The following is a 113,582-nucleotide window of genomic DNA, read 5'->3' on the forward strand; positions in this document are numbered from 1 at the left end:
GCGTGATCCGCGAGCCAAGACCCTAGTCGAGGGCCGCGCGCAGGCGGGCGATGTCCACAGCCAGTTCGTCCGGTGTGGCGCCGTCCAGGATTCGGCGCATCACGGCCGCACCGACCACCGCGCCGTCCGCGACCGCCCCGGCCGCTGCCGCCTGGGCCGGGCCGGAGATGCCGAAACCGAGAAGCACCGGCAGGTCACTGACCGCCTTGATGCGGGCGGCGAGCGGGGCCGCGGAGTCGGCGAGGGTGTCGCGTTCCCCGGTCGTACCCATCACGCTTATCGCATAGAGGTAGCCGCTCGCCCGCCGTACGATCTCGGCCAGCCGCTCGTCGCTGGTGACCGGGGCGACGAGCAGGATCAGCGCCAGCCCGGCGTCGGCGGCGGCCCGCTCCACCTCGGCGAGCTCGTCCACCGGCAGGTCGGAGACGATCAGGCCGGAGACGCCGGCCTCGGCGAGGCGAGCGCAGAAGGCGGCGGGGCCGGCCCGGAAGACCAGATTGGCGTACGTCATCACGACCAGCGGCACGCCCACCGTGACCCGGGCGAGGTCGGCGAGGATGGACGCCACCGTGGCGCCCCGGGCCAGCGCCCGGTCGGACGCCTGCTGGATCGTGGCGCCGTCGAGCATCGGATCGGAGAACGGCAACCCGATCTCGATCGCGTCGGCGCCCGCCGCCTCGAGGGCGTGCAGGTAGTCGGTCCAGTCGGCGGTGATGCCGCCGGTCAGGTAGGGGACCAGAGCTTTGCGGTCCCGGCGCAGGAGAGTGGTCGTCATGCCTTGTCCCCGATCAGAGTGTGCATGTCCTTGTCGCCGCGCCCGGACAGGGTCAGCACGACTGTCGAGTTCGCCGGCAGGTCGGCGGTGCCGGCCGCCTTCAGCACCCACGCCACCGCGTGCGCCGTCTCGAGGGCGCAGATGATCCCCTCGCTGCGGGCCAGCCGGCCGACCGCCTCGATCACCTCGTCGTCGGTGACGGTGCGGTATTCGGCCCGGCCGATCGCGCCGAGATGCGCGTGCTCGGGGCCGATTCCCGGGTAGTCGAGGCCGGCCGCGATCGACTCGGCCTCGGCGATCTGCCCCTCGGAGTCCTGCAGAACCATGGAGCGGGTGCCGTGCACGACTCCGGGTGCCCCGTTCGACATCGCGGCGCCGCCCGCGGCTTCCACGCCGATGAGCCGGGCCGTGGTGTCGACGAAGCCGGCGAACGTGCCGGCCGCGTTGGAGCCGCCGCCGACGCAGGCCACCACCACGTCCGGGGTGAAGCCCGCCTGCCGGCGGGCCTCGGTGCCGATCACCCGCTGGAACTCCCGCACCATCCACGGGTACGGGTGGGGACCGCCGACCGAGCCGAGCAGGAAGTGGGCCTGATCGGTGTCGGCCACCCACGCCCGCATCGCCTCGTTGGTCGCGTCCTTGAGGGTGCGGCTGCCGCTGGTCACCGGCACGACGGTGGCGCCGAGCATCTCCATCCGGTGCACGTTGAGCCGCTGCCGTTCGATGTCCCGCGACCCCATGTAGATCGTCGCGGACAGGCCGAGCAGGGCGGCCGCGGTGGCGGTGGCGACGCCGTGCTGGCCGGCGCCGGTCTCGGCAATCAGCCGGGTGCGGCCCATCCGGCGAGCGAGCAGCCCCTGGCCGAGCACGTTGTTGATCTTGTGGCTGCCGGTGTGGGCGAGATCCTCGCGCTTGAGCCACAGCGAGATGCCGAGCCGGGCGGAAAGGTTGCCGGCGGGCGTCAGCGGCGTCGGGCGACCGGCGTAGACCGCGAGCAGCGAGTCCAGCTCGTCGCGAAAATCCTTGTCGGCCCAGGCCTCGCCGAAGGCGGCGGCGACCGCCGCGCAGGCCGGCACCAGGGACTCGGGAACGAAACGGCCGCCGAAGTCACCGAAGCGACCGGCGGCGGGCTCGGTCATGAGGGACGTCATGAAAGCCACCTCCAACAGTTATAGAACTCTCCGCCGCAGTGTTGCACATCGCGGCGGAGAGTTCTAGAACTATCTAGGCGGCGGCCTGGTACAGCTTCTCCGGGGTGACGGCGCCGGCGAACACCCGGCCGTCGTCGGTGACCAGCACGCTGAACAGGGTGCCGGCGAACAGGTGACCCTTGCCCCAGGCACCGCTGACCTCGGGCAGCATCCCGGTCAGCCCGGACAGCTGCTTGGCCTGCGAGTCGGCGGCGTCGGTCTTCGGCAGCTTCGCCGAGACGATCGTCGTCCAGCCGGTGCCGATCATCTTCGGCGCGCCCGACTTCGACGCGTCCGCCTTCGCCCGCTCCTGCTTCTCGGCGGCGGCCTTCTGGTGGTCCGCCAGACCCTTCTTCACTTCACCGGCGGTGCTCTCCTGCACCTTCGTGCCCGCCGGCGCCTTGAAGACGAACTGCTGGTCATCCGGCACCGCGAAGCTGATCTGCTGGAACGCCACCCGCACCGCGGGCTTCGTGGCGTTCTTCGCGTAGACGTCGACCCGCAGCGGGATGTGCTTCTCGGCGTCGATGGCCAGTCGCACCTGGCCGATCAGCGACCCCGCGTCCTTCGGGCTGAGCACCAGCTCGTACGCGTCCCGGCCGGCCACCTTCGCGGCGCCGGTGGTGCTCACCGCCGTGGTCGGGTTGATGGCCGCCAGGGCCTCGTCGGCCGCCTGCTGCGGAGTCAGCGTCGACGCCGCCCCGAGCTCCCGGTGCTTGGCGTCGGCCCCCGCCGGGATCTTGAAGTGCGCGGCCGTCTTCTCCGTGCTCTTCCACAGGTAGACGTCCGAGCCGTTGCGGATCACGTCGGTCTCACCCTGCGTGCCGAGCAGGGCGACCCGGGCCTTGGTCTCACCCGCGTACCAGACGCGGGCGGTGTTGCTGCCGCCGAGCAGCGAGGACAGATCGCCTTTGCCCTGGGTCAGATTGGCGAATGCCCCCAGACCGAGATCGGCGCTCTCCACGACCGTCCCGGACAACCCGTCGACCTTGGCGCTCTGCACGTCGACCAGCAACTGTGCCGCGCTGCGCTCGGGCAGCGACGAGTCCGCGCTGGCGACGAGCGTGCCGGCGACGGCGCCGCCCCCGATGACGACAACCGCCGCGGCGGACGGTACCAACCAGCGCAGTGCCGGCCTGCTGAACACGGACACGATGTCCACCTCCCGTTGTTTCTCTGCCTACCACTGTGCGGTGTAAGGGCTGTGACCGTGCTGAGAGCTTCCCCTAGGGGTGGCGCCCTACATGTAAAAGTATGAGCGTGCGGTTGCTGGTGGTGGAGGACGAGGCGCGCCTGGCGGCGGCGCTTCAGCGTGGGCTGCAGGCCGAGGGCTTCGCGGTCGATGTGGCGGGCGACGGTCAGGACGGGCTCGAGATGGCCCGGCACGGCGGCTACGACGCGATGATCCTGGACGTGATGCTGCCCCGGCTGAGCGGCTATCGGATCGTTCGTCAGCTGCGGGCCGAGCGGAACTGGGTGCCGGTGCTGATGCTCTCGGCCAAGGACGGCGAGTACGACCAGGCCGACGGACTCGACTGCGGGGCCGACGACTACCTGACCAAGCCGTTCTCCTACATCGTGCTGCTGGCCCGGCTGCGGGCGATGCTGCGGCGGGGCGCGCACGAGCGGCCACCGGTGCTGACGTTCGGCGACATCGAGCTCGACCCGGCCGAGCGCCGGGTCATGGTGGCGGGGTCCGAGGTGGTGCTGACCACGCGCGAGTTCGCCCTGCTGGAATACCTGATCCGGCGGCCCGGCGAGGTGGTCAGCAAGATCGAGCTGCTCGACCACGTGTGGGACGCCGCCGTCGAGACCGCCCCGAACGCGGTCGAGGTCTACGTCGGCTACCTCCGTCGCAAGATCGGCCGGGATCGCCTGGAGACGGTGCGCGGCGCCGGCTACCGGCTGGCGACTGTGTGATGCGCCGGCCCCGCGAACTCAGCGTGCGGGCCCGCCTGCTGTGGCTCACCGTGCTCATCGTCAGCGCCGGACTCGCCGCCGGCGGCATCCTGCTGATCGGGGTGCTCAACTACGCGCTGCTGCGGGCCGTCAACACCGAGGCCCTGGAGACCGCGACCGGCGTCGTCGGCCTGGTCAACCAGCGCGAACTGCCCGAGGCGTTCACGGTCAACCCGAACATGCAGGCCCAGGTGGTCACCGCCGACGCCCGGGTGGTGGCGGCCGCGTCGAACTCCGACCGGGTCTTCTCGATCCTGCGCGAGAGTGAACTGCGGGGGATGAAGGACGGCGACATCATCGAGATCCCCGGCGACCGGATCGGGATGAACGGCCCGGTGCGGGTCGTGGTGAAGACCGCCGGGGCACCCACCAACCCGGAGTACGTACTGGTCGCCCGCTCGACCGACGACCTCAGCCAGGGTGTGCACATCCTGAGTGTCACGTTGCTCATCGCGTTCCCGCTGCTCGTGGCCATGCTGGCGACGATCATGTGGCGCACCCTCGGTGCCGCGTTCCGGCCGGTGGAGGCGCTGCGGGCGGGCGCCGAGGAGATCACCGGCGGCACCCGGGCGGGCCGGCTGCCGGTGCCCGAGTCGCGCGACGAGATCTACCGGCTGTCGGTGACCCTCAACGGCATGCTGCACCGGCTCGACGCGGCCCGGGCCCGGCAGCGGGCGTTCGTCGCGGACGCCGCGCACGAACTGCGCAGCCCGCTCACCAACATGCGGACCGAACTCGAGGTGGCGCAGCGGCTGCCCGACACCGACTGGCCGGCGCTCTCCGCCGACCTGCTCACCGACGTCGACCGGCTCAGCCGCCTCGTCGACGACCTGCTGCTGCTCGCCCGCTCCGACGACGGGGCGCCACCGGGCCGGCTGGCCGCCGCCCGGCTCGCCGAGGTGGACCTCGGGGTGCTGGTCGCCGAGGTGGCCGCCCGCTATCCCGACCTCGCCTATGCCCGGCCGGCCGGGCCGATCGTCACGACCCTCGAGCCGGACGCCATCGGCCGGGTGGTGGCCAACCTGATCGACAACGCGGAACGGCATGCCCGCACGAAAGTCGGCGTCGAGGTGGCTGAGGAGGGCGGGTTCGCCCGCATCACGGTCACCGACGACGGCCCCGGCATCCCGGCCGCCGACCGCGAACGCGTCTTCGACCGTTTCACCAGGCTCGACGACGCCCGGGCCCGCGATGCCGGCGGCTCCGGCCTCGGCCTCGCGATCGTCCGGGAACTGGTGCGCCGCCACCACGGCACGGTCACGCTGGGCGACGCCGCACCCGGCCTCCGCGTCGATGTCCGCCTTCCCGCCGGCTGACCGAGGCCGCGGGAACTTTTCGGCCACCTCGTCCGACCAACCTCCGTGCCCGACTGCGGGCGATGAACCCCCCATGGAGGTTGCGACACCGATGTCCCTGCTCAAGCGCTCGGCCCTGGTGGCCGCCGTCGTCGGCGGCCTGACTCTCGCGCTGGCCGCCCCGGCCTCGGCGCACGTGACCGTCAACCCGAACACCGCTACGCCGGGTGGTTACACCAAGGTCACGTTCCGTGTTCCCAACGAGTCGGACACCGCCAGCACCACGAAGGTCGAGGTCAACCTGCCGGCCGACAAGCCGGTCGCGTCGGTCTCGCTCAAGCCGGTGCCGGGCTGGACCGCCGAAGCCGTGAAGTCGAAGCTCGCGACCCCGATCAAGGCGCACGACACCGAGATCACCGAGGCGGTCTCGAAGATCACCTGGACCGCGCAGACCGGCTCGGACATCAAGCCCGGCACGTTCCAGGAGTTCGACGTCTCGCTCGGCCCGCTGCCCGAGTCGGGTCAGCTGGTCTTCAAGGCGCTGCAGACCTACTCCGACGGCACGGTCACCCGCTGGATCGACGAGCCCACCACGGACGGCTCCGAGCCCGAACACCCGGCCCCGGTCCTGAAGCTGACCGCCGCCACCGCGACCGACGCGGCCGCCGCCGCCCCCACGGCCGCCGCCGCGGCGCCGGTCGGCTCCGAGGACTCCGACGGCCCGGACGCCTTCGGCATCGCCGGTCTGGTCGCGGGTCTGCTCGCCCTGGTGCTCGCCCTGCTGGCGTTCCAGCGCGCGAGCCGCCGCCCGACCGAGCCGGTCGCCGCCGAGGAGACCAAGGTCTCGGCCTGACCGCCGTCCGCACCCCCGGCCGCCCGGAGCGCTCGCGTCGTCCGGGCGGCGCGGGTCAGGAGGCGTAGCGCTTCTCGGCTCGGGCGCGCGCCTTCGTGGCCTCCACCTCGCGGTTCTTCGGCGGGGCGGTGGTGACGAGCTCCTCGAGCAGCTCGGCGGTGGCGGCCGCGACAGCCGCCACCGCCCGGTCGAACGCCGCCTGATTGGCCTGCGACGGCCGGGTGGCTCCGGCGACCTTCCGCACGTATTGCAGGGCCGCCGCCTGGATCTCGTCGACGGTGGCCGGCGGCTCGAAGTTGTGCAGTTGGTGGATGTTGCGGCACATCGGTCGTGGTCCTTCCCCGGTACGTCTGAGGTCTCGCCCAACCTACGCCGCCGCCGAGGCGTTCCGGGCGGGCGATTTACAGTTGGGTGCATGGTGCACTGGTACGAGTCGTCGATCGACCGGCAGTTGCGCGAGGCGGCGGAGCGCGGCGAGTTCGACAACCTCGAGGGCCGCGGGAAACCGCTGGCCGACGCCGGCCGGGACTACGAAGAGGACTGGTGGGTCCGGGACTGGCTGCGGCGGGAGGGCGCGACCGCCGGGGTCGTCCCGCCCACGCTCGCGTTGCGCCGGGACGTCGAGGACCTGGCTGAGAAGGTGGACCGGCTGCGGAGCGAGCGGGAGGTGCGCGACCACGTCGCCGAGCTCAACGAGCGCCTCGGCAAGGCTCGTGTCGGGCTGATGGACGGACCGCCGGTGGTGCTCCCGCCGCGCGACGCCGACGTGGTCGTGGCCGGGTGGCGGGAACGCCGCACGAACTGAGAACTTTCCCGTCGCGGTTCATCGCGGGCCGGCCCGGTCGATAGGAGTTACCGGAGGGAGTGCGGCACACCACAGCCGTTCACGGACCCCGCAGGGGTGATCGGCTCAAGACCTACCGGGTTGTCGCCGACGGTAGGGCGAGCCGTCACCTCGAACGGGAGTTGGACATGTTTCGCAACTGGACGTCCCGCCTGGCCGCGCTGGCAACGTTATCGACCGGTGCCGCTCTCGCCGTGGCCGCTCCCGCCTACGCCGCCGCGCTCACCAGTGTTTCCTGGTCACTGTCCAATCCTCAGCCGAGCACCTCGAGTGTCCGCTACACCTGGAGTTTCACCACCGCCACCACGGGCATCATCCAGTCCGTCACCTTCTCGGTCCCGGCCGGCACCGGTGGCACGCCCAGCGTCGTGGACGTCTACGGCCTCACCGGTGGCACCGCCGCCCTCAGCGGAACCACCGTCACGTACACGGTGACCACGCCCTCGTCGGTGGCCGGCGGCACCTCGGTGCTGGTTTCGCTCGACGGGTTCACCAACACCGGCACCCCCGGCACGTACGCCAGCACCGTCACCACGGTGGTCGGTGGGTCGAGCAGCGACACCGCCACCAGCAGCACGGTGGCGATCAACAGCAACACCACCGCGGTCACCGTGGTGGTGGCCCGGTCCACGGCCTTCACCAGTGACACCACCAGCTTCACCATGCTCATGGATCCGTCGGTGGCCGCGTTGTCCGACGAGACCCGGGCCGTCCATCTGGGCATCGCCACCAACGCCACCAACGGCTATGTGCTGAACGTCAAGACGAGCCAACATCTCACCGGTGCGGTGCATCCGGGCAGTCATATCACCGCGGCGACCCCGGACCGGACCACCGGGCTGGCGCCGGCCGCCTTCGCCCCCGGCATGTTCGGTTACACGCTGACCACCACCGGGCTCGGCACCGGCACGTCGTCGCCGTTGACTTCCGGAAACTACGTCGGTTACGTGACCGGCGCCGGAGACAATGTGGTGTCGGCGAGCGGCCCGACAAACGGTGACGCGGTGACCATCACCAACCGGGCGAAGATCGACTACACCCAGCCGGCCGACGATTACAGCGCCACGGTGACGTACACCGTGGTCCCGAGCTACTGAACCGGGAGTCTCCGGTGCGCACCCTTGCCCAGCGGGCCGCCTCGCTGGTCGCCGCCGTCGCGGTGCTGGCCGGCCCGGCGTCTCCCGCGGCGGCGGAACCGGTCCCGCATCCCGGCACCGGTTCGACCACCTCGGCAACGGTCCCGCACCCCGGCACCGGCGGGTCGGCCGACTTCTCGGTGAGCACCTCCGCCGAGCCGGTGTCGCCGGACGCTGACGGCGTCGTGCGTACGCAGCTCACCATCGCCAACAACGGCTCCCACCCGCTGGCCGTGAAGGTGCGCTCGGTCCGGGTCCGCCCGCTGGACGACGGCCAGGCCGAGCTGACCGACCGCAGCGACCCGACCTGGTCGCCGGGCGTCACCGTCACGCCGTCGTTGCAGCTGGCCGCGCACTCGTACCGGTCGGTGCCGGTGGTCATCACGGTGCCGCCGACCGTGCTGCCCGACATCTACCTGCTGGGTTTCGTCGCCGAGGCGCAGCCCGTCGAGCCCAGCGCCGCGGTGCGGATCTACCACCGCATCGGCGCGCTCGTGTCGCTGCAACTGGCCGGGGCCCGGCAGCGGCACCTGACCCTGAGCGTGCAACCCAACCGGTTCATCACCATCGGGTCGACCTTCGACGGCGCGTACGACATGGTCAACGTCGGCGAGGCGGCCGCGATGGCGCGCGATCAGGTGGCGCTCGACAACGAGCTCACCCACGAGGGTGTGGCCACCGTGCACACCGGCGACGGCATGCGACTCCTGCCCGCGGGGACCGCCCGGCACGTCGAGTTCCACTACCGCGTCCGGGGCTTCTTCCTCTACGCCCGGCCGCAGGCGCAGGTCATGTACGGCAACGGCACCGGCACCCTGCAGACGTTGACCGCCGGCGGTGACGCCCTGCTGGTCATCCCGTGGCTGACGCTGATCCTGCTCGGCCTCGTCGCACTGGTGCTGACCGCCTACCTGGTCTGGCTGCGGCGGCGGCGCGCGGCCCGCCGCCGGGCGGCCGAGCTGACCGGGGGCCGGCATCGCGCGAAAGGGCGCCGTCCGCGCGACGACGACCGAACCGAGACCGCATGGGCCGGTTGAGGGCGCGGCTGCTCCTGCCGTTGGTCCTGGTGACGGCGGCTGCGGCGGTCGTACCCGCCGCATCGCCCGCGCCGGCCGCGCCGGGTGACCTCGCCACCGTCGCGGGCACGGTGGCGACCGGTGCCGCCACCTCGATCGGGATCGCGGCCCGGGGCGTCGCCGTGAACACGGCCGGCACCACTCTGTGGATCGCCGATCAGGACTCGAACACGATCCGCAAGGTCGACCTCGCCACCAGCACGGCCACCGTCGTGGCCGGCACCGGCGTACCGAACAACTCCGGAGACAACGGCCCGGCGACGTCGGCCGGCCTGAACAACCCGTACGACGTCGACCTGGACGCCGCCGGCAACCTGATCGTCGCCGCCACCTCGAACCACCGCATCCGCAAGGTCAACGTGACCACCGGGGTGATCACCACGGTGGCCGGGTCGTCGAGCGGGTACTCCGGCGACGGCGGCCCGGCGACCTCGGCGAGGATGCAGAACCCGGCCGGGGTGGCGGTGGCCCCCAACGGCGACTACTACATCGCCGACACCGACAACTTCGTGGTCCGCAAGGTGACCGCCGCGACCGGGGCGATCAGTACGTTCGCCACGCTCACCCCGACGGCGCCGGCGACGATCCGCGGGCCGGAGGACGTCGCGTTCGACAGCGCCGGCAACGTCTACGTCACCGACTGCGTCGGCAACACGATCAACCGGTACGCCCCGTCGGGCGGCGCGCCCACCGTGGTCGCGGGCACCGGGACGGCCGGGTACAGCGGTGACGGGGGCGCGGCCACCTCGGCGGCGATCAGCTGCCCGACCGGCATCGTCATCGACTCGTCCGACGTGATCTACTTCGCCGACTCGACGAACGACCGCCTGCGCCGCTTCACGGTCGGCGGGCTGATCACCACGTTCGCCGGTAACGGCACCACCGGTCTGTCCGGTGACGGTGGCCTGGCGATCCTCGCCGCCCTGGACCGTCCCACCGATCTGGCCCGGGACGGTTCGGGCAACTTCTACGTCGCGCAGGGCGCGCTGATCACCAACACGTCCACGTCGAGCGACTCCGTGGTCCGCCGGGTCAGCAGTCTCGGGGTGATCACCACGGTCGCGGGCAACACGTGGCGTGGCTATTCGGGGGACGGCGCCGCGGCGACCGCCGCCCAGTTGAGCCATCCGGCCGGGGCGGCGCTCGACGCGGCCGGCAACGTCTATGTGGCCGACTCCTGGAACAACCGGATCCGCCGGATCGACACCTCCGGGGTGATCAGCACGGTGGCCGGCAACGGCCTGCCCTGCACCGCGCCGTGCAGCGGTGTCAACATCGGCGACGGTGGCGCGGCGACCAGCGCCAATCTGTACAACCCGCAGGCCGTGGCGGTTTCGGCGGCCGGTGACCTGTACATCTCCGACACCGGTCACCAGCGCATCCGGAAGGTCGCCGCCGGCACGGGAGTGATCAGCACCGTGGCCGGCACCGGCTCGACCGGCAGCACCGACGGCGTCGTCGCGACCGCGACCCTCAACAAACCGTACGGCCTCACGGTCACGGCCGCCGGCACCGTGGTCTTCGCCGACTACGGCTCCCACAAGATCCGCTCGGTGGGCGGTGGCGTGGTCGGCACGATCGCCGGCACCGGCAGCGCCGGCTACTCCGGGGACGGCGGTGCTGCCACCTCGGCCGCCCTCACCAGCCCCGGCGACGTGCGGTTCGACCTCGCCGGGGACATGTACATCGCCGACACCGGCAACAACGTGATCCGTCGCGTCCGCTCCGGCGTGATCGGCACGATCGCCGGAACCGGGGTGTCCGGCGGCACCGGCGACGGCGGCCTGGCCACCGGCGCCACCCTCAACGGCCCGGCCGGTCTCGCCTTCGGCACCGGCGGCGAGATCTACCTCGCGGACACCGGGAACCACGTGGTCCGCCGGGTCGACCGGCACGGCGTCATCCACAATGTCGCCGGCAAGCTCGGCAGCGGCTCGTGGGGTGGTGACGGCCAGGCCGGCGCCGCCACCGGGTCGTTCCTGTTCGGACCGGGCCGGCTCGCGGTGGACTCGACCGGCAACCTCTACATTCCGTCGTCCGGCGAGATCCGCGTGCGCATGCTCACCCGGCAGGGCACCGCCGCCACCTTCTACGTCTCCGACGCCACCGTGTCGCACCCGGGCACCACCTATGGGTGGGAGTTCGTCGCGCAGACCGCCGTCGCCATCGGGAGGATCACCTTCACGGTCCCGAGCGGCACCACCAATCCCGGACCGGCCCTGGTCAGCGTGGTCGACCTGCCGGCCGACGGGGCTCTGTCGCTGGACACCGCCACCAACACCCTCACCTACACGTTCGGGTCGGCGATCACCGTCCCGGCCGGCCGGCACGTCTACCTCTCGGCCGGCAACTTCACCAACACCGGCAGCACCGGCCCGCAGTACAGCACCGTCACCACCCTCACCACCGGCGGCAGCACCGTCGACACGGCTCGGTCCGGTGCCGTCTCCTTCGTGACCCCCAGCTCCGCCGTCCTTCCCCTGCCCAACCCCAGCGAGCTGGTCACCGTCCCCGGTTCCCGGACGATCCTGGTGGATCCGCTGATCGGGGCCGACGTCGTCACCAGCATGCCGATCACGGTGCGCACCAACGCCACCCACGGCTACACCGTCACCGTCCGGGGCACGTCGCTGACCGGTCCCGGCGGGACGATCTCGCCGGTCTCGGCCGGCCAGGCCACCGCGGTCGGCTCCGCCGCCTTCGGCGTCGATCGCCTCGGCTACACGGTCACCGGCGTCGGTGGCAGCGGTGCGGGGGCCGGGGCGGCGGCACTCTCCGGGGCGTACGCCGGTTACACCACCACCGGCGAGACGGCCGTCACGGCAACCCGGCCCACGTCGGTGACCGGCGACGTGATCGGCCTGTCGACCCGGGTTCGCGTCGACAACCTGCTGCCGCCCGGCACCTACTCCGGGACGATCGGCTACACCGTGACGCCGGCCTACTAACCCGCGACCTTCAGCGGGTCGCCGGTGAGCGTGTCGCAACGGACGTACGCGAGCTGGATCTTGGCCTTGGTGAACCAGAGGAAGTCGAGCATCAGCGGGGGCGGGCTGTCCGGGGTGAAGGTGACCGGGATGACGCCGAAGAGGTTGCCCTTGAACTCGGGCGTGTAGAACTTCACGTTGTCCTTGGTGACGAGCTTCTTGCTGGAGATGACCGTCTTGCCGCCGCCGGGCTCGGCGATGGTCAGCTTGAACGGCTCGTTGTCGGCCTCCCGCATGCTGAACTTGAGCGCCTTGAAGCTGCCGCCGCCCTGCACCGGCATGTCGACCACGCCGTCGTAGGTGGCGTAGTGCATGGTCAGCGAGTCGACCTCCATGAGGCCGGGTTTCGCGGCGACCAGCGGGATGCCGTCGGGGTCGGCGACCAGGCCCTTGACGCGGGCGCCCAGGCAGGGGATCTCGTCGCCGGTCGCGGCCGGCAGCACCGACGCCGCACTCGAACCGTCGGGCTTGGCCTCGGCCGGCGTGGTGGTCGCGGGCGGTGTGGTGGCGGCCTCGGCCGGCGTGGTGGCGGTCGGGACCGGTTCCTTGGTCTCGGTGGCCGGGTCCGACGGGGTCGGCGACCCGCTCGGTGACGACGTCTCGTCGTCGTTGATGCCGAGCAGATTGCCGACGCCGTCGAAGAAGTCGCCGATGCCGTCGACGACCGCGTTGCCGCCGCCGTCCTCGGTTGCCGCCGGGGCCGCGGCCGGGGCGGTGGTCTTGGTGGCAGTGGCGGCGGTCGTCTTCGCCGCCGCCGGGGTGGTGGTGGTGGTGGTCTTCTTCGCCGCGGCCTTCCGCTCGGCGGCGGCCGCCTTCGAACCGGCTGCGGAGGTGGCCGAGCTCGTCGCCGACGGCAGGCCCTCGGGGCACTCCACCGCGGCGCTGGCCTGCAGGTTGCTGCCGACCACGAGGACGGTGGCGGTGACCGCGAGCGGGACGATCGCCAGCACCATCGCCTTGGGGCTGCGGCCGAGCCGGCCGAGACCCGGTCGCGGGCCCTCGGCCGGAGCCTCGGTCACCGATCGGGTGGCCGGGCGGACCGGATCGTGCGGCCGGTCGTCGTGCCCGGCGATCTCGATGCGCTGGGTCTCCTCGATGTCGCGGCGTTCGTCGGCGTCGCGGCGCTCGCCGAAGATGTCGTCGCCGATGTCCTCGGGGGTGTCCTCGTCCCGGTCGGTGGGCTCGCCGGTGGGCGGCTGGTCGCCGAGCTCGGCGCCGGGCCGGGGCCGGCGCGGCGTCCAGGCGATCGCCAGCGCGCCGCCGACGATGCCGAGCAGCATGCCGAAGAAGAAGCCGCCGAGGTTCAGGCCGACGAACGAGTAGAGCGCGGCGAGCAGGCCGATGATGGCGTAGAACAGGCGCTGCGCCGGGGTGAACCAGATGAGCAGGCCGGCCAGCAGCAGCATGATCGGGATCAGGTAGGAGAGGAAACCCTGGGGACCGAGGTGCAGCTCGATGCCGCCGAGGCTCATGTTGGCGCTGATGAAGAGCTCGACGCCCGACAGGATGAGGAACAGGCCGCCCCAGAACGGGCGGTGCCGCCGCCAGCGGCGGAACTTGCCCCAGAAGTTGTCGGTGGCCACGGGTCCTCCAGAAAAGGGTGGTGCGAGAAATAGCCGTACATGAGAGAGGCCCGCGGGAGGTCACCCGCGAGCCCCGCTACGAGATCAGGAGAAGCACTCCTGGCCACCGGTCAGGTAGAGCTTCAGGCTCATGCCGGTGAGCTTGAAGGTCGACGCCGACGTCGAGTAGGCGACCTGCTTGAGGCCGTCGATCGTGACGCTCTCCGCCTGCTGGCCGAAGGCCTTGGTGCCGGGCACGCCGTGCTCCGGTCCGCTGCGGCCGTCCCGGGTGAGCGTGGCGGCGTCCTGGCCGATGTCGATGTTCTTGAACGTCGCGTCACCGTTCAGCTCGGACATGCCGATCACCAGGTTGGACGCCTCGACCGGCTTGGCCTTGTCCTTGCCGGCCTCGATGCGGAGGACGAACGAGCCCACCTTCACCGTCTGGCACAGGTTGTAGATCTTCGCCGACTGGATGCCCGACATGGCGGCCGGGATGTTGGCGTTGGGGTCGGTCTTGCCGGCCTCGGTGCCCAGCACGCCGCTGTACTGCGTGAAGCCGTCCCCGACGAGCTGGTCGGCGGAAAGCTTGAACTGGGTGCCCGACACCGAGAAGCTGGCGGCCAGCGCTCCGGACGCGACTCCCGCGACCAGTGCTCCGGCGACCGCCCCCGGGATGACGGCGGCAATGGCGAAACGGCGCCAGTTGGTGCGCCCCTCGCCTTGCTCGCTCAGCGCATCCTTCACGGATCCTCCTATGGATTCAGACGGCTCGCACCGGCCCCCCGCCATGGGCTCGCATCGACGGATGACCCTGTCGGTCGGCCGTGTGCAGTGGGGTCCGTCGATGCCGTCGTTTAACGTGCGGGAAATGTTGCCGCCCCTGCTCACGGACTACAAGTGGCTGGATTACCAGTCAGTAACCCAAGTCACCGGATTTCCATGACTCAGGGTGAGGTTGATCATCGCGTTCGACGGAATTCCGTCCCTAATCTGGACAACTCGATACGCCTAGTCCGGTGTGATCGTCACCACGTGTATAAGTGACCCGAAAAGTTACGGATCGGTAACGAATCCCAGCGACATCTCAGATTTCGGTGCTACCGACTGAAGGGCGGATGCCAGAAAGGACCCCAGAATGATCCAGCCACCCCCCGGCGAGACCCCCGAACGCCGGCGCCGCGGCGCCATCACCCGGCTCGGCGGTGTACTGCTGCTGGTCGGCGTGCTCGTGGGGGTGGCGGCCATCCCGACCGGAGCGATCGTCCTCGCCGGCACGCACTGGGCCGACAAGCAGTCGAGTGAGCTGCCCCGGCAGCTGATCACTCCGACGAGCGCCCAGGTCACGCGGGTCTACGCGAACGACGGCAAGACGCTCGTCACGATGTTCTACGACGAGGACCGGCACGACGTGGCCCTCGGTCAGATCTCCCAGGTCATGCAGGACGCCATGGTCGCGGCCGAGGACGTGCGCTTCTTCCAGCACGGCGGCGTCGACCTCAAGGGCGTCGCGCGGGCGCTGGTCACCGACGCCCGCAGCGGCACCGCCGAGCAGGGCGCGTCGACGCTGACCATGCAGTACGTGCGCAACGTGCTCAAGGAGGATCCCAGCCTGACCGCCGACGAGCGAGCGGCCGCGACCGAGGACACCGCGGCCCGCAAGCTCAAGGAGATCCAGTACGCGATCACCATCGAGCAGCAGTTGTCCAAGCCGCAGATCCTGCAGAACTACCTGAACATCGTGTATTTCGGGGACGGCGCCTACGGCATCGAGGCGGCCGCCCGCCGGCTGTTCGGCACCACCCCGGCCAAGCTCGACCTGGCCCAGGCCTCGTTGATCGCCGGCATCGCGCAGTCGCCGGACGCCTACAACCCGGTCGGCACCGGAAGCCAGGTCAAGGCCAAAGAGCGCCAGGGGTACGTGCTCAGCGCCATGGAGAAGGCCGGCATGATCACCGCAGCCCAGCACCGGGCGGCCGCGGCCGAGAAGTTGACGTACTCCGGCAAGACCCAGCCGAACGGGTGTGTGGACGCCGCCGGCCGGACCGACGGCTGGGGTTTCTTCTGCGACTACGTGCGCCGCTGGTGGGACCAGCAGGCCCAGTTCGGCAGGACGAGCGCCGAACGGGACATGGCGTTGCGCCGCGGCGGCTACACGATCGTCACCACCCTCGACCGCGACGTGCAGCGGACCGCCTCCGAGCAGTCCCGCTCGGTCTACGGACTGAACAGCAAGAAGGTCCTGCCGATCGCGGTCGTGCAGCCGGGCACCGGCAAGGTCCTGGCGCTGGCCGTCAATCGGCGGTACTCGACCGCCAAGGGCCTGCAGAACACAGTGAACCCGCTGGTCAGCGGTGGCCCGGGGGTGACCGGCTATCCGGCCGGGTCGACCTTCAAGATGTTCACCATGCTGACCGCCCTCGAAGCCGGCCGGCCGCTCGCCGAGGGCTTCGACTCGCCGGCGAAACTGCGCACCGAATGGCCTGACAGCGGGCCCGGCAACTGCGCCGGCTACTACTGCCCGGGCAACGCCAACCCGAGCTGGATGGACGGCTACCGCACCATGTGGAACGCGTTCGGCCGCTCGGTGAACACCTACTTCGTGCACCTCGAGCAGGAGGTCGGGCCGGCCGCCGTGGTCGCCGAGGCGAAGAAGCTGGGCATCAGCTTCGCCGCCAAGAGCGACGCCCAGCTGGCCGCGACCGGCGCCGACTCGTGGGGCTCGTTCACCCTCGGGGTCATCGACACCACCCCGCTCGAGCTGGCCTCGGCATATGCGACGGTGGCCGCGGAAGGCACCTACTGCGCGCCGCTGCCGGTCGAGTCGATCACCGGCCCGGACGGCCGGAAGGTCGCCCTGCCGGACGGCTGCAAGCAGGTGCTCGACCCGGACGTGGCGCGGGCCGCCACCGACGCCGCCCGCTGCCCGGTGGGCCAGCAGAGCAGCTTCGGCAAGTGCGACGGCGGCACCGCCACCTCGGTGGGCACGATCTTCAAGGGCAGCCCGGTGGCCGGCAAGACCGGCAGCACCGAGGACAACAGCACCGAGACGTTCGTCGGCTTCACCCGGGCCGCGGTGTCGGCGGGCATCGCGGCCGACCCGGCCGACCCGTCGAACCACGTCGGTGCCGCCGTGCAGGCGCAGGTGATCGTGGCGGTGGCCAAGGCGCTGCGGGCCGCGTCGGGCGACGGCTATCCCGATTTCACCGCTCCGAGCAGCCAGATCGCCTTCGGCGGCTGATTGATCGGCAGCCTCAGGTAGGCGGGCCCGGCTGCCGAATTTATCGAGGTGACCACCCGCGAGCAGGAGCGCATCGCCGCGCTGCACGAGTACGGCCTGCTCGACCTGCCCGCGGGTGACGAGCTGGAGGCGGTGGTCCGGGTGGCCGCCCTGGTCGCCGGCGTCCCGAACGCCACCCTCAACCTCATCGACGAGAACCGGCAGTGTCAGCTGACCTCGTTCGGTTTCGAGGGTGGCATCTCGGCGCGGGCCGACTCGATGTGCGCCGTGCATTTCGAGGAGGGCGAGTTCATCCACCGCGCCGACGCCCGCGCCGATCCCATCTTCAAGATCAACCCCTGGGTCACCGGGGCGCTGGGCTACGTGCGCAACTACGCCTCGGTGCCACTGATCACCCCGCGGGGGTACGCGCTGGGCTCGCTCTGCGTCTTCGACGACAAGCCGGGGGAGCTGACCGACGATCAGGTCGCCCGGCTCAAGGACCTCGGCCTGGTCGTCCTGGCCCTGTTCGAGCGACGCCGGCAGGCCCGGGTCAACGGCGACCTGGCCGCTGAGCTGGGCGCCAAGAACTCGCAGCTGGAGCGCGCCCAGGCCGACCGGGCCGCCACCATCGCCGAGCTGCGCCGCTCCAACTCCGAGCTGGAACAGTTCGCCGCCGTGGTCAGCCACGACCTGGCCGCCCCGCTCAGCGTGGTCAACGGCTACCTCGAGGTGCTCGGCGAGAACTACGCCGCCGACAGCCAAGCCGTCCACTTCATCGGCGCGGCGGGACGCGCGGTCGGCCGGATGTCCGCCCTCATCACCGCCCTGCTGTCGTACGCCCGGGCCGGTCACGCCCCGTGCCGCTTCGAGCCGGCCGGCCTCGGCGAGCTGGTCGAGCTGGCCCTGGCCGACCTGGCGGCCCGGCTCGCCGGCGCCGAGATCACCATCGCGGACGACCTGCCCGAACTGACCTGCGACCCCACCCTGATCCGCCAGCTGTTGCAGAATCTGATCGGCAACTCACTCAAGTACCGGCACCCGGACCGCCCGTGCCGGATCACCGTCGACGCCCACCACGACGGCGCCGAATGGGTCGTCTCGGTCGCCGACAACGGCCTCGGCATCCCGGCCGACCAGCGGGACCGCGTCTTCGAGATGTTCACCCAGGTGGACCCGTCGGCACGGGGCGGGCACGGGATCGGCCTGTCGACCTGTCGGCGGATCATCGACCGGCACGGCGGGCGGATCACCGCCGGGGAGACGACGGGCGGCGGCACCACGGTCGTCTTCACCCTGCCGGCCGCGGTCCGGGTGGCGGGCCGTCGATGAAGCTCCGGCGTCGTGTCGCGGCCGGTTTCGCCGTACTGTGCCTGCTGTTCCTCGCGCTGGTGACGCTCCAACTGGTCGTCGGCGACCGGTTGCAGACCCAGCACGCGGATCGGATGGCCCGCATCGACTGGATGGCCGACTCCAACCGGTCGATCCTGCAGTTCATGACAGATGCCGAGACCGGCGTACGAGGCTTCCAGCTCACCGGCGACATCGACTACCTCAGGCCGTACGACACCGGCCGGGCCGGTGCGTTCGTCGAGCTCACCCGGTTGATCGCACGGGCCCCCGACGCCGGCATCGAGAAGCTCGTCGGCGACGAGCGGGTGGCCGTCGACCGGTGGCTCTACGGCTATGCCATCCCGATCGTCAACGCCGGGGTGGTCGACACCGACGCCGCCCGGGCCGCGCACGGCAAGGCGCTGTTCGACCAGCTCCGCACCGCCAACGGGGCGGCCGCCCGGGCCATCGCCGCCGAGCGCGACGCCACGGTCGCCACCGATCGGCGCACCATCGGACAGGTGCAGCTGCTGTTCGCCGGGCTGGCGGTGCTGGTGCTGGTCACCGGGCTGGCGATGGCGTACGTCCATCAGCGGCACCTGCTGCAGCCGGTCGAGTACATCCGCCAGACGCTGCGCCGGCTCGCCGACGGTGATCTCGGCGCCCGCGCCGAACAGACCGGGCCCGCCGAGATGCGCGCCGTCATCGGCACCCTCAACGACCTGGCCGCCGAGATCCAGCGGCTGCTCACCGCCGAGCAGGCCCGCGCCGACACCGGTGAGGTGCGCCAGCGGATCGCGGCCGAGCTGCGCACCGAGCGCGAGGACCCGACCGAGAACGGCCGCCGGCTGGCCCGCATGCTCGGCGCCGCGCTCGGCGCCGAGGCCGTTTACGGCCAGTACGCCGTCGGACGGGGCGCGGCCTTCTCGGTGAGCTGGCCGGAGAACGCGCCCGCGCTCGCCCCGGACGTGGTCCGCCGGGTGCGGGCGGGCCAGCCCGGCAAGGCCCGGGACGTGGCCGGTCTGCCGGGTGCCCTGGCGGTCGCGATGACCGGCGACGACGACTGCGCGGCCGGCCTGCTCCTGATCAACCGGCCGGCCCGGCCGGACTGGACCGACGACGAGCGGGCCCTGGTGGCCGGCCTGGGCCGGGACATCGACCACGCGATCCGTCAGCAGCGGCTCGCCCTGCGCCAGTCCCGGCTGATCAGTGAGTTGCGGGTGCTCGACGAGCAGAAGGACGTCTTCGTCTCGACCGTGACGCACGAGTTGCGCACGCCGCTGACCAGCATCCTCGGCTACAGCGAGATGCTCAGCGACGGCGGCGGGCTCACCCCGATGCAGGAACGCGGCCTCGCCGCCATCCTGCGCAACGCGCATCGTCTCCAGGCGACCGTGGCCGACCTGCTGCTGCTCGACCGCAACAACGAGCGGATCGGGGCCGAAGCGGTGCCGGTCGACCTGGCCGTCATGGTCACCGGCGTACACGACGAGCTGGCCGCCGCGGCCCGCTCCAAGAACGTCGACACCACGCTCGAGGTCGGCGCGGCCCGGGTACGCGGCGACAGCGTCCAGCTGGAACGCGCCCTGCGCAAGCTGACCGACAACGCGATCAAGTTCACCCCGCCCGGGGGCCGCGTCGAGCTGTGCCTGTCCGCCGAGGGCCCGAACGCGGTCATCTCCATCACCGACACCGGCATGGGCATCCCCGCCGACGACCTGCCCGGCGTGTTCACGCCGTTCCACCGGGCGACCAACGCGATGGACGAGGCGGTCCAGGGCACCGGCCTCGGCCTGGCCATCGTCCGCAACATCATCGCCGAGCACGGCGGCACCGTCTCGGTCCGCTCCGCGCTGGGCCAGGGCTCCACCTTCACGATCGTCCTGCCCGCGCTCGCGACCGTCGCCGCCTGAGCTCAGGCGCCGTCCAGGGCGACCCAGACACGGTCCCGGGTGAACGGCAGGGCGGTGAGGCGTACGCCGGTGGCGTCCCGCAAGGCGTTGGCCAGGGCCGGGGCGACCGGGTTGAACGGGCTCTCGCTCATCGACTTGGCGCCCAGCGGGCCGATCGCGTCGTCGGTGTCGGCGAAGAGCACCTCGGTGCGCGGAACGTCGGCGTACGTGGGCAGGTGATATTGCCGGAAGCCGGTGGTGGTGACGTGGCCCTCGTCGTCGATGTCGACGTGTTCGGCGAGCGCCGAGCCGAGCCCCTGCGCCACCCCGCCCTCGATCTGGCCGCGCAGCTGCCCGGGGTTCAGCACGGTGCCGGCGTCGGCGCTGTGCACGCTGCCGAGGATCCGGGTCTCGCCGGTACGCGGGTCGACCGCCACCCGGAACCACTGCGCGTTGAACGCCACCGACCGGGGGGTGCCGTCGAAGCTGCCCTGACCGGTGAGCGGTGCCCCGGCGCGGGCCGCGATCTCCTTGAGCACGGCCTCGTCCAGCTCGCGTCCGCCGGCCGCGGCCACCAGCGTCTCGTACAGCGTGGTGGTGGCCCGCAGCACCGCCTTGCCGGCCACCACGACACCGGTGGAACCGAAGGCGCCGGTGTCGTGCCGCACCACGTCGGTGTCGGACTGGCGCACCGTGATCCGGTCGGGTGTGGTGCGCAGCGTGTCGGCGGCGATCTGGGCGTGCACGGTGGTGCTGCCGTTGCCGAACTCGGCCGTGCCCACGGCCAGCTCGAAGCGTCCGTCCGGCAGCAGGGTCACGGTCGCGTCGGCGAAGTGGCCGCCGGGCGGACCGGCCGCGATCATCGCGATCGCCATGCCGTCGCCGACCCGCCAGCCCGCCGGCACCGGCGGCACCGGGGTGCGGGCCGCCGCCCGGATGTGCTCGAGGCACTGGTCCAGGCCGTAACTGGCGATCGACAGGTCGTCGGCGTGGTCGCCGGGGGCCAGCAGGGGCTCGCCCGCCCGCACGATGTTGCGCTCGCGCATCGTGATCGGGTCGATGTCGAGCATGCGGGCCAGCTCGTCGAGCACCGACTCGACAGCGAACGTCGTCTGGCCGAGGCCGTAGCCCCGGAACGCGCCGGCCGGCACGGTGTTGGTGTAGACGCAGACGGCATCGGTGCGCTTGTTGACGCACCGGTAGACGGCCAGCGACTCGTGGCAGCCGTGGAACATCACGGCCGGTCCGTGATTCCCGTACGCCCCGGTGTCGACCACCGCCTCGAGTCGCAGTGCGGTGAGGGTGCCGTCGGCCCGCGCCCCCGCTTTCAGCGTGACCTTGAACGGGTGCCGGGTGGTGGCGCCGATGAACTGCTCGGCGCGGGTGTATTCCAGCTTCACCGGCCGGCGCAGCTTGAGCACGGCCAGCGCGACCAGGTCCTCGACGAGCATCTCCTGCTTGCCGCCGAAACCGCCGCCGACCCGGCCGGCGATCACCCTGGTCCGGTCCAGGGGGAGGTCGAACAGCGCCGCGACGGCGCGCCGGGTCAGGAACGGGGTCTGGGTGCTGCTGCGGATCACCAGCCGGCCGTCGTCGTCGAGCCAGCCGACCGCGCCGTGCGTCTCGAGGCTCGCGTGCTGCATCCGCGCGGTGCTGAAGGTCCGCTCGCAGACCGCGGTGGCCTCGGCGAAACCGGCTTCCACGTCGCCGGTCTCGGCGTGCAGCTCGCCGATGACGTTGCTGTCGGTGCCGTGCAGGATCGGCGCGCCCGGCCGCATCGCGGCCGCCGGCGTGAACACGGCGGGCAGGCGGTCGTAATCCACGGTGATGGCGCGGCAGCCCTCCTCGGCCGCCGCCTCCGACGTAGCTACCACCGCCGCGACCCGCTGGCCGGCATAGCGGACCACGTCGTCGAGCACCCGGGTGTCGGCCGGGTCCTCGGTGACGTTCTCGTGCTGGGCGGTGGAGAAGAGCCGGCCCGGGTCGTCGGCGTGGGTCAGGACCGCCACCACGCCGGGAACCGACAGGGCGGCCTCGGTGGCGATCGCGGCGATGCGCGCGTGCGCGACCGTCGAGCGCAGCACCTTCATGTGCAGCACCCCGGGCACGTCCAGGTCGAACGTGTAGCGCGCGGTGCCGGTCACCACCTGCGGACCGGCCGGGGCGCCCAGGCTCGCGCCGACCGCCGGGCCGGCGGCCGGCTCGCACACGTTCACCACGCCGGCCACCGCGTCGGCGATGGCGCGATAGCCCGTACACCGGCAGAGGTTGCCCTTGAGGGAGCGGGGGAGATCGGCGCGCTGATCGTCGGTGAGGGCAGCCGTGGTCATGATCAAGCCGGCGGTGCAGAAGCCGCACTGGAAGCCCTGGGCGTCGAGGAACGCCTGCTGCACCGGGTGCCGGCCGGCCGGGCCGGCCAGCCCCTCCACCGTGGTGATCGACTTGTCGGCGGCCCGGAACGCGGGATAGACGCAGGAGTGCACCGGCCGGCCGTCCACGTGCACGGTGCAAGCCCCGCAGTCGCCGGTGTCGCAGCCCTTCTTGACCCCGAAGCAGCCTTCTTCGCGCAGGTAGGTGCGCAGGCACTGGCCGGGGCGAGGAGCCCGGTCGTGCTCGCTGCCGTTGATCCTCATGCGGCCAGCTCCTGCCTGATCTCCTCGGCATAGAGCCTGGTCAGGTGACGTCGCCAGGTCGGCAGGCCGTGGACGTCGCCGACGTAGGCGTCGGGCGGGATGCGCTCGCTCAGCGCGATCTGCAGCACCTCGGCGTTGGGCAGGCCGCGGAAACGCAGCACGTAGGGGCGTTTCGTCGCGGCCGTCACGGTGAGCGCCAGGCCGCCGTCCGCCGTCCGCCGCCCGATCAGCAGCACCCCCGACCGGCCGTGCTCGTGCAGTGAGCCCTGCCGGAAGGCGAACGCGGCGGACAGCGCGGACAGCGGGACGGTGATCGACCGCAGCAACTCGCTGTCGTCGAGCACCGTGGTGCCCTCGCCGGTCACGAAGTCGGCCACCGGCACCTCGCGCGGTCCGTCCGGGCCCAGGATCAGGCAGACCCCGTCGAGCGCCGCGCCGAACGAGATCATCGGGCCGGCCGGCAGGGCGGCACACAGATTGCCCCCGACCGTGGCGACGTTCCAGATCTTGAACGACGCCAGGAACGCCTGACAGCACTGCCGCGCGAGCGGATAGCCGCTGTCGGCCAGCTCGGCGATCGTGCAGGTGGCGGCGATCTCCAGGGCGTCGTCGCTCAGCGTGAGGGCGGGCCAGCCCGCCGAGGGCAGGTCGAGCAGTCGGCTCAGGTGCGGCCGGGGCTCGGCGAACAGCGCCGTGCCTCCGCCCAGCCAGGCGTCACCAGGACGCCACTGACCGGGGCCGGCGGGGCTGATCACTTCGGCGACGGTGTTCAGATCCACGTTCGTACGCTACGCGGGTTGTGTTTCAGATCTTCGCTCTCGCGCTGTTCAGCCCAGGATCAGCACGGTGAGCGCGACGGAGAGCAACCAAGCCGCGTAGAGCGCCGGCGGGCGGGGCGGCACCTGCACGTCCGGCGGCGGGGGCAGCGGGCTGATCACGAACGACTGGTTCCGGGCGTCGCGCAGGGCCGCCACCAACTGATCGGCGCTGCGCTGGCTCTCCGGGCCCGGCCACGGCGGCGGCACCGGCACGGTCAGCACCGACTCGCCCGCGGTCAGCAGCACCGTGCCGGCGTCGTCGTGCACCACCGCGCTGTCGGTCGCCCACGGCTGACGGTCCGGGCCGCGGAAGCCGACCGCCGCCACGCCGCCCACGTGCCAGCGCAGCCGCGGCCGCAGTTGACTGCGCCAGCCGAACTCGTAACCGACCGCGGCCGCCACCGCCGTCGCCACCCCCAGCGCCGCCGTCGGCAGCCCGGCCACCTGGGCCAGCTCGGCGGCGGCCAGCGCGGCACCCAGCCCGATCGCGACGGTGGCGCCCCACGCGCGGGCCGGGGCGATTCGATGCTCGCGCGGCTCGAACGCGTCCACCCGGTCGGACGGCAGCAGCGCCTCCGGGTCGACCAGTTGCTCCTCGTCGTCCTCGATCTCGCGGGGCAGACCCTGCACCACGTCGTAGGCCACCTCGATCACCTCGCCGACCGGGCCGACCGGCACGTGCAGCCGGCCCTCGACCTGCACGGCGCACCACGCGCCCGGCCGCGGATCGCCGTAGAGCGTGGCCGGCAACGTGTGCGGATCCTCATCGTCGTCCGGCCACGCGGCGTCCTCGGCCACGTCGAACGCGAACTCCCGGGCCATCAGCCCACCCGGCTCCGGCATGAGCACATGCACGTGACCCGGCTGCTCCACCACGCGCACCGCGTGCACCGGCTGCGGCGTCCCGAAAAGCTTGCGCAGGTGGGCCCGCTGGGCGACGGCCCTCGCCACGAGCGCGCAGCCCAGCCCGAAGGCGGCGATCACCGCGGCCAGGCTCGGTGGGCCGGCCCGGTCCAGGAGCACGGCGACGAAGCCGGCCATCGCCAGCACCAGCAGGGCGAAGCCGGCCACCTCGGCCGGGAGGGCCACGTGCGGCAAGCCGCGCGGGGCCGGGGGCTGCCGGCGGGGGACCGGTGCGGTCACCGGGGACCGGTCGCGGCGGGTGAGGGCGATGGCGACCAGGGCGTACGCCCACACGACCAGTGCCGTGACGGGGGAACCGGCGAGGGACGTCCACACCACCGCGCCGAGCACCCCGGCCCAGGCCGCCGAGCCGCGATGGGCGTACGCCATGAAGGCCGGCGCCAGCAGCACGCCGAGCCCCACCCATCGGGCCTGCGGCGACGGGTCGCCGGGCCCGCCGAGCACCCCGAAGAGCAGGAGGAAGGCCACCACCCCGGTGACCGGCACGAGCGCCTCTACACGCAACAGCCGACCCATGCCTCCATGGTCGCCGCGGACCGGGCCGCCGGGGGGCCGAATGACCGAGCTCGCGCTGTCCACGCGGGCTGGGCACGCGGGCTGGGCACGCGCATGGGAGCTCTCCGGGAGCAGAATGTCCGGGGTGATGAACGGGATCCAGCTCGCGCGACGCTATTACCTCGACGAGGTGGCGCCCGGTCTGGCCGGAGTGCCCCATGCGGCCGCCCTGCTCGGGCCCGGTTCGGAGGTGCTGGGCTACGACGATGCGGTGTCGCCCGACCACGATTTCGGACCGCGCGTCCAAGTCTTCTACAACGATCGCGACACCGTTGCGGAATTCTTCACGGCCCAGTTGGGGTTCGATCCCGGCACCGATGTAGCACTCTCGGACTGGCTGCTCACCCCCACGCAGTTGCTGGCGAGCCTCACCCGGGGCGCCGTCTTCCACGATCCGGGAGGCGACCTGGCCCGGCGGCGGGAAGCGCTCGGCTGGTACCCGGACGACGTCTGGCGCTACGCCCTGGCGGCCGGCTGGCTCAAGATCTCCCAGGAGGAGGCGTTCGTCGGCCGGACCGGTTCCACCGGCGACGACCTCGGCTCGCGCATCCTGGCCGCGCGACTGAGCCGCGAACTCGTCCGGCTCGCCTTCCTCGTCTCGCGCCGCTGGGCCCCGTACGCCAAATGGCTCGGCCGCGGTTTCCGGGAGCTGACGATCGCCGCCGAGCTCGGCCCGGCGCTGGCGACGGCGCTGAGCGCGGCGTCCTGGCAGGACCGCGAGGCTGCGCTGGTCAGGGCGGCAAGCGTGCTCGCAGCCGCCACCAACGACCTCGCCCTCGGCCCGCCGCTGGATCCGGCACCGCGACAGTTCTACGAACGCGACATCAGAGTTCTACAAGCCGAGCGCTACACGGTTGCCCTTGCCGCCGAGATAACCGATCCGGAGCTGCGTGCCGTTCTGGAAGGCTTCGGGGTCCGGCATGGAACGGTCCCGCGGCTGCCCGGAACCGTCGACCAAGCGTTGGACAACACCGATCTGCTGTCCGACCCCACCCTGTTCCGAGCCGCCGCCCCGATGCTCGGCCTCGGCCCCGGCCTCGGCGGCAGCAGCAGCGGGGGCCGCGGGGCGGCGGGGGCTGACGCTATCCCGCGGAGAGCTGGTTGAACTCCGCGGCCACCTCCTGGCCGGACAGCGCGGCGATGGCCGCCATGATCTCGTCGGTGGCCCGGCGGCGGGCCGGGCCCTGCTTGCCGTCCGGCGGGGGAGTGAACCGCAGCGGCGCGCCGAAGTGCACGATCACCTTGCCCGGCCGGGGGAGGCGGGCCCCGACCGGCTGGATGCGCTCGGTGCCGATGAGCGCCACCGGCACCACCGGCGCCCCCGAGGCGATGGCCAGCCAGGCGACCCCGGTGCGGCCGCGGTAGAGCCGCCCGTCGCGCGAGCGGCTGCCCTCCGGGTGAATGCCGAACGCGCCGCCGTCCTTGAGATGTCTCAGCGCCACCTCGAGCGATTCCTGGGCGGCCCGGAAATCGCCGCGGGCCACCGGAATGGCGTCGATCCCGGTCAGGAAATTGCGGGTCAGCCACTGCTTGGCCCCGCCGGGCTCGAAATACTCCTGCTTGGCGATGAACGACACCCGCCGGGGCGCGGTCAGCGGAATCAAAAAACTGTCCACGAAGGACAAGTGGTTGGCGGCGAGAATGACCGGGCCGGTGCGCGGCACATGGTGTGCTCCGTGCACCTCCGGACGGAAGGCCAGCCGGCTGACCGGGCGCATAACGGATCGCAGAGTCTCGGCGAGCATCATGCGGTGACCTTTCCGAGATGGGTTTCGACGGCGGCGACGAGAAGCGGTTCCGGATCGTCGAGCCCGGTCACCACCTGCAGCGTTCCCCAATGCCAGAGCTGCGCGATGCCGTGCAGGGCGGCCCAGAGGGCGCCCGCTCGGGCGGTGGGTCGCGCCTGGCCGGCCCGCTTCAGTATTTCCACGAGTACGCCGAACAGGGGTGTACTTTCCTCGCGGAGCCCGATGTTGTTACCGGTGAGCAGATCATGCCGGAACATCAGCGCGAACATTCCCGGTTCGTGCCGGGCGAACTCGACATAGCGCCGGCCCAGCGCGAGGAGCGCTTCCCGGGGCTCGGCGGCGTGGTCCCCGATGGTCGCTTCGACGAGCTCGCCGAGCGCCCGATAACCCTCTCGCGCGATGGCCGCGAGGAGCGCCTGACGAGTCGGGAAATAGCGGCGGGGAGCGCCGTGCGAAACGCCGGCCCGGCGGGCGATCTCGCGCAGTGACAGGGCGTCCGTGCCGGCTTCGGCGAGCAGTTCGACGCCGGCCGCCACGAGCCGCCGTTCGAGCTCTCCGGAAGGCATAGACAGTGTCTACCAGAGGGGAGTAGACACTGTCTACTCACCAGACACCCGGCCCGGCCGTCTCGCGACGACCGGGCCGGGCTGGTGGGAGGATGGCTTACGGACCGCTGACGATGCTCGTCACCTGGTGGCCGCTGTTGACCGCCGCGCCGGTGTTGTTGATGACGTGGCTGATCGTGCCGTTGCCGCCGAGCGAGACGGTCACCATGTCGTGGAACTTGACGCCGGAGGTGGCCGGAACCTCGAAGGCCCGGGCGTTGACGATCGACGGATTGACGTTGAAGAAGGCGTAGCTGCCCAACCCCCACGCCTCATGACTCGTCACCGAATCGGCCACCTTGTAAGCGGCCCAGCCCTGGGTGGAACCGTTCATGTAGGCGGCCTGGTTCGGCGGGTCGTACGGCATCTCGTTCTGGTAGAAGTAGGTGCGCCCGCCGTTGCCGTTCCAGATCGTCTGGTATTGCTGGTAATGCTCGACGAACAGGCCGTAGAACGTGACGTTCTGACCGTTCACGACAAGGCCGGTCCTGGCCGGGTTGTAGGTCCAGCCGACCGTGTCGGTGCCGACGCCGTGGTCGGCCCGCCAGATCCAGGCGTGGTCGCCGATCACGTTGCTGCTGTTCACCTCGACGCTCGTGGTCGCCTTGCCGGCGACCGCGCCACCGATCCGCACGAACACGTCGGACAGCACCGTCGGGTTGGCGGCGTGCGACGCGGTCGAGCCGGCCGGGCCGACCTGGAGCAGGATGTTCGAGTTGGTGGTGCCGGCGTCGAGGAGCACGCCGGCGAGCCGCACCCCGTCGACGTCGGCGACGTGGATGGCGTCGACGCCGCCGTCGGGCTGGAAGGTGGCGAGGCCCAGTCCGAGGATGACGGTGCCGGCCCGGGTCACGTTCAGTGTCTGGTTGAGGTGGTAGACACCCGGGGTGACGAGCAGGTTCTTACCGGCCGCGAGGGCCGCGTTGATCGTGGACGCGGTGTCCCCGGACTTGACGACGTAGAACGTGCTGATCGGCAGCGATGTCCCGGCCGGGTTGCCGGCCGCCCAGGTGGTGCCGCTCGCGTTGGTGCGTACGGCGGGCACGAACACCTGGTAGGCGCCGGCACCGTCGACGTACAGGTAGGGCTTCTCGGCGACGACCGGCGACGAGCCGATGGTGGTGTACGGCGGGGACGGGAAGCTCTGGGCCGGCGCGCCCGGGCTGCCGACGAACACCTGGTTCCAGTTGGCGCCGTTCCAACTGCCCATCTGCGAGTTCCGGGTGAGGAACTGCTGCTGCGAGCCGGACTGGATCTGCCCGTCGATCTTCGAGTCGGCGATGAAGCCGCCGGACGACCAGCCGCCGTCGGACAGGGCCAGGTTGCCGCGCACGTGCATGCGACGGTACGGAGCGGCCTGGGACACCGCCCAGCGATCCAGGCCGTCGGCGGGGGTCACCGACAGGCCCTCGGCCGAGCGCCAGAAGTTCTGCGTGGCGTTCTGCGAGCCGTCCGGCCACCAGTCCGCCTCGACGTGCACGTGACCGTTGATGTTCACCTGGTCGGGGGACAGGCCGAGGCCGGCGACCTGGGTGAAGAAGCCGACGTTGGCGTCGACGTTGTAGCTGCCCGGCTTGAACAGCAGGGCGTAGCGCGCGTTGCCGAACTGGTTGCTGACCTGCGCGTTGAAGACGCTGTTCAGCTTGTTCTGGATGCTCGACGCCGACATCGAGGGGTCGAAGACGGTGACGTTGGGGCCGAGGTCCGGGTTGTTGGGGTTGCTCGGCACCGTGGTCGGCGGCGTCGTGGGCGGCGTCGAGCCGCCGGAGAACGTCCACTTCTGATTCGCCGTGCCGGAGCAGTCCCAGAGCTGCAGCTTGGCGCCGTCGGCTAGGTTGTTGTCCTTGATGTCGAGGCACTTGCCGGACGCGGTGTTGACCAGGTCCTTGGCGGCGGTCAGCGTCCATTTCTGGGTGGCCACGGTGTCGTAGCAGTCCCACAGGTGAATGACCGCGCCGTTGGCCGTCGAGTTGTTGGCGACGTCCAGGCACTTTCCGCGCCCCTGCACGGAACCGTTGTCGGCGAGCGTCCACGTCTGGTTCTGGTTGCCGCTGGTGCACGACCACATCTGCGGCTGGTTCCCGTTGGTCGTCGACCCGTCGGTGACGTCGAGACACTTGCTGTTGGCCGCCGAGACCAGGGTGCCCGACGAAGCGGCGAAGGCATTGGTTATGCCGATGATTCCGAGCGCGCCGACCGCCACGGCAACGACCGCGCCGGCCATCAGTTTGCGAGATTTCACGATCGTGCTCCTCAGGCCGGATTGTTGGCGTGGGTAAGGGTTTCCCAGGCGACGAAGAGGTTGTTCGACCCCTGGGGGCGGCGCGACTCGGTGAACTGCTGCGAGTTCGTCATCGCGATGCCGAGACGGTTGTGCAGCGCGTTGAAGGCGACCTCGGAAACCGGACCGAGGCCCTTGGTCACCTTGCCGCCGCAGAGGGTGGCCGGTACGGCCGTACCGTTCTCGAGCTTCGTGTGCAGACCGAAGGCCTGCCGCATCCGGTCCTGCAGCGACGGCCAGAGGTCTTCGCCCTGGATGCGGGTCGTCTCCGCGACGTGGCTGATCGCCGAGAGGCCGTAGCCGGTGTGCACGAAGTCGCGGCAGGTCTCCTGGGTGAGCCCGTCGACGAAGGTGCTCTGCCCCTGCCAGAAGTTGATCAGCTCGGCGGTCGTGTCGATGCTGCCGGCCGGCGGATATTTCGGCTGCGAGCCGTCCGCGGAGAGGTAGATGTAGGAGGCGGCCCGCGCCTTGAACCGGGTGACGGCCCGGTCGTAGCTCGCCCGGTCGTCGAGGAACACCGAGATCCCGACGGCGGCCTCCATCATCGACAGCTCCCAGTTGCCGTTGCTGGAGCTGCCCACGATCACCGTCGGGAGATAGACGGTGCGCAGCATGGTGGCGAACCGGGCCGCGTTCGGCCAGCTGGACCAGGTGTACTTGATGATCTCGGCGGCGCGCGGCCAGACCGATCCGGCCCAGCCGGTCTGCAGCGGACCGTTGCTGTTGGTGTGCGCCTTGATGGTGGCCGACCACGCGTCCATCAGCGCGATCGACTTCTGCGCGTAGGCCGCGTTGCCGGTGAGATACCAGGCCAGCGCGTCGGTGTAGGCCGCGATCGCGTCCTCGCGTTCCTCCGTGCAGCCGTTGTTCGGGTTGGAGTAGGAGCCGCACTCGACGGTCGCTCGCGGCTTGGGGGTGCGCGAGAGCGACGCGTACGAGCTGGCCATCATCTGGTGGTAGGCGGCCGTCCAGGGGGCCGCCCGAGCCGCGACCCGGCTCTTCACGAAGTCGAGCTGAGCGCGGCTGACAAGCACGCCGGGATGACTGAAACTGATCGGCGCGGCGTCGGCCGTCGCGAGGCGGACGCCGAAGGCGCCACCGACCGCGACCAAAGCCGTGAAAGCCGCTGAAAGTGCGCGTTTGCGCATGGGGATGCTCCCGGGTGGGGGATCGGGAAACCGGAAAGTGGGTTTACAGTTCCCCGACGTCGAGTGCCCGGTCAACCCCACATTGACCGACTTAAAACTCTCTTAAGAGTTCCGGAACAAGAGAGCGCTCTCGCACCCGAAACCGGTTCCGGTGGCCCCCAAAACCCTCATTCAGGACGAGCGGCTCGGCTCCCGCGGGGTCAGCACCACTCGCTCGCCCGGAACGTCCGGCTCGGCCCACGCCGACTCCACGTCGGCCAGTGGCACGACGCGCGGCGTCGCGCTGATGCGGTCCGCGTCGATCTCCTCGACCAGGGCGGGGAGCTCGGCCAGGTAGGCGCGGGGGGACACGGCGCCCTGGCCGTTTCCCTGGATGCGGAAGTTCGCCGAGCGCAGCGCCACGGAGGGCAGCTCGATGGTGGGGCCGGCGATCGAGCCGAGCTGGATCCAGTCGAGCTGCCGGCTCCGGTCCGACCGGGCCGTGAGCAGCGCCATCATGGCCTCGGCGGCGGGCTTGCCCCAGAGGTAGTCGAGCACGAGGTCGACCTCGGCGGCGGCGTCGGCGAGCGCGTCGGGGCCGTCGCCCAGCGCGACGGTCTGGTCGGCGTCCAGGGTCTTCAGTCGAGCGACGTCGCGGCCGGCCCCGACCACGCGGCCGGCCCCGAGGCGCTTGGCCACCTGCAGGGCCATCGCCCCGGCGTTTCCGGTGGCGCCGAGCACCAGCACGCTCTGACCGGGCTGGATCGGCACCCGGCGACGCAGCGCGACCCACGACGACATGGCCGGGTTCATGGCCGCGGCCACCCGGGCCACGTCGACGTGATCGGGCAGCTCCACCATGCGGCGCCGGTCGACCGCGGCCTTCTCCGCCATGGTCCCGATGACGTCGTCGTCGGCCACGAAGTAGACCAGCTTGCCGTCGGGGCGGCGGCCGACGCCGTCGATGCCCGGGATCATCGGCAGCGTGCCGCTGCTCGTGTAGTGCTTGCCGGTCGCGCCGGTGCGGACCCGCGGGTGCAGGCCGACCGCGAGCACGTCGACCAGCGTCTGGCCGTCGTCCGGCTCGGGCACGTCGAACGGCAGGTGGTGCGGCGGCTCGTCGAACGAGGTGACGACGGCGGCGTTCATCTTCATGGTGGCTCCTGCGAGGTGCTGGCTTCCGGTTTAGTACGTGACACAAACTAAGATAGTTGGTGGCACGTACTAAATCAAGTAGGCTCCGCCCATGGCACAGATCAGCACCGTCGACGGCCTCGCCCAGCTCTCCTTCCTGATCCAGGGCACCCTCGAGCGCCGCGCGGCCGAGCACGACGTCTCCCTGATCCAGACCCGCCTGCTCGGTGTGCTGCGCGATCGCCGGCCGACCATGCAGGAACTGGCCCGCCTCCTCGCCCTGGACAAGTCGAGCGTCACCGGGCTGGTCGACCGGGCCGAACGGCGCGGCCTGGTCACCCGGGTCCCGTCGCCGACCGACCGCCGTTCCTCGCTTGTCGAGCTGACCGACCGGGCCCGGGAGATGGCGGCGCAGGTGGCGGCCGACTTCGAGACCGACGTGACCGCCCTGGTCGGTCTGCTCCCGCCGGCCGCCCGCGCGGAGCTGACCGCGCTGGTCGGCCGGCTCCTGATCGCCAAGGCCGAGGCCGAGGGCGTCGACCTCTTCGACACCGTCTGACGCGGGACACCGCCACGGCCGGGTGGGGTCAGCCTCGGTTCAGGGCCAGGTTCGCCACCTCGTCGGCGCAACCCCAGGACAGGGTCATGCCGGCGCCACCGTGGCCGTACGCGTGGATCAGCCGGGGGTCGGCGGGATCGATCTCCACCCTCGGGCCGCCGTCGCGGCACGGCCGCAGGCCGATCCGCTCGGCGAGGACGCGCGCCCCGGCCAGCTCCGGCACCAGCGCGGTGCAGCGCCGGACGATCGCGGCGGCCTGCGCCGGGTCGGGTTCGAGATCGCCGCGACCCGCCTCGAACGTGCCGCCCAGCACGACGTCGGCGGAGCGCGGGTGCACATAGGTGCTGCCCGCCGGGTTCTGCGGGTCCCGGACCGTCGCGGTGAGGCCCGGGTTGGTGACCAGCACGATGTGGCCGCGCGCCGGATGCACCCGGGGGTCGGCCGCCAGCTGTCGAGCGGCCAACCCGGTCGCGTTCACCACGACATCGGCCTCCACCTGCGACAACGACGGCACGCGTCGCCGTTCGATCCGGCCGCCGGCCGCCGCCACCCGGTCCGCCAGCCAACCCAGATAGACGTCCATCTCGGCGAGCGGGGCGAGAAAGCGCAATTCTTGGGCGTATGGGTGGGAGCCGGCGCGGAGTTCGACCCCGTCGGCGCCGCCGGCCCACCAGGGGAGCGCCGGAATCGGGGTGCGCAGCAGGTTGCGGGTCGGGCGGAGCAGCAGGCCCGGGACACCGGCGTCGAGCTGGCGACGGAACTCCCGGTAGGTGTCGGCGGCCCACGCCGCGACCCGGGGATTCTCGGCGATGTGGACCGGGTACCACGCGGCCGCCGCCACCGCCGACACCGTGTCGGCCGGGGCGTCGGCCGACCGTACGGTCACGCGTGCGCCCCGCTCCAGCAGCCGCACGGCGATGGTCAAGCCGATCACTCCGCCGCCCACCACGATCACCTCGGTCATGCCTCGATCCTGCGGTCAGACCGGCCGCCGCGGCCAATCGCCAGTGCCGCCCCGACGATAAGCGACGCTTATGATGCGAGGGTGGCGCGCCTCTCCGGGATCGACCTCGATCGGCTGCGGTCGTTCCATGTGCTGGCCGCCGAGCTGCACTTCACCCGGGCCGCGGCCCGCCTGCACCTCACCCAGCCGGCGCTCAGTCAGCAGATCCGGGCGCTCGAACGGCAACTCGGCGCACCCCTGCTCGAGCGGCACGCCCGAGGCTGCACCCTCACCGCGGTCGGCGCGCTGGTCGCGGCCGAGACCGCGCGACTGCTCGCCGAGGCCGACGCGGCGGCCGCCCGGATCGCCGCCGCGGCCCAGGGGCAACTGCGGCTGGCCTACACCCGGTCGGCCCGGGGCGGCCGGGTGGACGCGCTGGTGTCGGCCTTCCGGGAGGCGTACCCGGCAATCGCGGTCGTTCCGTCGACCGGGTGGACCGCACCGAACGTGGCCGGTCTGCTCGGTGGTCTGCTCGACGCGGCCTTCGTCCGGCCGCCGATCGACGAGCCGTCGCTGACCTGCGTCGTCGTCGATCGGGAGGAGCTGCTCCTCGCCGTACCGGTCGATCATCAACTCGCCGGCCGTCGCCGGATCCCCCGCCCGGCCGTCGCCGGGCTTCCCGCCGTGATGTGGCCGCGGGAGAACGGGCCCGGGATGTTCGACCGCACGATCTCGCAGGTGTGGCCGGCCGGTGGCTTCCACCTGGTGCGGCACGAGCCCGACGACGAACAACTGCTGCGGGCCGTGTCCGAGGGTTCGCTGATCGCCCCGGTTCCCGCCGGGCGGGCCCGCGCGCTGAAGGTCCCGGGTGTCCGCCTGCGCCGTTTCACCGATCCGGTTCCCACGGTCGACGTCGCGCTCGCCTTTCCCACCGGCACCACCAACCCGGCCGTTCCCAGGTTGATCGCGCTTCTCGAACAGCAACTCAGCGGCACCCGCACGGAACGGCCCGGATCCTCAACCTTGTCGGTGCTGGACCGATGACTTCCGGCGTAACGAATCTCTCGGGGGAGCCGCCAGATGGAACGTTTGACCATTCTCACCGCCTACGTCCGCGCCGCGCTGCAGAACGACGAGGGTGCGACCGCCGTGGAATACGGCCTGCTCGTCACGTTCATCGCCATTGTGATCATCGTCGGGGTCAGTGCCTTCGGCACCCACCTCAGCGACGTCTTCACGAACCTGACCGGCAAGTTCTGACCCGGCGCCGCTACGGTCGCAGCTCGGACGTGAGCGAAACCCGCAGGTGGGCGTCGACCCAGGCAGTCACCGCCTCGTCGCCGGGGTCGGGCCCGAGCAGCCCGGCCAAGGTCCGCACCGCTTCGGCTGCACGATGCAGGCCGGTGCGGGCCAGCTGCTCGGCGGCCTTGGTCAACCGGCCCGCCATCGTCGGCGGCGTGTGCGCCAGCCCGCGATGGGCGAGCTCGGACAGCAGCGACAACGTCTCGTCCAGCGCCTGACCGAGCGGATCGGGGCCGGCGCCGGCCGGCGTCGCCGGGTCTACGCCGCCGCCGGCCGCCGCCAGATCCGGCACCACCACGCCGGCGTCCACCGCGAAGCCGATCGGGTCGATGAGCACACCGCCGCCGGCCCGCCGGACGCTGCCCGCGACGTACCGCACCTCCCCGCTCAGCGCCTCGGCCACCGCGTCGAGCCGCCCCGGCGCGCACGCCGCGTGGGTGGCGGTGATCGTCGCCGTGCTGCCGTCCGGCCCGGCGATCACCGCGTCGAGCCGCTGCGCCCCCGGCGCATAGCCGATCGACAGCACCTCCGCCACCGGCACCACCCGCACCAGCTCCGCCTCCACCCGCGCCCGGATCGGGCGCGGCGGCAACGCCGCCAACTCGGTGGCGAGCCGGCCGAGATCCGCCACGATCAGCGAGCGCGCCAGCTCATCCCAGGAACCCCGGGTCGCCATCGCCTCGGTCCGGCTCAGCCGCCGCGCCCCGAGCCGAACGGTGCGGCTCGCGCTGCGCGACGCCGACTCGGTCACCACCGCCCCCGACGCGAGCGCGCGGAGAGTCACCCCGGCGACGCGACGTTCGCCGAGACGTGGTCCGGCTTCCTCCGTCGTGTACGCCCGCCGCAGCACCAGCACGGTCGCACTGTCCGCATGCGCGAGGAAGACGTCGACCACCCGCTCCTCCCCGACCGCGGAGACCCGGGCCCCGAGCCCGTCGAGCCGGGCCCGCCGGAGCGGAGTCTCGGACGCCTCGTCGGTACCGAGAACCCGCGAGACCAGACTGCTCCCGCCGGCCCGCACCGCCCGATGCCGAGCGAACAGCTCCGCCACCTGATCGGCAAGCGCCTCCGGCCGATAGCGGGCACTACGCTCCCGATAGGCGTCGAGCTGCCCGACAAGATCCGCCACAGCGAGCAGCGGCCACCGGAACCGCGCGCTCTCCAGCCCCCGCTCGACCACCGCCACCTCGGCCCCGAGCCCGTCGCCCAGGTGGATGGCCCCCTCCGTCAGCACGAGCCCGGCGAGCGCGACCGCCCGATCGAGCCCGGCCCCCGACGTGCCCGACTCGCCCCCGCCGACCTGCACCTGGACGTCGGCCCCGCGCGGGGCTTGCGCGTCAGCGGCCCGAAAGGCCCAGACCGCAAGGGCGATGACGTCATCCCGTACGCCGGCGACCGCGTCGGTCCGGGCGAACCCGAGGTCTCCGGGGACCAGGAACCGGACCGTCGCGGTGGGCAGTTCCACTGTCGGAACCGGGTCTCCCGGCCGCTCCCGATGCACCCGAGCGACAAACCCGGTCCGGGCCACCCGACGCGCGGCGGCGAGGGCCCGCTCCCCGATCCGGGCCACCAGCTGCTCGTCGGTGAAGTCCCCGGGCGACCACCCCGGAGCCGGTTCGTCGTGGCTCGGCACCTCGGTCGATCCGGACGAGTCCTCATTCGTCGGGCCGACCGGATCGGTAGCCGTGCTCGCCGTGGGAGCCGGGCCGGTGGGGGACTGCTGGTAGGCCAGCACCAGCGCGACCACGTGGCGGCAGACGCCGGGAGCGCCGCAGCTGCACGTGCCGGCCGCCAACCCACCGCCCGGCAGGGACGTGGTGGTGCCGTCGGGGGTGGTGGCGTGGACGGTGCCGTCGGGGTCCTCGGTCAGGGTCGGTGGCTCCCGGTCCAACTCCTTGAGCGCGCGCTTCACCAGGCCGCGGTTGGTCAGTTCGGCAAGCGTGTCGGGGGTCAGCGCGAGCAGGTCGGGTCTCATCGGGTCACCTGCTCGGCCACGAACTCGGCGAGCTGCCCCGGTGTCATCGCGCCGACCGCGGCGCCCACGTCGGCGAGGCGCTGGCCCATCTCGCGGTCGTAGACCGGATTGGCCTGCTCGTCCAGGGCGGCCAGGCACAGGACCTTCGAACCCTGCTCGACCAGTTCGCGGACCGAGCGGACCAGGCCGGTCTCGGCGCCGCCCTCGTAGAAGTCGCTGATCAGGGCGACGATGGTGCGGCGGGGCTGCTCGATCAGGCCGGCGGCATAGCGTACCGCCCGGTTGATGTCGGTGCCCCCGCCCAGCTGGACCTTCATCAGCAACTCGACCGGGTCGTCGACGTCCTGGGTCAGGTCGACCACGTCGGTGTCGAAGGCGACCAGGTGGGTTCGCACCCCGGGCAGGCCCCACAGGCAGGCGGCGGTCACCGCCGAGTGGACGACCGAGTCGACCATCGAGCCGGACTGGTCGACGAGCAGGATCAGCTGCCACTGCTCGACGTGTTTGCGGCTCCGGGAGAAGAAGTGTGCCGTCTCGATGTAGAGCCGCTGCTCGTCCGGGCGGTAGTGGCCCAGGTTCCCGCGCAGCGTGCGCTTCACATCGAAGTCGCGCGCCTGCTTCCACCGACTCGGCCGGCGCGCGCGGGTGCCGGTGAACGCGGCCCGCACCTCGGTTGCCATCTTCGCCATCAGGTCGCGGACCACGGCCTCCACGATCCGCCGGGCCAGCCGCAGAACCTCCGGGTTCATCAGGTGCTTGGTCTGGAGTACGGCCCGCAGCAGCCCAGGATTGGGTTCGACGGTCCGGAGTACCTCGGGGTCGGTGACGAGGTCGGTGATCTCGTAGCGTTCGATGGCGTCGCGCTGCAACCGCTCGACTGTCTCCTTCGGGAAGAGCTGGTTGATGTCGTTGAGCCAGTCCACGGTGGTCAGCGAGGACGGCCCGTCCCCGCCGTGCCGCCCGCCGCCGCGCCGCACGTCACGCCGGTCGTTGTCGCCGTCCCGGCCGTAGAGCCAGTCGAGGGCCGCGTCCCGCCGCGCCCCCTCGCCGCTGAGCTCACCCGCCGCGGACGCCGGCTCGCCGAGCACGAGCCGCCACCGTTCCAGATCCGCAGAGGTCACGACGCCAGCCCTTCCCGCCGCAGCACGGCGTCCACCAGATCGTCGAGGGCCATCCCGGCCGCGACCACCGCCGGGTCGAGCCCGCCGCGCAGCAGCCGCCGCCCGCTCCCGCCGAGCCCCCGCCGCGCGAGCAGCCGCTCCGCGATGGTCTCCCGCTCGCGGGGCGGGAAGTACTCGAATGCCTGCCGCAGCGCGGGCAGTGCGACCAGGAAGTCGTCCGCCGACAGCCCCGACATCAGCTCGTCGAGCAACGCCACCACCTCGGGATGCTCCAGCACCTCCTCCCGGGCCAGCGCGAACAGCCCGGCCAGCCAGTCCCCGGCCGACCGCGGCACGAACGCCCCCCGAACCGCCCGAACCGGATCAAGCACCCCGGCCGCGCGGCCGGCGCCCGGCACGGTGGGGGCATCAAGCGCGGCAAAAGCATCCACTGTGGAGGGTAGATCGGGCGCGGCGGGGGTGTCCCGCGCGGCGGGAGTGTCCCGCGCGGCGGGGGTGGAAGGCACGGCGGACGTCTGCGGTGCGGAGAGCAAGTCCGATGTGGTGGGCGGGGCCGGCGGGGTGGGCGTCGGCGGTGGGGACAGGGACCAGCGGAAGCCGAAGGCGGCGCCGCGCAGGTCCGGGGGCACGTCGGGGTCGGTGGCCAGGCGGGCGGCCACCTCGAGGGCGGCGTCGCGGTTGAGGGTCAGCTGCTGTTCGGCGTGGTGCAGGGCGTCGCGGGTGGCGGCGAGAGCGGCGATGCGGCCCGGATCGGCGGGGGCGTCGCCGCCGCGGATCCCTTCGGCCAGCCAGAGGATCCGGCGGACGGCGGCGGCGATCACCGCGCCCAGGGTGGCGCTGCGGGCGGTACCGAACAGGTGGCCGTACCGCCACATGGTCAGGACGATCGCCAGGGTGCGGCCGAGCGGGCCGAGGTCGGGGGCGGAGCCGACGGACGACTCGATGTCGGTGAGGGTGCGCTGGGAGATGTCGGTGAGGTCGGCCAGGGCGGCGTCGAACAGCACCGTGGCCAGCGCGTCCACGTCGCGTCCGGCCTGGGCGGCGCGGTCGGCGAGGGCCGCGGCGGCGGCGTCGGCCAGCGTGGCGCCGTAGGCCCCGGCCTCGATCACCGCGCTGAGGCGGTCGGTCGAGGGGCGCAGGGTCCAGTGTTCGCGCAGCACCGGCTCGAGACCCGTGGCGGGGCCGGAATCGCGCCGGAAACCGGGCACGCCGAGCACCCGCACCCGATGCAGCACGCGACTGCGCACCCGGTCCTCGGCCCGGGTCAGGTCGAGGTCGAGGTCGGCGGTGCCGTCGAGGCCGGAGCGTTCCAGCTCGCTGTCGAGGTCGTGCACGAGGGGCGGCGCCGGCGTGGTGGGGTGCAGGCGCCCGACGCGCGTGCCGCTGAGCGCGGCGACCATCTCGACCACGACGGGGTGGCTGCCGGCTCCGAGCATCCCCCGCGAGGACCACGGCAGGGGTACGTCGAGAGCCTCGTTGACCAGCGCCGAAGCGAGTCCGTCGAGCACGTCCGTGCGTCCGGGCGACGGATGGCCGCGCACGATGGCGAGCCCCTGCGCGGTGGCGTGCGCCGCGATGAGGTGGGCGGTGGACACCGGCTGCTTGCGTCGGCGCAGGCGGGTGGCGACGGCTTCGACCAGGTGCCGAGCGGCGCCTTGCCGGCCCGACTCCCAGAGTTCCTGGTAGTAGCCGGGCGACGGCATGCCCGACTGGTAGCCGTCGAACGCGTCGAGTCGCCGGAACGAATAGGGCACCAGGAAGCTTCCGCCGATCGCCCCGTCGGGCATGTGGGGCACCGCCGGCCAGTCGTCGCCGGGGACCGTGCCGGCGGTGTGGGCGGCCACCAGGGCCGGGCGGTGGAAGCCACCGGTGACCACGACGACGGGGGCGTCCCCGGCGGCGGCCGCGGCGGCGGCCACCCAGGTGGACATGTAGGACTCCCGGGCGCTGTCGGAGTCGCCCGGGTCGGCGTCGCCCCGGACCAGGTCGAAATAGGTGTCGAGGCGGGTGGCCAGGCCGTCGGTGGAGGCGTTCTCGAAGAGGTGGTCCCACAGCACGTCGACGTTGTCGACCTCGAACGACCGGCACAGGCGGGTCATCACGTCGGCGTAGCGCAGTTCGGCGTCGGCGTACCGGTTGGCCAGACCGGCGAACGCGGGATGCCAGGCGGGCAGGTCGATGAAGCGCGGCACCGCCCCCACCGCCCGCGCGTGGGTCAGGGCCGTCCACTCGGGGGAGTAGTCGCACATCGGCGCCCACGACGCGTGCCGGCGCTCGGCGTCCCGGTAGCTGCTGAAGATCGCGATCGGGAGGCGGTGGCCCAGGGTGAGCTCGTCGAGGCGCGGGTTGAAGTCGGCCGGCCCCTCGATGAGCACGTACGCCGGGCGTAACTCGTCGATGGTCTCCGCCACCAGCCGTGCGCAGGCGGGACTGTGGTGGCGAACGCCGATGAACGTGACCGGCATGACTCAGCCCGGGAGCAAGTGCCGGGCCCGGTGCAGGGCCTTCCACTGATCGCCGTCGCGCCAGCTGACCTGTTGGGCAAGGTAGCGGCGCAGCTTGGCGAGGTCTTCCGCGTTGTCCTTCGCGGCGGTGCCGGCCAGGCAGGCGACCACGTCCTCGGCGCTGCCCGCCTCGCCGCGCAGGAACCAGCCGCGCAGCCCGACGGCGTGCGCCACCGACACCGCCTCGGCGGTGCTCATCACGGCCGACAGCCGGTCCATCGAGTCGCCCCGCGCGGTCTCGCCGGTGCGCAGCTCACGGAATGTCGTGACGAGGACCTCCAGCACGTCGCGCCGGGGCTCGGCGGTGACCCCGGAGCGGCGCAGCAGCTTGGCCGCCTCGTCGGCGACCAGGGACAGCTCGGTGCGGAAGTCGGCGATCGGGAAGACCGTCTCGAAGTTGAACCGGCGCTTGAGGGCCGAGCTCATGTCGTTGACCCCGCGGTCGCGGGTGTTCGCGGTGCCGATGACGTTGAAGCCGTCGCGGGCGAACACCATCGACTCCGGGCCGGTCAGCTCGGGGATGGCCAGGACCCGGTCGGAGAGCGGGGAGAGCAGGCAGTCCTGCACCTCCAGGGGGCAGCGGGTGATCTCCTCGAAGCGGACGGTGCGGCCCTCGCGCATGCCGCGCAGCAGCGGGGCGGGCACGAGCGAGCGCATCGACGGCCCCTCGGCGACGAGCAGGGCGTAGTTCCACGAGTAGCGGATCTGGTCCTCGGTGGTGGCCGCGCCGCCCTGGATGGTCAGTGTGGAATCGCCGCTGACCGCCGCCGCCAGCAGCTCGGACAGCAGGGACTTGGCCGTGCCGGGCTCGCCGACGAGCATGAGTCCGCGGCTGGTGGCCAGTGTGATCAGCGCCCGGTCGATGAGCGACGGGTCGCCGACGAACTTGCGGCTCACGCCGAGCGCCGGATCACCGACCACGAACCGGCGGGCCGCCTGCACGCTCAGGTGCCACCCCGGCGGCCGGGCCGCCCGGTCGGCCTCGCGCAGCCGGGCCAGCTCGCCGGCGAAGCGGACCTCCGCCGGTGGGCGTTGCACGGCGTCGGCCGGCTCGTTCACTTCAACGATCATGATCAGTTCCTCAGGCCGTGATGTCGGTCAGGTCGCGGATGATCTCGGAGGCCGCCACCGGGTCGAGCTCGCCGAGCGGGATGTGCCCCTGAGTGCCGCGCGACCAGCTGCTGTACGCGGTGCCGTCGTGCACGTAGATGCCGGTCAGCTTCTGCTCGGCGAACTCGGTGGGCATGCCGACGACGATGCCGGGGTCGAGTTCGATCGCCACTTCCAGGCTCGGGGACAGTTTCAGCTCCATCGCGGCCTGGATGCCGGCGTCCTGCGGCTCCTCCCGCCGCCAGCCGCGCCGCTCCAGCCCCAGCACCTTGGTGGTCGGCAGCGTGATGCCCTCGAACCTGGCGAAACGGGTGTCCGCCGCCTCCGCCGCGGTCAGCGCGAACGTCTCGCGGCCCAGCTGCGGGAACGGCTGCAGGATCTCGTAGTCGGCGAACAGCTCCGCCCAGCCGGCCAGCTCGTCGGCGAGGTGCAGCGGGTGGGCGACACCGACGATCGCGTCGGCGGCGATCGTGGTCTCGTCGTCGTCGACAGTGGAGAACGAGCGGTCCTCGGCGACCCGGATCGCCTCGGTCATCTGGCCGGACTCGTCGTAGAGACCCCAGACCAGCCGCCGGACGATGTGCCACAGCAGCGGGTGACCGACGAACAGTTGGCGGAACTCGGCACCGGACCAGCGGCGGCCGGTGACCATGGCCCGCTCCAGCCGGCGGATCTGGTCGGCGGCGATCGTCCGCACGTCCTTCTTCAGACCCGCGAACTGCTTGTAGGCGGCGTCACCCCGGGTGGCGTCGTCGCGAGCGCCCGGCTTGGGCAGGGCCTTGAGGTGCTTGCCGGCGGCATCGGTCACGTATGGCCGGAGCTGCTCGTCGAAGCCGACGACGAACTGGCGCGGGCCGTAGTCGAGCCGCATGCTGCCGTCGGCGTCGAGCCCGAGGTCGGGCACCAGGCGGTCGGCCAGCTGGTCGGCGCTGAGCCCGAGACCGGCCGCGACCTCGTCCATCTTCTGGTTGGCGGCTGCCTTGAGCCCCTTGAACTTGGCCCGCTGAGCGATGCCGTGCAGATGCATCAGGGCGACGTCGGAGCCGATCGCGGCGAGCACGCCGACACCCGTGACCGCCTTGGCGTGCCCGCCCTCGCCCGGCCAGGCCAGGATCAGCGGGGTGAGCCGGCGAACCGTCTCGTCGTCGCCGATCAGCCCGAGCGCGTCGAGCGCCCAGTTCTCCTTGGCGTTCGCGCCGGCGGACTGCCAGCGCTGGAACACCGTCCACGCGAACTCGGCGAGGCTCGACGGGTCGCAGGCGGCCTTGACGATCTCGACCCCGGCGTAGGGTTCGTCGACCCGGGACAGGGCCAGGACGGTGATCAGGTTGGTGACGGCGTCGGCGGGCAGGGCGCCCGCGTCGCCCAGCAGCCGCACCGGGGGCAGCAGGCCGGGCACCGCCCACGCCGGGACCGGTGGCACCCTGGCCGGCAGCACGTCGAGCGGGTCGGTCGTCAGCAGGGTCTCGATGGCGGCGGCCGGGGCCGGGCCGTAGGCGGCGGCGGCGGCCCGGACCGTCTCGGTGTGGCCGTTGGCGTGCAGCAGGAGCAGGGCCCGTTCGGCGGCTCGGCGGGGCGCGCCGGACCTGTCGAGCGCGGGCGGGACCAGCGCCCGCGCGGCCTCGGCGGCGTGCCGGAGCAGCCAGGTCGTCGCGATGCGGCGCACGCTCTTGAGCCGGGCGAACCAGTCGGCCATCCGCACCGCGATCACCGGTGCCGAGAACGGCAGGAGCACCTGGGCGACGTCGGTGGTGCGCTCGGCCAGGTCGAGCACGGCCGGCAGCGCGTCCAGCTCGAACCGGGCCGCGATCGACCGCATCCAGTTGCCGGAGTCCCAGGTCTCGCGGGGCCGCCAGTGCGTCACAGCCGGCCGGGCGATCAACTCCGGGGCTTCGTTGAAGAAGCGGACCGGTTCGTACCACGAGGTGCGGCCAAGGACGATGCGCTTCGCGACCGACGCCCAGTCATCGGTGTTGCCGCCGGCGCGATGCGAGTCGTGGCTCTGCGACCAGGTGTCGCGCTCGCCCGGCAGCCACTCGACGGTCGCCCGGTCGTCGCACCTCAACCCACTGATGACGACCGGCTTGGCCGTCCGCTTGCGGTTCTGCCAGGGCGGGTCGGCGAGCAGCGCGGGCACGGCCGCGGCGTCGGCGACGACCACCGAGGCGGCGGCCCCCGCGATCGCGTCGACCCGGGCCGCCGCCGCCGGACTCAGGGCGGGGCGCACCGCCTCGATCAGGTCGGTGTGGGCGAGCACGTGGGCGCGCAGCAGATCGGCTACCGCTCGTTTGTCGGCTGCCCCGGCGAGCAGCCGCAGGCCCCGCCGCGGGAACCGGTCGACCGCCTCCAGCAGGGCCGGAACCACGTATTTGGCGTCGACGCGCTCGATCAGACCGGTCATCACCTCGTCGCCCGGCAGCGCGGCCAGCACGGCGAGGAGGCGGCGCCGGGCGTCGGCGCCGGAATCGGCGTCGAACCAGTGGAACAGGGCGGGCGCGCAGGCCGGGCCGACGCCCTCGGCGAGGGTCACCGGCGGGGCCATCGTCGAGACGGCCGACCACGGGCCGACCACGTCGGCGAGGGCGTCGGCCTGCCGCGCGGTGCCGGCCGAGTGGATCAGGGCGAAGCTGAGGTAGTGGTCGCCGGCCGTGACCGCGGCCTCGACGTCCTGCTCGACCCACTCGGCCTGGTCGGGCGCGAGCAGCGAGGTGCCGACCCGGCTGTAGAGGTGACCGGCGCGGAAACCGGCGAGCAGGGCGAGGGCCGACGCGTAGTCGGCCTCGGGGGCGCCGGCGAGGGCCTCCCGGACTCGCAGGGCGACGGTCATCTGCACGTCCTGCCGCCAGTTCTGCCGGTCCTCGCCGGGCCGGAGGGCACGGATCGCGAAGTTCGACCGGCTGCCGGAGCCGCCGCTCGCTTCACCGATGCGCAGGCCCATGGCGATGGCGGCGGCCTCCACCGCGAACAGCAGGCCACGCTCGGCGATCCACACGTCGGCGAAGGCGGCCGCCCGGCCCTCCTCACCCCACCGGCCCAGCGAGGCCGTGATCGCCACCGCGGCGGCACCCGCCGCGGACCCATGGGGATCGCCGTCGAGCCAGGCCAGGCCGGCTGTGCGCAGGTCGGGGTCGGTGCCGTCGGCCTCGAGAAGCCGGCGCGCCTGGTGCGGGACCCGGGCGATCTCCTCGTCGACGGTCCGGCGGGCCTTGGCGTCGGGGGTGAAGGGCCCGAGGCCGGCGCTGGTGCGGCGGGCGTGCCGATGCCGGTACCAACTCGCGGGCACCGCGAAGGTGTCCTCGTCAGCCGAAGCCGAAGCCGAAGCCGAAGCCGAAGCCGGGGCAGCCGAAGCCGGGGTCGGCGGGGCAGCCGGGGCCGGGGAAGGAGTGGCCGGGGCCGAAGCCGCGGCAACCGGGGTGGGTGTCGCGGAAGCCGGCGTGGGCGACGGAGCGGGCACGGCCATCGCCGCGGTCGGGTCGCTGACCTCCGCGTACCCCTTCTTGGTCTTCTCGGTGATGAGCTTGAGCTCGTGTGCGGCCGCGAGTGAGTCGTCGGTGAAGGTCTTGCTCTTGGTCTGGCCGGTGGTGCCGACGCGGCCCCACCGGACCGTGACCTCGGCGCCGTCGCGCCGGATCGCCCAGAACTTGGCCGACGTGCCCTCAACGAACTCGAAGCTCCGCATGGCCCGGAAGGTTAGCCCGGCCCTACGACAAAAATCTGGAAACCCAAGTTGCATGCAATCAGCCGGGGATCTTGCGGAAACCCAGGGTCTGAGGCCAGGATTGCATGCAATCGGCGCTAGGAGGCCCGGGTGCGACAGGCGGCGGAACAGGCAGCTCAGTCCCTGCGGGAGGAAATCCTCTCGGGGGCGATCGCGTCCGGCACGCGTCTCGGCGAGGCCGAGCTGGCCGGTCGTCTGCGGGTGAGCCGCACGCCGATCCGGGAGGCACTGTCGCGGCTCGCCGCCGAGGGTCTCGTCGAGTTGCAGCCGAATCGCGGCGCGCGGGTGGCGTCGTGGAGCGAGGACCAGCTCCGGGAGATCTTCGAGCTCCGGTTGCGGCTGGAGCCCTATGCGGTCCGGCAGGCGGTGCCTCGCCTCGGCGAGGATCAGCTGGCCGAGCTGGACGGGCTCGCCCAGCGGATGCTGCGGGACGGCGGCCAGGACCTCGCCGGTCTGGTCGACGCCAACCGGCGCTTCCACGGGATGTTCATCGAGGCGGCGGGGTCGCCGCCGCTCGCGGGCGCGCTGAAGGCGGTCACCCACGCGGCCGTGGTGCATCAGAACTTCGCCGACTACACGCCCGATGCGATGCGCCGGAGCCTGCATCACCACGTGGAGATGGTGGCGGCGGCGCGGGCGGGTGACGGCGACTGGGCGGAAGCGGTCATGCGCGCCCACCTCTACAACGCGCGGGCCACGATGATCGGGAGAAGCGGATGACGTTGCCACTGGACGACCTGCGGGTGGTCGAGTTCGGCCAGTTGCTTGCCGGGCCGTTCTGCGGGCAGCTCCTCGGCGACTTCGGCGCCGAAGTGATCAAGGTGGAGGACCCGGGCCGCGGCGACCCGATGCGCGAGTGGGGCCGGGAGAAGCCGCACGGCAAGTCGCTGTGGTGGCCGGTGGTCGCGCGCAACAAGAAGTCGGTGACGTGTGACCTGCGGCAACCCCAGGGGCAGGCACTCGTCCGCGAGTTGATCGACAAGGCCGACATCGTGGTCGAGAACTTCCGGCCCGGCACCCTCGAGCGCTGGGGCATGGCGCCGTCGGTGCTGTGGGAGACCAACCCCGGCCTGATCGTCACCCGGGTGACCGGATACGGCCAGACCGGCCCCTACGCGAGCCGGGCCGGCTTCGGCTCGATAGGCGAGGCGATGGGCGGGATCCGCTACGTCATGGGGGATCCGGATCGGGCGCCGGTGCGGGCCGGCATCTCGCTGGGCGACTCCCTCGCCGCCACCTACGCCACCATCGGGACGCTTGTCGCGGTGCACAACCGCACCCGGACCGGCCGCGGCCAGGTCGTCGACTCGGCGATCTACGAGGCCGTGCTGGCCATGATGGAATCGCTGCTTCCGGAGTGGGCGGTGGCCGGTTACCAGCGGGAACGCACCGGGGCGGTGCTCCCGAACGTCTCGCCGAGCAATGTCTATCCGACCGGTGACGGCGATCTGATCCTGATCGCGGCCAACCAGGACAGCGTTTTCGGCCGGCTCGCGAACGTGATGGGGGCCGCCCATCTCGCGCAGGATCCCCGCTATGCCACTCACTCCGCTCGCGGCACGGCCATGGCCGAACTCGATGTCCTGATCGCGGAATGGACCTCGACCAGGAACGCCGACGAGCTCCTGACCGAACTGCACGGTGGTGGTGTGCCGGCCGGGCGCATCTTCCGCGCCAAGGACATGTTCGCCGACCCGCACTTCCAGGCGCGGGAGGCGATCGTCAACGTGCCGCACCCCGATTTCGGGGAGATCCCGATGCAGAACGCGACGCCCCGACTGTCCGAGACACCGGGTGCGGTGCGGACGGCCGGGCCGAGCCTGGGTGAGCACAACGACGAGATCTACGGCGGCCTTCTCGGCCTGAACGAAACGGAGCGCGCGCTTTTGCGCCAGACCGGAATCATCTAAGGAGTGTTATGTCCTATCGACTCGGCGTGGATGTGGGCGGCACGTTTACCGACGTGCTGCTGATCGACGAGGAAACCGGTTCGACGTGGCGGGCGAAGACCGCCTCGACGCCGAGCGATCAGTCCGTGGGCGTGCTGCACGGGATCGACAAGGTGTGCGCCGAGGCCGGGATCGACCGGTCGGCGGTCGCCCACGTGCTGCACGGGACCACGGTCGCCACGAACGCGATCCTCGAAGGAAAAGGCGCCACCGTCGGTCTGGTGACGACCGCCGGATTCCGCCAGGTGCTGCAGATCGCCCGGTCGTTCGTCCCGGGCGGCCTGGCCGGTTGGATCATCTGGCCCAAACCGGAACCGCTCGCCGCGTTGGAGAACACGGTCGAGGTCCCGGAACGCATCGCCAGCGACGGTTCCCTGATCCAGGAACTGGACGAGGAGGCGGCCCGGGTCGCCCTGCGAAAACTCCGGGCCAACGGGGTGGAGGCTCTCGCCATCTCGCTGATCAACGCCTTCGCCGACGACGTGCACGAACGGCGGCTGCTCGAGCTCGCCGGCGAGGAACTGCCGGGCATCGAGGTGTCGCTCTCCTCGGTCGTGCTGCCCGAGATGCGGGAGTACGAACGGGCGCTGACCACCGTCGCCAACGGTTACGTCCAGCCGCAGGTCGCCCGCTACGTCGCCAATCTGAGCGCCAAGCTGACCGCCGAGGGGGTGCCGGCCGAACTGTCCATCCTGCGCAGCGACGGCGGTCTCTCGTCGGCCGACGCGGCGATCAAGTCCCCGGTCACGATGCTTCTCTCCGGCCCGGCCGGCGGTGTCGCCGGCGCGGTCTGGGTCGCTGAGCAGTCCGGCCACACCGAGCTGCTCACCTTCGACATGGGCGGCACCTCCACCGACGTCGCGCTGGTGCAGGGCGCGCAGGCACGCATCGGCCGGGAGACCAAGGTGGGTGACCTCACGGTCCGGGCCTCGGCGGTGGACGTACGCACGGTGGGTGCCGGCGGCGGCTCGATCGCCCACGTCCCGGAGTTGACCCGGGCGTTGCGGGTCGGTCCCCAGTCGGCGGGGGCGGAACCGGGCCCGGCCGCGTACGGCAAGGGGGGCACCGCACCGACCGTGACCGACGCCAACGTGGTGCTCGGCTATCTCCCGGCGGCCCTGGCCGGCGGCGAGATCGACCTCGACCGGGCGGCCGCCCGCGCCGCCGTGCAGACGATCGCCGACGCGATGGGGCTGGAAAGCGCCGAGCAGGCGGCGGCCGGGATCATCGACATCGTCAACGAGAACATGCTCGGCGGTCTGCGGCTGGTGAGCGTGCAGCAGGGGTTCGACCCGCGCGAGTTCGCCCTGGTCGCGTTTGGTGGGGCGGGGCCGTTGCACGCCAATGCGCTCGGCCGGCTGACCGGGGCCTGGCCGGTGATCGTGCCGCCGTCACCCGGTGTGCTCTGCGCCCTCGGTGACGCGACCACGTCGGCTCGCGACGAGTCCGCCCGGACCGTCCTGCGCAAGCTCGACGATCTGTCCGCCGCCGAGTTCGCCGGAATCTTCGAGGAGTTGGCGACGGCCGCCGCCGATCGGTTGGCGGCCCAGGGCGTCACCCCGCAGGAGATCACCTATTCCGCCGACCTCCGGTTCGTCGGGCAGGGCAACGAGTTGCCGGTGACGTTCGAGCCGGCCGACGGCCCCGGCGGGCTCGCCGCCAAGTTCGACGGCGAGCACGAGCGGCTCTTCTCCTTCACCCTTGCGGTCGATCACGAGCTGGTGAACGCGCGAGCCACGGTCACCGGCCCCCGGCCGCGCGTCTCGCCGACGAACCTCGAGAAGGGCGACGCCGACGCGTCCGCGGCGCGCACCGGCGAGACCCCGATCTACGTCGACGGGGGCTTCGTCGACGCGGCCCTCTACGACCGGCTCAAGCTCAAGGCGGGCAACGTCATCACCGGCCCCGCCATCGTGACCGAAATGGACTCGACCACCCTCATCCTCCCCGGCCACGCCGCCACCGCCGACGCGAGCGGCAGCCTCCTCATCCGTCCCTCGAAGGAGGCCTGATGGCCCGCCTAGTGGAAACCAACACCGCGCCGCTGAACCCGGTCGAGGTCGACCCGGTCACCCTCGACCTGGTCGAGAACGGCCTGCGCAACGCCCGTTACGAGATGGACGAGGTCCTCTTCCGCACGGCCCTGAGTCCCGGCATCCGCGAGCAGCACGACGAGTTCCCGCTCATCGCCGACCCGAGCGGGAAGATGGTGGTGGGCCAGTTCGGGTTGTCGATCCCCGACTTCCTCGCCGGTTTCGACGGCGACATCGGCGAGGGCGACGTCCTGCTGACCTCCGACCCCTACTCCTGCGGCGCCGCCATCAGTCACGCCAACGACTGGCTCGTGGTCATCCCGATCTTCACCGGCGGCCGGGTGGTGGGCTGGGCGTCGATGTTCGGCCACATGTCCGACGTCGGCGGCAAGACGCCGTCGTCGATGCCCACCGACGCGAAGACGATCTACGAGGAGGGCGTGGTCATCCCGCCCTTCAAGCTGTACGCCGGGGGCAAGCTCAACGACGACGCCCTGCGCATCATCCTGAACCAGGTTCGCGTGCCCGACTGGAACCGGGCCGACCTGAACGGCCTGGTCGCGGCGTGTCGCACGGCGGCGAGACGGGTCACCGAGATGTGTGCCCGGTTCGGTGTCGAGCGGTATCTCTCGGCGCTGGACGCCCTGCTGCAGCGCAATTACGACGCGATGAAGACGCTCCTGCACGTCGTCTTCGAGGAGGGCCGCACCCTCTCGTTCACCGACTACATCTGTGACGACGGGGTCGGTTACGGCCCGTACGAGCTGAAGCTGTCCTTGACCCGCACCGGTGACCGCGTGCACCTGGACTTCACAGGTTCGTCCCCGCAGGCGATCGGGCCGGTGAACTACTACCTGAACGAGAACCTGGCCCGGATGTTCTTCGGCATCTACATGATCACCGTGGCCGACCCGCAGATCCTGTGGAACGACGGCTTCTATCCGCTGGTCGACGTGACGATCCCGGACGGGTCCTACTGGAAGCCCAAGCACCCGGCCGCGCTCAACGCCCGCAACCACGGCATCGGGCGGGTGTTCGACCTGTTCGGCGGGCTGCTCGGGCAGACCGACCCGGCGCTGCTCAACGCGGCCGGCTTCTCGTCCTCGCCGCACTTCATGTATTCCGGCAACTACTCCGGCGGCGACCGCAAGGGCGAATGGTTCCAGCTCTACTCGATCGGGTTCGGCGGCATCCCCGGCCGGCCGCTCGGCGACGGCCCCGACGGCCACTCGCTGTGGCCGAGCTTCGTCAACATTCCGTGCGAGTTCCTCGAGTCCTACTACCCGCTGCGCATCGAGAAGTGGGAGACGGTCGCCGACACCGGCGGGGCCGGCCTGCACCGCGGCGGCAACGGTGTGGACGTCGCCTACCGCTTCCTCGAGCCGGGCACCATCGCGATCCACGACGACCGCTGGCTCACCTATCCGTGGGGGGTCAACGGCGGCGCACCGGGCGCGCGGGGACGGAAGTGGATCGATCGGGCGTCCGGCGACCGCGAGGTGCTGCCCAGCAAGTGTCACGACGTGCCGGTCGGCCCCGGCGACGTGCTGCACTTCGTCACCTGGGGCGGCGGCGGGTGGGGCGACCCCCTCGAGCGAGACCCGGCGCTGGTCGCCAAGGAGGTCCGGCGCGGGCTGGTCACCGCCTCCGGCGCACTCGCGTACGGGGTGCAGGTCTCCGAGGCGGGCGAGCTCGACCCGGCCGGCACGTCGGCGTTGCGGGCTCGGATGCGGACCGACCGGCCGGCCGAGCTACCGGTCTTCGACATGGGCCCGGGGCTGGACGAGATCCTGGCCCGGTGCGAGGAGGAAACCGGGCTGCCGGCGCCCGTACGTCCCGTCTGGACCTGATCCTCGGTCTGCTCGGCGGGGTCCCGCGGTCGCGGGGCCCCGCCTTCTTGCTGTCGGGACCGCTGCTGCGGCGGCCGGCTCGGGGCGGCATAGTGAGTGCGGTGGGGGACGTCGTCGCGCTCACGAGGCGAGGCGAGCCGCCTACTCGGATGCTGAGCAAACCGCTCAAAATCTGAACAAACCGGAGGTATGACAATGGCGTTCTACCGACAAGTCGGCAGCGTTCCCGCCAAGCGGCATACGCAGCATCGGCGGCCCGACGGCGGGCTCTACGCGGAGGAACTGGTCGGTGAGGAAGGGTTCTCGTCGGACTCCTCCCTCGTCTATCACCGCGGGCTGCCCTCGGCCCTCGTCGACGCGCGCCCCTGGGAACTGCCGGATCAGGCGATCACGGCGAACGCGCCGCTGATCCCGCGCCACCTCAAGCTCCACGACCTGTTCGGGGGACAGGAGTGGAAGGCGGTGGACGCGGTCACCGGGCGGCGTCTGGTCCTGGGCAACGCGGATGTGCGGATCTCGTACGCGGTCTGCGGGTTGCCCTCGCCGCTCTATCGCAACGCCGTCGGCGACGAGTGCGTGTTCGTGGAGCGCGGCCGGGCGACCGTCGAGACGACCTTCGGAGCGCTCGACGTCGGCGCGGGGGACTACGTGATCATTCCGCGCACGACGACGCATCGGTGGGTGCCGATCGGCGACGAGCCGCTGCGGGTCTACGCCATCGAGGCCAACTCGCACATCGCGCCGCCCAAGCGCTACCTCTCCCGCTACGGCCAGTTCCTGGAGCACAGCCCCTACTGCGAACGTGACCTGCGGGCGCCGGCCGAACCGATGAGTGCCGAGGGCACCGACGTCGAGATCTTCGTGAAGCATCGGGGCGACGGGCCGGGTGGGCTCGCCGGCACGGTCCACGTCGTGCCCGAGCACCCGTTCGACGTGGTCGGCTGGGACGGCTGCCTCTATCCGTACGCGTTCAACCTGCGCGACTTCGAGCCGATCACCGGCCGCGTCCACCAGCCGCCGCCGGTCCACCAGGTCTTCGAGGGCACCAACTTCGTCATCTGCAACTTCCTGCCCCGCAAGGTCGACTACCACCCGCTCGCCATCCCGGTGCCCTATTACCACTCGAACGTCGACTCCGACGAGGTGATGTTCTACGTGGACGGCGACTACGAGGCACGCAAGGGTTCCGGCATCGGCAAGGGCTCGATCTCGCTGCACCCGGGCGGTCATTCGCACGGCCCGCAGCCGGGCGCGGTCGAGCGTTCGCTGGGCGCCGAATTCTTCGACGAGACCGCGGTCATGGTCGACACGTTCCGTCCGCTGGGCCTCGGCGAGGCCGGTACGGCGTCGGACGACGGTCGGTACGCCTGGTCGTGGTCGGGCCGGGGACCGTCGTGATCTTCGACGGACTGTTCGACGACGCGGCCCTGTTCCCGCCGGGCGACGCGCCGATGGAGGTGGCGGTCCCGGCTCATCGGTCGCTGCGCGCCCGCTTCGCGGACCTGGTCGGACCCTTCGTCGTCGCGGCGGCGCGGCTCGACGAACTGATGCCGTACGCCGACGAGGCGGCCCCGATCGACGTGTCGCTGATCGCCGCCGCCGCCGACCTGACCACGCTCGACCGGCCCGGCGTGCGCGTGCGAGCGGTGGAGATCCCGGCCGTGCGCACCGCCCCGGACGCCCGTGACGTGCTGAAGATCCTCGACGACGTCCTGCCCCCGGAGGTGCCGGCCTACGTCGAGTTGTCGTGGGACGCCCTGCACGTGGTCGACGTCCTGGCCGGCACCCGTTACCGGGCCAAGCTGCGGACGGGCGGGCTGCGCGCCGACCTCTTCCCGGCGCCGGCCGCGCTCGCCGACGCGATGGCGGCCTGTGCCGCCCGCGGCATCGCGTTCAAGTGCACGGCCGGCCTGCACCAGGCGATCCGGCACACCGACCCGGCCACCGGCTTCGAGCACCACGGCTTCCTGAACGTGCTGCTGGCCGCCGCCGCGCTCAGTGCCGACGGCTCGGCCCTGATCGCCGAGGGTCATCTGGAAGCCGACTACGCGCCGGGCGTCGCGGCCGGCATCCGGGCCCTGACCCCGGAGCGGGCCGCCCTGGCCCGCGACCTGTTCATCTCGTTCGGCACGTGCAGCGTGCAGGAGCCGATCGACGACCTGACGACCTTGGGACTGCTGTGAGCTGGCTCGAACTGCCCGCCGGAACCGGCTTCGGCCTCGCCAACCTGCCCTACGGGATCTTCACGAGCGGCCCGGACGACAGGCGTACGGGGGTGGCGGTCGGCGATCGGGTGCTCGATCTGGCCGCCGTCACCGGTGATCCGGTGCATGCCACCGGCAGTCTGAACGCGTTCATGGCGCAGGGGCCCGCGGCGTGGTCGCGGCTGCGGCGGCGCCTCGTCGACTTGCTCACCGACGAGTCGCACCGGTCTGCCGTCGAACCGCACCTGCACCCGGCCGCCGCGGTGACGATGCACCTGCCGGTGGAGGTCGCCGACTACGTCGACTTCTACAGTTCGCGGCACCACGCCGAGAACCTCGGCCGGATGTTCCGGCCCGGCACGCCGCCGCTGACCCCCAACTGGACCCATCTGCCGATCGGCTATCACGGCCGGGCCGGCACCGTGCAGGTGTCGGGCACCCCGGTCGTCCGCCCGAACGGCCAGCGCAAGTCCCCCGACGCCGCACCGTCGCTCGGTCCGTCGCGCCGCCTCGACATCGAGGCCGAGGTGGGGTTCGTCGTCGGGGTGCCGACCGCGCTCGGCGAGTCCGTCGCGCTGGGCGAGTTCGACCAGCATGTCTTCGGGGTGTGCCTGGTCAACGACTGGTCGGCGCGGGATCTGCAGGCGTGGGAGTACGTCCCGCTCGGCCCGTTCCTGGGCAAGTCGTTCCTCACCTCGATGTCGCCCTGGATCGTTCCCGTCGAGGCGCTGGCGGCGGCCCGGGTCGCACCCCCGGCGCGCGCCGAGCCGCTGCTGCCCTACCTGGACGACACCGAGCATCCGTGGGGCCTCGACCTGGCCCTCGAGGTGCGACTGAACGGCGAGCTGATCAGCTCGCCGCCGTTCGCGGAGATGTACTGGACACCCGCCCAGCAACTCGCCCACCTGACCGTCAACGGCGCCTCGCTGCGAACCGGTGACCTGTTCGCCTCGGGCACCGTTTCCGGCCCGGCCCGTGACCAGCGCGGATCGTTGATCGAGCTGTCCTGGGGCGGCGCCGAACCGCTCACCCTGGCCGGCGGCGGCACGCGCACCTTCCTCGAGGACGGCGACGAGGTGACGATCACCGCCACCGCCCCGGCCGCCGACGGCAGCCGCCTCAGTTTCGGCGCCGTCACCGGCCGGATCGCGCCGGCCGGCACCCCGGTGGGCGGTCTCGGCGGGTCGTAAATCAGCGGCATCCCACCGGACGAAAGGGATAAGTTTCCGGGATGTCGGACGAGCTGCTCCCGGAAACCCGGCGCGCGCTGCGCCATCGCCTTGCCACCGCCCAGGTCGAGGCCCGCGCCCCGTCGATCGTCGCCGCCGTCGTGCGCGACGGGGCCCGGGTGTGGGCGGAGAGCTGGGGGAGTGACACCGGCACCGACGTGCAGTACCGGGTCGGCTCGATCAGCAAGACCTTCACGACCGTGCTGGTGCTGCGGCTGCGCGACGAGGGCCTGATCTCGCTCACCGACCCGCTCGGTGCGCACCTGCCCGGCAGCCCGGCCGGCGACGCGCTCATCCGGGACCTGCTCGCGCACACCGCCGGGCTGACCTCCGAGACACCCGGCCCCTGGTGGGAGCGCACGGCCGGGGAGCACCGCCGGGCGCTGACCGACGTGCTCGCCGAGCAGCACCGGGTGCACCCGGCCGGCGACCGGTTCCACTACTCCAACCCCGGGTTCGCGCTGCTCGGCGCGCTCGTGGCGAAGCTGCGCGGGCAGGAGTGGGGCACCGTGCTGCGCAACGAGATCCTCGAGCCGCTCGGCCTGCGCCGCACCACCCTGCTGCCGGTCGCGCCGCACGCCGCCGGCTGGGCCGTCCACCCGCACGCCGACGTGCTGCTGCCGGAACCGCTCACCGACACCGGCCTGATGGCCCCGGCCGGGCAGATCTGGTCGACCATCGAGGACCTGTCGCGCTACGCCGCGTTCCTGCTGCACGGCGACGACCGGGTGCTCAGCGCCGGCTCGGTCGGCGAGATGCGCCGGCCGGCGAGCGCGCCCGCGGTCGGCCGCTGGAACTGGTCCTACGGCCTCGGCATGGAGCTGTTCCAGCGCGACGAACGCCTGCTGTCCGGCCATACCGGCTCGATGCCCGGCTTCGTCGCCACGCTGTGGACCAGCCCCGACGACGACCTCGCCGCGGTGGCCCTGGCCAACAGCACGACCGGTGCGCCCCTGCCGCTGGTCGCCGCCGAGATGCTGGACCTGGTCGCCGACCGGGAGCCGCGCATCCCGGCACCGTGGACCCCGCTGCCGTCGGTCGACGAGTCGCTGCTGGCCCTGGCCGGCCACTGGTATTGGGGTCCGGCCGAGCACGTGCTCAAACCGCTCGCCGACGGCTGGCTCGAGCTGACCGTGCCACCGGCGGTCCGCGGCGTCCGGTTGCGACCCACCGGCGCCGGCGAATGGATCGGCACGAGCGACTACTACGACGGCGAACGGCTGCGCCTCGGCCGCGCCGCCGACGGCACCATCACCCACTTCGACCTGGGCAGCTTCGTCTTCACCCGCAGTCCCTACGACGCCGCCGCCCCGATCCCCGGCGGTGTCGACAGGGACGGCTGGCAAACCTTCAAATCCTGATGTCGTAACTCGGTGGGGGTGACGGACCGTCGCTCCCGCCGAGGCCGGGCCGGGGCCCGGCTTCGCCGGCCCGGGCCCTTCATTCCGCGTGCGTGGCCGGAAACGTAACCTGGGCGGATGCATCGGAGCCGGTTTTCCACACTGCTCATCGACGTCCCCACCGACGAGGCGGCGCGGGCGTCGGCCTTCTGGTCGGCGGCCCTCGGCGTGCCCGCCGAACCGGAGAAGGGCGAGGAGCAGTTCACCTCCCTGCCCGGCATCCTCGACGGCCTGACCGTGGCGGTGCAGGCGGTCGACGACACCGCCCGCTACCACTTGGACATCGAGACCGACGACGTCGAGGCCGAGACCGAGCGCCTGCTGTCCCTGGGCGCCGTCGAGGTCAACCGCTGGCTGGAGTGCCGGATCCTGCGCGTCCCGGGCGGCCACCTCGTCTGCGTGATCCCGCGGCACAGCGACCCCGAAGTCTTCGCCCGCAACGCCAAGACCTGGCCGTGACGCCTGTCCGGGGCACCCGGCCCAGGCCGCTCACCGCCCCGACGCGCAGAGGCCGACCGTGATCGGGCCGCTTCAGAACGCCTGACCCGATCAGTCGAATCGATGTTGATCAGCGTGGCGAAGTGCGGATCGTCGTGAGCAAGGCCTGAGTCGTTGATGACAGCTTGTGGAAGCTCATCGAGCCGGTGCTGCCGCCGTGGCCGGCGAAGGCTCCGGTCCCCGACAACTGGCCGGAACAGCGATCGTGTCAGGGGCTTTCGAGGGTCTGCTTCAGTTCGACCATGCCGCGCTCGGTGCGGGCCCGGACGGCGGGGGCCAGGTCGTGCGGGAGAACGTCGGTCAGCCAGATGAGGCGAGCCCCGGCACCCTCGTCGCGCACCTCGAACGACGCGTGATGGTAGGTGAGAGATAGTTTCTGGCCCGCTTGTACGGCGTACGCCAAGCGCCGCAGTTGATCGTCGACGGAGATGATCAGCTCCCTGATCTCGGAACCGTCGGGCATCGTCAGGATGCGGATGTCGCCCTCGAGCCGGGCGTCGCGGACCCGGCCGGGCAGCAGGCGCCGGTGGACGGCGGCGATGTCGGCGACGGCCGCCCAGACCTCGCCGGCCGGGCGGTCGATGAAGGTTTCTACACGGATGGTGGCCACCCACCGATCATCTCAACCCTTGGTGGCCGCCCGCGCCCAGGCCACCAGCATCGGCTGCCCGAGCAGGCGGAGCGCCCGTTTCCCGTCGGTGTCCAGGCCGAAGCCGTCCTTGCGCTCGATGAACTGGGCGACGTTGCCGGGGAAGACGCCGACGAAGAACCCGGCCACGGCGGTGCCGAGCAGCCGGCGGGCGGGCTGGCGCCAGGTCGTCAACAGCGCCGTGCCCAGCGCCAGTTCGACGAAGCCCGACACCACGACGACGCGATCGGGATCGACCGGGAACCAGGACGGTACCTGGGCCTGGAACTCTTCCCGCTTGCTTGTCAGATGCCCGGCGCCGGCGGTCAGCAGGATGCCGCCGAGGGCAGCCTGGCCCAGCGCGCGCGCCACGGAGGATGCGTTCATCCCCTGATGATCTCCCATTTCGTCGCGACGAATCATTCCGCGATCGAAATACGCGTCGTGCTCGTCACATCAGCCAGGCAATCCGTGGTGCGTCCGCGCGCCGGGCGGGCCGTGTCAGGAGCGGGCGAGCACGACCACCGCCGTCTCGCGGCCGCGGCGGGCGGCGAACGCGTCGAGGTCGCCGTAGCCGGTGCAGTCGTGCAGGGCGGCCCACAGCCGCTCGCGGTCGGCGCCGGTCGCCTCGGTTGCGGTCACCGGGTGGGAGCCGGTCCTGAGGTCGACGGTGCCGTGCGGATCTGCCCGGAGATTGAGCCACCAGGCCGGATCTTCCTTCGCCCAGCCGTTCATGGCGAGGGTGACGTAGTTGTCGCCGTCTTGGATGTAGCCGAGGACCACGCCTCGGGGAGTGCCGGTGCGGCGGCCGATCGTGGTGAGGCGAAGCATGCCGAACTTGCCGCCCGGCGTGGGGGTGGACAGGCCGACGCGGTCGGCGGAGACGCGGAGCAGGGTGCGGTGGGCGCGCCAGGCGCCGCGGATGAACCATCTCGGGGGCAGCTGGGGCATGGCTTCCTCCGGCCGGAAACCTACGCTGTAGGTCTACGCCGTAGGTTAGGCCCTACGGTGTAGGGGAGCAAGTAGGATTCCGCCGTGGCCCGACGCTCTCCCTCAGCCGGCATCCCGGCCCGCGCCAATTCGCGGCTGAGCCGGGCCGGCATCGTGGCCGCCGCCGTCGAGCTCGCCGACCGTGAGGGCCTGGCCGGCTTCAGCATGCGCAAGCTGGCCCAGGCGCTGGAGGTCGACGCGATGTCGATCTATTACCACGTGCACGACAAGGGCACGCTTCTTGCGTGCATGGCCGACGCCGTCACCGCCGAGATCGTCGCGGCGCCGTCGGCCGGGCCGTGGACCGCTCGGCTACGCGCGCTGATCATGGCGGCGCGCGAGGTGATGCTGCGGCATCCGTGGGCGGTGCGGGTGATCGAGGGCGGGGACACCCCGACACCGGCCGTCCTGATGCACATCGAGCGAGTGCTGGCCATCATGCGGGCCGGCGACTGCCCGGTCGATCTCGGCCACCACGCCATCCACCTGCTGGGCAGCCGGATCCTCGGGTTCAGCCAGGATCTTTTCGCGGACAAGCCGGGTGCCGCCCCGCCGCCCCCGGGCGCCTTCGACGCCCTGCCGCACGTCGGCGAGCTTGCCGCCGAGGCCTCGCACAGCGGCACCCTCGGCGGCTGCGACGACGACGTCGAGTTCGCCTTCGCGCTGGATCTGATCCTCGACGGACTCGAACGCCGGCGGACTTCCCAGTAGTAGCGGACGCTGATCGTCCGGAACCGCTCGTAGCATGATCGGCATGGCTATCGCGCGCTCCCCGAGTTTCGTCCTCGACTGCCCCGACCCGTCGGTGCTGGCCCATTTCTACGGCGAGCTGCTGGGCTGGAAGGTCGAGCCCGGCGACGACTGGGCCGACATCAAGGACGGCCAGCAGTGCATCTCGTTCCAGCAGGTGGCCGACTTCCGGGCGCCGGAGTGGCCGGGCCAGGAACACCCGCAGCAGGTGCACCTGGACGTGATCGTCGACGACCTCGACACCGGGGAGCGGGCGGTGCTCGGGCTGGGCGCGACGAAACACGCGCACCAGCCCGACACCTCGTTCCGCGTCTTCCTCGACCCGGCCGGTCACCCGTTCTGTCTCTGCGTGGACTGAGGTCTCTGCCTGGACCGAGGTCTCGGCGTGGACCGGGGTCTCGGCGTGGACCGAGCTACTTCTTCTCGCAGGCCACGCCGTCCTTGTCCCGGTCGAGGCGGGTGTTCTTGAGGTAGGCCGCCCGGTAGACCAGGAACGTGGTCACCGGTTTGCCGGTGGCGGTCTTGTCGACGGCCCCCTCCTTGGCCACGCCGTGCTTGTAGACGGCGTTCAGCGTGGCGCAGTTGGGATAGCTGATCGGCTCGGGCGGGGCCGCCTGCGCGGGCGCGGCGATCCCGATCGCGGTTGTCGTCGCCACGGCGATCTGAACAATCTTGCTGGTCATGCTCACACGATGACCCGCGACGCCGCGACCGGGACGGGCGAACCCGCGACGATCAGCCGATGGGTGACGGCCCTCAGCCCGGGTAGACCTCCAACCCGGACAGCTGGGCGGCCGGCCACGCGGAGTTGGCCGTCGCGGTCACCCGCAGGTAGCGGGCCTGGGTCGGCGTGCACGTCACAGTCACCACGTTGCCGGCGGCCGGGTCGAACGTGCGGGCGGCGGCGCCGGCGAGGGTGGTGAACGCCGAGCCGTTCGTACTCCCGGTGATCGCCAAGGTCTGGGTGCGGGCGCCCCACGCCGGCGGCAGCCGCAGGACGAACCGGCCGACCGGCGCCGCCGTCCCCAGGTCCACCTGCACCCACTGCGGGAAGGCGTTGTTGGCGCTCTCCCAGTAGGTGTCGGCGTCGCCGTCCACCGTGTTGCCCGGCGCGTAGTTCTGGACATATCCGCTCGCGGTGGTCGATCGGCCGCGGGCCAGGTCGGTGCTCGGCGGGGGCGTGCTGTCGCCGTACACCTCGAATTGGCCGAGCTGGGCCGCCGGCCAGCCGGAGTTGGCCGCGAAGCTCAGCCGGAGGAATCTCGCCGAGGTGGCGCTCAGCGTGATGGTCGCGGTGTTGCCGGTGGCCGGATCGAAGACGATGCCGGCGTTGCCGGCGGCGGTGGTCCAGGTGGTGCCGTCGCCGCCGGCTTGGACGGCGATCGTCTGGGTACGCCGTTCCCAGCCGGCCGGCAGACGCAGGACGACCCTGGTCACCGAGCGGGTGGCACCCAGATCTACCGAGAGCCACTGCGGCAACGCGCCGCTCGACTCCCAGTAACTGCCGGCGTTGCCGTCGACCGCGTTGGCCGCCGCGTAGGAACCGTTGACACTGCTGGCGCTCACCGCCCGCCCGGCGGCCAGGTCGCCCCCGGTGGTGGGGGTGGTGGTGGGCGGGGTCGGACGGGTCGCGGTCAGGGCGAGCTGCCCCTTCAGCATCCGGCCGCCGTCGGTGGTGAGGCGCAGATAGTAGTCGGCCGAGCAGAACGTGCCGTCCTCGTCGAGGGCCCGGATGCCGCTGCCCGCCGGCACCGACGCGGCGGTCTCGGCCGTCTTGGCGATCTGGTTGCCCTCGTTGTACTCGTCGAACATGGACACGTAGAGGCCCTGGGCGCCCAGGCGGACCATGTTGTAGAGGCTGCGCCAGTAGAAGTCGCCGTGCCGCCGATGTCCGGCGGACAGGTCGCCGGGCAGCGCACACGGCTGGTAATCGATGCCGTGGGCGTTGCAGTCGGCCTGATCGGGCGTGTTGACGTTGGTGTAGAACCAGTCGAGGCCGTCCAGATCACCGGTGCGGCCCACCATCCACGGCGAGATCATGTCGAACGCGTGGTAGACGTCGAGGTAACCGGCGCGGCTGTCGTTCCTGCCCTCGCGCCAGTAGGTCGGCACGCCGCCGATCACGTAGCAGCCCTGGGCCTTGAGCCAGTTGACGACGTCCAGGCAGGCGGCCGGGGGGAAGGTGTGGTTCTCGTCGGCGAAGCCGAAACCCCAGACGCAGACGACCGGTTTGCCGTTCTGCCGGGCGTACGCCGCCGACGCGGTGTGCGCCGACATCTTGGCTGTCCAGTCGGCCTTGAGCTCGGACTGCATGTTCGCCCAGCCACTGACGTCGTACATGATGTAGAACTTCCGGCCGGTTGCCTCGGCGGCGGCCCGGACCTTCTGGGCCATGGCGTCGCGGGTGGGGCCCTCGTCGCCGACCGGGTTGAAGCGTTGCAGGGCGGCGGTGTCGACGCCGTAGGCGCGCATCCAGCCGAAGTGGGTGTCCACGGTCTGCTGGTCGTAGGAGGAGAACAGCGCGGCCGGGCGGCCGTCGCCGAGATTCGGGTAGGCCGTGGGATAGGTGTGCGTGTAGTCGCGGACGTCCGGCCAGGAGACGATCGTCGTGTTGCCGGTCGAGGGCGGCTGGAAGCGGTCGCGGCTCCAATGCCACCAGCCGCCGATCGGGGCGCCGTCACCGGGGCAGGCGAACCACCCCTGATAGCCGACGCTGATCTTGCCGACGACGTCGCCGGGCGGGGACGCGGCACCGGCCGCGGTTTGGGACAACAGGGCGGCGGCCGGGGAAAGAGCCGCCGCGGACAGCAGGGTGCGCCTGGTCAGGGGCATGGGGGACTCCTGGTGATCCGGTTGGGGATGGGGACGGATCGAGGGTCATGGTGGCAGCGCCGGTCACATGAACGCAATAGTTGAACTAAGTTACGCAATTTTTGGATAGCCCAGAATGGAGGCGTGACTGAACTGGGGCGGGTCTTCAACGAGGTGCCGGAGCTCTACGACCGGGCACGACCCGGCTATCCGGCCGAACTGTTCGCCGACCTGGCCGACCTCGACGGGCTCGGACCGGAGACGGCGGTGCTGGAGGTCGGCGCCGGAACCGGTCACGCCACCATTCCGCTGGCCGGCCTCGGCTGCCGGATCACCGCCCTCGAACCCGGCGCCGACCTGGCCGCGCACGCCCGGCGCAAGCTCGCCAACTACCCCGACGTCACGGTGGAGAACTCGACCTTCGAGGAATGGGACGACCGGGGCCGGCGCTTCGACGCCGTGGTGGCCGCCTCGTCGTGGCACTGGGTCGACCCCGCCGTCGGCTGGGCCCGAGCCCACCGACTGCTGAAACCCGGCGGCCGGTTGGCCCTGCTGAGCAACGTCGTGGTCCGGCGCGAGGACGAGCCCGAGGTGTACGCGGAAACGGCCGACCTGCACGAACTGTTCGCCCCCGGCGATCCCGACTGGGGGCACCCGCCGCTGGCGGAGCAGGCGCGCACCGCCGGTTTCGACTGGTCCCCGCTGTTCGAGCCGGCGACGGTGCGCTGGTACCCGACCGTCCAGTGGCTCGACGGCGCCGGTTTCGCCGACCTGCAGCGCACCAATTCCCCGTACCGGAAACTGGATCCCGCCGTCCGTGAGCCGTTGCTCGACGCCATCGCCGAGCGCATCCGGACCCGCCTGGGCGACCGGGTCGCCCGCCGCTACCTGAGCGTGCTGCGCGTGGGCCGGCGCGCCTGACCGCCCGCGGGGGGCTCGGCGTCCGGCGGGGTGCCGGACGCCGAGCCGGGGCGTCACCGGGTCAGATGCCGGGGGAGGAACTCGTTGTCCACGCCGACCCAGCGGATGGTCCGATGGTCGCCCGGGTTGGCGTGCAGGGTCTTCTCGGTCGAGGCGAACGCGTCGAACAACTCGCACGCGGACCGGCGGTCCACGTGTTCGTCGTCCCAGGGCAGCAGGAACTGGACCGGGACCGTGATCCGGCGGGCGGCTTCGAGCTGTGCGTCGTACACGAAGAAGCCGCCGCCGAAGATCGCCGCTCGGATCCGGGGGTCGGCGGCCGTCAGCGGGACGCCGATCGCCGTGCCCAGCGTGATGCCGCCGCCATAACCGATCGGCGCCCGCGGGCCGATCTCCGGCAGTTGCTGAAGCGCGTCGATGGTCGCCCGCCACTCCGGGACGGCCCGTTCCACCAGGGAAGAGGCATATCGGATGGTGGCCGTCCGGAAGCGCTCCGGATCGCCGGCCGACTGGCGCAACTCGGCGCGGGCCTGCTCGTCGTCGGCTGTGCGCGGCCGGTCGCCGTGGCCGGGAGCGTCGATGGCGGCCACGTGGAAACCGCACCGGAGCACGGCGTCGTGCGCCCGAGCCACCTGGGCGGGGGTCTTCTTGTGCTGGCCGCCGCCGTGACCCATCAGGACCAGGGGCGCGTGCTCGGTGGCGGAGACGGGCGACCAGAGAACACCCGGGATCTCGCCGAGCCGGAAGTCGCGTTCGACGATGCCGTTCGAGGAGGTTGACGCGGTGAAGTGCATGGTGTGCCTTTCGGGAGTCCATGGCGCTCCCGGCGACACCTGCGTCAGTCGCCCAGCCGTGACCTGAGGGGGAGCACCCACGTGCGTACAGCGGTCATGGGTCTCACCTCCTTCGGTTGCGTCACGCTCCAGGAAAGCTAGCAGGATCGAACTCGGCGTGGGGGATCGGCTCGCCGACATATCGCGGGCCCCACATGCGCCGCGGCCCAACCACCCTGATCCCGGCGACCTCATCGACAGCCGGCGCCCGGCGGAGCGGTTCCATCAGCCAGGCGCGGGCGGCGGTCGCCACCGATTCGTCGCGGTCCTCGGCCAGCACCTGATAGACCGGCCGGGTGGCGCCGGGCCCGTTGGCCAGCCACCACCGAACATTCACGGAGCGGTCACGCGCCAAGAGCATCAGGTCTTCCTCGAGAATCTCCCAGCCGTGCACGCTCTTCGCCTCCGAGACGGCCGAGCGCACCTGGGCGGCGGGGTCGCTCACCAGGCGGTGGCGTTGCTCGGCGGTGGTGTCGGCGTTGAAGCCGGCGGCGCGGCGAACCTTCGGATCGGGGTCGGCGAACAGGCTCTCGAGAGTCCGGGGGCTGTCGGTCCGTTCCGCCAGCGCGGCGCGGACCTCGGCCGAGGTGTCGTGCAGCAAGAGGTCGATCACCTCGTCCTCGAGCCCGAGCCGCTGCGCCAGGATGTATCGCATGTCCTTGTCGTCCGAGCGGGCGGCGGCCAGCCGGACGGCCAGGCCGTGATCCGGGCCGTCGAGCCGTTTCGCGGGATCGATGCCCGGGTTGTCCAGCACGGTCCAGCGGACCGACCAATGCGGGTCGGTCAGCAGCACGATGAGGATGTCCGGCGGGCAGCCTGGGTTGCGGGCCAGGCATTCCCGGGTCTGCCGGTCGCTGTCGTGCACGAGCGTGCGCAACGCTTCCGGCGGGGTGTCGGGCCGGCCGGCGACGACCCGGCGGACCGATCGGGACGGGTCCGCGGCGAGATCGGCGAGCGCCGACGGGGTCGCGGCAGGATCGGCGGCCGCCGCCACCCGCGCCCGCACAGTTGTCATGATCGACAGCCTAGGTAACGTGTCCACCCGCGCGAACGTAGATCACATTGGGCTTGCCGTCGCCCACGGCCCGGCGCTGGGTCTCGAACAGCGACGTCGCGGTCACGAGGTCGGAGAGCTTCGCATAACCGTACGTGCGGGGGTCGAAGTCCGGTCGCTGCTTCACGATGATGTTGCCGACGTAGGCCAGCGGCGCCCACCCGTCGTCGTCGGAAGCGGCGTTCACGGCGTCGCGCAGCAGGGTCGTCACCGAGGCCAGCGACTTGGGCTCGGCCGCCGCGGGCACGGCCGGGCTCTGCAGGTTCTCGGTGTAGATGAACTTGTCGCACGCCGAGACGAACGGTTTCGGGGTCTTGCGCTCGCCGAAGCCGTAGACGGTCAGGCCGGACTCGCGCAGGCGGGCGGCCAGCCGGGTGAAGTCGCTGTCGCTGGAAACCAGGCAGAAGCCGTCGAACCGCCCGGTGTAGAGCAGGTCCATCGCGTCGATGATCAGGGCCGAGTCGGTGGCGTTCTTGCCGGTTGTGTAGGCGAACTGCTGGATCGGCTGGATCGACTGGGCGAGCAGTTGCTCCTTCCAGCCGCGCAGCGAGGTGCCGGTCCAGTCGCCGTAGGCGCGCTTGACGTTCGCCGTGCCGTACTTGGCGATCTCGGCAAGCAGTGCGGGCCCGATCCCGGGCGGGGCGTTGTCGGCGTCGATCAGGACCGCCAGCCTCGCTGTGGTGTCGCCGTCCATGACGATCACCGTACCGCGAGGTCAAGCTCGGCCTGCTCGGCGCCACGTCGGAGGTCCGGCGACGAGAACGCTCGCCGAGCGTGGCCCATCGATCAGCTTTTCGGGCGCAGCCGCAGGCCGTGCATGCCGCCGTCGACGGCCAGTGAGGTGCCGGTCGTGGCCGCCGCCAGCGGGCTGGCCAGGTAGGCGATCGCGGCCGCCACCTCGTCGGCGCTGACCAGGCGGCCACTGGGCTGGCGGGCTTCGAGGGCGGCGCGTTCGGCCTCGGGGTCGTCGGCCTTGGCCAGCAGGCGGCCGACCCAGGGGGTGTCGGCGGTGCCCGGGTTGACGCAGTTGACCCGGATGCCCTCGGGCAGGTGGTCGGCGGCCATCGCGAGGGTCAACGACAGCACGGCGCCCTTGGTGGTCGAGTAGAGGGCCCGTTGCGGCAGGCCGGCGGTGGCGGCGATCGACGAGACGTTGACGATCGCGGCGTTCGAGGACCTTCGCAGGTAGGGCAGCGCGGCCCGGGTGGTGCGGACCATGCCCTGCACGTTCACGTCGAAGACGCGCGCCCACTCGGCGTCGTCGTTGTCCTCGACCGTGCCCTGTGCGCCGATGCCGGCGTTGTTGACGACCAGGTCGAGGCCGCCGAACGTGTCGGCCGCCGCGGCGACGGCGGCCCGGATCGACTGGTCGTCGGTGACGTCCGCGCGGATGCCGACGAGCGGTTCGCCCACCTCGGGATTGAGGTCCAGGCAGGCCACCCGGGCGCCACGGGCGGCAAGCAGGGTGGCGGTGGCCAGCCCGATTCCGGAGGCACCACCGGTGACGATGGCGGCGAGTCCGTCGAATTCGCTCATCTGCTGCTCCTGGGATCGGCGTGCACCTTCGGGGCGCCGCCCGGCGGGCGCCGGCCGGCGAAGACATCCACGATCTCATCGAGTGTCACGGTGGCGGCGACCAGCGGGCGGGGGTCGACCGAGCCGTTGGCGTAGGCCTCGATGGCGCCGTCCAGGCCGGCCGAGGCGCCGAGGATGCCGACCGCTGTCACGTCCTTGAGCACCAGGTCGCGGGTGTCGATCGCACTCGGCGACACGGACAGACCGATATAGACGACCCGGCGGCCCGGTTCGACGCGGTCGAGTGCGAACGGCGGCATCTCGGCCCCCGTCGACGCGTCGACGACACCGTCCCAGGGCAGGTCGGGCCGGGTGTCCCGGGTCCAGCAGCGGTCGAACCCCAGCGACCTCGGCAGCTCCAGGTCGGTCTCGCCGCGGCCGATCAGGTGCACCTGGGCGCCGCCGGCGCGGGCGAACATGGCGACGAGCAGTCCGATCGTGCCGGTGCCGAGCACCAGCAGCCGCTCGCCGGGGCTCAACTGCGCCGCCTCGACGCAGCGCAGGGCGTTGCCACCCGGCTCGACCATCGCCCCGAGCGTCGGGTCGACCGTGTCGGGCAGGGCGTGCAGATAGTCGGCCGGCACCGCGACCTGCTCGGCGAGCGCCCCCGGCAGGCCGTCCCGGATGCCCAGCTCGTACCGCTGCTCGCAGACCCAGTGCCGGCCCTGCCGGCAGCGGCGGCAGTGACCGCAACCGATCATCGTGTCGCCGGTGACCCGGCGCCCCGTCCAGCTCTCGTCGACCCCGGTGCCGACCGCCGTCACCGTGCCGCACCACTCGTGGCCGGGCCGCAGCGGATAGGTCGACGCTCCGGTGTGCAGATAGCTCATCTCGCCGCTGAAAAGCTCCATGTCGGTGCCGCACACGCCGACCCGCTCGACATCGACCACCACCTGACCCTCGGCGGGTGTCGGTGGCGGAACGTCTTGCACCTCGGCCTTGCCGGGGCCGGTGAGGACGAGGGCACGCATCAGCGGGGGCCGATCACGTTCTGCCGCGCGGTGCCGAGGTGTTCGATGCTGAGCTCGACCACGTCGCCCGCCCGCAGCCACACCTGCGGCCGCAGACCCATGCCGACGCCCGGCGGGGTGCCGGTGTTGATCAGGTCCCCGGGCTCCAGAACCATGAACTGGCTCAGGTGGTGGACGATGACATAGGGATCGAAGATCATCGTCTGGGTGTTGCCGGTCTGCCGCCGCACCCCGTTGACGTCGAGTGTCATGTCGAGGTCGAGCACGTCGGGGATCTCGTCCGGCGTCGCCAGCCACGGTCCGGCCGGGTTGAACGTCTCGGCCGACTTGCCCTTGCTCCACTGGCCGCCGCGCTCCATCTGGAAGGTGCGCTCGCTGACGTCGTTGACCAGCACATAACCGGCGATCGCCGCCTTCGCGTCGGCGGGGGAGGCCAGGTAGGAGGTGCGGCCGCCGATGACGATGCCGAGCTCGACCTCCCAGTCGGTCTTGTCGGAGCCGCGCGGGATGCGGATGTCGTCGTTCGGCCCGACGAGCGTGTTGGGCGACTTGGTGAACAGGATCGGCTCGGCGGGCACGGCCTGGCCGGTCTCGGCCGCGTGGTCGCGGTAGTTGAGGCCGATGCAGAGGATCTGATGCGGGCGGGCGATCGGCGCCCCGATCCGCTGCTCGCCGAACTCCTGCGTCTCGCCGGCCGCGATCCGCTCGGCGACCGGCTCGGCCAGCTGCCGGATGCCGCCACCGCCGAAGAAGCTCTCGTCGAAATCGGTCACCAGATCGGACACGTCGACGTAGGAGCGGTCGTCGACCCGGACGACGGGCTTTTCGGCGCCGGGGGCGCCGACACGCATGAGATGCACGAGATCTCCGATGTCAGAGGGCGGGATTCCAGTACGGGGTGGGCAGGCCGGTCGCACCGACCCGGGCGGTGAAGACGCGGCCCGAATCCGGGTGCTTCGCCAGCTCCTCGGCGGACATGTTCTCCGTCGCGGTGGTGATGACCAGCACGTCGAGATCAGGACCGGCGAACGACACGCTCGTGGGTTGCGGAGCACTCAGCTCGATGACGCCGAACAGGGTGCCGCCGGGGCTGCGGCACTCGACCCGGCCGGCGCCGTGCACCGCGATCCACAGGTTGCCGTCGCTGTCGGCGCACATGCCGTCGGGCAGTCCGCCGGTGACCTCGAGCAGGTCGCGCCGCTCGCCACCGGGATAGTCGCGAACCCGCACCTTCCGGGCGGTCGAGTCGATGCTGTAGAGCGCGTTGCCGTCCGGTGCCCAGGCCAGGCCGTTGGAGAGGGTCAGGTCGCTGTCGATCGTGGCGCAGCCGCCGCCCTCGAGCCGCACCAGCAGCTCCGCACCGGTGCGATCGTCGAGCGCCATGCTGCCCACCAGGAAGCGGCCGGTCGGGTCGACCGCGCCGTCGTTGAGGCGGCTGCCGCAGCCGGCCGGCAGCACCCGGGCGACATGGGTGCGCGCGCCGTCGGGGTCGACCCGGGTCAGGGTCTCGCGCTCGGCCACCAGCAGCGCCCCGTCGGCCGCGACCGCGACGGCGGTGGCGACCCCGTCGAACTCCCAGGTGTCGGTCACCTCGAACGGGTCGAGACGGCCGGCGAACACCTTGCCGGCGAGGATGTCCACCCAGAGCAGGCGCTGGCGCTCCGCGTCCCAGAGCGGGCCCTCGCCCAGCTCGTAACGGTCCGGGCTGACCGGGATGGCTTCCGGTGCGGGGCTCACGGCAACTCCTGTCCGGCCACGATCGCGCGGATCGCGGGCACGTCGGCGACCAACTTCTCGATCGGGGTGCGATAGGCGAGGCCACTGATGCTGATCGCGCCGCTCGGCGCGGTCGGCGAGGTCAGATAGGCCGGGACCGCCAGGCAGTTCACCCCCGGTTCGTTCTCCTGATCATCCACCCCGAAACCACGCTCGTGGGTGATTCGCAGCTCGTCCCAGAGCTGTCCGGCGGTGGCGACCGAGCGGGGGGTCGGGGTGTCCAGCTCGCTGTCGCCCACCCACGCCTGGACCGCCTGGGCGCTGGTCAGCTCGAAGGAGAGCAGCAGCTTGCCGACCGCCGTGGTATGGGCCGGGTTGCGGCCGCCGACCATCGACGTGAGCCGCACGGCGCCGCTCGGTGGGTCGAGTTTCGACCGGTAGACCACCGACCGGCCGTCGAGCGTCGCGTAGTGGACGGTCTCGCCGTAGCGCTCGCAGAGCGCCTCCAGCACCGGCAGCACCCGCAGGTGGTCGGGGCGCGCCTCGTGGTGCGTGAACGCGAGGCGCAGGAACTCGTCGCCCAGCACATAACGCCCGTAGCCGTCCTGGGTCGCGAAGCCGGCCCGGCGCAGCGCCGCGAGGCACCGGTGGACAGTCGGTTTCGGGCTGGCCATCGCGCGCGCCATGTCCTCCAGCCCGACCCCCTGCGGGTGCCGGGCCAGCTCGGCCAGCACGGCCAGCACACGGTCGGCGCCGACGAGGCGGCTGTCGGGCTCGGTCACGTTCCGGATGCTAGACCTTCGTTCCATCTGGAGGAAAGTCCTATCTTCCCCCCGTCGTCTGGGTCTACGGTCCGAACATGACCCAGAGGCGAAGCACCGGCTGGTACGGCGGTGACGACCGGAACAGCTACATCCATCGAGCCTGGATGCGCCGCGGCCTGCCCGCCGACGCGTTCGACGGCGAGCGCCCGCACATCGCGATGGCCAACACCGCCTCCGACCTGACCCCGTGCAACGCGCATCTCAACGAGGTGGCCCGCAGCGTGGCCGACGGCATCCACGCGGCCGGCGGCATCGCCCTCAACCTGCCGGTGGTCTCCATCGGCGAGACGCTCGTCAAACCGACAGCCATGCTGTGGCGCAACATGGCCGCGATGGCCATCGAGGAGATGCTGCGGGCCAACCCGATCGACGGCGTCGTCCTGCTCGGCGGCTGCGACAAGACCATCCCGGCGCTGCTCATGGCGGCCTCCTCGGTCGACATCCCGGCCGTCGTCGTCCCCGGCGGGCCGATGCTCACCGGCACCTTCCGCGGCGTGCCGATCGGGTGCGGCACCGGCGTCTGGCAGCTGTCCGAGGAGGTCCGGGCGGGCACGCTGAGCGCGGCCGAGTTCCGCCGCTCGGAGTCCGCCATGATCCGCAGCCGGGGCCACTGCAACACGATGGGCACGGCCTCGACGATGGGCCTGCTCGCCGAGGTGCTCGGGATGACCCTGCCCGGCATCGCCGGCACCCCGGCACCCGACAGCCGCCTGCTCGAGGCGGCCCACGAGACCGGTGTCCTGGCCGTCCGGATGGTCGACGCGGAGACCCGGCCCAGCCAGGTCCTGAGCCGGGCGAGCTTCCTCAACGCGATCGTCGCCCTCGCCGCGATCGGCGGCTCCACCAACGCCGTCGTGCATCTGCTCGCCATCGCCGGGCGGCTCGGCATCGAGCTCACCCAGGACGACTTCGACCGGGTCGGTTCCGGCGTCCCGCTGCTCGTCGACCTCCAGCCGGCCGGCCGTTTCCTGATGGACGACCTCTACCGCGCCGGGGGCCTGCTCGCCGTCCTCCGCGAGGTGCGTGACCTGCTCGACCCGGCCGCGCTGACGGTCACCGGCCGCCCGCTCGTGGACTATCTCGACGACGCCCAGGTCTACGACCGTGAGGTGATCCGCGCCCGGGAGGAGCCGCTGCAGCCCGAGGCCGGCATCGCGGTGCTCTACGGCAACCTCGCCCCCGGCGGCGCGGTGATCAAACCGGCCGCCGCGTCACCGGAGCTGCTGTCGCACCGAGGCCCGGCCGTGGTGTTCGACTCGATCGAAGATCTGCACGCCCGCCTCGACGATCCCGATCTCGACGTCACGCCCGACTCGGTGCTGGTTCTGCGCGGCTGCGGTCCCCGGGGCTATCCCGGCATGCCCGAGGTCTCCAACACGCCGCTGCCGCGCAAGCTGCTCGAGCTGGGCGTGCGTGACATGGTGCGGATCAGCGACGGGCGGATGAGCGGCACCGCCTACGGAACGGTCGTCCTGCACGTCACGCCCGAGGCCGCCGCCGGCGGACCGCTCGCCAAGGTGCGCACCGGCGACATGATCGTGCTCGACGTCGCGAAGCGGCGCCTCGACGTGGAGATCACCGATGAGGAGCTCGCTGCCCGCGCACCGTCCGCCGAGGCCGCAGCCGCCTATGCGGCGCCCACCCGCGGGTGGGAAAAGCTCTACGTGAACACGGTCGGCCCGGCCAGCACCGGTGCCGACTGCGACTTCCTCGCCGGCTCGAGCGGCTGGCAGGTCTCCCGGGAGTCGCACTGATGCGCACCGCCGTTGTCACCGGAGGCTGCAGCGGCATCGGCGCGGCCGTGACAACGAGGCTCTCCGCCGACGGCGTCAAGGTGCTCACCCTCGATCTTGCCGAAGGCGCCGACCTGCGGCTCGACGTCACCGACGCGACCGCGGTCCGGGCGGCGGCCGCCCGGGTCGGCGCGGTCGACATCCTGGTCAACTCGGCCGGCGTCGTCGGGCCCGCGGCCCCGCTGTGGGAGATCCCGATCGACGGCTGGACGCGGACATTCGCGGTGAACGTGAACGGCACCTTCAACGCCTGTCAGGCCTTCGTCCCCGGCATGATCGCGGCCGGCTGGGGACGGATCGTCAACATCGCCAGCATGGCGGGCAAGGACGGTAACCCCAACATGTCGCCCTATTCGGCGTCCAAGGCCGCCGTCATCGCCCTCACCAAGTCGCTCGGCAAGGAGCTGGCCACCACCGGGGTGCTCGCCAACGCGATCGCCCCGGCCGTCATCGAGACGCCGATGAACGCCGACACCGCCCCCGAGGCCCTCGCGCACATCACCGGTCTCATCCCGATGCGCCGCGTCGGGCAACCGGCGGAGGTGGCCGAGCTGATCGCCTGGCTCTGCTCGGACAAGGTCAGCTTCTCCACCGGCGCGGTCTACGACATCAGCGGAGGCCGTGCCAGCTACTGAGGGGCCGCGGCGACGCGAGAGTGGTAAAGCTGGGCATATGACGATTCGCCTGGGATACCAGATCCCGAACTTCACCTATCCGGACAAGCCTGTCGAGCAGATCTTCGACTCGGTGGTCGCTCAGGCCCGGGAAGCGGAGGCGGCCGGGTTCGACACCGTCCTGGTGATGGACCACTTCTACCAGCTGCCCGGCATCGGCACTCCGGACCAGCCGATGCTCGAGGCATACACGACGCTGGGCGCACTGGCCACGGCCACCGAGAACATCCAGCTGTCGACGCTGGTCACCGGCAACACCTACCGCAACCCGCCGATGCTCGCCAAGACCGTCACCACTCTCGACATGGTCTCGCACGGCCGCGCCATCCTCGGCCTCGGTGCCGGGTGGTTCGAGCGGGAGCACAACGACTTCGGCTACGAGTTCGGCACGTTCACCGACCGGTTCGAGCGCCTCGAGGAGGCGCTCAACATCATCGCCCCGATGCTGCGAGGCGAGAACCCGACCGTGACCGGCAAGTGGTACAAGGTCGAGAACGCGATGAACAACCCGCGCTACCGCTCCCAGATCCCGATCATGCTGGGCGGCTCGGGCGAGAAGAAGACGTTCCGGCTGGCCGCCCACTTCGCCGATCACATGAACATCATCTGCGACAAGGCCGACATCCCGAAGAAGCTGGCCGCGCTGCGGCAGCGCTGCGAGGAGGCCGGCCGCGACCCGGCGACGCTGCCCACCAGCTACCTCGCCATGACGGTTCCGGTCGAGTCCGAGGAGGAGGCGAAGCGGATCCTCGACACGGTTCCGGCCGACCGGCAGAGTCGCGTCTTCATCGGTACGCCCGCCCAGATCGCCGAGCAGCTGCACAGCGACGTCATCGAGCCGGGCATCACCGGCCTGACCATCAACATGGTGCGCAACGGTCACGTGCCGGGCGCCGTGGCGGCGGCGGGTGAGGCGCTCAAGCCGCTGGTCTCGTAACCGGGCGGGGCGGGGCAGAATACTTCGAAGTTCATCGCTAGGGTGGCTCCCTGCAAGTCGTCGCGTACGGGGAGCCCTCTTCAATGTCTTTGCGCAGTCTCGGCCGCCTCGGCGTGGCCGCACTCGTCATTGCCGGCGCCCTCGGCATCGCCGCGGCGCCGGCCCTCGCGGCCGACGTCGACCTCAGCCTCAGCGTCACCGGGACCACGATCGCGCAATCCAACTTCGGTAAGCACCTCACGATCGACCTGGTCAACCGCGGCACGACGAAGCCGGCCAAGGCGTCCCTGATCCTCGACACGTCCGAGGTGGACGCGTCGAAGGCGTCGGTCACCTACGACGGTCCGGGCTGCACCAGCGCCGGGAAGATCCGCACCTGCCCGCTCAGCGAGACCTCCATCCCCGGTCCCGGCGCCACCAAGCACTTCTGGGTGCAGGTCGACCTCGTCCCGAATACCAGTCAAGGCTCGGCCGGCAAGATCACCGCGTCGATCAAGGCCGACGGTGACGCGACGACCGCCAACGACATCACCACCGTCGAGTTGAAGGTCGGGAGCCGGGGGCCGGACATCAAGGTCTATGCCGACGACGTCACCGCGCGGGCCGAGAACGGCGCGATCACCCCGGACCCGGTCGTCCCTGGCAAGATCACCACGCTGCCGGTGTTCGTCTCCAACGAGGGCGTCAAGACCGCCCAGGGCATCAAAGTGTCGATCAAGTTGCCCGAGCACGCCGTGTTCGTCATGGACAAGCTGTTCGACGGGTGTTTCCTCAGTGCCGATCGCCGCACCGTGGACTGTGCGATGAGTCAGTACAACCTGCGACCGCGCCTCGTGACCGACAGCGTCCCCACCGGCTGGAGCATCGACCTCTACTTCGACGTGCAGGTGGCAACGGACGCGGTCGGACCGATCCTCCGTGGTGGCGTGGTTTCCGCCGGATACATCTCGCCCGACTACGGCGACGTCGACTCCACCGACGACTCCGACACGTTCGTGGTCATGGTCGCGGGCCCTGCCGGCACCGCCTCGCCGTCGCCGTCGGCGTCCGCCTCGGCTTCGCCCTCGGCCACCTCCGCCTCGGCTTCGCCCTCGGCCACCTCCGCCTCGCCCTCCGCCTCGCCGTCGCGGTCGGCCTCGGCGAGCGTCACCCCGGCCGCGAGCGGCCGGGGCGGTGGCGGCCTGGCGATCACCGGCCCGACCGGAATGGTCACCGGTGGCACCGGACTTGCCCTGGTAATGGTGGGTACCGCCCTTGTCGTGGCGACCCGCCGGCGACGGGCCGACATCGAACACTGACAGTATTCGTACGTTCGCATCTGGCCGGGCCCACGGGTCCGGCCAGTACCATGTCCGGGTGTTGTCCCCCGGAGCCGTGCTCAGCGAGCGCTACCAACTGACCGAGCGCATCGCCGCCGGCGGCATGGGTGAGGTGTGGCGCGGCACCGATCTGCTGCTGCACCGCCCGGTCGCGGTGAAGGTGCTGCTGCCCGGTCTCGCGGCCGACGCCGGCCTCATCGCCCGGTTCCGCACCGAGGCCCAGATGATGGCCTCGCTGCGCCACCCGGGCATCGTGCAGGTGTACGACTTCGGCAAGAGCGACGACGGCAGCCTCGACTACCTGGTCATGGAGTTCATCGAGGGCACCTCCCTCGCGAACCGGATCGAGGAGGCCGGCAAACTCGGTGCGGCCGAGACGGTGGCGATCGTCGGCCAGGTCGCCGACGCCCTGCGCGCCGCGCACGAGGCGGGCATCATCCACCGCGACGTCAAACCCAGCAACCTTCTGGTACGCCCCGGCGGAGCGCTCGTCCTCGTCGACTTCGGGGTTGCCCGCTCGACCACCGGTGCCGGCCTGACAAGCACCAACGTCGTGATGGGTTCAGCCCACTACATGGCCCCGGAGCAGGCCGAAGGCAAACCGGTGACACCCGCCACCGACGTGTACGCCCTGGGCGCCGTGGCCTACACCTGCCTGATGGGCCGCCCGCCCTACGTGGGCGACAACCCCCTGCAGGTGATCGCCCAACTGATCGTCGCCGACCCGCCCACGCTCCCGTTCGACGTCCCCCCGCAGGTCGCCGCCGTAGTGCTGCGAGCCCTCGACAAGGACCCCACCGCCCGCCACCAGAGCGCCGCCGCCTTCGCCGCCGCCGCCCGCGTCGCGCTCACCGGCCAGGGCCCGTCCCGCCGCATGCCCCCGACCTCCCAGCTGCCGGCCCAGCCCGCGACCCCGATTTCCCGCTCCTCGACCCCGCTCGGCGGTCCGAGCTCCGGGGGTCAGAAAGCCGGCGCGGGCAGCGGAGCCATGGGAGACGGCAGCCCGCAGGGATCGGGCTCACTCGCCGCCGGCGAGCGGAGGCTGGGATCCGGTAACAGCTGGGATACCGCAGTCCGGTTCGAAGGCGAGGGCCGGTTCGAAGACGAGGGCCGGTTCGAAGACGAGGGCCGGTTCGAAGACGAGGGCCGGTTCGAAGGCGAGGGCTGGGGCGGAGGCCAGGGCTGGGGCGGAGGCCGGGGCGAGGGCGAAGGTAGGGCCGCGACCGGCAGCGGCGGCAACCGGAGCCCAGGATCCGCCAGTGGTGCGAGTGCAGCCGCCAGTGGTGCGAGTGCAGCCACCAGTGGTGCAAGTGCAGCCACCAGTGGTGCGAGTTCAGCCGCAGACGTCGCGGGCGTCGAAAGGGGTAATCGGAGCCTAGGATCCGGCACCGGGGCGCTTGGCAGTTCTGGCGGATCGGGCAGTTCTGGCGGCTCGGGCAGTTCTGGCGGCTCGGGCGGTTTTGGCGGCTCGGGCGGTTTTGGCGGCTCGGGCACTGCTGGCGACTCGAGTGCCGGCGGCTCGGGCCCTGGGGGAGCAGGCACGACGGGGCGGCGGCGCAAGCGGGTGCTTGTCGCGGGGGCGGCGGTGCTTGTGGCTGTGGCGGCGGTCGGGGTTGGGCTGGCGGTGCGGTCGGGGCCCAGTCCGGCGCAGGGGCGGCCGCCCGGGGCGGAGCGGATCGGCGTGCCGAACTTCGGGGGTGGGGGCGGGCCGGGGGAGCGGAAGCCGATCATCGCGCCCACGTTCACGTCGGGGCGGGCGGTTCCGGGGGCCAGTTCGAGTGCGTCCGGGCGTACGTCAGCCGGCAGTTTGCCTCCGGCGACTAAACCGGTAGGCGGGGCAACCAGCGCAACCGGCGGGGTGGATCCCGGGGTGGAGCCGTCGGAGACGGTGACGCCGGCGCCGGTCACGAATCCTTACACGGCGCGTTCGGTGTGTGGCGGCGCCTTCGTGGCGATCGACCAGGCGGCGTTGAAGGACGCGGACGGAACGTTGCTGGGGCGGGTTCATCTGCTCTACAACGCGGCGAACCGGAAGAACTGCGTGGTGACGCTCAAGGCGACTGATGTCGGCGTGGCGACGCCCGCTCTCGCCTACCTGGAGCCGGCCGGGGGCGCGCGGGTCAGCGACGGGGGGAACTTCCAGTACTACGCCGGGCCGGTCAAGGCGAAAGCGGGTGCGACCTGCGTGAAGTGGGGTGGGTCGATCGGCGACGTCGGCTTCGACAGTCCGCTCGAGCACTGCGAATAGCTTGCGCGAGGCGGTTCCCGAAGCCGGCCGAAGCCGGCCGAGGACTGCTCAAGAACCGAACCGCGACAGGCGGAACCGGGCGGAACCGAACGATGACTCCCGCACCACGAGTTCGGGGGCGACGAGGATGCCGCGCGCGGGGCGGCGGTCGCCGTCGAGCAGCCGGGAGACGATGAGTTCCACCGCGACGCGGCCGACGTGGTTCTTGGGTGGGCGGACGGCGGTCAGCGGTGGTTCGCCGAGGTGGGCGATCTCGTCGTCGTAGGAGATCAGCGCCAGGTCTTCGGGGATGCGGATGCCGTCCTCGGCGCAGACCTGGGCGACCGCCATGGCATGCGGATCGCTGTGCACGATGAGGGCGGTCGGCCCGCCGCGCTGGGCGAGGAAGGAGCGGATCGTTCGCCGGTCGGCCGGGTCGTCGAGAACCACCGGCGGGTGATCGTGCGGGAAGGCGGCCGTTCGCCACGCCTGCGACAGATAGGCGGAGGTGGGACTTCCGCGGGACAGCAGCAGGCCGATCCGGTCGTGGCCGCTCTCGTGCAGGTGATGCACGGCCATCTCCAGGCCGAGGGCGTGGTCGCTGCGCACCCATTCGACCTGCCGGGACGCCGAGGTCCAGCGGCGGGGCTGGCGTTCGACGAGCACCGCCGGCACCGGCAGGCGGCCGATCCAGTCGATCATCGCGTCGTCGCCGTCGAGGCTGGGGGCCAGCAGGAGGCCGCGCACCTCGCCGGCCTCGATCAGCCGGCCGATCTGCCGGCGGTCCTCGTCGGGATCATAGGTGGAGCCGCGCAGTTGAACTGTCACGCCGAGCGCGGCGGCGGCGGCCCGGGCGCCGCCGACCACCGGGGGCCAGTAGAAGTCGAGGGACGGCACGACCATGCCGACGGTCAGGGCGGTGGTGGAGCGGGAGCGGCCGGCCGGCCGGGACCGCAGCGGCAGGGTGGCGCCACCGTGCACCCGGGTGAGAAGGTTGCGGGCGGCCAGGGCGGCGATGTCGCGGCGGATGGTCAGCTCGCTGACGCCGAGCTCGCGGGCCAGTTCGCTGACGCGGACGGCGCCGTGCTGGTGCAGTTCGCTCATCAGGCGCTCGTGGCGCTGCACCTGGAAGAGGGTCACGGCGCGCTCCCAAATGTTTCGTGAACGTTAACATAGCGCCTGTCGCATAGATGGTCAACGATGTGCGATTGGTTTCGGTCGTGAACGTTTCATGGCGCCGGAGGCCGGATCTCGGTTACCAACAGAACATGAGATGGCGACTCGTGGCGGCCCTCGTGCTGGCCTCCGTGCTTGTGGCGCCGGTGCCGGCCCTGGCGGCGGCGGTCACCGTTACCAACGGCACTCAGTTCACCGACACCTCCGGCGCCGGCGTGCACGCGCACGGCGGGGGCGTGTTGCAGGTGGGCTCCTACTACTACTGGTTCGGCGAGAACCGGAACAGCAACGACACATTCAAGGCGGTGTCCGCCTACCGGTCCACCGACCTCAAGACCTGGGAGTTCCGCGGCAACGTGCTGACCCAGTCGTCGGCGTCGGAGTTGCAGAACGCCAAGATCGAGCGACCCAAGGTCATCTACAACGCGTCGACCGGCAAATACGTGATGTGGATGCACAAGGAGAACGGCTCGGACTACAACGAGGCCAGGGCCGCGGTGGCGGTGTCGTCGACGGTCGACGGGACCTACACCTACCAGGGCAGTTTCCGGCCCAACGGCACCTACATGTCGCGGGACATCACGTTGTTCAACGACAACGGGACCGCGTACATGATCTCGGCGGCCAACGAGAACTACGATCTGATGATCTACCGGCTGAACGCCGAGTACACCGGGATAGCCGCGGTCGTCGGCAACTTCTGGCCGGGCGGCCATCGGGAGGCGCCGGCGCTGTTCAAGCGGGGCGGCACCTACTTCATGCTGACCTCCGCGGCCACCGGCTGGAGCCCCAACCAGGCTCAGTACGCGACGGCCGCCAGCATCTCCGGGCCGTGGACCGGCTGGGCCAACGTGGGCGACTCGACGACATTCGCCTCCCAGCCCGCCTATGTGCTGCCGATCCAGGGAACCACCACGACCAGCTACCTCTACCTGGGTGACCGGTGGGCGGGGGCGAGCGGCGGGCCGGTCAACAACTCGACGTACGTCTGGCTCCCGATCGCCTTCCCGTCGGCGACGAGCATGAGCCTGAGCTGGTCGCCGACCGTCACGATCGACACCGAGACCGGCACCGTCACCGGCAGCACCGCCGCCTACTACCGCATCACCAACCGCAACAGCGGCAAGGTGATGGACGCGGTGAACGCCTCGACCGCCAACAACGTCGAGATCAAGCAGTACGGCTGGAACGGCGGCGGCAACCAGAAGTGGGACTTCCAGGACGCGGGCGGCGGTTATCTGCGCCTCGTCAACCAGAACAGCGGCAAGTGCCTGGACGTGTCCGGCGCGTCGACGGCGGACGGCGCCAACATCATCCAGTACACCTGTGGCGGCGGCACCAACCAGCAATGGCAGTGGGCCGCGACCGGAAGTTACTACCAGTTGAAGGCGCGGCACAGCGGCAAGTGCCTCGACGTGGTCGCCTCGAGCACCGCTGACGGCGCCGACATCCAGCAGTACACCTGCGGCTCCGGCACCAACCAGCAGTGGAGCCGGACCGCGTCCTGAGACCGGGACCGCCGGAGCGGGAGGTCCCGCCCGCTCCGGCCGTACCCCCGCTAGGGTGAACTGGATCGCACCGCACCTATCCGGCGAACCGAAGACTCCGAATCACCCTTATGACCGAGCAAAGCGCGAGCCGACATCTCTCCGTGGTCCCGGGTAGTCCCGGCGAGACCGACTTGCTCAGCGCTGTGGCGCGGGGTGACGAGAGGGCGTTCGCGAAGCTGTACGACCTCGTCGCTCCCCGGGTATACGGCCTGGTCAGGCGCGTTCTTCGGGACCCTGGGCAGTCCGAGGAGGTCGTCCAGGAGGTCCTTGTCGAGGTGTGGCGCACGGCCGCCCGGTTCGATCCGGCGCGCGGCTCGGCCACCTCGTGGGTCTTCACCATCGCGCACCGCCGGGCCGTGGACCGGGCCCGCTCGGAGCAGGCGTCGGCCAACCGGCTGCTGCGCACCGGCAGTGCCTCGATCGACACGCCCTACGACGCGGTGGCCGACGAGGTGGCCGGCCGACTCGAGCGCCAGCAGGTGCGCCACTGCCTGGACGGGCTCACCGAGTTGCAGCGCCAGGCCGTGACCCTCGCCTATTACCAGGGCAACTCGTACCCGCAGGTGGCGGAGTTGGTCGGCGCCTCGCTGACCACCGTCAAGGCGCGGATGCGAGACGGATTGAGCCGACTGCGGGACTGCCTGGGAGCGGGGGTGCGAGCATGACCGCCGACATTCACGCGCTGCTCGGCGCGTACGTCTTGGATGCCGTTGATGATCTTGAGCGGGTCGCTTTCGAGCGGCACCTGCGCGAGTGCGCGGACTGCCGGGCCGAGACCGACGAGCTGCACATGGCGGCCGCCCGGCTGGCCGACGCGACCTGGTCGGTGCCGCCGCCGCGGCTGCGGGCGACCGTGCTCTCGCAGATCGCGTCGACCCGCCAGCTTCCGCCGGTCCAGCCGAGCGTGCCGGTCCGGCCGTCCACCTCGAGCTGGCGGCGTCTCGCCGCCGCCGCAGCCGCGGTGGTCGTGGTGAGTGGGTCCGTCGCGGTCATCCAGGAGCAGCGGGTACGCGATGAGCGAGCGTCCGCCCAGCAGGCCCGGTCCGCCGAGGCCCGCATCCAGGCCGTGCTCACCGCCCCCGACCTGACCGTTCGCGAGCAGGCCCTGACCGGCGGCGGCAAGGTGACCGTGGCGATGTCCACGCTGCACGGCGCCGGCGTCATCATGCTCGCCGCCTCCTCCGCGCCGGTCGACGGCAACGTCTACCAGCTGTGGACCCTGCGGGGCGGCACGCCCGCCAACGCCGGGGTGCTCGAGCCGGGGCAGACGGCGTCCGTGCGGATCGTCGAGAACATGGTGGGCGTCTCCGACGTCGGCGTGACGGTGGAACCACCACACGGGTCAGTTCGGCCGACCACCGACATGATCGCCGATTTGAAATTAATCTGATCTCCGACCTATCCGCGGGCCGCTTAGCTCCGAATTACTGATGTTAGCCCGATAGATGGAGGTTGGACCTTATGCGTGCAATTAAGCTCACCGCCGTCGCTGCCGCCCTTGCTTTCTCGGCCTCCATGGCCGCTTGTGGCGGCAGTGACGACAGCAAGGACACGACCGCGGCGGCGCCGACCACAACGACCGCGGCACCCAGCATGATGCCGTCGTCCGCCCCGAGCGACTCGATGGTCAACTTCGGCTCCGGCTGTGCGGCCGTGCCCACCGACCCGTCGAACAAGGGCAGCTTCCAGTCGATGTCGCAGGTGCCGGTGGCTACCGCGGCGTCCGGCAACCCGCTGCTGTCCACCCTGGTCACCGCGGTGAAGCAGGCCGGCCTGGTCGACACCTTGAACTCGGCCGACAACATCACGGTCTTCGCCCCGACCAACGACGCCTTCAAGAAGATCCCCGAGGCCACCCTCAAGAAGGTCCTTGCCGACAAGAAGACGCTGACCAGCATCCTGACCTACCACGTGGTGCCGGGCCGGCTGACGCCCGCCGACATCGCCGGCTCGCACAAGACCCTGCAGGGCGGCGAGGTGAACGTCACCGGTAGCGGCATGGACTGGAAGGTCAACGACGCCTCGGTGGTGTGCGGCAACGTGCAGACGTCGAACGCCAACGTCTACATCGTCGACACCGTGCTGATGCCGAAGAGCTGATGATCCGCCGCGGGTTTCCCGGCGCCCTGGCCGGGATCATCGCCGCGGGCTTCGGGGTCGCGGCCGCGGAACTTCTTGCGGCCGCGACCCGGCCCGAGGCCGGGCCCCTGGTAGCGGTCGGTGCCGCGGTGATCGACGCGACGCCGACCCCGGTGAAGGAGCTCGCGGTCCGCGAGCTCGGTACCAACGACAAGCCGTTCCTGCTGAGCGTCGTCGCCGTGGTCCTGGCCCTGCTGGCGGCGCTGGCCGGCATCCTCGGCCGGCGCCACCGCCTCGCCGTCGTGATCGGTGCGGCGGTGCTCGGAGTGGCGGGCGCGGGGGCCGCGCTGTCCCGCCCCGCCGCCCGAGCCGGCGACCTACTACCCTCCCTGCTCGGCGCCCTGGTGGCGGGCGGGACCCTGTGGTGGCTGCTGACCCGGCTCACCCCCCGCGGATCGGCCGGCGAAGCCGGTCCGGTAGTCCTCGATCGGCGCAAGTTCCTGCAGGCGGCGGCCGTGGTGGCCGGTGCGGCAGCGGCGACGGCGGCCGGGGCGACCGCGATCAAAGGGGTGCGAGGGGGTGCGGCGGCGCGATCGCGGGCGGACATCCGGCTGCCCACGGCGGCCGACCCGGCGCCCGCCCTGCCGAGCGGGTTCACCCTCACCCCGAACGGCGACTTCTATCGGGTCGACACCGCGCTCACCGTGCCCCGGCTCGACCCGGACACCTGGGAACTGCGGATCCACGGGATGGTCGGCAAGGAGCTGCGGCTGTCGTTCGAGGATCTGCTGCGGCGCCCGCTCATCGAGCGTGTCATCACCCTCAACTGCGTGTCCAACGAGGTCGGCGGGCCCTACATCGGCACGTCGCGCTGGCTCGGCGTACCCCTCAAAGCACTGTTGGACGAGGCGGGCATCGACGCCGGGGCGGACCAGATCGTGGCCCGCTCGGCCGAGGGCATGACCATCGGCACGCCGGTGATCACCGCCCTCGACGGTCGCGACACCATGCTCGTCGTCGGGATGAACGGCGAGCCGTTGCCGCTGGAGCACGGCTTCCCGGTGCGGATGCTGACCCCCGGCCTGTACGGGTATGCGGGGGCCTGCAAGTGGGTCACCGAATTGGAACTGACCACGTTCGCGAAGTTCGACCCGTACTGGGTGGAGCGCGGCTGGTCGGCCGAGGGCCCGGTGAAGACGGCTTCGCGCATCGACATGCCCCGCCCGTTCGGCCGCCCGGCGGCCGGTCCGGTCACGGTCGCCGGCGTCGCGTGGGCCCAGCGCCGGGGCATCAAGGCGGTGGAGGTCAGCGTGGACGGCGGCCCGTGGAAGCCGGCCGAGCTGCTGCCCACGCCGTCGGTCGACACCTGGGTGCAGTGGCGGTTCCCCTGGCAGGCCACGGCGGGACCGCACTCCCTGTCGGTGCGGGCCACCGACGGCACGGGGGCGACGCAGCCCGAGGCCCGGGTGACCCCGTTCCCGAACGGCGCCACCGGCTGGCACACCGTCGCCGTGACCGTCGGCTGACGGCCGGCACCGGCGGCTCTCTCAAGCGGACAGGCGACCGGTCGACGCCCGGACGGTGAGCGACGGGCTGATCACGACCCGGTGGGCGGGCCGGTCGGGATCGGCCAGCCGGTCGGCGACGAGCCGCACCGCGGCTCGCCCGATCGACCGGCGGGGCGGCCGCACCGCGGTCAGGGCCGGGCTGACCAGGCCGGCCACCTCGTCGTCGTAGGCGACCACCGACAGGTCGCCCGGCACCACCAGGCCACGCTCCTCGCACCGCTGGGCCAGGGCGATCGCCTCGGCGTCGGCGTGCACGAGCAGCGCGGTGGTGCCGGTCTCGTGGCACCGGTCGAGCACCGCGTCGAGGGCCACGGCGCAGGCCGGCAACCGCGCGTCCGGGACGAGTTCGGTGGCGATGGCGGTCAGACCACATTCGATCACCGCCTCCTGGAAACCGCGGCGGATGTGCGGCGTGGTCGGACTGTTCTCGGCGAGCACGGCTCCGACATGCGAATGTCCGAGAGAGACCAGATGGCGCACGGCCATCGCGGCACCCAGCGCGTGATCGGTGACCACCGACTCGAGAACCTCGTGGTGCGGCCCGCTCGACGCCGTCCGCTCCAGCAGGACGACCGGGATGTCCAGCTCGGCCAGCCACTCGACGGTGCGGGCCGAGGTGGGCGCGTCCAGTCGCGGCGTCACGATCAGCGCCGCCGCGCCCTGCTCGACGAGCCGGCTGAGCGGCGGGAGGTCGTCCGCCGAGTCGTACGACGAGCCGCGCAGCACGATCCGCATGTCCAGTTCGCGCGCGGCCTCCTCGGCCCCCCGCGCGACACTCGGGTAGTAGTAGTCGAGTGACGGCACCAGCATGCCGATCGACCCGCCCCCCGCCTCGGTCGCCTCCTCGACCGCCGCCGACGGCAGCGCCACGCCCCCGTGCACCCGCTTGACCAGGCCTTCCTCGGCCAGCTGGGCGATGTCGCGCCGGATCGTGACGGCCGCCGCGCCGAGCGCGTCGGTCAGATCGGAGATGCGCAGCACGCCGTCGCGCTGCAGGGCCTCGAGCAGCCGGGCGCGCCGGGCGACCTGCAGAGGCCCGCGCTTCTCAGAGGTGCTCACCGCTGCTCCCTCACATCAAGGCGCACGGCCATGTCAGGGCGCACGGCGGCAGCATCGAGGACGGTCACATCGAGCCTACCGACCGCCGTCACGTCGAGGTCGAGCCTGGTCAGGCGCTCGCCCCAGACCTCGCTGAGCATCGGATCGTCCAGCGGCCGGACCACCACCGTGCACTCCACCGCCGGCTCCCACGTCATCCGCACCGAGCCCGCCCCCTCCAGCGCGACGATCTCCGCGAAACCGTCGCCGACCGAAACTGATCCGGCAACGACATAGTGGATCACGGTGCGCCCCTTGTCGATCTTGGCGTCGTCCCACACATCCGAGATCAACACCACGTCGTGCTCGAGCCGCGCGGTCCGCCGCCAGCTCAGCCTGTTTTTCATCGGGTACGCGCCGGAGAGTTCCGCCGAGACAGCACCGTCCCGAACCTGGATGCCCTGGGCCGCGAACCGCCTGCCGTCCGACTGCTCCACCCCGGCGATCGTCGGAGTGTTGTGCCACGAACTGCGCATGGTCCAGATCGCGTACCGCTCCGGCGAGAACGTCTGCCTCGTGTAGGTCGGTCGTCCCGGGTCGACGAGCACCGGCACCCCGCCCAGGGCCACGACCACGCTGCCGACGTCGTTGTGATTGTGGTTCTCCCCGTTGTCCCCACCCTTGACCGCCAGGGTGAGTCGCGCCCCCCGGGCCACGAACACCTCGGTCGACGCGAACCAGTCACCACCCCCGGCCGCCGCATCCGCGCCGACCGTCCGGGGCGCAGGGTCGCCGGAGCCGGAGCCGGAGCCGGAGCCGGAGCCGGAGCCGGCGGCGAGCCAGGCCGGGTCGGTCAGGGCCTGCACGAGGCGCCCGAGGCCCTGGGTCTCGTCGGCCACCGGCTCGCCCGGCACCCGGTAGGTCGCGGCGTGCGCCTCGGCCTGCCGGTCGCCGAACAGCCGGGCGGCCCGGTGCAAGGCGTGCCACGGCTGGGAACGCGGCGGGCGGGCCTGGCCGTCGGCGAAGTTCAGGTACCAGTCGCCGCCCAGGTGCATGCGGTGCGGGAAGGAGACCGTCGCCCGCAGCGCCGGCCACCCCCTCGCGTCGCCGAGAGCGCCGCCGGTCGCGTACTCGAGCAGGTGGAAGGCCTCGAGGAGCCGGCCGGCTCCGTTCCACCAGTAGGCGTAACCCTCGTCGATGGCCCCGTCGGGCGGGATCGAGGCCGCGTAGCGCTCGAGGCCGTCGACGACGAGCCGCACGAGGTGGTCGCGCCGCTCGCCCGACGTCAGGCGCAGCGCCGCGACAAGCACGTTCCCGTGGATCCACGGGTTCCAGTTGTGCAGGTGGCCGTCGAGTCCGAGCCAGTGCCAGTCGCGCCTGGTCTCGAACGGGGTGAGGACGCGGCGGTCCACTTCGTGCCGGATCCGTTGCCGCAGGCCCGGGACCCGGGCGTCGAACTGGTCGGCGAGCAGGTGATAGATCCAGGTCAGCTGCATCGCCACCTCGCCGGCCCCGAGGTCGAGGTAGGGGTCGGTGACGGTGGGCAGCACCGAACTGTGCCGCGTGAACGTGTCGTCGTGTGCGGGCCAGCACCAGGTCGACTGCTCGCACAGCAGCACCACGCCGTCCGCGACCTCGTCGATCCATTCCGGGTCGAGCGTGCCGGCCGCCATGATCGCGGCCCGGGTCACGCGGTATTGCCGCTGCCAGAGGACCGATTCGTAGGCCTCGCGGTCGCCGTCCCGGAAGTAGCGCGCGAATCCGCTGGCGAGCGGTGTGGGCCAGGGCGTTCCGCGGCGGGCCACGGCGGCGGCCGCGAGCTGCCGGAAGGTCGCGGCGTCGAGGCCCGCCGCCGCCCAGACGCCACGGTCGGTGGCCGGGGCGACCGGCAGCGCTTCCGGCGGGGGACGGAGTCCGACCATGCAGGCCTCCAGTTCACGACCGCAGGAGGATTGACGACTCCTGATGTGATCGAACGTGATCGTATCAGATCACTTTGGAATCTATTCAGGATGAACATGGCGTTGACATGGCTGAATATGAGCGTTTTACTTCCCCGAAACCGTCTCTCCATCCCCAAGTCGCCGAGTTCCTCGGAGAGTGACGCGTGTCCGAGAACAGCCCCGACCACCCCCGCACCGACTGGTTACGCCTGGCCGACCGCATGCTGGCGGCGGCCCGCCGGCATGCCTCGCCCGGACATGCCCGCATCACGCCGCCGGGCGCCGAAGGCGGTTACGGACGCGCGATCGACGGACTCGAGGGCTTCGCCCGCACGTTCCTGCTCGCCGGCTTCCGCCTCGCCGGGTCGCCGGCCGATCCGGACGGGCTCGCCGAGTGGTACGCGACGGGCCTCACCAACGGCACCGACCCGCACATGCCGGACCGCTGGACCCGGCTCGACGAACACGGACAGGCCAAGGTCGAGGCCGCGTCGATCGCCCTCGTCCTGGACCTGACCCGGCCCTGGATCTGGGACCGGCTCGAGCCCGCGGCCCAGGAACGGATCGTCGACTACCTGTCCCCGGCCGTCGGCGACCGCACCTATCCGCAGACCAACTGGGTGTGGTTCCGGCTGGTGGTGCAGACGTTCCTGCGCTCGGTGGGCGGTCCGTGGTCGGGCACCGACATGCTCGAGGACCTGGCCACGCACGACAGCTTCCGCCGCGCCGACGGGTGGCTGGCCGACGGCCCGACCCGGGCCTACGACCACTACAACGGGTGGGCGCTGCACGTCTACCCGATCCTGTGGTCCCGCATGTCGGGTGCGGAAGACCTGGCGGCGTCCCGGATCGGCCGCTATCGGGCCGACCTCGACCGCTTCCTGCTGGACGCGGTGAACCTGATCGGTGCCGACGGATCGCCGCTGATCCAGGGGCGGAGCCTGACCTACCGGTTCGCCGCGGCGGCGCCGTTCTGGGCCGGCGCCCTGGCCGAGGTCCCGTCGCTGTCCCCGGGTCTGCTGCGGCACGCCGCCGACCGGATCGTCCACCACTTCGCCGACCGGGGCGCGCCGGACGCGGCCGGCCTGCTCGACATCGGCTGGCACGGAGCCTGGCGGCCGCTGGCCCAGTCCTACTCGGGACCGGGCTCGCCGTACTGGGCGAGCAAGGGCATGCTCGGTCTGGCCCTGCCCGCCGACCATCCGGTGTGGACGGCGCCGGCCGAACCGCTGCCGATCGACCGGGGCGACGTGCTGCGAGCCGTCGAGGCGCCGGGCTGGCTGGTCTCCGGCGTACGGGCGGACGGCATCGTCCGGGTGCTCAACCACGGCACCGACCACGAGGTGGCGGGGGCCGCGGTCGGCGATTCCCCGCTGTACGCCCGGCTCGGCTACTCCACCGCGACGGCTCCGCTGCTGGACGAGACCGGGTGGACCAACCCCGGGGACCAGTCGGTGGTGCTCGTCGGCGCGGACGGGCGGTCGACGCACCGGGCCGGTTTCCGATCCCTCGGTGCGCGCGTCGACGGTGCGGTGGGGGTGGCCGGCTCGACCGGACCGGTCCACTGGCTCGACCCGGCGCCGGTGCGGCGCGAGCACGGCGGCGGCCGGCCCGGTGTGGTCACGGTGGCCGGCGTGGTGACGGTGTACTCACTGGTCCGCGGCGCCTGGGAGATCCGGCTGGCCGCTGCCGACCGGGTGGCCACGCTGCGGATGAGCGGCTGGCCGGTGACCGGCGAACTGGCGTCGCACCTGATCCCGCTGGCCGTCGGCGGCCCGGACCCGGGTACGACTCGCGCGGGCCTCGAGGAGCGCGCCGACGCCGGCCCGCTGGGCAGTCCGACACGTGTGCCCTGGCTCGAGTGGCAGGTCGGGCCGGGCGAATGGATCGCCGCCCTCGTCGCCCTCACCCGCGATCCGACACCCCCCGGTGCGGACGCGCACATCGACCACGGGCTGGAGGTCCGGGTCACCTGGCCCGACGGCGTCCAGACCCGCACTCCCCTGGAAAACACCCGGCAACAGAACGGGAAGGAGAAATGATGAAACGCTCTCTCACGGCCGTCCTCGGTGCCACGGCGGCGATCTCCTTGGTGCTCACCGGCTGCAGCGGTGCTGACGACGAGGGTTCCGCCGGCGGGCCGCAGACGCTCACCCTCGCCGGCTGGAGCTTCGCCACCACGCCCGAGTTCAAGACGCTCGCCGACGGTTTCCACGCCGCCCATCCCGACGTGACGGTGGAGCTGAAGGAATACGACGCGGCCAATTACGACACGCAGATGGTCGCCGACCTGGCCGCCGGCAAAGCGCCGGACATCTACGCGCAGAAGACGCTCAAGAACTTCTACACCTATCAGAACGGCAAGCAACTCGTCGACGTGTCGGATGTCGCGAGCGGCCTGGCCAAAACCGTCGGTGGGATCGACAGCTACCAGGCGGACGGCAAGACCTGGGCCGTCCCGTACCGGCAGGACTCCTGGGTGCTGTTCTACAACAAGACGCTGTTCGACAAGGCCGGCGTCAAGCTGCCCGACGGTTCGTGGACATGGGACGACTATGCCGCCACGGCCAAGGAGCTGACGGCGAAACTCAACGGGCCGAAAGGCGACTACGAGCACATCTGGCAGTCGACGGTGCAGGGTTTCGCCCTCGCCCAGACCCCGGGTGCGGCCATCGAGAGCGGCGACTTCGGCTACCTCAAGCCGTACTATTCGCGGGTTCTCGACCTGCAGAACGCCGGGGCGCAGGTCAAGTTCGGCGACGCCACCACCAACAACCTCACCTATCAGTCGCAGTTCGGCAAACAGTCGGCGGCGATGATGCTGATGGGCTCGTGGTACATCGCCACCCTGCGCAAACAGCAGGGCAGCGGCGAGGCCGACAAGTTCGACTGGGGCTTCGCGCCGGCGCCGCAGCTCGACAAGAGCACCACCGGAACGAGCGCCACTCCGGTCACCTTCGGCGATCCGACGGGCCTCGGCATCAACCCCAAGATCAACAAGGGCAAGCTCGCCTCGGCCAAGGCATTCCTCGCGTACGCGGCGGGCGTCGACGGTGCGAAAGCGCTCGCCGGAATCGGCATCACGCCGGCCGACACCGAAGCGGTGCGGGACACCTTCTTCAAGCTCGACGGCGTGCCGCAGGACGACCTCTCGAAGTTCGCCTTCACCAAGCACGAGACGAAGCCGGAGAACCCGGTCTCCAAGCACACGGCGGCGTTGCAGAACGTTCTCAGCGACACCCACACCGCGATCATGTCCGGCAGCAAGGACGTCGGCGCGGCCATCACCGAGGCGCAGAACCGGGCCAAGAACGAGGTCCTCAACAAGTAAGCGGGGGCGCCGCGGGAACGAACCCGCGGCGCCGCGACCCACCGGGAGCCTGACATGACATCGATGCCGTTGGCCCGCCGCCGGCGTGGCCGGCAGGTATGGCGCGACACGGCGGTGGGCTGGTCGTTCCTGCTGCCGAACTTCGCCGGTTTCGCCCTGCTCACCCTCGTGCCGGTGGCGCTGCTCTTCTATTACGCGTTCACCAGCTGGAACGTGTTCGGCGGCGCGGAATGGACCGGCCTGGACAACGTCCGGCAGATGCTGCACGACGCCAGCTTCCGGACCGCGCTGCGCAACACCCTCTATTACACGGTCTTCCACATTCCACTGACCCTGGTCGCGGCGCTCGCTCTCGCGCTTCTGCTCAACCGGCGGCTGCGGGGCGTCGCATTTTTCCGTACGGTCGCGTTCTTCCCCTACATCACCTCGATCGTGGCGCTCGCCCAGGTCTGGAACATGCTTTTCAGCCCCGGGTACGGCCCGATCAACGCGGCTCTGCGCGGGCTCGGCGTCGACCATCCACCCGGCTGGACCACCTCGGCGGACTGGTCGATGCCGGCCGTGATCGTCGTCGGGACCTGGCGCGAGATGGGCTACTACATGCTGCTCTTCCTGGCCGGCCTGCAGACCATTCCCGGTCAGCTCTACGAGGCGGCCAAGGTGGACGGGGCGAACGCCTGGCAGCGGTTGCGGGCGGTGACGATTCCCGGGCTGCGACCCACCACGTTCTTCGTCGTCGTGATGCTGACCATCGGCAGTTTCAAGGTCTTCGACCTGATCCTGGTGATGACCAACGGCGGGCCGGGCCAGTCGACGCTGGTGCTCTCGCAGTACATCTATCAGAAGGGCTTCGTCGAGAACCAGTTCGGTTACGCCTCGACCGTGTCGATCGCATTGTTCCTGATCTGTTTCGGGGTCACGGCCGCCCAGTTCCTCATCAATCGGCGGGGGAGTGACTCGTGACCCTCCGCCACGCGCCGCCGGTCGAGAGAGTGAGCCTGGAACCGTTGCCGCGCCGGCGCCGGAGCGGCTATCGCTTCCTCGGCTATGCGGCCCTCGTCCTCGCCGCGGCCGCCGTGCTCCTCCCGTTCTACTGGATGGCGATGTCGTCGCTGAAGGCCAACAACGACGTCTACACCATTCCGGTGCGCTGGCTGCCCGACCCGGTCGTCTGGAGGAACTACCTCGACATCTGGCAGAAGTCGGATCTGACGACGTGGCTCAAGAACACCCTGATCCTGTCCGTCGTCGTCACCTTTCTGCAGGTGCTGACCGGCAGTTTCGCCGCCTACGGATTCGCCAAGGTGCGCTTCCCCGGCCGTACGGCGTTGTTCCTCGCCTACATCGGCACCCTCGCCGTCCCCTGGCAGTCCTACATGATTCCGCAGTTCATCCTGTTCTCGAAGCTGCACCTGTCGGACACCCTCTGGGCGATAGTCGCGTTGCAGGCGTTCGGGGCGTTCGGCGTGTTCCTGATGAAGCAGTACTACGAGTCGATCCCGGACGAACTGCTGGACGCCGCGCGCATCGACGGCATGAGCGAGTACGGCATCTGGCGCCGCATCATGCTTCCGCTGTCGGTGCCGGCGCTGGCCAGCCTGACGCTGCTGACCCTGGTGTCGACCTGGAACGACTACATGGGCCCGCTGATCTACCTGCGCAGCCGGGACCTGTGGACGATCCAGATCGGCCTGAAGACGTTCGTGAACACCTACAACGCCGAGTACGCCCTGATCATGACCGGGTCGGTGCTGTCGGTCCTGCCGATCGCGATCATCTTCCTGCTCGGCCAGCGCTACTTCGTCGAAGGCATCGCCAGCACCGGACTGAAGGGGTGACCGCCGTGAAACAGCGCCTCGGCCCCCTGTTCGAGCTCGCGTACGCGGGCCTGATGACCAACGTCCTGTTGACCCTGGCGTGCGCGCCGCTGGTGGCGTTGCTGATGACCACCGACCCGGCCCGCTCGTGGCCGCTGCTCGCCGCGCTCACCCCGCTCGCCGGGCCGGCGCTGTGCGGGGCGTTCGCGGTGCTGGCCAAGCACGCCGACGGCACTCCGGTGCGGACCTTCGGCCGGGTCTGGCGCGCCTCGGCGCGCCGGGCGGTCCCGCTGGTGGCGGTCGCGGCGACCACTGTCGTCGTGCTCGCCGTCGACCTGCGGTACGCGTGGGGGCGCCAGGTCGGCGCGCTGGTCATCCCGATGCTCGTCGTGGCGATGATCCTGGTCTCGGCGACCACCCTGCTCGCCCTGGTGGTCCTGGCCGAACGGCCGGCGGTGCGGCTGCGCGACGCCTGCCGGGTGAGCCTCTACCTGGCCGTCCGGCACTGGTATCTGACGCTGTTCTCGCTGGCCGTGCTCGGCCTGCTGGAGGCGTTGCTCTCGACCCGCCCCGCGATCGCGCTCGGCCTGGCCGCCGCACCCCTGCTCTACGTGGTGTGGGCGGGCAGCCGCTTCTCGCTCAACGCGGCGATGCCGCCCGCGTCCGCCGCATCGGAAGGAGCCGCATGACGGCGATCGACGTCCGCCCCAGCCCCGACGCCGAGGCCGTGGCGGCGGCCCGCGCCGCCGCCCTGCGCACGGTCGACGCCAACATCGCGACCTTCGGCGGCGGTTATCCCGGCGACACCACCGTCGGCGGCCGGTACGCCGAGCGGGCCGGGAACGTGGGCTGGACGACGAGCTTCTGGCCCGGCATGTTGTGGCTAGCGCACGAGCTGACCGGGGAGGCCTCGTACGCCCGTGCGGCCGCCGCGCACGTGCCGAGCTTCGCCGACCGGATCCACACCCGGTCCGACGTGGACACCCACGACCTCGGCTTCCTCTACACGCTCTCCAGCGTCGTGCCGTGGCAGCTGACCGGCGACCGGGTGGCGCGGGACGCCGCCGTCGCCGCCGCCGACCATCTGCTCACCCGGGTGCTCGAACCGGCCGGGATCATCCAGGCCTGGGGCGACATGAGCGACCCGCGCCAGCAGGGGCGCACCATCATCGACAGTCTGATGAACACGCCGCTGTTGTTCTGGGCGTCGGAGATCACCGGCGATCGGCGATACGCCGACGTCGCCCGGCGGCACGGCATCCAGCTGCGGGACCACATCCTGCGGCCGGACGGTACGACGTTCCACACGTTCTACTGGGACCCGGAAACCGGAGCGCCGTTACGCGGCGAGACCGAGCAGGGCAGCTCCGACGAATCGTGCTGGGCGCGCGGACAGGCGTGGGGGATCTACGGTTTCGCGCTCAATCACCGCCACACCGGCGATCCGACGTTGCTCGACGCCGCGCACCGCTGCGCGGAACGATTCCTCAGCCGGCTGCCGGCCGACTCGGTGCCCTATTGGGATCTGGTCTTCACCGACGGCAGCAGCGAGGAACGCGACAGTTCGGCGGCCGCGATCGCGGTCTGCGGACTGCTGGAACTCGGCGGCGAACGCCACCGGGCCGCCGCCGGGCGAATTCTCGACTCGCTCATCGACGGTTACTCCACCGCCGTACAGCCGGAATCCAATGCCCTTCTGCTGCACGGCGTCTACGACAAGCCGAAGGGGGTGGGCGTCGACGAGGGCACTCTCTGGGGTGACTACTTCTATCTGGAGGCCCTCACCCGCGTCACCCGCCCCGACTGGTCCGATCACTGGTGAGGAGCCCCATGGACTACAGATATCACTGCGACATCCCGGCCGGGCCGGGCCTCAACGAGCTGCCGGTCAATCCGTGCGACCTGCTCGATTTCCAGCTGCTGCGGCTGTCGGCGGGGGAGTCCCATGCCGGGGAGTCCGGCGACCGGGAGATTCTCGCGGTCGTGCTCGGCGGGATCGCGTCCGTCACGGTCGGCGGTGAGAAGTTCGACAACGTCGGCGGGCGGCCCAACGTGTTCGGTGGGAAACCGCATTCGGTGTACATTCCGGCCGGCTCGTCCTTTGTGGTGCGGGCCGAAAGCGCGGTGGAGATAGCGCTGCCGAGCGCACCGAGCGATCTGGACGTGGCGCCCTACGTCATCGCCCCGTCCCGGGTCGCCGACGGTCGATGGGGCGCGGCCAACTTCGGTCGCACGTACCACCAGATCCTGACCGAGATCGCGCAGCCGGACCTGCCCGCCCGCCGTTTGATCGTGGGGGAGACCTACACGCCGTCCGGCAACTGGAGCACCTTCCCGCCGCACCGCCACAAGTTCGACAGCCTGCCCGGCGAGGCCGCCCACGAGGAGATGTACTACTTCCGGGTCTCGCCCGGCGACGGCTTCGGCATCTCCCGGGTCTACACCGACGAGGGCTACGAGGAGAACTACACGGCACGCGACCACGCCGTGCAGATGATGCCGTCGGGCTACCACACCGTGGTCAGCGCGCCCGGCTACACCACGTACTACCTGTGGTTCCTGGCCGGCACCCAGCGCACCCAGGGCGCCGTCGAGGACGCCGGCCTGTCGTGGGTGGGGCGCACCGTGCCGATGCTGCGCGACCTGGGGCACTGAGGATGATCCTGGACCGCTTCCGGCTCGACGGCCAGGTCGCCCTGGTCACCGGCGGCAACCGCGGCCTCGGCCAGGGATGCGCGATCGCCCTGGCCGAGGCCGGCGCCGACGTCGCGCTGCTGGGCCGCTCGTCGCCCGCGGACACCATGGCGGCCGTCGCCGCCGTCGGCCGCCGCGCGCTGCACGTCCCCGGCGACCTCGGCAAGGCGGACCTCGCCGGGGCCGTCCGCACCGTTCTCGACGAGCTGGGCCGGCTCGACATCCTGGTCAACAACGCCGGGATCATCCGCCGTGCGGACGCGGTCGAGACCAGCGCGGCGGACTGGGACGAGGTGCTGACCGTCGACCTCGACGCGGTCTGGCACCTGTCCCAGGCCGCCGGCCGCGTCATGCTGGACGCTCCCGGCGGCGGCCGGATCATCAACGTCGCCTCGATGCTGTCCTTCCAGGGCGGCATCCGCGTCCCGGCCTACACGGCGGCCAAACACGCCGTCGTCGGCCTCACCAAGGCCCTGGCCAACGAGTGGGCCGCGCACGGCGTGAACGTCAACGCGGTCGCCCCGGGCTACATGGCCACCGACAACACCGCCGCTCTGCGCGCCGACCCGGCCCGCGCGGCGGCGATCCTCGACCGCATTCCCGCCGGCCGCTGGGGCACCCCCGCCGACCTGGCCGGGGCTGTCGTGTTCCTGGCCTCCGACGCGGCCCGTTACCTCCACGGAACCGTCCTGCCCGTCGACGGCGGCTGGCTGGCCCGGTGACCCCGGTCCGCACGGGTCAACCCGATCGGCCTGAGTGGACGATACGCGCGGACCGAGGCGGGCGGTAAGAAGAACGCCCGGCGCCTTCCGCGCGTTTGTCCCTGGGGAGGGCAACTATCGTGATGAACCACGTACGCGTCATCAACGTCTATTCCCTGCCCTGGCAGTACGACGGCATCTCGAGCCGCAACCCGACCGAGGAACTCGAGCTGGGCAACCTGCGCGACCACTACGAGCTGTACCGGGATCAGCTGCCCCGGTTGCTGCCGGACGACTTCTTCGGCGGTCGCCGCTGCGTCGAGAACCTCGGTATCGATTCACCGATCCGGTTCGACAAGTGCGAGGCGGTGCTGTTCGCGTTGCCGTCCGACCAGGTCGTGCTGGCGGTGGTGCTGGAGTTCGACACCTCGTCCCTCGACGAGACCGCCGCGGTCCTGGACCTGGGCATCGAGGGCAAGTTCCAGGTCGACGGCAAGGATCTGGCCACCCACCTGGAGGACTTCCCCTACCACCGGGGCGACGTCAAGCGCTGGCGGGAGTCGGGCAAGGGCGGGCTGTTGCCCGAGCGGCACCAGCTGATCTTCGTCCGGCCCGACGACGACGGCCCCGACGACGACACCGTCGAACGGCTCGTCTACCGCCGCTCCAGGCCGTACAGCAAGGAGTTCGCTCGGCGTCAGGAGCCGGAGCAGCTCAACGAGACGATCGACGGGCGGGTCACCCGCGGGGTGGTCACCACCTACGTCTCGCTGCTCTACGGCCACCAGTACGAGGTCGAGGACAGCATCTACCTGTCGACGGTGCACGCGGTCGGCACGGCGTCGATCTTCCGGCAGATCTGGCACGACTCCTATCGGCAGGTGCGCGAGTTCCGCCTCAAGGGGCAGGCCCAGGTGGTGGGCCAGCAGACCCGCGACGCGCTGGAGGAGCTCGCCGACAACCTCGGCAACCTGGAGTTCGACCTGACGTTCAGCGTCGAGTTCCCGCTGATGCGGATCGAGACGTTCCACACCGCTCTGTACGAGACGATGGACCTGTCGGGGCAGGCGCGGGCGCTCAGCCAGATGTTCAGTCAGCTGGGCGGGAGTCTCAAGTCCGAGATAACCGCGATCGACGTCCGCGAACGGCGTCGTGACGAGGGACGGCAGAAGTGGAACGCTTTCGCCGCGGGGGTGCTGAGCCTCGTCGGTGTGTCGGTCGGGTTCGTGATCGCCTTCCTCGGCATCAACGCCAAGGAGGTTCCGAACGCCCCCGCGGTGTCGATGTGGGATTCCCGCTTCGCCACGGTCTACCTGGTGGCGGGGCTGATCGCGTTGGTTCCGGTGTTCTTCATCCTGTTCCCCTATCTGCGCGAGTGGGGCCGGCCACGGGTGAAGGTGGCCCGCTGGACCGGTGTGGGCGCGCTGGCGGCCGGCGCCGTGATCATCGGGGTGGCGAAACTGGTGGATGCGCGCAGCGGCCATACCCTCGTACTCGACGCGGTCTTGACGTCGATCGGGGTGCTGGGGTTGTTGATCGGCCTGAGTCTGGCCTGGTCGAGCCTGCGGCCGCGCCGCCGGCCGGCATGACGTGCGGCATCATGACGGCGGGCGAGCGGGCCGCGACCCGTGACCCATGTCCTCGCGGTCAGCGGAACGCCCACTCCACCGTGACGGTGGCGGCCATCCGCTGCTGACCCGGCTCGACCACGAAGCGGGAGCCCGCCGCGGCCAGGCCGTCCTGCGCGCCGGGCACGAAGTAGCCGGGTTCCGCCTCGTTCACCCGGACGACCTGGCCGAGCTGCCGGCCGGCCTGCTTGGCGTAGAGCTCGGCCTTCCCGCGGGCGTCGGCGAACGCCTTGCCGCGCGCCTCGGCGAGCAGGGCGGTGTTCTTCTCGATGGTGAACGAGACGCCGTTGAGCCGGGCCGCGTCGCCGCCGGCCGCGACGGCCGCGGACAGGATCGCGCCGGCCTTCGGCAGGTTCCGGATCTTCGCGGTGAGTCCCTGGTTCACGGTGTAGCCGATGATCTTGCGGTCGTCGTTCGTCCGGGAGGTGATGCTGACGTTGGAGGTCTGCAGGTCGGTCCGGGCGATGCCGGCTTCGACCAGCGCGTTGCGCATCCGGGTGGCGGCCGTCGCGGAGGTTTTCAGGGCCGCCCCGACGGTGGCGGCGTCGGTCTCGACGGCGAAGTCGGCGGACATCATGTCGGGCGTACCGAACACCTCACCGCGCCCGGTCACCACCACGCTGTCGCGGGGGTCGGCGGCGTTCGCGGGCTGGGCGCCCACCGGTAAGGACAGGCACAAGGCGAGTACGGGGGCTCCTACACGGGACCAGTTCATTACCCTATTTGACGGCATTTGCCGCGTTGGTCGCCGTTCCGACGCGCGCTTCTAGGCCTATCGAGTCACTCCGTCGAGGCGAGCAGGCGCTGGGCGATGGTGCGGGCGGCGGCGCGGAGTTCCGGTCCGCCGACGATGGTGAACGGCACCGGGAAGGCGGTCAGCTGCCGGGCGTACCACCCCGGATTGCTGGTGGTGGCGATCAGCCGGCAGGCGTCCTCGCCGGCCGGCTCCAGCCGGCCCAGGCTGCGGGGCACCCGACCGGCGGCGTCGGCCAGCGGCGCGGAGATCCGCACCTCCACCGTGTATTCCCAGCCCACCGCCAGGTGGTCCTCCAGTTCCTGGACCGGGTCGAGGCCGGTCGGCGGGTCGAAGGTGCCCACCCCCGGCGACACCGTGCGCACCCGGTCGATGCGGTAGGCGCGGCGGCCGTGCGCGGTGCCGCACAGCAGATACCAGCGGCCGTGGCGGATCACCACGGCCCAGGGCTCGACGTCGAAGTCGCGCTCGGTGCCGGCCTCGCTGCGGTAGCGCACCGTCGTCCGGCGACGTTGTTCGCAGGCGGCCACCAGGGCGGCGGTGAGTGTGGGGTCGGGCCGGGCGGCGCCGCGATCGGGTGCGGGGGCGGCCGATTGACGTACGGCCGAAGCCTGTTCCGCCACCGGTGCCGGGAGCGCCCGCATGATCTTGCCGAGCGCCTGCCCGACCGGTCCCTCGGTGGCGTCGTGGTGGCCGTCGAGCACCGCCATCACCAGGCCCAGCGCCTCGGTCGCGGAGAACACGAGCGGTGGCGGACGCAGGCCACGCCCGAGTCGATAACCCCCGTACGGCCCCCGGCTCGCCGCGATCGGGATGCCGGCGTCCCGCAGGAAGCTGACGTAGCGCCGTGCCGCCCGTTCGGTGACGCCCAGCTTGTCGGCCAGCCGGTCGGCGGTGATGCCGGGCGAGGTCTGGATCAGCTCGAGAGTTTGCAGGGCTCGTGCGGTGGGGTTCATTTCCGGACGCCTTTCGACCGGAACCGACTCTAGCCTTGTCGTCATGACCGACGACACCACGATCCAAGAGCCACCGCTGGATGCCGGCGAGGTGGAGATGCTGCTCTTCGCGCTCGACCGGTCCCGGGCCCAGTTCGCCTGGAAGACCGGTGGTCTGCCGGCGGCGGCGCTCGCCCGGGCTCATCCGCCGACCACCATGACACTCGGCGGGCTGATCAAGCACATGGCGCTGGTGGAGGAGCGTTACACGATCGACTTCAGTGGCCGGCCGCCCGGGCCGCCGCTCTCCGACGCCGACCGGGACGTGCCCGACTGGGAGTGGACGACGGCCGCGGACGATCCGCCGGAGCTGCTCTACAGCCTGTGGCGGGACGCGGTGGCGCGGTCGCGCACGGCCATGTCGGCGGCGCTCGCCCGGGCCGGCGGACTCGCTCAGCCGGCGCTGTTCACCAGCGACGACGAGGGCAACTCACCCAACCTGCGGCGCATCGTGGTCGACCTGCACGACGAGTACGCCCGGCACGTCGGGCACGCCGACCTCCTGCGGGAGGCGGTGGACGGCCTGACCGGTGAGGATCCGCCTCAGAAGGTCTCGGCCACCAGCGCCGACACCGGGCCGGTGACGGCCACCTCGTAACGGTTCTTCGCGGTCTTGTAGTCGGGGGAGCTCAGGGTGCCGGGTTTCACCTCGCCCTGAGCCTTGCCGTCGACGGTCGCGACCTTGGCGCCCTTGGTCAGCTTGATCTGCAGGGGGGTGGCGGTCTTCCGGCGTACCGCAAGCTCGCCGATCGTGCCCGCCACCGAGAGACGCACCGTGCCCGCCGGGGGTGGCAGTTGAAGCACCGCGTGCGCGGTGCCGCCGGCCATCGTGATCGCCGCGACCCCGCCCGCCTGCATGTCGACGTTCTGCTCGGTGGTGCCACCGGCCAGCTTGAGCGTCCACTTCACCTTGGCGTTGAGCTGGATCTCGGCGCCGACGGTGCCGGTCTCCCCGGTCTTGATCAGCTCGACCTTGGTGGCGGCCTTGGTGTCCTCCAGCCGCGGCACCGCACTGCGGTCGACGGTCGCGATGTCGAACAGTTTGTCGCCGAGCTCGGCGCTGCGCACGTGCAGGACCGCCGACGTGCCGACCAGCTCGAGGGTGCGGGTCTTGACCGTGCCGAGCGGCGCGGTCAGCTGGTGCGCGGCGTCCGGCCACGGCCCCGCGCTGATCGGCTGTGACGGCACGACCTCGACCGGTGCGGTCTGGGCGTTGGCCGTCGACCGGTAGGTCGGCTCGAAGGCGGCCGTCTGCCCGAGCACGACGCCGATGGTGAGGGCGACCAGCACCGCGGTGAACGCCCACAGCCGCCACGGCTTGCGCGGCTTCTCCTGATAGACGATGACCGCGCGGGCCACCACCACGGGCGGCGGCTGCCGCGGGATCGTCGGCATCGACTGGGTAGGCTCGGACACCGCCGAAAACCACTGCCCATCCTCGTTGTCACCAGGCCTGATGGCCACCGCGGCACCTCCCACTCGCCGTGCGTCTGCCACGGTTCACCAGTGATACGCAGCCCAGCCCAGCTCGGATCGACGATCTTCATTTCAGCATGAGAAGCGCTCCCACGGAAGTCAGGATGTGACCGTTGCGTAACAGTAGAGACACTTTGGCACGCGGTCTCACGGAAGCCTTCGCCCCCGCTGTGCTGGCCGCATGCCTCCCGCCGGTGGTGGGAGCGCGGGTCGCGAAGTCCGTTCCTGAGGGTTTGCTGTGGGGTTTGCTGGCGAGCCTGTTCTGCGCCGTCATCCCGTACGCGATGATCTTGCGAGGCGTGCGTCGCGGCCACCTGACCGACCGCCACATCGGCGTACGCGAGCAGCGCACGAAGCCGCTGCTCCTCGGCCTGGCGTCGGTGACCGTGGGCGTGGTCCTGCTGCTGGTCCTGCCCGCACCACGGGAGCTGACCGCCCTGATCGTGGCGTCGCTGGCCGGTGGCGTGATCGCCACCGGCGTCAACCACTTCTGGAAGTCGAGCGTCCACGCCGGCGTCGCGGCGGCCACCACCGTGGTCCTGACCATGGTCTTCGGCCCGTGGCTGCTGCTGACCGCGGCGATCACCGCGGCGGTCGCCTGGTCCCGCGTCCACCTGCGCGACCACACGACCGCCCAGGTGCTGGTCGGCGCCGCGATCGGCGGCGTGGTGGCGGGAGTGGTGTTCGGCTCCTTGCGTTAGAGCCGGGCAGACCGGGGGAACAGCCCGCTGGTGACGCAACAGAACCGCTGGCATGCGATGACGGTCGCCCTCGTGGCCGGCTTCATGACGCTCCTCGACGTGAGCATCGTCAACGTCGCCCTGCCGTCGATCCGCGCCGACCTGGGCCTGAGCTCCAGCGAGCTGCAGTGGGTGCTGTCCGGCTACGCGGTGACGTTCGGGCTGCTGCTCGTGCCGGCCGGCCGGTTCGGCGACGCCCGCGGACGCCGCAACGTCTTCATCGCCGGGCTCGCCGTGTTCACCCTCGCCAGCGCCGGCGCCGGGCTCGCCCCCAGCGCCACCTGGCTGGTCGTCGCCCGGCTCGTCCAGGGCGCCGCGGCCGGCGTGGTCAACCCACAGGTCAGCGGGCTGATCCAGCAGCTGTTCGAGCCGCCCGAGCGCGGCCGCCCGTTCGGCCTGCTCGGTGCCACGATCGGCATCTCCACGGCGGTCGGCCCGCTGCTCGGCGGTCTGCTGATCGAGATCTTCGGCGCCGAGCAGGGCTGGCGCTGGATCTTCTACATCAACGTGCCGATCGGGCTGGTCGCCATCGTGCTCGGCCTGAAGTGGATCCCCTCCCGGCCCAAACAGGAAAGGACACACGAGAGCCTCGACCCGGTCGGTGTCGTGCTGCTCGGGCTCTCGGTCATCCTGCTCCTGCTCCCGCTGGTGCAGGAGCGTGAGTGGCACGGTCCGGCCAAGTGGCTCCTGGTCGTGGCGGCCGCGGCGATCATGGCCGGGTTCGTCGTCTGGGAGCGGCGGTTCGGCCGGACGCCGCTCGTCGACCTCGCCCTGTTCCGGACCCGGTCGTACGGCCTCGGGGCGGTCATCGGCCTGCTCTACTTCGCCGGCTTCACCTCGATCTTCTTCACGTTCACCCTGCTCCTGCAGAGCGGCCTGCACTATTCGGCCCTGGAAGCCGGCCTGGCGGTGACCCCGTTCGCGCTCGGCTCGGCGGCCGCGTCGGCGCTCGGCGGGCGGGTGGTCAACCGCTACGGCCGGCCGCTGGTGGTGATCGGCCTGGTCCTGGTGATCGCCGGGCTGGCGGCCACCGACCTGGTCGTCCAGCACGGCGGCTGGGCCACCGCCGTGCCGCTGCTGGTGGCCGGGCTCGGCAGCGGCCTCGTGATCAGCCCCAACCAGACCCTCACGCTCGCCGAGGTCCCGGTCGAACGGGCGGGCAGCGCGGGGGCGGTGCTGCAGACCGGCCAGCGCATCGGCACGGCGGTCGGCATCGCGGCGGTCGGCGCGGTCTTCTTCAACCGGCTGGACCACCACGGCGGCGATTGGGTGCCGGCCTTCCGCACCTCGTTGTGGGTGACCGTCGCCTTCGTCGTGATCGCCCTGATCGCCGCCCTCGGTGACGTGCTCCTGGATAGAAAAGACACCCGAACGGGCAAGGAGGAGTTGATCACGGTAAATCGGAGAGGATGACGATGGTAAATGTTCGTCACGTGACGGGCTTGGCGGCCGCGCTTCTGGTCGCCGGATGTGCGACAAGTGAGCCGACCGAGCCGTTCTACACGTCCTCGGCGGCACCGGCGACCACGACCGCCGGTGCCGCGCCCTCCTCGAGCAAGGCGCGGAGCATTCCGAAGGCCATCCCGGCGAGCGCCTTCCTCCAGGTTTCCGACGCCCCCGAGAAAGCCCGGCAGAAGCCCGCACGCGCCGATCACGACCTGCCGGCCTTCTGCGGCAAGAGCTACGAGCAGAAGGACCGGATCGGGGTACGCGCAACGCAGCTGCTCCTGATCCAGAGCAAGGGTGAGAGCGAGGGCTCCACGCCGAAGTCCGCCGTCTACGAGGACGTGCTCGTCTACCGGGGCGACGGTGCCAAGGAGTTCATGACCGACCTGCGGGCCGCCGTCAAGAATTGCGCCTCGGACGAGGACGACAAGAACTTCCTGCGCGGCTCGATAGAGGCCGGGGACGACTCCGAGCTGATCGAGCAGTCCACCCCGGCCACCGACGACGCCGGCGAGCCGGTCCAGGGCCAGCCGAGCCGGCTGTTCTGGGCCGTGGTCCGGCACGCCGACACGATCGCGTTCGTGAGCAACACCGGCTGGGAGTCGTCCGGCGCCGAGAAGGCCGACACGGTCAAGCTCGGCACCCGCGCCGCCGCCCGGGTCAAGGAATGGCGCGGCTGAGCGCGGCACCGCGACCCGGGCGGTTTCCGGGCGGTCAGTCGAAGCTGTCCGGATAACCCAGGTCGGTACGCGGCGTGGCCGACCAGGTCCAGGTGGTGCCGTCGAAGGTGTCGCATCGGGCCTGGTCGCCGTTGTTGACGCGGCGGCAGTAGGTGCCGTCGGGCAGCCACGCCCGATCGGTGCTGTAGCCCCAGTCGCCGGCCGGTGAACCGATGGTGGTCCAGCCGGTCGGCTTGTGCACCGTGCAGGCGACGCTCTGGTAGCTCTGGTCGCCGGTGCGCCCGCAGACGGCCAGGCCGCTCGCGGTGGCGAGGTAGGCGCGGTTCTCGCCGTAGCCGAGGTCGGTGCGGGGTGAGGTCGACGAGGTCCAGGTGGTGCCGTCGAAGGTGTCGCATCGGGCCTGGTCGCCGTAGTTGACGCGGCGGCAGTAGGTGGCGTTGCCGGCACTGTCGACGAGCCAGGCGCGGTCGGTGCTGTAGCCCCAGTCGCCGGCCGGTGAACCGATGGTGGTCCAGCCGGTCGGCTTGCGCACCGTGCAGGCGAGGCTCTGGTAGCTCTGGTCGCCGGTGCGGGCGCAGACGGCCAGGCCGCTCGCGGTGGACAGGTAGGCGCGGTTCTCGCCGTAGCCGAGATCGGTGCGGGGAGAGCTGGACCAGGTCCACGTCGTGCCGTCGAAGGTGTCGCATCGGGCCTGGTCGCCATTGTTCACTCGGCGGCAGTAGGTGGCGTTGCCCGCGCTGTCGGTGAGCCACGCCCGGTCGGTACTGTAACCCCAGTCGCCGGCGGGGGAGTAGACGGTGGTCCAGCCGGTCGGGCTCTTGAGCGTGCAGGCGAGGCTCTGGTAGCTCTGGTCGCCGGTGCGCCCGCAGACGGCCAGGCCGCTCGCGGTGGACAGGTAGGCGCGGTTCTCGCCGTAGCCGAGATCGGTGCGCGGCGAGGTGGACCGCGTCCACGTCGTACCGTTGAACGTGTCGCACTGGGCCTGGTCGCCGTAGTTCACCCGGCGGCAGTAGGAGACCGTACCGTCGGCGTTGGTCAGCCAGTTGCGGTCGCTGGCGTAACCCCAGTCGCCCGCCGGCGTGTAGACCGTCGAGGAACCCACGGTGCACACCAGCGTCTGGGTGGACTGGTCCCCGGCCCGTCCGCAGACCGCCTGCCCGCCGCTGCTGCGCAGGTAGACCCGGTCGGCGGCCTCGAAGCGGGTCTGTACGTACAACGTGGTGGGCGCCGACGAACCGGCACTGTTGCGGGCTTCCACCGCGTACGCGTATGCCTGCTTGGGGGAGACCTGCAGGTCGGTGAAGCTTGTCGCGGCGGTGGTGGTCAGCAGCAGGCCGTCCCGGTAGACCAGATAGTCGGCGGCGCCGGCCGAGGCCGCCCAGCGCAGCGGAACGCGGGAGCCGTGCGGGAGCGCCGACAGCGTCGCCGGTGCAGGTGGCTTGGCCGGTGGCTGGACGTCCTTGAAGTGGATGAAGTTGTCCGGCCAGGACGCCGAGCCCACGTTGATGCGCCAGCGGTCGGTGTAGTTGAGGCCGTAGTTGTCGTCGGTCACCTCGATGTAGCCGGACGTGACCACCTCGACGTAGGCGACGTGGCCCGCGCTCCCGGAGTTCCACTGGGCGACGGCGCCGACCGTCGCGGTGCCGTTCACCGGCGTGCCGGCGGCCCGAGCCTTCTCGTCCCACTGGTTCGCGTTGCCGGACCAGCCCGGGTCACCGGCGCCGTTGGCGGCGATGCGGTAGGCCGCGTACAGCGTGCAGTTGTGGTAGCCGTACTGGTTGCTGCTCGCGTAGCCGGCGCCGTACTTCGTGCCCGGCCAGCCGGTGCTCCGGCCGGCATAACCGCCGGTGGTGCATCCGTAGGCGGCGTCGGGGCCGCACAGCCGAGTCACGCCGGGGACCCCGGTGCCGGGACTGCCGGCCTGGGCCGCGGCACTTGCGGTCACCACGACCGCGCCGACCGCCAGCAGCTGCACCAGCGCGCCGACGATGATTTTGCGGAATCTCACGGTGGATCACCTTCCGCTGAGTTTTGAGGACTGAAGGTGAGACTGCGCGCGATTGCGGCCCCGGTCCTCGGATGATCGGACCCAATTTGCCACCGGGTCCGATGAGGACACCGATCGCTCGAGCGCACCAGCATGTGTGCATTCGTGAGCTACACCAATGCCACCGGCGACGGGGTGGGCACCCATTACGCGGTCGGCGGGGCTCAGCGGATCACCACGCAGAACGTCACCGTGCAGGACGTGAAAGGCGAAATCCACATCGTCGGGGACGGCAACGGAATCGCCGTGACCGCGGTCAGCGGCACCACCGGGAAAGTCGCGATCGAACTCGGCGGCGCCGTTCGCAAGGGCGCGGGAAACAGCAGTGGAAAGGACCAGGCGGCGACGATCGACGGCGTTCTCGGGTGGTCGGGTCGCAGCCGGTCGAGCCTGTTCGCCGCACTCGCCGACCTCGAGGCCTGCCGCGACGTCGACGGTGCGACCGAAGCGCTGCGTGCGGTCGCGGACGGCCGGGCCCGCCAGGTCGACGCGCTCGCCGGTGTCGACGTCTCGGCCCTGTCCGGCGGCGGCGCGATCCGCGACACGCTGGTGCGGGCGCTCAAGTTCTCGTGGCAGGCCGACCGGGCGTTCGTGCGCTGGGGCGAGTCCGGCTGCGCCAAGGACGGCAACTAGGCCGACGGCATGCGTTGTTCGCGCCGTGCCAGCGCCACGAAACGGCAGTTCATCAGCACGTGGAACCCGGTCGCCCGCGGCTACGGCCTGCCCACCTACCAGGAGACCGGCATCTGATCGACGGCTCTAGCGGAGGGCGTGGGCGAGTCGGCGGACGGCCTCGTCCATCCGGTCGGGGGCGGACGCGGCGTAGGTGAGGCGCAGGTGCGGGGCCGGTGGCTCGGCCGGGAACCAGGGCCGGCCGGGGAAGACGAGCACACCGGCGGCCGCCGCGGCGGTCGAGGCGGCCACGTCGTCGGTGCCGTCGGGGAGGCGTTGCCACAGGTGCAGGCCGCCGCGGGGGACCGCGGGCGGGGCCAGTTCCGGCAGGTGCCGGGACAGGGCGGTCAGCAGGGCCTCGCGGCGGGCGCGTAACGAGCTGCGCAGGTGACGCAGATGGCGGCCCCAGCCGGGCGTGGTCACCAGCTCGAGCGTTGCCTGCTGGAGCGGGCCGGCCACGAAGAAGTCGTCCAGCAGGCGCGCCGCCCGCAAGCGCGCGCCGGCCGGACCGCGGGCGCCGATCGCGGCGATGCGCAGGCCCGGAGCGGCCGACTTGGTGAGCGAACGCAGGTAGATCACGTGGCCGTCGGGGTCGTCGGCGGCGAGCGGGGGCGGTGCCTCGCCGTCGATGGTCAGATCACGCGCGTAGTCGTCCTCGATCAGGAAGGCGCCGGCCTCGCGTACCGCCTCGGCCACCGCCGCGCGGCGCCCCCGGGCCAGCGTCGCCCCACTCGGGTTGGCGTGCAGCGGCTGGCAGTAGAAGAGCCTCGACCGGGTACGTGTGAACGCCGCCGCCAACTGGTCGGGAAGCACCCCGTCGGCGTCGGCCGGCACCGGCACGACGCGCAGTCCGGCCGCCCGGCCGGCGGCGAGCGCGCCCAGATAGGTCGGCGACTCGACGAGCAGGGTGTCGCCGGGGCTGGTCAGCGAGCGCAGCGCCGACGCGAGCGCGGCCTGGCCGCCGGGACAGATGACCAGGTCGTCGGCGTGCAGACCGGAGCCGGACTGCTGGGCGAACCAGGCCCGCAGGTCCTCGCGTCCCTCCACCGGGCCGCGCTGCCAGGTGGCGGGCTGCCGGGCGGCGCGGGCCAGGGCGGCCCCGAGCGCGGCGGCCGGCTGCAGGTCGGCGTCGAGGTAGCCACCGGAGAGCGGGATGACGCCCGCCGGCGGTAACGCCAGTAACGCGGCCATGTCGGCGTCACCGGCCGGGGCCGCGCCGAGCGCCACGGTCTGCCAGGACAGGTCGGGCGGGGCGACGGCCGCGGGTCGGTAGGCCACGAACGTGCCGCGGCCCGGCTGGGTCTCGATCAGGCCCTGAGCGGCCAGAACGCGGATCGCCTCGGCGACCGTGACCGGCGAGGCCTGATGCCGCGCGGTCAAGGACCGGACCGAGGGCAGTCGGGTGCCGGCCGCCGAGCGCTGCGCCAGCTCGCGGAGATCTTGGATAACGCGGGTCGCTGCGTTACCGTCACTCATGAGAGCCAAGAGTAACGCTATCGCGCTGGAAACGGTACCGGCCGGGCTCGCGCTCGGTGCGCTGGGCGTCCTCGCGTTCAGCCTGTCGCTGCCCCTGACCCGGGTGACCGTCCAGCAGCTCGATCCGTGGTTCGTGGCCTTCGGCCGAGCGGTCGGCGCCGCGGTGCTGGCCTGGCTCTACCTGACCGGCACCGGCGCGCCGCGACCCACCCTCGCGCAGTGGCGGCGACTGGCCGTCGTCGCGCTCGGCGTCGTCGTCGGTTTCCCGCTGTTCACCTCGCTCGCGCTGACCGGCGAGACGGCGGCGCACGGTGCCGTGGTCGTCACGGTGTTACCGGCGCTGACCGCGATCTTCGCCGTGGTCCGCGCGGGCGAGCGACCGCCGGTCCTGTTCTGGGTGGGTGGCGGTGCCGGCCTGCTCGCGGTCCTGACCTTCCTGGGCACCACCGGGACCGTGCACGGTGCCCTCTCCCGCAACGACCTCCATCTGCTGGCGGCGGTGGTTCTCTGCGGACTCGGGTACGCCGAGGGCGGCGCGCTGGCCCGGGAGCTCGGCGGCGCCCGTACCATCTGCTGGGCCCTGCTGATCGCGCTGCCGGTGACCGTGCCGATCACCGTGCTCTCCGCCTGGTCGAGCCCGCCGCGGGCGGATCCGGCGGCCTGGGCGGCGTTCGGCTATCTCACCGCGGTGTCGATGTTCCTCGGCTTCTTCGCCTGGTACGCCGGGCTCGCGAAGGGCGGCATCGCCAAGGTCGGCCAGATCCAGCTGGCGCAGCCGATCCTCACCCTGATGTGGTCGGCGCTGTTGCTCGGCGAGACCGTGACCGCCGCCTCGATCGGCGCGGCCGTGGTCGTGCTCGGCAGCGTCGTGCTGACCCAGCGAGCGCGGCACCGGTCTCCCGGCGACCCGGCGGCGAATCGCGGTCCGGATCGCCGGTGACTACCGGGGCAGCTGGTGGCGGCGGTGGGTGAGCTTCTCGGCCAGCCCCGAGGGCATCACCCGCCGGAGCGCGAACACGAGCGGCGCGTTGCTGCCCACCGCGTACATCCGCTTGGGTCTCGGGCTCTCGATGGCTTTGACGATGACCTCGGCGACCTTGTCCGGGGTGAGGCCGGCCCGCTCGTTGCGGTCCAGGGCGGCGAGCATCGTCTCGAAGTCGCGCCGGTGCGGTGAGTCCGGCGCGACGTAGTTGGTGCGGCGCTCGTTGATCCCGGTCCTGATCGAGCCGGGCTCGACGGTGGTGAGCCAGACGCCGAACGGCGAGAACTCGTGCCGCGCGCCGGCGGCGAAACCCTTGATCGCGGCCTTGGAGGCCACATAGGACGATCGGTAGGCGAGCGGGAACGACGCCAGCATCGAGCCGACCATCACGATCCGGCCGTAACCCCGGGCGCGCATCCCCGGCACCGCGAGCTGGGACAGCCGCACCGGCCCGAGCACGTTCACCTGGAACAACCGCCTGAGCGCCTCGCCCGGCAACTCCTCGAACGGGCCGGACTGGCTCTCCCCGGCGTTGTTGACCAGGATGTCGACGGTCCGGAGCCGCTCGCCGAGCGCCTCGATCGAGCCGGCGTCGGTCAGATCCAGCCGCAGGAACTCGACCTCCTCGACCACGACGTCCGGCCGGCGACTGGTGCCGAGCACGCGATATCCGCGGGCGGCCAGCAGCTGGGCCGTGGCCTTCCCGATGCCCGACGATGCCCCGGTGACCAGCGCGGTGCGTTCCATGCGGGGCACCCTACCGGCGGGTCAGCCCCTGGGTGACCGCCGCCCGATGGCCGCGCTGCCCACCAGCGGCACGGTCAGCCGGGGCCGGCTCGCCGCGGCGTCCCGCCGGGATCACTCCCAGAAGCCCTCGTGGACCTTCGTCGCGCCGAGGAGCGGGACCGGGCCGTCGACGGCGATGTCGCGGCCACCCCGGGCGAAGACCTCCCGGCAGGGCAGACGCAGCGGGGGGACGCCCTCTTCCTCCTCGACCATGGTGGCCAGCTCCGACTCGGACAGAGCGAACACGACCCGGCCGATGCCGGACCAGTAGATCGCGCCCGCGCACATCGCGCACGGCTCGGTGCTCGTGTAGAGCGTGCTGCCGCCGAGCGTCGGGTGGTCGAGGGAGCCGGCGAGGCGCACCAGGTTGGTCTCGGCGTGGCCGGTCGGGTCGGCGTCGGTCACCACCGTGTTGCGCGCCTCGAGGATCGTGCCCTCCGCCGTGACCAGCAGCGAGCCGAACGGATGGTTGCCCCGTTCGCGCGCCTCCCAGGCGAGCTCCACCGCCCGCTCCAGATAGCCCTGGTCCGCTTCCGTGATCGCCATCCGGCACCCCTCTCCGCTGATCAACAGCCTAGGTGAGCGCCGCGAAAACCGGGTCGGGACAATTCGGCTGCGGGCTAGCGTGGGCAAATGCCCATAAAACTACCAAAAATCCTACTGGTGTACGCCGTCGCCGCCGCATTCGTGGCGCCGGCCCCCGGAGCGTCAGCGGCCTCCATGACATCGGCGGTCGGCCGGCCCGAGCCGGCTCTGCTCTCCGTCGCGGATCTGCCGCCGGGCTACGAGTCCGCGGACGACTGGAGCGGAGTCGTGCGGCCGGGGGAGCCGGACCCCGATGTCTGCGTCGACCCGGTGGCGGTCGGCAGCGTGGTCAACCGGCCGGCGATCAGCTCGTACGCGTCGTTCTTCGACAAGCGGAGCGGGATCCTGCTCTACGAGATCGTGCTCGGCGACGGTCCGGCGAAGGCGCGCTCGCTCGTCGCGGACGTCGCCGCCGCCCCGCGGAGATGCCCCGTCGTGCGACTCGGCGAGCTGGCCCTGTCCGTCGAACGGATGAGCGTTCCCGATCTGGGGGTGCGGGCTTCCGGCGTACTCGTCAAGACAGCGACCGTCCCGCCCACCCGGACCCGGCTCGTCGTCTTCGCCGCCGGTCGATCGACCGTCGTGGTGATGGCGGTCGGCGTGGCCGACGTCGGCTTGCACGCCATGCACACCATTGCGTTGACGGCGGCTCGCAAACTGGCCAACCGGAAGCAGCCGGTCACGATCAGGGCGATGCCGGACATGGACGGGACGTGAGCTCCGCGACCGAGAACTCCGCGACCGATGACGAGGACCGCTTCCGGCAGATTTACGCCGGCAACTTCGAGCCGCTGCTCGCCTATGCCACCCGGCGGGTCGAGCAGCCGGCCGACGCGGCCGACGTGGTCGCGGAGACCTTCCTCGTCGCCTGGCGGCGACAGCACGAGATCCCGGCCGGCGCCGAGGCGCGCCTCTGGCTCTACGGGGTGGCCCGGCGGGTGCTTTCCAACCATCTGCGCGGTGGGGTGCGGCGGGAGCGCCTGGGGGTACGCCTGCGGCAGCGCCTCACCGCGCCCACCGCCCCCGATCCCGGCAGTACGGTGTCCGACCGGCTGACCGTGCGGGCCGCCATGGCGAGTCTCGGTCCGCTCGACCGGGAGGTGCTGATGCTCACCGTGTGGGAGGGGCTGGAACCGCGGGAGGCGGCGACGGTGCTCGAGGTCAGTTCGGCGGTGGTCCGCACCCGGCTGTCCCGGGCACGGGCGCGGCTGCGGGAACTGCTCGGTGACGATCCCGGGCCGCCCGGACATGTATTCGACGTCCTGACCGCACCCGTCCCGGAGGAGGGCAGATGACCGACGAACAGCTGGACCGAGTGGTCCGCGCCGCCGACCCGTACCGCACCGAGGTCATCGGGCGACTCGACGGGGCGGCGCAGACCCTCCTCGAGGAGATCATGTCTTCCGCGCCAGCACCATCGAGACGCGCCATGACCCGGCGGCTCGTCACCGCCGCAGCCGCCGCCGCGGTCCTGGTGGCCATCCTGGGCGTCGCCGCCGTGGCCCGCCGCCACCAGCCGGCCCCGCCGCACCAGGCACTTCCCCAGGCACCGTCGACCACCGGGGCGGCCCCCGCGGCGGCCGGCCCCCGCACCTACTCGGCGTTCGTGCTCCAGGCCGCCGAGGAGAACCCGCGCCTGCTCATCGACGAACCCGGCTGGAAGGCCACCACGGTCTACGGCTTCGCCGAGAAGTCCGGCACCATCGGCTTCACCAAGGGCACCCACAAGCTGGAGATGAACTGGTACGAGGCGGCCCGGTACGACGACTACTACCGGGACCGCAGCGAGGTCAGCGCCCGGGAGAAGGCCACCGTCGCGGGCCGGCCGGGAAGCCTGGTCACCTACTCCGAGCACGACTGGGCGATCATGCTGGAGCCCAGCAACGGTACGTTCGTCGAGCTGCGCACCGACGGCGACTGGAAGCGGGCCGACTTCGACAGGACCGTCTCGCACATCGTCGAGGCCGACGTGCCGACCTGGCTCGACGCGCTGCCGGCCGAGATCGTCACCCCGGCCGAGGCCGGCGCCGCCGCCGACAAGATCCTGGCCGACGTTCCGCTGCCGCCGGGCTTCGACAAGTCCGCGGTCGGCAGGTTCGGCACCAACGACCCCTACCAGTTCGGCGCCAACGTGACCGGCCTGGTCGGCTGCGGCTGGCTCGACGAGTGGGAGCGCGCCAAGAAGGCCGGTGACTTCGCCGCGCAGAAGCGGGCGTCGCAGGCGATGTCCAGCAGTCACAAGTGGAAGGTGCTCAACGACATGAACGCCGAGGGCGACTGGCCGGAAGCGGTCTGGGAGATCGGCGACAAGATGGCCGACGGCGCCGACCCGTCCCACTACCGGCAGAGCCTCGGCTGCCGGTGATCGGCTGCCGGTGATCGGCTGCCCGTGACCGGGGACCGGCGGCGGCCCGGGGACCAGGGCCGCCGCCGGTTTGCTCACTGACCCACGGACTGCCAGGTGGCGTGGTCGGTGAAATCGGCCGGCTTCATCTCGGTGACCATCTTGCGCACCGTCGCCGTCGACAGGCCGCTCGACCGGCCGTTCACCTCGAGTAAGTAGTCGCCCTTGACGAGCGTGCAGGCCGCGGTCACCGATGAGCAGGACAGGCCGTCCTTGTCGCCGACCGGCCGGTTCTTGGGCTTGCCCCGCATCACCAGGATCTCGATGCCGTCCATGCGCAGGTCGACCGTCGCGCCCCGGGCGGCGCCGGTGAGCGGTCCGGCGTGCATGAAGACGTGCGAGACCACGTTGCTGTACTCGGTGGTGGCCTCCTCGACCGCCACCGTCTGCCAGCCCGCGGGCACGAACGCCATCGTGTAGGGCACCTTGACCGGCCGCGTCGTCCCGGTCGGCGAGACCGCGCCGGCGATGCGGAGCGCGTCCTCGGTGGAGGCCGTCGTCTTCCACGCCCGCGGCACGTAGGTGGCCCACGCGTCCGGCTCGTACTGCCAGGCCAGGGCGGTCCGGTGATACTGGCCGCTCCGATCCGCGTACGTCATGATGCGCCCGAAGCCCCGCACCCCGCCGACCTCGGCGGTGAAATCGGGACCGAAGGTCGCGCCCCCCTCGTCCGCCCCCAGCGTGGCCGGGTCGAAGACGCCGGGCCGGTAGAACCGGATCGCCCCGTCCGTCAACGGATAGGCCTGCCCCTGGTCGTCCTGCCAGGTCAGCCCGTCCCGATAGACCGGCAGTTCCTGGTAGCCGGTGGTGATCTGCCCGACCGGGCCGATCCGGTTGGGTCCGGTGCGGTACTCGCCGTAGCCGGTGCGGAAGGCGGTGTTGCCGGCCACCGGCGCGGCGGTCAGGATCTCGGTGCCGCCGGGCCGGTTCGCGAGCCCGACGCCGAGGGCGGCGACCGCCACGGCGACGGCGGCCCCACCGGCCGCGGCCGTCCGGCGCCGGCGGATCCCCCGGGCTCGGGCGATGATGTCATCGGTACTGGTGCGGGCCGGCGGTGACGGCGTCCGTCGGGTTGATTCCAGCACGTCGCGGACGTGATAGACCATGATCGTTACCTTCCGGATCAGTGATGATGATGTCTTCGGCCGCCAGCACCGTGCGCAGCGTGTCCAGCCCACGCGAACATTGACTTTTCACGGTTCCGGCGCGGCAGCCCAGGACCTCGGCCGTCTCCTCGACGCTGAGGCCCTCGAGGAACCGCAGCACCAGGACGGCGCGTTGCCGGGGCGGCACTTTCGCCAGGGCGGCCCGCATCCGCAGCCGCTCGTCGACGTCGGCGGCCGGATCCGGACCGAGCACGTCCGGAAGCAGGTCGCCGGCCGACCGCTCCCGCCGCCAGGGCCGTCGTTTCTCGCCGATGGCCGCGCGGACCACCATGGTGCGCGCGTACGCCTCCGGTGAGGCGACCCGATCCCACCGCAGATAGAGCCGGGCCAGCGTGCCGGCCACGGCGTCCTCGGCGGCCTGCCAGTCCCCGCAGGTCAGGAACGCCAGCGCCCGAAGCGACTCGAACCGGACCCGGACGAACTCGCGAAAGCCGTCATTGTCTCCCGCCTCCACCAGGCAAGCCCCCTCCGTTGTCGCCAGTCAGAGGAGCCGAACCCGCCGGGAGGTTGCACGCCGAGACGTTTTTCTCCGTACCGCCGCCGAGTGCGACCTTCGCCCCGATCATCGCGACCGCGAGCAAACCGGCGAGCCCGCCTCGGGTGGCGGTCAGGAACAGTCCGCCCCGGATCGGGTCGGGCTCGCCACCGAGGCCGGCCCACACCCCGAGCGCGGCGCCGGTCAGGGCCGCCCCGATGACGAACGCCCACGCCCGGTACGTACGCCGGGACCAGGTCGCCGAGGATCCGGGGGCGCACCGGACGGCCAGTACGGACAGGCCGGCGAGGCTGCTCGCGTACTGCGCCCACTCGTAGCCCGGGAGCGGGCCGAAGGACTCCGCCAACCACGGCACCCGGCGGACGCCCCACATCCCGGCGTGGGTGAAGCTGTCCCAGATCAGGTGCGTGCCGGCGCCGACCACCAGGCCGAGCGCGACGGCGAGGGCGCGCCGCCACCAAGCGGCGCCCCGGCCGCCCGCCGGGGATCCGGTGACCGGCGCGGGCCGCCCGGGGAGCAGCACCCCGAGCGCGGGTCGACCGACCAGCTGCCACCCGGCGTACGCGACAGCTCCGATGACCAGGTCGATCGTCCCCACGCCGGCCGTCGAGTGGGTCAGTGCGGTGAGTGAAGTGACCGTCACGAAGAACGGCAGGTCGGGCGCGAGGCTGCCGACGACGAGCGCCGCGGGCGGAACCCCGAGGCGGCGCAGCGGCCGGAGCAGCGGCAGCACCGCGGCCGGGTGACTTCCGGTGAACGGCACCTCCACCCCCGCATCGGTCCGGCCGGCGGGCGGGCCCACCGTCCACGAAGAAGCTAACTGCGCGGAGCCGACCCCGATGCGGCCGGTGCTGCCGTCGTAGGTGGTGCGGTCACCGCACCAACTCGCGGATCTTCGTGACCGCCTTGCCGAAGTAGCGGTGCTCCACCGGGCGGGTCAGGAAGTCGGCGAGCGAATAGAGGTCCAGGGCCGCGCTGAGGCTTCTCC

General features: G+C 71.5%; 101 protein-coding genes (1 of these 101 running past the window's edge). 54 read left to right on the forward strand and 47 right to left on the reverse strand.

The genetic code is table 11. The features are described 5' to 3' along the window. Positions 1-22: 22 nt before the first annotated feature. From trpA to Afe05nite_RS13695, 3 genes are all read right to left on the reverse strand, one after another. On the reverse strand, positions 23-775 hold the full coding sequence (trpA, locus tag Afe05nite_RS13685) for a tryptophan synthase subunit alpha (RefSeq protein WP_203817448.1): 753 nt from the start codon (positions 773-775) through the stop codon (positions 23-25). Continuing rightward, complete coding sequence (gene trpB, locus Afe05nite_RS13690; protein WP_203817449.1) at positions 772-1,926, reverse strand: tryptophan synthase subunit beta; 1,155 nt, start codon at positions 1,924-1,926, stop codon at positions 772-774. The genes trpA and trpB overlap by 4 nt, the downstream gene beginning before the upstream one ends. Positions 1,927-1,999: 73 nt before the next feature. Beyond that, a complete protein-coding gene (locus Afe05nite_RS13695; RefSeq protein WP_203817450.1) occupies positions 2,000-3,118 on the reverse strand; it encodes a LolA family protein in 1,119 nt (372 codons plus the stop codon). A 107-nt stretch (positions 3,119-3,225) separates the two neighbouring features. Between Afe05nite_RS13695 and Afe05nite_RS13700 the strand changes: the two genes are divergently transcribed. From Afe05nite_RS13700 to Afe05nite_RS13710, 3 genes are all read left to right on the forward strand, one after another. Beyond that, positions 3,226-3,885, forward strand: coding sequence for a response regulator transcription factor (locus Afe05nite_RS13700; protein WP_203817666.1), 660 nt, complete (start codon positions 3,226-3,228; stop codon positions 3,883-3,885). Beyond that, a complete protein-coding gene (locus Afe05nite_RS13705; protein WP_438868103.1) occupies positions 3,885-5,240 on the forward strand; it encodes a sensor histidine kinase in 1,356 nt (451 codons plus the stop codon). The genes Afe05nite_RS13700 and Afe05nite_RS13705 overlap by 1 nt, the downstream gene beginning before the upstream one ends. A 91-nt stretch (positions 5,241-5,331) precedes the next feature. Next, positions 5,332-6,072, forward strand: a complete 741-nt coding sequence (locus Afe05nite_RS13710) for a YcnI family copper-binding membrane protein (RefSeq protein ID WP_203817668.1) — start codon at positions 5,332-5,334, stop codon at positions 6,070-6,072. A 55-nt stretch (positions 6,073-6,127) separates the two neighbouring features. On the opposite strand, the gene Afe05nite_RS13715 is transcribed toward Afe05nite_RS13710, so the two are convergent. Then, positions 6,128-6,397, reverse strand: a complete 270-nt coding sequence (locus Afe05nite_RS13715) for a DUF2277 domain-containing protein (RefSeq protein WP_203817451.1) — start codon at positions 6,395-6,397, stop codon at positions 6,128-6,130. A 90-nt stretch (positions 6,398-6,487) separates the two neighbouring features. Between Afe05nite_RS13715 and Afe05nite_RS13720 the strand changes: the two genes are divergently transcribed. The 4 genes from Afe05nite_RS13720 to Afe05nite_RS13735 all read left to right on the forward strand — a co-directional run bounded on the left by Afe05nite_RS13720 (position 6,488) and on the right by Afe05nite_RS13735 (position 12,076). Then, entirely contained in the window at positions 6,488-6,877 is a 390-nt protein-coding gene (locus Afe05nite_RS13720) for a DnaJ family domain-containing protein (RefSeq protein ID WP_203817452.1), read from the forward strand. Between the two features lie 167 nt (positions 6,878-7,044). Then, the gene (locus Afe05nite_RS13725) at positions 7,045-8,013 is read left to right on the forward strand and encodes a hypothetical protein (RefSeq protein WP_203817453.1); all 969 of its coding nucleotides are present in this window, start codon (positions 7,045-7,047) and stop codon (positions 8,011-8,013) included. Positions 8,014-8,027: 14 nt separating this feature from the next. After that, complete coding sequence (locus tag Afe05nite_RS13730) at positions 8,028-9,089, forward strand: COG1361 family protein (RefSeq protein WP_203817454.1); 1,062 nt, start codon at positions 8,028-8,030, stop codon at positions 9,087-9,089. After that, positions 9,077-12,076: an NHL domain-containing protein gene (locus Afe05nite_RS13735; protein ID WP_203817455.1), complete on the forward strand. Its 3,000-nt coding sequence runs from the start codon at positions 9,077-9,079 to the stop codon at positions 12,074-12,076. The genes Afe05nite_RS13730 and Afe05nite_RS13735 overlap by 13 nt, the downstream gene beginning before the upstream one ends. On the opposite strand, the gene Afe05nite_RS13740 is transcribed toward Afe05nite_RS13735, so the two are convergent. Both Afe05nite_RS13740 and Afe05nite_RS13745 read right to left on the reverse strand, forming a co-directional pair. Further along, a complete protein-coding gene (locus Afe05nite_RS13740; protein WP_203817456.1) occupies positions 12,073-13,698 on the reverse strand; it encodes a DUF6114 domain-containing protein in 1,626 nt (541 codons plus the stop codon). The genes Afe05nite_RS13735 and Afe05nite_RS13740 overlap by 4 nt on opposite strands. 84 nt (positions 13,699-13,782) lie before the next feature. Continuing rightward, a complete protein-coding gene (locus tag Afe05nite_RS13745; protein ID WP_203817457.1) occupies positions 13,783-14,424 on the reverse strand; it encodes a DUF6230 family protein in 642 nt (213 codons plus the stop codon). A 391-nt stretch (positions 14,425-14,815) separates the two neighbouring features. Between Afe05nite_RS13745 and Afe05nite_RS13750 the strand changes: the two genes are divergently transcribed. From Afe05nite_RS13750 to Afe05nite_RS13760, 3 genes are read left to right on the forward strand one after another with little or no spacing between them, the layout of a single operon-like run. Further along, positions 14,816-16,918, forward strand: a complete 2,103-nt coding sequence (locus Afe05nite_RS13750; RefSeq protein ID WP_203817458.1) for a transglycosylase domain-containing protein — start codon at positions 14,816-14,818, stop codon at positions 16,916-16,918. Positions 16,919-16,966: 48 nt separating this feature from the next. Beyond that, a complete protein-coding gene (locus Afe05nite_RS13755; protein WP_203817459.1) occupies positions 16,967-18,229 on the forward strand; it encodes a sensor histidine kinase in 1,263 nt (420 codons plus the stop codon). Next, positions 18,226-20,142 (forward strand): ATP-binding protein, encoded by a 1,917-nt coding sequence (locus Afe05nite_RS13760; RefSeq protein WP_203817460.1) that lies wholly within the window; start codon positions 18,226-18,228, stop codon positions 20,140-20,142. Before Afe05nite_RS13755 ends, Afe05nite_RS13760 begins: the two co-directional genes overlap by 4 nt. A gap of 2 nt (positions 20,143-20,144) precedes the next feature. On the opposite strand, the gene Afe05nite_RS13765 is transcribed toward Afe05nite_RS13760, so the two are convergent. From Afe05nite_RS13765 to Afe05nite_RS13775, 3 genes are read right to left on the reverse strand one after another with little or no spacing between them, the layout of a single operon-like run. After that, complete coding sequence (locus tag Afe05nite_RS13765) at positions 20,145-22,754, reverse strand: molybdopterin-dependent oxidoreductase (RefSeq protein WP_203817461.1); 2,610 nt, start codon at positions 22,752-22,754, stop codon at positions 20,145-20,147. Continuing rightward, positions 22,751-23,533 carry an FAD binding domain-containing protein gene (locus Afe05nite_RS13770; protein ID WP_203817462.1) on the reverse strand — a complete coding sequence of 261 codons (783 nt, stop codon included), beginning with the start codon at positions 23,531-23,533 and terminating at the stop codon, positions 22,751-22,753. The genes Afe05nite_RS13765 and Afe05nite_RS13770 overlap by 4 nt, the downstream gene beginning before the upstream one ends. A gap of 48 nt (positions 23,534-23,581) precedes the next feature. Continuing rightward, complete coding sequence (locus Afe05nite_RS13775; RefSeq protein ID WP_203817463.1) at positions 23,582-25,012, reverse strand: hypothetical protein; 1,431 nt, start codon at positions 25,010-25,012, stop codon at positions 23,582-23,584. 127 nt (positions 25,013-25,139) lie between these two features. On the opposite strand from Afe05nite_RS13775, the gene Afe05nite_RS13780 reads away from it, so the two are divergent. Continuing rightward, the gene (locus tag Afe05nite_RS13780; protein WP_203817464.1) at positions 25,140-26,156 is read left to right on the forward strand and encodes a DUF4037 domain-containing protein; all 1,017 of its coding nucleotides are present in this window, start codon (positions 25,140-25,142) and stop codon (positions 26,154-26,156) included. Here the strand turns inward: Afe05nite_RS13780 and Afe05nite_RS13785 are convergent. From Afe05nite_RS13785 to Afe05nite_RS13805, 5 genes are all read right to left on the reverse strand, one after another. Next, positions 26,134-26,799, reverse strand: coding sequence for a lysophospholipid acyltransferase family protein (locus Afe05nite_RS13785; protein WP_307835633.1), 666 nt, complete (start codon positions 26,797-26,799; stop codon positions 26,134-26,136). The genes Afe05nite_RS13780 and Afe05nite_RS13785 overlap by 23 nt on opposite strands. Then, on the reverse strand, positions 26,796-27,365 hold the full coding sequence (locus Afe05nite_RS13790; protein WP_203817465.1) for a TetR/AcrR family transcriptional regulator: 570 nt from the start codon (positions 27,363-27,365) through the stop codon (positions 26,796-26,798). The genes Afe05nite_RS13785 and Afe05nite_RS13790 overlap by 4 nt, the downstream gene beginning before the upstream one ends. 97 nt (positions 27,366-27,462) lie before the next feature. Then, positions 27,463-29,628 carry a pectate lyase-like domain-containing protein gene (locus tag Afe05nite_RS13795; RefSeq protein ID WP_438868159.1) on the reverse strand — a complete coding sequence of 722 codons (2,166 nt, stop codon included), beginning with the start codon at positions 29,626-29,628 and terminating at the stop codon, positions 27,463-27,465. Positions 29,629-29,657: 29 nt separating this feature from the next. Continuing rightward, on the reverse strand, positions 29,658-30,833 hold the full coding sequence (locus Afe05nite_RS13800; RefSeq protein WP_239117799.1) for an alginate lyase family protein: 1,176 nt from the start codon (positions 30,831-30,833) through the stop codon (positions 29,658-29,660). Between the two features lie 171 nt (positions 30,834-31,004). Continuing rightward, positions 31,005-31,967 carry a quinone oxidoreductase family protein gene (locus Afe05nite_RS13805; RefSeq protein ID WP_203817467.1) on the reverse strand — a complete coding sequence of 321 codons (963 nt, stop codon included), beginning with the start codon at positions 31,965-31,967 and terminating at the stop codon, positions 31,005-31,007. Positions 31,968-32,058: 91 nt separating this feature from the next. On the opposite strand from Afe05nite_RS13805, the gene Afe05nite_RS13810 reads away from it, so the two are divergent. Then, positions 32,059-32,505 (forward strand): MarR family winged helix-turn-helix transcriptional regulator, encoded by a 447-nt coding sequence (locus Afe05nite_RS13810; protein ID WP_203817468.1) that lies wholly within the window; start codon positions 32,059-32,061, stop codon positions 32,503-32,505. 28 nt (positions 32,506-32,533) lie between these two features. On the opposite strand, the gene Afe05nite_RS13815 is transcribed toward Afe05nite_RS13810, so the two are convergent. Further along, entirely contained in the window at positions 32,534-33,469 is a 936-nt protein-coding gene (locus Afe05nite_RS13815; RefSeq protein ID WP_203817469.1) for an FAD-dependent oxidoreductase, read from the reverse strand. 81 nt (positions 33,470-33,550) lie between these two features. On the opposite strand from Afe05nite_RS13815, the gene Afe05nite_RS13820 reads away from it, so the two are divergent. After that, complete coding sequence (locus tag Afe05nite_RS13820) at positions 33,551-34,492, forward strand: LysR family transcriptional regulator (protein WP_239117800.1); 942 nt, start codon at positions 33,551-33,553, stop codon at positions 34,490-34,492. 36 nt (positions 34,493-34,528) lie between these two features. After that, the gene (locus Afe05nite_RS13825) at positions 34,529-34,708 is read left to right on the forward strand and encodes a Flp family type IVb pilin (protein ID WP_203817470.1); all 180 of its coding nucleotides are present in this window, start codon (positions 34,529-34,531) and stop codon (positions 34,706-34,708) included. A 10-nt stretch (positions 34,709-34,718) separates the two neighbouring features. Here the strand turns inward: Afe05nite_RS13825 and Afe05nite_RS13830 are convergent, their stop codons facing one another. From Afe05nite_RS13830 to Afe05nite_RS13850, 5 genes are read right to left on the reverse strand one after another with little or no spacing between them, the layout of a single operon-like run. Further along, positions 34,719-36,725 (reverse strand): YehQ family protein, encoded by a 2,007-nt coding sequence (locus Afe05nite_RS13830; protein ID WP_203817471.1) that lies wholly within the window; start codon positions 36,723-36,725, stop codon positions 34,719-34,721. After that, a complete protein-coding gene (locus Afe05nite_RS13835) occupies positions 36,722-37,846 on the reverse strand; it encodes a VWA domain-containing protein (RefSeq protein ID WP_203817472.1) in 1,125 nt (374 codons plus the stop codon). The genes Afe05nite_RS13830 and Afe05nite_RS13835 overlap by 4 nt, the downstream gene beginning before the upstream one ends. Next, positions 37,843-40,311, reverse strand: coding sequence for a DUF5682 family protein (locus Afe05nite_RS43735; RefSeq protein WP_239117801.1), 2,469 nt, complete (start codon positions 40,309-40,311; stop codon positions 37,843-37,845). The genes Afe05nite_RS13835 and Afe05nite_RS43735 overlap by 4 nt, the downstream gene beginning before the upstream one ends. A gap of 3 nt (positions 40,312-40,314) precedes the next feature. Then, positions 40,315-41,421, reverse strand: coding sequence for an ATP-binding protein (locus Afe05nite_RS13845; protein ID WP_203817473.1), 1,107 nt, complete (start codon positions 41,419-41,421; stop codon positions 40,315-40,317). A 10-nt stretch (positions 41,422-41,431) separates the two neighbouring features. Next, entirely contained in the window at positions 41,432-45,139 is a 3,708-nt protein-coding gene (locus Afe05nite_RS13850; protein ID WP_239117802.1) for a DUF4132 domain-containing protein, read from the reverse strand. 129 nt (positions 45,140-45,268) lie between these two features. On the opposite strand from Afe05nite_RS13850, the gene Afe05nite_RS13855 reads away from it, so the two are divergent. From Afe05nite_RS13855 to Afe05nite_RS13895, 9 genes are all read left to right on the forward strand, one after another. After that, entirely contained in the window at positions 45,269-45,898 is a 630-nt protein-coding gene (locus Afe05nite_RS13855) for a GntR family transcriptional regulator (protein WP_203817475.1), read from the forward strand. Beyond that, complete coding sequence (locus tag Afe05nite_RS13860; RefSeq protein ID WP_203817476.1) at positions 45,895-47,088, forward strand: CaiB/BaiF CoA transferase family protein; 1,194 nt, start codon at positions 45,895-45,897, stop codon at positions 47,086-47,088. The genes Afe05nite_RS13855 and Afe05nite_RS13860 overlap by 4 nt, the downstream gene beginning before the upstream one ends. A gap of 8 nt (positions 47,089-47,096) precedes the next feature. After that, positions 47,097-49,139, forward strand: a complete 2,043-nt coding sequence (locus Afe05nite_RS13865) for a hydantoinase/oxoprolinase family protein (protein ID WP_239117803.1) — start codon at positions 47,097-47,099, stop codon at positions 49,137-49,139. Next, the gene (locus Afe05nite_RS13870; RefSeq protein WP_203817477.1) at positions 49,139-51,010 is read left to right on the forward strand and encodes a hydantoinase B/oxoprolinase family protein; all 1,872 of its coding nucleotides are present in this window, start codon (positions 49,139-49,141) and stop codon (positions 51,008-51,010) included. The genes Afe05nite_RS13865 and Afe05nite_RS13870 overlap by 1 nt, the downstream gene beginning before the upstream one ends. 195 nt (positions 51,011-51,205) lie before the next feature. Beyond that, a complete protein-coding gene (locus Afe05nite_RS13875) occupies positions 51,206-52,408 on the forward strand; it encodes a homogentisate 1,2-dioxygenase (RefSeq protein WP_203817478.1) in 1,203 nt (400 codons plus the stop codon). After that, positions 52,405-53,193, forward strand: coding sequence for a hypothetical protein (locus Afe05nite_RS13880; RefSeq protein WP_203817479.1), 789 nt, complete (start codon positions 52,405-52,407; stop codon positions 53,191-53,193). Before Afe05nite_RS13875 ends, Afe05nite_RS13880 begins: the two co-directional genes overlap by 4 nt. Next, the gene (fahA, locus tag Afe05nite_RS13885; RefSeq protein ID WP_203817480.1) at positions 53,190-54,404 is read left to right on the forward strand and encodes a fumarylacetoacetase; all 1,215 of its coding nucleotides are present in this window, start codon (positions 53,190-53,192) and stop codon (positions 54,402-54,404) included. Before Afe05nite_RS13880 ends, fahA begins: the two co-directional genes overlap by 4 nt. Positions 54,405-54,445: 41 nt before the next feature. Beyond that, positions 54,446-55,804: a serine hydrolase domain-containing protein gene (locus tag Afe05nite_RS13890; protein WP_203817481.1), complete on the forward strand. Its 1,359-nt coding sequence runs from the start codon at positions 54,446-54,448 to the stop codon at positions 55,802-55,804. A gap of 117 nt (positions 55,805-55,921) precedes the next feature. Then, positions 55,922-56,302: a VOC family protein gene (locus Afe05nite_RS13895; protein ID WP_203817482.1), complete on the forward strand. Its 381-nt coding sequence runs from the start codon at positions 55,922-55,924 to the stop codon at positions 56,300-56,302. Between the two features lie 247 nt (positions 56,303-56,549). Here the strand turns inward: Afe05nite_RS13895 and Afe05nite_RS13900 are convergent, their stop codons facing one another. The 3 genes from Afe05nite_RS13900 to Afe05nite_RS13910 form a co-directional block, all read right to left on the reverse strand. Next, positions 56,550-56,951: an SRPBCC family protein gene (locus Afe05nite_RS13900; RefSeq protein ID WP_203817483.1), complete on the reverse strand. Its 402-nt coding sequence runs from the start codon at positions 56,949-56,951 to the stop codon at positions 56,550-56,552. 12 nt (positions 56,952-56,963) lie between these two features. After that, positions 56,964-57,356, reverse strand: coding sequence for a DoxX family protein (locus tag Afe05nite_RS13905; protein WP_203817484.1), 393 nt, complete (start codon positions 57,354-57,356; stop codon positions 56,964-56,966). 114 nt (positions 57,357-57,470) lie between these two features. Next, positions 57,471-57,920, reverse strand: a complete 450-nt coding sequence (locus Afe05nite_RS13910; RefSeq protein WP_203817485.1) for a nitroreductase/quinone reductase family protein — start codon at positions 57,918-57,920, stop codon at positions 57,471-57,473. Positions 57,921-58,004: 84 nt separating this feature from the next. Here Afe05nite_RS13910 and Afe05nite_RS13915 point away from each other — a divergent pair, with 84 nt between their 5' ends. Further along, on the forward strand, positions 58,005-58,670 hold the full coding sequence (locus tag Afe05nite_RS13915) for a TetR/AcrR family transcriptional regulator (protein WP_203817486.1): 666 nt from the start codon (positions 58,005-58,007) through the stop codon (positions 58,668-58,670). A 43-nt stretch (positions 58,671-58,713) separates the two neighbouring features. Continuing rightward, positions 58,714-59,067 (forward strand): VOC family protein, encoded by a 354-nt coding sequence (locus Afe05nite_RS13920; protein WP_203817487.1) that lies wholly within the window; start codon positions 58,714-58,716, stop codon positions 59,065-59,067. Between the two features lie 55 nt (positions 59,068-59,122). Here the strand turns inward: Afe05nite_RS13920 and Afe05nite_RS13925 are convergent, their stop codons facing one another. Continuing rightward, complete coding sequence (locus Afe05nite_RS13925; protein WP_203817488.1) at positions 59,123-59,392, reverse strand: excalibur calcium-binding domain-containing protein; 270 nt, start codon at positions 59,390-59,392, stop codon at positions 59,123-59,125. A 73-nt stretch (positions 59,393-59,465) separates the two neighbouring features. Then, positions 59,466-61,541: a galactose-binding domain-containing protein gene (locus Afe05nite_RS13930; RefSeq protein WP_203817489.1), complete on the reverse strand. Its 2,076-nt coding sequence runs from the start codon at positions 61,539-61,541 to the stop codon at positions 59,466-59,468. Between the two features lie 123 nt (positions 61,542-61,664). On the opposite strand from Afe05nite_RS13930, the gene Afe05nite_RS13935 reads away from it, so the two are divergent. After that, positions 61,665-62,441: a class I SAM-dependent methyltransferase gene (locus tag Afe05nite_RS13935; RefSeq protein ID WP_203817490.1), complete on the forward strand. Its 777-nt coding sequence runs from the start codon at positions 61,665-61,667 to the stop codon at positions 62,439-62,441. Between the two features lie 53 nt (positions 62,442-62,494). Here the strand turns inward: Afe05nite_RS13935 and Afe05nite_RS13940 are convergent, their stop codons facing one another. From Afe05nite_RS13940 to Afe05nite_RS13975, 8 genes are all read right to left on the reverse strand, one after another. Then, entirely contained in the window at positions 62,495-63,235 is a 741-nt protein-coding gene (locus tag Afe05nite_RS13940; protein WP_203817491.1) for an alpha/beta hydrolase, read from the reverse strand. 121 nt (positions 63,236-63,356) lie between these two features. Beyond that, complete coding sequence (locus Afe05nite_RS13945; RefSeq protein ID WP_203817492.1) at positions 63,357-64,289, reverse strand: HEAT repeat domain-containing protein; 933 nt, start codon at positions 64,287-64,289, stop codon at positions 63,357-63,359. Between the two features lie 10 nt (positions 64,290-64,299). Then, positions 64,300-65,022, reverse strand: coding sequence for an NYN domain-containing protein (locus Afe05nite_RS13950; protein WP_203817493.1), 723 nt, complete (start codon positions 65,020-65,022; stop codon positions 64,300-64,302). A gap of 92 nt (positions 65,023-65,114) precedes the next feature. Beyond that, positions 65,115-65,864: an SDR family NAD(P)-dependent oxidoreductase gene (locus Afe05nite_RS13955; RefSeq protein ID WP_203817494.1), complete on the reverse strand. Its 750-nt coding sequence runs from the start codon at positions 65,862-65,864 to the stop codon at positions 65,115-65,117. Beyond that, on the reverse strand, positions 65,861-66,874 hold the full coding sequence (locus Afe05nite_RS13960) for a zinc-dependent alcohol dehydrogenase (RefSeq protein ID WP_203817495.1): 1,014 nt from the start codon (positions 66,872-66,874) through the stop codon (positions 65,861-65,863). Before Afe05nite_RS13960 ends, Afe05nite_RS13955 begins: the two co-directional genes overlap by 4 nt. Continuing rightward, positions 66,874-67,725 carry a fumarylacetoacetate hydrolase family protein gene (locus Afe05nite_RS13965; RefSeq protein ID WP_438868161.1) on the reverse strand — a complete coding sequence of 284 codons (852 nt, stop codon included), beginning with the start codon at positions 67,723-67,725 and terminating at the stop codon, positions 66,874-66,876. Before Afe05nite_RS13965 ends, Afe05nite_RS13960 begins: the two co-directional genes overlap by 1 nt. Before the next feature lie 22 nt (positions 67,726-67,747). Beyond that, positions 67,748-68,611: an SMP-30/gluconolactonase/LRE family protein gene (locus tag Afe05nite_RS13970; RefSeq protein WP_203817497.1), complete on the reverse strand. Its 864-nt coding sequence runs from the start codon at positions 68,609-68,611 to the stop codon at positions 67,748-67,750. Further along, on the reverse strand, positions 68,608-69,372 hold the full coding sequence (locus tag Afe05nite_RS13975; RefSeq protein WP_203817498.1) for an IclR family transcriptional regulator: 765 nt from the start codon (positions 69,370-69,372) through the stop codon (positions 68,608-68,610). The genes Afe05nite_RS13970 and Afe05nite_RS13975 overlap by 4 nt, the downstream gene beginning before the upstream one ends. Before the next feature lie 77 nt (positions 69,373-69,449). On the opposite strand from Afe05nite_RS13975, the gene Afe05nite_RS13980 reads away from it, so the two are divergent. From Afe05nite_RS13980 to Afe05nite_RS44825, 5 genes are all read left to right on the forward strand, one after another. Further along, a complete protein-coding gene (locus Afe05nite_RS13980; RefSeq protein WP_203817499.1) occupies positions 69,450-71,168 on the forward strand; it encodes a dihydroxy-acid dehydratase in 1,719 nt (572 codons plus the stop codon). After that, positions 71,168-71,842, forward strand: coding sequence for an SDR family NAD(P)-dependent oxidoreductase (locus Afe05nite_RS13985; protein ID WP_239117804.1), 675 nt, complete (start codon positions 71,168-71,170; stop codon positions 71,840-71,842). Before Afe05nite_RS13980 ends, Afe05nite_RS13985 begins: the two co-directional genes overlap by 1 nt. Positions 71,843-71,879: 37 nt before the next feature. Next, positions 71,880-72,818: an LLM class F420-dependent oxidoreductase gene (locus tag Afe05nite_RS13990; protein WP_203817500.1), complete on the forward strand. Its 939-nt coding sequence runs from the start codon at positions 71,880-71,882 to the stop codon at positions 72,816-72,818. An 83-nt stretch (positions 72,819-72,901) separates the two neighbouring features. After that, a complete protein-coding gene (locus tag Afe05nite_RS13995) occupies positions 72,902-74,116 on the forward strand; it encodes a hypothetical protein (protein WP_203817501.1) in 1,215 nt (404 codons plus the stop codon). 58 nt (positions 74,117-74,174) lie between these two features. After that, entirely contained in the window at positions 74,175-76,385 is a 2,211-nt protein-coding gene (locus tag Afe05nite_RS44825; protein ID WP_203817502.1) for a serine/threonine-protein kinase, read from the forward strand. Between the two features lie 48 nt (positions 76,386-76,433). Here Afe05nite_RS44825 and Afe05nite_RS14005 read toward each other — a convergent pair whose 3' ends face one another. Continuing rightward, complete coding sequence (locus Afe05nite_RS14005) at positions 76,434-77,504, reverse strand: LacI family DNA-binding transcriptional regulator (RefSeq protein WP_239117805.1); 1,071 nt, start codon at positions 77,502-77,504, stop codon at positions 76,434-76,436. 128 nt (positions 77,505-77,632) lie between these two features. Here Afe05nite_RS14005 and Afe05nite_RS14010 point away from each other — a divergent pair, with 128 nt between their 5' ends. From Afe05nite_RS14010 to Afe05nite_RS14030, 5 genes are all read left to right on the forward strand, one after another. Continuing rightward, positions 77,633-79,048 carry an RICIN domain-containing protein gene (locus tag Afe05nite_RS14010; RefSeq protein WP_203817503.1) on the forward strand — a complete coding sequence of 472 codons (1,416 nt, stop codon included), beginning with the start codon at positions 77,633-77,635 and terminating at the stop codon, positions 79,046-79,048. Between the two features lie 110 nt (positions 79,049-79,158). Beyond that, on the forward strand, positions 79,159-79,755 hold the full coding sequence (sigK, locus tag Afe05nite_RS14015) for an ECF RNA polymerase sigma factor SigK (protein ID WP_203817504.1): 597 nt from the start codon (positions 79,159-79,161) through the stop codon (positions 79,753-79,755). Beyond that, the gene (locus Afe05nite_RS14020; protein WP_203817505.1) at positions 79,752-80,480 is read left to right on the forward strand and encodes an anti-sigma factor; all 729 of its coding nucleotides are present in this window, start codon (positions 79,752-79,754) and stop codon (positions 80,478-80,480) included. Before sigK ends, Afe05nite_RS14020 begins: the two co-directional genes overlap by 4 nt. Positions 80,481-80,551: 71 nt before the next feature. Continuing rightward, positions 80,552-81,190 (forward strand): fasciclin domain-containing protein, encoded by a 639-nt coding sequence (locus Afe05nite_RS14025; RefSeq protein WP_203817506.1) that lies wholly within the window; start codon positions 80,552-80,554, stop codon positions 81,188-81,190. After that, a complete protein-coding gene (locus tag Afe05nite_RS14030) occupies positions 81,190-82,695 on the forward strand; it encodes a molybdopterin-dependent oxidoreductase (protein ID WP_203817507.1) in 1,506 nt (501 codons plus the stop codon). Before Afe05nite_RS14025 ends, Afe05nite_RS14030 begins: the two co-directional genes overlap by 1 nt. Before the next feature lie 21 nt (positions 82,696-82,716). Here Afe05nite_RS14030 and Afe05nite_RS14035 read toward each other — a convergent pair whose 3' ends face one another. Together Afe05nite_RS14035 and Afe05nite_RS14040 are read right to left on the reverse strand one after the other, a co-directional pair. Further along, positions 82,717-83,796, reverse strand: coding sequence for a substrate-binding domain-containing protein (locus Afe05nite_RS14035; protein WP_203817508.1), 1,080 nt, complete (start codon positions 83,794-83,796; stop codon positions 82,717-82,719). Further along, positions 83,793-85,697 (reverse strand): heparinase II/III domain-containing protein, encoded by a 1,905-nt coding sequence (locus tag Afe05nite_RS14040; RefSeq protein ID WP_203817509.1) that lies wholly within the window; start codon positions 85,695-85,697, stop codon positions 83,793-83,795. Before Afe05nite_RS14040 ends, Afe05nite_RS14035 begins: the two co-directional genes overlap by 4 nt. 185 nt (positions 85,698-85,882) lie before the next feature. Between Afe05nite_RS14040 and Afe05nite_RS14045 the strand changes: the two genes are divergently transcribed. From Afe05nite_RS14045 to Afe05nite_RS14085, 9 genes are all read left to right on the forward strand, one after another. After that, the gene (locus Afe05nite_RS14045) at positions 85,883-87,760 is read left to right on the forward strand and encodes a DUF2264 domain-containing protein (protein WP_239117806.1); all 1,878 of its coding nucleotides are present in this window, start codon (positions 85,883-85,885) and stop codon (positions 87,758-87,760) included. Then, the gene (locus tag Afe05nite_RS14050; protein ID WP_203817510.1) at positions 87,760-89,049 is read left to right on the forward strand and encodes an ABC transporter substrate-binding protein; all 1,290 of its coding nucleotides are present in this window, start codon (positions 87,760-87,762) and stop codon (positions 89,047-89,049) included. The genes Afe05nite_RS14045 and Afe05nite_RS14050 overlap by 1 nt, the downstream gene beginning before the upstream one ends. A gap of 54 nt (positions 89,050-89,103) precedes the next feature. Further along, entirely contained in the window at positions 89,104-90,012 is a 909-nt protein-coding gene (locus tag Afe05nite_RS14055; RefSeq protein ID WP_203817511.1) for a carbohydrate ABC transporter permease, read from the forward strand. Further along, positions 90,009-90,887, forward strand: a complete 879-nt coding sequence (locus Afe05nite_RS14060) for a carbohydrate ABC transporter permease (RefSeq protein ID WP_239117807.1) — start codon at positions 90,009-90,011, stop codon at positions 90,885-90,887. The genes Afe05nite_RS14055 and Afe05nite_RS14060 overlap by 4 nt, the downstream gene beginning before the upstream one ends. Positions 90,888-90,892: 5 nt before the next feature. Next, positions 90,893-91,555 (forward strand): hypothetical protein, encoded by a 663-nt coding sequence (locus Afe05nite_RS14065; RefSeq protein ID WP_203817512.1) that lies wholly within the window; start codon positions 90,893-90,895, stop codon positions 91,553-91,555. Continuing rightward, positions 91,552-92,688: a glycoside hydrolase family 88 protein gene (locus Afe05nite_RS14070; RefSeq protein ID WP_203817513.1), complete on the forward strand. Its 1,137-nt coding sequence runs from the start codon at positions 91,552-91,554 to the stop codon at positions 92,686-92,688. Before Afe05nite_RS14065 ends, Afe05nite_RS14070 begins: the two co-directional genes overlap by 4 nt. 8 nt (positions 92,689-92,696) lie before the next feature. Further along, positions 92,697-93,521 carry a 5-deoxy-glucuronate isomerase gene (gene iolB, locus Afe05nite_RS14075; RefSeq protein ID WP_203817514.1) on the forward strand — a complete coding sequence of 275 codons (825 nt, stop codon included), beginning with the start codon at positions 92,697-92,699 and terminating at the stop codon, positions 93,519-93,521. 2 nt (positions 93,522-93,523) lie between these two features. Continuing rightward, positions 93,524-94,282 (forward strand): 2-dehydro-3-deoxy-D-gluconate 5-dehydrogenase KduD, encoded by a 759-nt coding sequence (gene kduD, locus Afe05nite_RS14080; protein ID WP_203817515.1) that lies wholly within the window; start codon positions 93,524-93,526, stop codon positions 94,280-94,282. A gap of 122 nt (positions 94,283-94,404) precedes the next feature. Further along, positions 94,405-95,850: a hypothetical protein gene (locus Afe05nite_RS14085; RefSeq protein WP_203817516.1), complete on the forward strand. Its 1,446-nt coding sequence runs from the start codon at positions 94,405-94,407 to the stop codon at positions 95,848-95,850. Positions 95,851-95,908: 58 nt separating this feature from the next. On the opposite strand, the gene Afe05nite_RS14090 is transcribed toward Afe05nite_RS14085, so the two are convergent. Then, the gene (locus Afe05nite_RS14090) at positions 95,909-96,604 is read right to left on the reverse strand and encodes an SIMPL domain-containing protein (protein ID WP_203817517.1); all 696 of its coding nucleotides are present in this window, start codon (positions 96,602-96,604) and stop codon (positions 95,909-95,911) included. A 65-nt stretch (positions 96,605-96,669) separates the two neighbouring features. Beyond that, the gene (locus Afe05nite_RS14095) at positions 96,670-97,599 is read right to left on the reverse strand and encodes a helix-turn-helix transcriptional regulator (RefSeq protein WP_203817518.1); all 930 of its coding nucleotides are present in this window, start codon (positions 97,597-97,599) and stop codon (positions 96,670-96,672) included. 43 nt (positions 97,600-97,642) lie between these two features. Here Afe05nite_RS14095 and Afe05nite_RS14100 point away from each other — a divergent pair, with 43 nt between their 5' ends. Then, on the forward strand, positions 97,643-98,236 hold the full coding sequence (locus tag Afe05nite_RS14100) for a mycothiol transferase (RefSeq protein ID WP_203817519.1): 594 nt from the start codon (positions 97,643-97,645) through the stop codon (positions 98,234-98,236). Here the strand turns inward: Afe05nite_RS14100 and Afe05nite_RS14105 are convergent. Beyond that, a complete protein-coding gene (locus Afe05nite_RS14105) occupies positions 98,182-99,054 on the reverse strand; it encodes a hypothetical protein (protein WP_203817520.1) in 873 nt (290 codons plus the stop codon). The genes Afe05nite_RS14100 and Afe05nite_RS14105 overlap by 55 nt on opposite strands. 305 nt (positions 99,055-99,359) lie before the next feature. Between Afe05nite_RS14105 and Afe05nite_RS14110 the strand changes: the two genes are divergently transcribed. The 3 genes from Afe05nite_RS14110 to Afe05nite_RS14120 are packed head-to-tail and all read left to right on the forward strand — an operon-like array spanning position 99,360 to position 101,980. Then, positions 99,360-99,815: a phosphoesterase PA-phosphatase gene (locus Afe05nite_RS14110; protein ID WP_307835635.1), complete on the forward strand. Its 456-nt coding sequence runs from the start codon at positions 99,360-99,362 to the stop codon at positions 99,813-99,815. A 57-nt stretch (positions 99,816-99,872) separates the two neighbouring features. Beyond that, the gene (locus tag Afe05nite_RS14115; protein ID WP_203817677.1) at positions 99,873-101,267 is read left to right on the forward strand and encodes an MFS transporter; all 1,395 of its coding nucleotides are present in this window, start codon (positions 99,873-99,875) and stop codon (positions 101,265-101,267) included. 20 nt (positions 101,268-101,287) lie between these two features. Next, positions 101,288-101,980, forward strand: a complete 693-nt coding sequence (locus Afe05nite_RS14120; RefSeq protein WP_203817522.1) for a hypothetical protein — start codon at positions 101,288-101,290, stop codon at positions 101,978-101,980. Between the two features lie 34 nt (positions 101,981-102,014). Here the strand turns inward: Afe05nite_RS14120 and Afe05nite_RS14125 are convergent, their stop codons facing one another. Beyond that, a complete protein-coding gene (locus tag Afe05nite_RS14125; protein ID WP_203817523.1) occupies positions 102,015-103,988 on the reverse strand; it encodes a CHAP domain-containing protein in 1,974 nt (657 codons plus the stop codon). 144 nt (positions 103,989-104,132) lie between these two features. Between Afe05nite_RS14125 and Afe05nite_RS14130 the strand changes: the two genes are divergently transcribed. Next, positions 104,133-104,660, forward strand: a complete 528-nt coding sequence (locus tag Afe05nite_RS14130; RefSeq protein ID WP_203817524.1) for a hypothetical protein — start codon at positions 104,133-104,135, stop codon at positions 104,658-104,660. A 126-nt stretch (positions 104,661-104,786) separates the two neighbouring features. On the opposite strand, the gene Afe05nite_RS14135 is transcribed toward Afe05nite_RS14130, so the two are convergent. After that, positions 104,787-106,175: an aminotransferase-like domain-containing protein gene (locus Afe05nite_RS14135; RefSeq protein WP_203817525.1), complete on the reverse strand. Its 1,389-nt coding sequence runs from the start codon at positions 106,173-106,175 to the stop codon at positions 104,787-104,789. On the opposite strand from Afe05nite_RS14135, the gene Afe05nite_RS14140 reads away from it, so the two are divergent. Beyond that, positions 106,174-107,115 carry a DMT family transporter gene (locus Afe05nite_RS14140; RefSeq protein WP_203817526.1) on the forward strand — a complete coding sequence of 314 codons (942 nt, stop codon included), beginning with the start codon at positions 106,174-106,176 and terminating at the stop codon, positions 107,113-107,115. The two genes, Afe05nite_RS14135 and Afe05nite_RS14140, sit on opposite strands and share 2 nt — an antisense overlap. Here Afe05nite_RS14140 and Afe05nite_RS14145 read toward each other — a convergent pair whose 3' ends face one another. Together Afe05nite_RS14145 and Afe05nite_RS14150 are read right to left on the reverse strand one after the other, a co-directional pair. Next, the gene (locus tag Afe05nite_RS14145; protein WP_203817527.1) at positions 107,116-107,904 is read right to left on the reverse strand and encodes an SDR family oxidoreductase; all 789 of its coding nucleotides are present in this window, start codon (positions 107,902-107,904) and stop codon (positions 107,116-107,118) included. It abuts the gene before it with no gap. A gap of 111 nt (positions 107,905-108,015) precedes the next feature. Next, entirely contained in the window at positions 108,016-108,489 is a 474-nt protein-coding gene (locus Afe05nite_RS14150) for a nucleoside deaminase (RefSeq protein ID WP_203817528.1), read from the reverse strand. 174 nt (positions 108,490-108,663) lie between these two features. Here Afe05nite_RS14150 and Afe05nite_RS43745 point away from each other — a divergent pair, with 174 nt between their 5' ends. The 3 genes from Afe05nite_RS43745 to Afe05nite_RS14160 are packed head-to-tail and all read left to right on the forward strand — an operon-like array spanning position 108,664 to position 110,893. Continuing rightward, the gene (locus Afe05nite_RS43745) at positions 108,664-109,245 is read left to right on the forward strand and encodes a hypothetical protein (RefSeq protein WP_239117808.1); all 582 of its coding nucleotides are present in this window, start codon (positions 108,664-108,666) and stop codon (positions 109,243-109,245) included. Further along, positions 109,242-109,823: an RNA polymerase sigma factor gene (locus Afe05nite_RS14155; protein ID WP_239117809.1), complete on the forward strand. Its 582-nt coding sequence runs from the start codon at positions 109,242-109,244 to the stop codon at positions 109,821-109,823. The genes Afe05nite_RS43745 and Afe05nite_RS14155 overlap by 4 nt, the downstream gene beginning before the upstream one ends. Then, positions 109,820-110,893: a hypothetical protein gene (locus tag Afe05nite_RS14160; RefSeq protein ID WP_203817530.1), complete on the forward strand. Its 1,074-nt coding sequence runs from the start codon at positions 109,820-109,822 to the stop codon at positions 110,891-110,893. The genes Afe05nite_RS14155 and Afe05nite_RS14160 overlap by 4 nt, the downstream gene beginning before the upstream one ends. Positions 110,894-110,967: 74 nt before the next feature. Here Afe05nite_RS14160 and Afe05nite_RS14165 read toward each other — a convergent pair whose 3' ends face one another. The 4 genes from Afe05nite_RS14165 to Afe05nite_RS14180 form a co-directional block, all read right to left on the reverse strand. Further along, on the reverse strand, positions 110,968-112,038 hold the full coding sequence (locus tag Afe05nite_RS14165) for a hypothetical protein (RefSeq protein WP_203817531.1): 1,071 nt from the start codon (positions 112,036-112,038) through the stop codon (positions 110,968-110,970). Then, complete coding sequence (locus Afe05nite_RS14170) at positions 111,962-112,552, reverse strand: SigE family RNA polymerase sigma factor (RefSeq protein WP_203817532.1); 591 nt, start codon at positions 112,550-112,552, stop codon at positions 111,962-111,964. The genes Afe05nite_RS14165 and Afe05nite_RS14170 overlap by 77 nt, the downstream gene beginning before the upstream one ends. Further along, positions 112,533-113,363 carry a DUF4184 family protein gene (locus tag Afe05nite_RS14175; RefSeq protein WP_203817533.1) on the reverse strand — a complete coding sequence of 277 codons (831 nt, stop codon included), beginning with the start codon at positions 113,361-113,363 and terminating at the stop codon, positions 112,533-112,535. Before Afe05nite_RS14175 ends, Afe05nite_RS14170 begins: the two co-directional genes overlap by 20 nt. Positions 113,364-113,466: 103 nt before the next feature. Beyond that, a protein-coding gene (locus Afe05nite_RS14180; protein WP_203817534.1) for a phosphotransferase crosses the window boundary here: on the reverse strand, positions 113,467-113,582 show its final stretch. Its footprint extends 700 nt past the window's final position; only the last 116 of its 816 coding nucleotides appear in the window; its start codon lies off the right edge, out of view; the stop codon is at positions 113,467-113,469.

This window comes from Paractinoplanes ferrugineus, assembly GCF_016862195.1.
Classification (GTDB): Bacteria; Actinomycetota; Actinomycetes; order Mycobacteriales; family Micromonosporaceae; genus Actinoplanes; species Actinoplanes ferrugineus.

Excerpts from the sequence above, each read along its gene's own strand:
- trpA (WP_203817448.1), bottom strand. The coding sequence starts at position 775 with ATGACGACCACTCTCCTGCGCCGGGACCGCAAAGCTCTGGTCCCCTAC.
- trpB (WP_203817449.1), bottom strand. The coding sequence starts at position 1,926 with ATGACGTCCCTCATGACCGAGCCCGCCGCCGGTCGCTTCGGTGACTTC.
- Afe05nite_RS13705 (WP_438868103.1), top strand. The coding sequence starts at position 3,885 with ATGCGCCGGCCCCGCGAACTCAGCGTGCGGGCCCGCCTGCTGTGGCTC.
- Afe05nite_RS13710 (WP_203817668.1), top strand. The coding sequence starts at position 5,332 with ATGTCCCTGCTCAAGCGCTCGGCCCTGGTGGCCGCCGTCGTCGGCGGC.
- Afe05nite_RS13715 (WP_203817451.1), bottom strand. The coding sequence starts at position 6,397 with ATGTGCCGCAACATCCACCAACTGCACAACTTCGAGCCGCCGGCCACC.
- Afe05nite_RS13720 (WP_203817452.1), top strand. The coding sequence starts at position 6,488 with ATGGTGCACTGGTACGAGTCGTCGATCGACCGGCAGTTGCGCGAGGCG.
- Afe05nite_RS13725 (WP_203817453.1), top strand. The coding sequence starts at position 7,045 with ATGTTTCGCAACTGGACGTCCCGCCTGGCCGCGCTGGCAACGTTATCG.
- Afe05nite_RS13735 (WP_203817455.1), top strand. The coding sequence starts at position 9,077 with ATGGGCCGGTTGAGGGCGCGGCTGCTCCTGCCGTTGGTCCTGGTGACG.
- Afe05nite_RS13750 (WP_203817458.1), top strand. The coding sequence starts at position 14,816 with ATGATCCAGCCACCCCCCGGCGAGACCCCCGAACGCCGGCGCCGCGGC.
- Afe05nite_RS13760 (WP_203817460.1), top strand. The coding sequence starts at position 18,226 with ATGAAGCTCCGGCGTCGTGTCGCGGCCGGTTTCGCCGTACTGTGCCTG.
- Afe05nite_RS13765 (WP_203817461.1), bottom strand. The coding sequence starts at position 22,754 with ATGAGGATCAACGGCAGCGAGCACGACCGGGCTCCTCGCCCCGGCCAG.
- Afe05nite_RS13775 (WP_203817463.1), bottom strand. The coding sequence starts at position 25,012 with ATGGGTCGGCTGTTGCGTGTAGAGGCGCTCGTGCCGGTCACCGGGGTG.
- Afe05nite_RS13780 (WP_203817464.1), top strand. The coding sequence starts at position 25,140 with ATGAACGGGATCCAGCTCGCGCGACGCTATTACCTCGACGAGGTGGCG.
- Afe05nite_RS13785 (WP_307835633.1), bottom strand. The coding sequence starts at position 26,799 with ATGATGCTCGCCGAGACTCTGCGATCCGTTATGCGCCCGGTCAGCCGG.
- Afe05nite_RS13790 (WP_203817465.1), bottom strand. The coding sequence starts at position 27,365 with ATGCCTTCCGGAGAGCTCGAACGGCGGCTCGTGGCGGCCGGCGTCGAA.
- Afe05nite_RS13795 (WP_438868159.1), bottom strand. The coding sequence starts at position 29,628 with ATGGCCGGCGCGGTCGTTGCCGTGGCGGTCGGCGCGCTCGGAATCATC.
- Afe05nite_RS13800 (WP_239117799.1), bottom strand. The coding sequence starts at position 30,833 with ATGCGCAAACGCGCACTTTCAGCGGCTTTCACGGCTTTGGTCGCGGTC.
- Afe05nite_RS13805 (WP_203817467.1), bottom strand. The coding sequence starts at position 31,967 with ATGAAGATGAACGCCGCCGTCGTCACCTCGTTCGACGAGCCGCCGCAC.
- Afe05nite_RS13810 (WP_203817468.1), top strand. The coding sequence starts at position 32,059 with ATGGCACAGATCAGCACCGTCGACGGCCTCGCCCAGCTCTCCTTCCTG.
- Afe05nite_RS13815 (WP_203817469.1), bottom strand. The coding sequence starts at position 33,469 with ATGACCGAGGTGATCGTGGTGGGCGGCGGAGTGATCGGCTTGACCATC.
- Afe05nite_RS13825 (WP_203817470.1), top strand. The coding sequence starts at position 34,529 with ATGGAACGTTTGACCATTCTCACCGCCTACGTCCGCGCCGCGCTGCAG.
- Afe05nite_RS13830 (WP_203817471.1), bottom strand. The coding sequence starts at position 36,725 with ATGAGACCCGACCTGCTCGCGCTGACCCCCGACACGCTTGCCGAACTG.
- Afe05nite_RS43735 (WP_239117801.1), bottom strand. The coding sequence starts at position 40,311 with ATGCCGGTCACGTTCATCGGCGTTCGCCACCACAGTCCCGCCTGCGCA.
- Afe05nite_RS13845 (WP_203817473.1), bottom strand. The coding sequence starts at position 41,421 with ATGATCGTTGAAGTGAACGAGCCGGCCGACGCCGTGCAACGCCCACCG.
- Afe05nite_RS13850 (WP_239117802.1), bottom strand. The coding sequence starts at position 45,139 with ATGCGGAGCTTCGAGTTCGTTGAGGGCACGTCGGCCAAGTTCTGGGCG.
- Afe05nite_RS13860 (WP_203817476.1), top strand. The coding sequence starts at position 45,895 with ATGACGTTGCCACTGGACGACCTGCGGGTGGTCGAGTTCGGCCAGTTG.
- Afe05nite_RS13865 (WP_239117803.1), top strand. The coding sequence starts at position 47,097 with ATGTCCTATCGACTCGGCGTGGATGTGGGCGGCACGTTTACCGACGTG.
- Afe05nite_RS13870 (WP_203817477.1), top strand. The coding sequence starts at position 49,139 with ATGGCCCGCCTAGTGGAAACCAACACCGCGCCGCTGAACCCGGTCGAG.
- Afe05nite_RS13875 (WP_203817478.1), top strand. The coding sequence starts at position 51,206 with ATGGCGTTCTACCGACAAGTCGGCAGCGTTCCCGCCAAGCGGCATACG.
- Afe05nite_RS13890 (WP_203817481.1), top strand. The coding sequence starts at position 54,446 with ATGTCGGACGAGCTGCTCCCGGAAACCCGGCGCGCGCTGCGCCATCGC.
- Afe05nite_RS13895 (WP_203817482.1), top strand. The coding sequence starts at position 55,922 with ATGCATCGGAGCCGGTTTTCCACACTGCTCATCGACGTCCCCACCGAC.
- Afe05nite_RS13905 (WP_203817484.1), bottom strand. The coding sequence starts at position 57,356 with ATGAACGCATCCTCCGTGGCGCGCGCGCTGGGCCAGGCTGCCCTCGGC.
- Afe05nite_RS13910 (WP_203817485.1), bottom strand. The coding sequence starts at position 57,920 with ATGCCCCAGCTGCCCCCGAGATGGTTCATCCGCGGCGCCTGGCGCGCC.
- Afe05nite_RS13920 (WP_203817487.1), top strand. The coding sequence starts at position 58,714 with ATGGCTATCGCGCGCTCCCCGAGTTTCGTCCTCGACTGCCCCGACCCG.
- Afe05nite_RS13925 (WP_203817488.1), bottom strand. The coding sequence starts at position 59,392 with ATGACCAGCAAGATTGTTCAGATCGCCGTGGCGACGACAACCGCGATC.
- Afe05nite_RS13930 (WP_203817489.1), bottom strand. The coding sequence starts at position 61,541 with ATGCCCCTGACCAGGCGCACCCTGCTGTCCGCGGCGGCTCTTTCCCCG.
- Afe05nite_RS13940 (WP_203817491.1), bottom strand. The coding sequence starts at position 63,235 with ATGCACTTCACCGCGTCAACCTCCTCGAACGGCATCGTCGAACGCGAC.
- Afe05nite_RS13945 (WP_203817492.1), bottom strand. The coding sequence starts at position 64,289 with ATGACAACTGTGCGGGCGCGGGTGGCGGCGGCCGCCGATCCTGCCGCG.
- Afe05nite_RS13950 (WP_203817493.1), bottom strand. The coding sequence starts at position 65,022 with ATGGACGGCGACACCACAGCGAGGCTGGCGGTCCTGATCGACGCCGAC.
- Afe05nite_RS13955 (WP_203817494.1), bottom strand. The coding sequence starts at position 65,864 with ATGAGCGAATTCGACGGACTCGCCGCCATCGTCACCGGTGGTGCCTCC.
- Afe05nite_RS13960 (WP_203817495.1), bottom strand. The coding sequence starts at position 66,874 with ATGCGTGCCCTCGTCCTCACCGGCCCCGGCAAGGCCGAGGTGCAAGAC.
- Afe05nite_RS13965 (WP_438868161.1), bottom strand. The coding sequence starts at position 67,725 with ATGCGTGTCGGCGCCCCCGGCGCCGAAAAGCCCGTCGTCCGGGTCGAC.
- Afe05nite_RS13980 (WP_203817499.1), top strand. The coding sequence starts at position 69,450 with ATGACCCAGAGGCGAAGCACCGGCTGGTACGGCGGTGACGACCGGAAC.
- Afe05nite_RS13985 (WP_239117804.1), top strand. The coding sequence starts at position 71,168 with ATGCGCACCGCCGTTGTCACCGGAGGCTGCAGCGGCATCGGCGCGGCC.
- Afe05nite_RS13990 (WP_203817500.1), top strand. The coding sequence starts at position 71,880 with ATGACGATTCGCCTGGGATACCAGATCCCGAACTTCACCTATCCGGAC.
- Afe05nite_RS13995 (WP_203817501.1), top strand. The coding sequence starts at position 72,902 with ATGTCTTTGCGCAGTCTCGGCCGCCTCGGCGTGGCCGCACTCGTCATT.
- Afe05nite_RS14010 (WP_203817503.1), top strand. The coding sequence starts at position 77,633 with ATGAGATGGCGACTCGTGGCGGCCCTCGTGCTGGCCTCCGTGCTTGTG.
- sigK (WP_203817504.1), top strand. The coding sequence starts at position 79,159 with ATGACCGAGCAAAGCGCGAGCCGACATCTCTCCGTGGTCCCGGGTAGT.
- Afe05nite_RS14020 (WP_203817505.1), top strand. The coding sequence starts at position 79,752 with ATGACCGCCGACATTCACGCGCTGCTCGGCGCGTACGTCTTGGATGCC.
- Afe05nite_RS14025 (WP_203817506.1), top strand. The coding sequence starts at position 80,552 with ATGCGTGCAATTAAGCTCACCGCCGTCGCTGCCGCCCTTGCTTTCTCG.
- Afe05nite_RS14030 (WP_203817507.1), top strand. The coding sequence starts at position 81,190 with ATGATCCGCCGCGGGTTTCCCGGCGCCCTGGCCGGGATCATCGCCGCG.
- Afe05nite_RS14040 (WP_203817509.1), bottom strand. The coding sequence starts at position 85,697 with ATGGTCGGACTCCGTCCCCCGCCGGAAGCGCTGCCGGTCGCCCCGGCC.
- Afe05nite_RS14050 (WP_203817510.1), top strand. The coding sequence starts at position 87,760 with ATGAAACGCTCTCTCACGGCCGTCCTCGGTGCCACGGCGGCGATCTCC.
- Afe05nite_RS14055 (WP_203817511.1), top strand. The coding sequence starts at position 89,104 with ATGACATCGATGCCGTTGGCCCGCCGCCGGCGTGGCCGGCAGGTATGG.
- Afe05nite_RS14070 (WP_203817513.1), top strand. The coding sequence starts at position 91,552 with ATGACGGCGATCGACGTCCGCCCCAGCCCCGACGCCGAGGCCGTGGCG.
- iolB (WP_203817514.1), top strand. The coding sequence starts at position 92,697 with ATGGACTACAGATATCACTGCGACATCCCGGCCGGGCCGGGCCTCAAC.
- kduD (WP_203817515.1), top strand. The coding sequence starts at position 93,524 with ATGATCCTGGACCGCTTCCGGCTCGACGGCCAGGTCGCCCTGGTCACC.
- Afe05nite_RS14085 (WP_203817516.1), top strand. The coding sequence starts at position 94,405 with ATGAACCACGTACGCGTCATCAACGTCTATTCCCTGCCCTGGCAGTAC.
- Afe05nite_RS14090 (WP_203817517.1), bottom strand. The coding sequence starts at position 96,604 with ATGAACTGGTCCCGTGTAGGAGCCCCCGTACTCGCCTTGTGCCTGTCC.
- Afe05nite_RS14095 (WP_203817518.1), bottom strand. The coding sequence starts at position 97,599 with ATGAACCCCACCGCACGAGCCCTGCAAACTCTCGAGCTGATCCAGACC.
- Afe05nite_RS14100 (WP_203817519.1), top strand. The coding sequence starts at position 97,643 with ATGACCGACGACACCACGATCCAAGAGCCACCGCTGGATGCCGGCGAG.
- Afe05nite_RS14115 (WP_203817677.1), top strand. The coding sequence starts at position 99,873 with ATGACGGTCGCCCTCGTGGCCGGCTTCATGACGCTCCTCGACGTGAGC.
- Afe05nite_RS14140 (WP_203817526.1), top strand. The coding sequence starts at position 106,174 with ATGAGAGCCAAGAGTAACGCTATCGCGCTGGAAACGGTACCGGCCGGG.
- Afe05nite_RS14135 (WP_203817525.1), bottom strand. The coding sequence starts at position 106,175 with ATGAGTGACGGTAACGCAGCGACCCGCGTTATCCAAGATCTCCGCGAG.
- Afe05nite_RS14145 (WP_203817527.1), bottom strand. The coding sequence starts at position 107,904 with ATGGAACGCACCGCGCTGGTCACCGGGGCATCGTCGGGCATCGGGAAG.
- Afe05nite_RS14150 (WP_203817528.1), bottom strand. The coding sequence starts at position 108,489 with ATGGCGATCACGGAAGCGGACCAGGGCTATCTGGAGCGGGCGGTGGAG.
- Afe05nite_RS43745 (WP_239117808.1), top strand. The coding sequence starts at position 108,664 with ATGACATCGGCGGTCGGCCGGCCCGAGCCGGCTCTGCTCTCCGTCGCG.
- Afe05nite_RS14160 (WP_203817530.1), top strand. The coding sequence starts at position 109,820 with ATGACCGACGAACAGCTGGACCGAGTGGTCCGCGCCGCCGACCCGTAC.
- Afe05nite_RS14165 (WP_203817531.1), bottom strand. The coding sequence starts at position 112,038 with ATGGTCTATCACGTCCGCGACGTGCTGGAATCAACCCGACGGACGCCG.